The sequence below is a fragment of the Ottowia sp. genome, assembly GCF_035444425.1.
Taxonomy (GTDB): domain Bacteria; phylum Pseudomonadota; class Gammaproteobacteria; order Burkholderiales; family Burkholderiaceae_C; genus Ottowia.
Genome location: NZ_DAOMOQ010000002.1, coordinates 1 through 111,912, shown reverse-complemented (window position 1 = coordinate 111,912; position 111,912 = coordinate 1). Strand labels below are relative to the sequence as shown.

At 68.8% G+C, this 111,912-nt stretch carries 108 protein-coding genes, 1 tRNA gene and 1 riboswitch (1 of these 110 only partly in view); of the genes, 52 read left to right on the top strand and 57 right to left on the bottom strand.

From position 1 onward, the window contains the following. The 14 genes from fdxH to PK606_RS01475 form a co-directional block, all read right to left on the bottom strand. Positions 1-540, bottom strand: the 5' portion of a protein-coding gene (fdxH, locus tag PK606_RS01540) for a formate dehydrogenase subunit beta (RefSeq protein WP_324559845.1). Its footprint begins 399 nt before the window's first position; only the first 540 of its 939 coding nucleotides appear in the window; the start codon lies at positions 538-540; its stop codon lies off the left edge, out of view. A gap of 3 nt (positions 541-543) precedes the next feature. Beyond that, positions 544-3,624 (bottom strand): formate dehydrogenase-N subunit alpha, encoded by a 3,081-nt coding sequence (gene fdnG / locus PK606_RS01535; protein ID WP_324559843.1) that lies wholly within the window; start codon positions 3,622-3,624, stop codon positions 544-546. 311 nt (positions 3,625-3,935) lie between these two features. After that, positions 3,936-4,292 (bottom strand): TfoX/Sxy family protein, encoded by a 357-nt coding sequence (locus PK606_RS01530; RefSeq protein ID WP_324559841.1) that lies wholly within the window; start codon positions 4,290-4,292, stop codon positions 3,936-3,938. A gap of 63 nt (positions 4,293-4,355) precedes the next feature. After that, on the bottom strand, positions 4,356-5,114 hold the full coding sequence (locus PK606_RS01525; protein ID WP_324559839.1) for a 3-hydroxyacyl-CoA dehydrogenase: 759 nt from the start codon (positions 5,112-5,114) through the stop codon (positions 4,356-4,358). 88 nt (positions 5,115-5,202) lie between these two features. Continuing rightward, positions 5,203-6,204, bottom strand: a complete 1,002-nt coding sequence (locus PK606_RS01520; RefSeq protein ID WP_324559837.1) for an FAD:protein FMN transferase — start codon at positions 6,202-6,204, stop codon at positions 5,203-5,205. Then, positions 6,185-8,398: a PepSY domain-containing protein gene (locus PK606_RS01515; RefSeq protein WP_324559835.1), complete on the bottom strand. Its 2,214-nt coding sequence runs from the start codon at positions 8,396-8,398 to the stop codon at positions 6,185-6,187. Before PK606_RS01515 ends, PK606_RS01520 begins: the two co-directional genes overlap by 20 nt. Positions 8,399-8,420: 22 nt before the next feature. Next, on the bottom strand, positions 8,421-8,897 hold the full coding sequence (locus PK606_RS01510) for a DUF2271 domain-containing protein (protein ID WP_324559832.1): 477 nt from the start codon (positions 8,895-8,897) through the stop codon (positions 8,421-8,423). A gap of 22 nt (positions 8,898-8,919) precedes the next feature. Further along, positions 8,920-9,252 carry a PepSY domain-containing protein gene (locus PK606_RS01505; RefSeq protein ID WP_324559830.1) on the bottom strand — a complete coding sequence of 111 codons (333 nt, stop codon included), beginning with the start codon at positions 9,250-9,252 and terminating at the stop codon, positions 8,920-8,922. 259 nt (positions 9,253-9,511) lie between these two features. Beyond that, on the bottom strand, positions 9,512-9,841 hold the full coding sequence (fdxA, locus tag PK606_RS01500) for a ferredoxin FdxA (protein WP_324559828.1): 330 nt from the start codon (positions 9,839-9,841) through the stop codon (positions 9,512-9,514). 155 nt (positions 9,842-9,996) lie between these two features. Beyond that, positions 9,997-11,337, bottom strand: a complete 1,341-nt coding sequence (locus PK606_RS01495) for a sulfate adenylyltransferase subunit 1 (RefSeq protein ID WP_324559826.1) — start codon at positions 11,335-11,337, stop codon at positions 9,997-9,999. 111 nt (positions 11,338-11,448) lie between these two features. Further along, positions 11,449-12,396 (bottom strand): sulfate adenylyltransferase subunit CysD, encoded by a 948-nt coding sequence (gene cysD, locus PK606_RS01490; RefSeq protein WP_324559824.1) that lies wholly within the window; start codon positions 12,394-12,396, stop codon positions 11,449-11,451. Then, complete coding sequence (locus PK606_RS01485) at positions 12,393-13,181, bottom strand: phosphoadenylyl-sulfate reductase (RefSeq protein WP_324559822.1); 789 nt, start codon at positions 13,179-13,181, stop codon at positions 12,393-12,395. Before PK606_RS01485 ends, cysD begins: the two co-directional genes overlap by 4 nt. Then, a complete protein-coding gene (locus tag PK606_RS01480; protein WP_324559820.1) occupies positions 13,178-13,585 on the bottom strand; it encodes a DUF934 domain-containing protein in 408 nt (135 codons plus the stop codon). Before PK606_RS01480 ends, PK606_RS01485 begins: the two co-directional genes overlap by 4 nt. Before the next feature lie 17 nt (positions 13,586-13,602). Continuing rightward, positions 13,603-15,411 (bottom strand): nitrite/sulfite reductase, encoded by a 1,809-nt coding sequence (locus tag PK606_RS01475; RefSeq protein WP_324559818.1) that lies wholly within the window; start codon positions 15,409-15,411, stop codon positions 13,603-13,605. A gap of 254 nt (positions 15,412-15,665) precedes the next feature. Here PK606_RS01475 and PK606_RS01470 point away from each other — a divergent pair, with 254 nt between their 5' ends. After that, positions 15,666-15,878, top strand: a complete 213-nt coding sequence (locus PK606_RS01470; protein WP_324559816.1) for a dodecin family protein — start codon at positions 15,666-15,668, stop codon at positions 15,876-15,878. Between the two features lie 81 nt (positions 15,879-15,959). Here the strand turns inward: PK606_RS01470 and PK606_RS01465 are convergent, their stop codons facing one another. Genes PK606_RS01465 through PK606_RS01445 form a run of 5 tightly spaced genes read right to left on the bottom strand, consistent with a single transcriptional unit; the run spans position 15,960 to position 22,265 of the window. Next, positions 15,960-17,450 carry a nucleobase:cation symporter-2 family protein gene (locus tag PK606_RS01465; protein ID WP_324559814.1) on the bottom strand — a complete coding sequence of 497 codons (1,491 nt, stop codon included), beginning with the start codon at positions 17,448-17,450 and terminating at the stop codon, positions 15,960-15,962. 58 nt (positions 17,451-17,508) lie between these two features. Beyond that, positions 17,509-18,756, bottom strand: a complete 1,248-nt coding sequence (locus PK606_RS01460; protein ID WP_324559812.1) for a M20 family metallopeptidase — start codon at positions 18,754-18,756, stop codon at positions 17,509-17,511. A 52-nt stretch (positions 18,757-18,808) separates the two neighbouring features. Beyond that, the gene (gene uraD / locus PK606_RS01455) at positions 18,809-20,590 is read right to left on the bottom strand and encodes a 2-oxo-4-hydroxy-4-carboxy-5-ureidoimidazoline decarboxylase (protein ID WP_324559810.1); all 1,782 of its coding nucleotides are present in this window, start codon (positions 20,588-20,590) and stop codon (positions 18,809-18,811) included. Positions 20,591-20,603: 13 nt separating this feature from the next. Continuing rightward, positions 20,604-21,554: an allantoinase PuuE gene (gene puuE, locus PK606_RS01450; RefSeq protein ID WP_324559808.1), complete on the bottom strand. Its 951-nt coding sequence runs from the start codon at positions 21,552-21,554 to the stop codon at positions 20,604-20,606. 30 nt (positions 21,555-21,584) lie between these two features. Further along, the gene (locus PK606_RS01445; protein ID WP_502920767.1) at positions 21,585-22,265 is read right to left on the bottom strand and encodes a GntR family transcriptional regulator; all 681 of its coding nucleotides are present in this window, start codon (positions 22,263-22,265) and stop codon (positions 21,585-21,587) included. A gap of 61 nt (positions 22,266-22,326) precedes the next feature. On the opposite strand from PK606_RS01445, the gene uraH reads away from it, so the two are divergent. Further along, entirely contained in the window at positions 22,327-22,680 is a 354-nt protein-coding gene (uraH, locus tag PK606_RS01440; RefSeq protein WP_324559804.1) for a hydroxyisourate hydrolase, read from the top strand. Positions 22,681-22,904: 224 nt separating this feature from the next. Here uraH and PK606_RS01435 read toward each other — a convergent pair whose 3' ends face one another. Beyond that, positions 22,905-23,063: a hypothetical protein gene (locus tag PK606_RS01435; RefSeq protein ID WP_324559802.1), complete on the bottom strand. Its 159-nt coding sequence runs from the start codon at positions 23,061-23,063 to the stop codon at positions 22,905-22,907. Positions 23,064-23,356: 293 nt separating this feature from the next. On the opposite strand from PK606_RS01435, the gene PK606_RS01430 reads away from it, so the two are divergent. Beyond that, entirely contained in the window at positions 23,357-24,571 is a 1,215-nt protein-coding gene (locus tag PK606_RS01430) for a urate hydroxylase PuuD (protein ID WP_324559800.1), read from the top strand. Positions 24,572-24,645: 74 nt separating this feature from the next. On the opposite strand, the gene PK606_RS01425 is transcribed toward PK606_RS01430, so the two are convergent. From PK606_RS01425 to dapC, 8 genes are all read right to left on the bottom strand, one after another. After that, positions 24,646-25,215, bottom strand: a complete 570-nt coding sequence (locus PK606_RS01425; protein ID WP_324559798.1) for a hypothetical protein — start codon at positions 25,213-25,215, stop codon at positions 24,646-24,648. 26 nt (positions 25,216-25,241) lie between these two features. After that, on the bottom strand, positions 25,242-25,490 hold the full coding sequence (locus PK606_RS01420; protein WP_324559796.1) for a GlsB/YeaQ/YmgE family stress response membrane protein: 249 nt from the start codon (positions 25,488-25,490) through the stop codon (positions 25,242-25,244). Between the two features lie 139 nt (positions 25,491-25,629). Next, positions 25,630-27,612 carry an ABC-F family ATP-binding cassette domain-containing protein gene (locus tag PK606_RS01415; RefSeq protein ID WP_324559794.1) on the bottom strand — a complete coding sequence of 661 codons (1,983 nt, stop codon included), beginning with the start codon at positions 27,610-27,612 and terminating at the stop codon, positions 25,630-25,632. Then, a complete protein-coding gene (gene prmB, locus PK606_RS01410; protein ID WP_324559792.1) occupies positions 27,609-28,481 on the bottom strand; it encodes a 50S ribosomal protein L3 N(5)-glutamine methyltransferase in 873 nt (290 codons plus the stop codon). The genes PK606_RS01415 and prmB overlap by 4 nt, the downstream gene beginning before the upstream one ends. Further along, positions 28,478-29,635 carry a succinyl-diaminopimelate desuccinylase gene (gene dapE, locus PK606_RS01405; protein ID WP_324559789.1) on the bottom strand — a complete coding sequence of 386 codons (1,158 nt, stop codon included), beginning with the start codon at positions 29,633-29,635 and terminating at the stop codon, positions 28,478-28,480. Before dapE ends, prmB begins: the two co-directional genes overlap by 4 nt. Positions 29,636-29,683: 48 nt before the next feature. Next, positions 29,684-30,904 (bottom strand): PilT/PilU family type 4a pilus ATPase, encoded by a 1,221-nt coding sequence (locus PK606_RS01400; RefSeq protein WP_324559787.1) that lies wholly within the window; start codon positions 30,902-30,904, stop codon positions 29,684-29,686. Positions 30,905-30,934: 30 nt separating this feature from the next. Next, a complete protein-coding gene (gene dapD, locus PK606_RS01395) occupies positions 30,935-31,768 on the bottom strand; it encodes a 2,3,4,5-tetrahydropyridine-2,6-dicarboxylate N-succinyltransferase (RefSeq protein ID WP_324559785.1) in 834 nt (277 codons plus the stop codon). Continuing rightward, complete coding sequence (dapC, locus tag PK606_RS01390; RefSeq protein ID WP_324559783.1) at positions 31,765-32,982, bottom strand: succinyldiaminopimelate transaminase; 1,218 nt, start codon at positions 32,980-32,982, stop codon at positions 31,765-31,767. The genes dapD and dapC overlap by 4 nt, the downstream gene beginning before the upstream one ends. A 75-nt stretch (positions 32,983-33,057) precedes the next feature. On the opposite strand from dapC, the gene PK606_RS01385 reads away from it, so the two are divergent. The 7 genes from PK606_RS01385 to def all read left to right on the top strand — a co-directional run bounded on the left by PK606_RS01385 (position 33,058) and on the right by def (position 42,986). Then, positions 33,058-33,945, top strand: coding sequence for a ferritin-like domain-containing protein (locus PK606_RS01385; protein WP_324559781.1), 888 nt, complete (start codon positions 33,058-33,060; stop codon positions 33,943-33,945). Positions 33,946-34,136: 191 nt separating this feature from the next. Then, a complete protein-coding gene (gene smc, locus PK606_RS01380; protein WP_324559778.1) occupies positions 34,137-37,649 on the top strand; it encodes a chromosome segregation protein SMC in 3,513 nt (1,170 codons plus the stop codon). A 166-nt stretch (positions 37,650-37,815) separates the two neighbouring features. Then, positions 37,816-38,886: a cell division protein FtsZ gene (locus PK606_RS01375; protein ID WP_324559776.1), complete on the top strand. Its 1,071-nt coding sequence runs from the start codon at positions 37,816-37,818 to the stop codon at positions 38,884-38,886. A gap of 42 nt (positions 38,887-38,928) precedes the next feature. Further along, complete coding sequence (ligA, locus tag PK606_RS01370; protein WP_324559774.1) at positions 38,929-40,995, top strand: NAD-dependent DNA ligase LigA; 2,067 nt, start codon at positions 38,929-38,931, stop codon at positions 40,993-40,995. Next, a complete protein-coding gene (locus PK606_RS01365; RefSeq protein WP_324559772.1) occupies positions 40,992-41,942 on the top strand; it encodes an ROK family protein in 951 nt (316 codons plus the stop codon). The genes ligA and PK606_RS01365 overlap by 4 nt, the downstream gene beginning before the upstream one ends. A 99-nt stretch (positions 41,943-42,041) precedes the next feature. Further along, positions 42,042-42,401, top strand: a complete 360-nt coding sequence (locus PK606_RS01360) for a flagellar basal body L-ring protein FlgH (protein WP_324559770.1) — start codon at positions 42,042-42,044, stop codon at positions 42,399-42,401. A 48-nt stretch (positions 42,402-42,449) separates the two neighbouring features. Beyond that, on the top strand, positions 42,450-42,986 hold the full coding sequence (gene def, locus PK606_RS01355) for a peptide deformylase (RefSeq protein WP_324559767.1): 537 nt from the start codon (positions 42,450-42,452) through the stop codon (positions 42,984-42,986). A 63-nt stretch (positions 42,987-43,049) separates the two neighbouring features. Here def and PK606_RS01350 read toward each other — a convergent pair whose 3' ends face one another. The 3 genes from PK606_RS01350 to PK606_RS01340 all read right to left on the bottom strand — a co-directional run bounded on the left by PK606_RS01350 (position 43,050) and on the right by PK606_RS01340 (position 45,515). Continuing rightward, complete coding sequence (locus PK606_RS01350) at positions 43,050-43,733, bottom strand: C40 family peptidase (RefSeq protein WP_324559765.1); 684 nt, start codon at positions 43,731-43,733, stop codon at positions 43,050-43,052. A 270-nt stretch (positions 43,734-44,003) separates the two neighbouring features. Further along, positions 44,004-44,750: an SDR family NAD(P)-dependent oxidoreductase gene (locus PK606_RS01345; protein ID WP_324559763.1), complete on the bottom strand. Its 747-nt coding sequence runs from the start codon at positions 44,748-44,750 to the stop codon at positions 44,004-44,006. A gap of 3 nt (positions 44,751-44,753) precedes the next feature. Next, entirely contained in the window at positions 44,754-45,515 is a 762-nt protein-coding gene (locus PK606_RS01340) for an enoyl-CoA hydratase/isomerase family protein (protein WP_324559761.1), read from the bottom strand. Positions 45,516-45,651: 136 nt separating this feature from the next. Between PK606_RS01340 and PK606_RS01335 the strand changes: the two genes are divergently transcribed. The 4 genes from PK606_RS01335 (at position 45,652) to PK606_RS01320 (ending at position 49,659) form a co-directional block, all read left to right on the top strand. Beyond that, positions 45,652-46,482, top strand: coding sequence for an enoyl-CoA hydratase family protein (locus tag PK606_RS01335; RefSeq protein WP_324559759.1), 831 nt, complete (start codon positions 45,652-45,654; stop codon positions 46,480-46,482). A gap of 31 nt (positions 46,483-46,513) precedes the next feature. Then, positions 46,514-47,266, top strand: coding sequence for a TetR/AcrR family transcriptional regulator (locus PK606_RS01330; protein WP_324559757.1), 753 nt, complete (start codon positions 46,514-46,516; stop codon positions 47,264-47,266). Next, the gene (locus PK606_RS01325; RefSeq protein ID WP_324559755.1) at positions 47,259-48,419 is read left to right on the top strand and encodes an acyl-CoA dehydrogenase family protein; all 1,161 of its coding nucleotides are present in this window, start codon (positions 47,259-47,261) and stop codon (positions 48,417-48,419) included. Before PK606_RS01330 ends, PK606_RS01325 begins: the two co-directional genes overlap by 8 nt. 118 nt (positions 48,420-48,537) lie before the next feature. After that, positions 48,538-49,659 (top strand): PQQ-dependent sugar dehydrogenase, encoded by a 1,122-nt coding sequence (locus tag PK606_RS01320; protein ID WP_502920770.1) that lies wholly within the window; start codon positions 48,538-48,540, stop codon positions 49,657-49,659. Positions 49,660-49,725: 66 nt separating this feature from the next. Here PK606_RS01320 and PK606_RS01315 read toward each other — a convergent pair whose 3' ends face one another. Further along, on the bottom strand, positions 49,726-50,775 hold the full coding sequence (locus PK606_RS01315; RefSeq protein WP_324559753.1) for an extracellular solute-binding protein: 1,050 nt from the start codon (positions 50,773-50,775) through the stop codon (positions 49,726-49,728). Positions 50,776-51,169: 394 nt separating this feature from the next. Continuing rightward, positions 51,170-51,724 (bottom strand): phasin family protein, encoded by a 555-nt coding sequence (locus tag PK606_RS01310; RefSeq protein WP_324559751.1) that lies wholly within the window; start codon positions 51,722-51,724, stop codon positions 51,170-51,172. Positions 51,725-51,901: 177 nt separating this feature from the next. Here PK606_RS01310 and PK606_RS01305 point away from each other — a divergent pair, with 177 nt between their 5' ends. From PK606_RS01305 to PK606_RS01295, 3 genes are read left to right on the top strand one after another with little or no spacing between them, the layout of a single operon-like run. Further along, the gene (locus PK606_RS01305; protein ID WP_324559749.1) at positions 51,902-52,837 is read left to right on the top strand and encodes a histone deacetylase family protein; all 936 of its coding nucleotides are present in this window, start codon (positions 51,902-51,904) and stop codon (positions 52,835-52,837) included. Continuing rightward, positions 52,834-53,283: an acyl-CoA thioesterase gene (locus PK606_RS01300; protein WP_324559747.1), complete on the top strand. Its 450-nt coding sequence runs from the start codon at positions 52,834-52,836 to the stop codon at positions 53,281-53,283. The genes PK606_RS01305 and PK606_RS01300 overlap by 4 nt, the downstream gene beginning before the upstream one ends. After that, positions 53,271-53,990, top strand: coding sequence for a nitroreductase (locus PK606_RS01295; RefSeq protein ID WP_324559745.1), 720 nt, complete (start codon positions 53,271-53,273; stop codon positions 53,988-53,990). The genes PK606_RS01300 and PK606_RS01295 overlap by 13 nt, the downstream gene beginning before the upstream one ends. 22 nt (positions 53,991-54,012) lie before the next feature. Here the strand turns inward: PK606_RS01295 and PK606_RS01290 are convergent, their stop codons facing one another. Next, on the bottom strand, positions 54,013-54,897 hold the full coding sequence (locus PK606_RS01290; protein ID WP_324559743.1) for a Rossmann-like domain-containing protein: 885 nt from the start codon (positions 54,895-54,897) through the stop codon (positions 54,013-54,015). A 108-nt stretch (positions 54,898-55,005) separates the two neighbouring features. On the opposite strand from PK606_RS01290, the gene pncB reads away from it, so the two are divergent. Beyond that, positions 55,006-56,235 carry a nicotinate phosphoribosyltransferase gene (pncB, locus tag PK606_RS01285; protein WP_324559741.1) on the top strand — a complete coding sequence of 410 codons (1,230 nt, stop codon included), beginning with the start codon at positions 55,006-55,008 and terminating at the stop codon, positions 56,233-56,235. Positions 56,236-56,374: 139 nt separating this feature from the next. Next, complete coding sequence (locus PK606_RS01280; RefSeq protein ID WP_502920769.1) at positions 56,375-57,757, top strand: sodium:proton antiporter; 1,383 nt, start codon at positions 56,375-56,377, stop codon at positions 57,755-57,757. A gap of 272 nt (positions 57,758-58,029) precedes the next feature. On the opposite strand, the gene kynA is transcribed toward PK606_RS01280, so the two are convergent. The 5 genes from kynA to purM form a co-directional block, all read right to left on the bottom strand. After that, positions 58,030-58,896, bottom strand: coding sequence for a tryptophan 2,3-dioxygenase (kynA, locus tag PK606_RS01275; RefSeq protein WP_324559739.1), 867 nt, complete (start codon positions 58,894-58,896; stop codon positions 58,030-58,032). 44 nt (positions 58,897-58,940) lie between these two features. Next, positions 58,941-60,224 carry a kynureninase gene (gene kynU, locus PK606_RS01270; RefSeq protein WP_324559737.1) on the bottom strand — a complete coding sequence of 428 codons (1,284 nt, stop codon included), beginning with the start codon at positions 60,222-60,224 and terminating at the stop codon, positions 58,941-58,943. Next, positions 60,221-60,862 (bottom strand): arylformamidase, encoded by a 642-nt coding sequence (gene kynB / locus PK606_RS01265; protein ID WP_324559735.1) that lies wholly within the window; start codon positions 60,860-60,862, stop codon positions 60,221-60,223. Before kynB ends, kynU begins: the two co-directional genes overlap by 4 nt. A gap of 67 nt (positions 60,863-60,929) precedes the next feature. Then, positions 60,930-61,949: an AI-2E family transporter gene (locus PK606_RS01260; RefSeq protein ID WP_324559733.1), complete on the bottom strand. Its 1,020-nt coding sequence runs from the start codon at positions 61,947-61,949 to the stop codon at positions 60,930-60,932. A 38-nt stretch (positions 61,950-61,987) separates the two neighbouring features. Further along, complete coding sequence (gene purM, locus PK606_RS01255; RefSeq protein WP_324559731.1) at positions 61,988-63,061, bottom strand: phosphoribosylformylglycinamidine cyclo-ligase; 1,074 nt, start codon at positions 63,059-63,061, stop codon at positions 61,988-61,990. 240 nt (positions 63,062-63,301) lie between these two features. Here purM and hda point away from each other — a divergent pair, with 240 nt between their 5' ends. From hda to PK606_RS01220, 7 genes are all read left to right on the top strand, one after another. After that, positions 63,302-63,988 (top strand): DnaA regulatory inactivator Hda, encoded by a 687-nt coding sequence (gene hda, locus PK606_RS01250; protein WP_324559729.1) that lies wholly within the window; start codon positions 63,302-63,304, stop codon positions 63,986-63,988. Between the two features lie 43 nt (positions 63,989-64,031). After that, entirely contained in the window at positions 64,032-64,700 is a 669-nt protein-coding gene (locus PK606_RS01245; RefSeq protein ID WP_324559727.1) for a histidinol-phosphatase, read from the top strand. 15 nt (positions 64,701-64,715) lie between these two features. Next, positions 64,716-66,344 (top strand): polynucleotide adenylyltransferase PcnB, encoded by a 1,629-nt coding sequence (gene pcnB, locus PK606_RS01240; RefSeq protein WP_324559725.1) that lies wholly within the window; start codon positions 64,716-64,718, stop codon positions 66,342-66,344. An 8-nt stretch (positions 66,345-66,352) separates the two neighbouring features. Next, complete coding sequence (folK, locus tag PK606_RS01235) at positions 66,353-66,859, top strand: 2-amino-4-hydroxy-6-hydroxymethyldihydropteridine diphosphokinase (RefSeq protein WP_324559723.1); 507 nt, start codon at positions 66,353-66,355, stop codon at positions 66,857-66,859. Between the two features lie 72 nt (positions 66,860-66,931). Then, positions 66,932-67,294, top strand: a complete 363-nt coding sequence (locus tag PK606_RS01230) for a DMT family protein (protein ID WP_324559721.1) — start codon at positions 66,932-66,934, stop codon at positions 67,292-67,294. Between the two features lie 110 nt (positions 67,295-67,404). Then, positions 67,405-68,052 carry a DUF47 domain-containing protein gene (locus PK606_RS01225; protein WP_324559720.1) on the top strand — a complete coding sequence of 216 codons (648 nt, stop codon included), beginning with the start codon at positions 67,405-67,407 and terminating at the stop codon, positions 68,050-68,052. Positions 68,053-68,142: 90 nt separating this feature from the next. Then, positions 68,143-69,153: an inorganic phosphate transporter gene (locus PK606_RS01220; RefSeq protein ID WP_324559718.1), complete on the top strand. Its 1,011-nt coding sequence runs from the start codon at positions 68,143-68,145 to the stop codon at positions 69,151-69,153. A gap of 22 nt (positions 69,154-69,175) precedes the next feature. On the opposite strand, the gene PK606_RS01215 is transcribed toward PK606_RS01220, so the two are convergent. Continuing rightward, on the bottom strand, positions 69,176-69,631 hold the full coding sequence (locus PK606_RS01215) for a TM2 domain-containing protein (protein ID WP_324559716.1): 456 nt from the start codon (positions 69,629-69,631) through the stop codon (positions 69,176-69,178). Continuing rightward, complete coding sequence (locus PK606_RS01210) at positions 69,628-70,161, bottom strand: GNAT family N-acetyltransferase (protein ID WP_324559943.1); 534 nt, start codon at positions 70,159-70,161, stop codon at positions 69,628-69,630. The genes PK606_RS01215 and PK606_RS01210 overlap by 4 nt, the downstream gene beginning before the upstream one ends. A gap of 253 nt (positions 70,162-70,414) precedes the next feature. Between PK606_RS01210 and rpsP the strand changes: the two genes are divergently transcribed. Further along, on the top strand, positions 70,415-70,675 hold the full coding sequence (gene rpsP / locus PK606_RS01205) for a 30S ribosomal protein S16 (RefSeq protein WP_324559714.1): 261 nt from the start codon (positions 70,415-70,417) through the stop codon (positions 70,673-70,675). Positions 70,676-70,682: 7 nt separating this feature from the next. Then, positions 70,683-71,249: a ribosome maturation factor RimM gene (rimM, locus tag PK606_RS01200; protein WP_324559712.1), complete on the top strand. Its 567-nt coding sequence runs from the start codon at positions 70,683-70,685 to the stop codon at positions 71,247-71,249. 161 nt (positions 71,250-71,410) lie between these two features. Here rimM and PK606_RS01195 read toward each other — a convergent pair whose 3' ends face one another. The 5 genes from PK606_RS01195 to pyrG form a co-directional block, all read right to left on the bottom strand. Continuing rightward, positions 71,411-71,689 carry a septum formation initiator family protein gene (locus PK606_RS01195; RefSeq protein WP_324559710.1) on the bottom strand — a complete coding sequence of 93 codons (279 nt, stop codon included), beginning with the start codon at positions 71,687-71,689 and terminating at the stop codon, positions 71,411-71,413. Positions 71,690-71,738: 49 nt separating this feature from the next. Further along, positions 71,739-73,025 (bottom strand): phosphopyruvate hydratase, encoded by a 1,287-nt coding sequence (gene eno, locus PK606_RS01190; RefSeq protein ID WP_324559708.1) that lies wholly within the window; start codon positions 73,023-73,025, stop codon positions 71,739-71,741. A 98-nt stretch (positions 73,026-73,123) separates the two neighbouring features. After that, positions 73,124-73,414 (bottom strand): DUF1330 domain-containing protein, encoded by a 291-nt coding sequence (locus PK606_RS01185; protein ID WP_324559706.1) that lies wholly within the window; start codon positions 73,412-73,414, stop codon positions 73,124-73,126. A gap of 55 nt (positions 73,415-73,469) precedes the next feature. Beyond that, entirely contained in the window at positions 73,470-74,342 is an 873-nt protein-coding gene (gene kdsA, locus PK606_RS01180) for a 3-deoxy-8-phosphooctulonate synthase (protein WP_324559704.1), read from the bottom strand. Continuing rightward, a complete protein-coding gene (gene pyrG / locus PK606_RS01175) occupies positions 74,339-76,024 on the bottom strand; it encodes a CTP synthase (protein WP_324559701.1) in 1,686 nt (561 codons plus the stop codon). The genes kdsA and pyrG overlap by 4 nt, the downstream gene beginning before the upstream one ends. Before the next feature lie 92 nt (positions 76,025-76,116). On the opposite strand from pyrG, the gene coaBC reads away from it, so the two are divergent. From coaBC to PK606_RS01160, 3 genes are all read left to right on the top strand, one after another. Beyond that, on the top strand, positions 76,117-77,358 hold the full coding sequence (gene coaBC, locus PK606_RS01170) for a bifunctional phosphopantothenoylcysteine decarboxylase/phosphopantothenate--cysteine ligase CoaBC (protein WP_324559699.1): 1,242 nt from the start codon (positions 76,117-76,119) through the stop codon (positions 77,356-77,358). Further along, positions 77,355-77,801, top strand: a complete 447-nt coding sequence (gene dut, locus PK606_RS01165) for a dUTP diphosphatase (RefSeq protein WP_324559697.1) — start codon at positions 77,355-77,357, stop codon at positions 77,799-77,801. The genes coaBC and dut overlap by 4 nt, the downstream gene beginning before the upstream one ends. 166 nt (positions 77,802-77,967) lie before the next feature. Then, entirely contained in the window at positions 77,968-78,447 is a 480-nt protein-coding gene (locus tag PK606_RS01160) for an outer membrane lipoprotein (protein WP_324559695.1), read from the top strand. Between the two features lie 63 nt (positions 78,448-78,510). Here the strand turns inward: PK606_RS01160 and PK606_RS01155 are convergent, their stop codons facing one another. Next, positions 78,511-79,035, bottom strand: a complete 525-nt coding sequence (locus PK606_RS01155) for an FKBP-type peptidyl-prolyl cis-trans isomerase (RefSeq protein WP_324559693.1) — start codon at positions 79,033-79,035, stop codon at positions 78,511-78,513. Positions 79,036-79,090: 55 nt separating this feature from the next. Here PK606_RS01155 and PK606_RS01150 point away from each other — a divergent pair, with 55 nt between their 5' ends. Beyond that, positions 79,091-80,260, top strand: coding sequence for a JmjC domain-containing protein (locus tag PK606_RS01150; RefSeq protein WP_324559691.1), 1,170 nt, complete (start codon positions 79,091-79,093; stop codon positions 80,258-80,260). Between the two features lie 204 nt (positions 80,261-80,464). Beyond that, complete coding sequence (locus PK606_RS01145; RefSeq protein WP_324559689.1) at positions 80,465-80,857, top strand: hypothetical protein; 393 nt, start codon at positions 80,465-80,467, stop codon at positions 80,855-80,857. Between the two features lie 107 nt (positions 80,858-80,964). Here the strand turns inward: PK606_RS01145 and PK606_RS01140 are convergent, their stop codons facing one another. From PK606_RS01140 to PK606_RS01125, 4 genes are all read right to left on the bottom strand, one after another. Beyond that, complete coding sequence (locus PK606_RS01140) at positions 80,965-81,741, bottom strand: MBL fold metallo-hydrolase (protein WP_324559687.1); 777 nt, start codon at positions 81,739-81,741, stop codon at positions 80,965-80,967. 7 nt (positions 81,742-81,748) lie between these two features. After that, a complete protein-coding gene (gene bamC, locus PK606_RS01135) occupies positions 81,749-82,876 on the bottom strand; it encodes an NlpB/DapX family lipoprotein (RefSeq protein ID WP_502920766.1) in 1,128 nt (375 codons plus the stop codon). A 57-nt stretch (positions 82,877-82,933) separates the two neighbouring features. Next, on the bottom strand, positions 82,934-83,818 hold the full coding sequence (gene dapA, locus PK606_RS01130) for a 4-hydroxy-tetrahydrodipicolinate synthase (protein WP_324559685.1): 885 nt from the start codon (positions 83,816-83,818) through the stop codon (positions 82,934-82,936). A gap of 82 nt (positions 83,819-83,900) precedes the next feature. Beyond that, on the bottom strand, positions 83,901-84,464 hold the full coding sequence (locus tag PK606_RS01125) for a class I SAM-dependent methyltransferase (RefSeq protein ID WP_324559683.1): 564 nt from the start codon (positions 84,462-84,464) through the stop codon (positions 83,901-83,903). 88 nt (positions 84,465-84,552) lie between these two features. On the opposite strand from PK606_RS01125, the gene PK606_RS01120 reads away from it, so the two are divergent. The 4 genes from PK606_RS01120 to PK606_RS01105 are packed head-to-tail and all read left to right on the top strand — an operon-like array spanning position 84,553 to position 90,200. Beyond that, a complete protein-coding gene (locus PK606_RS01120) occupies positions 84,553-86,559 on the top strand; it encodes a DNA topoisomerase IV subunit B (RefSeq protein ID WP_502920765.1) in 2,007 nt (668 codons plus the stop codon). 9 nt (positions 86,560-86,568) lie between these two features. Beyond that, positions 86,569-87,597, top strand: coding sequence for a lytic transglycosylase domain-containing protein (locus PK606_RS01115; RefSeq protein WP_324559679.1), 1,029 nt, complete (start codon positions 86,569-86,571; stop codon positions 87,595-87,597). A gap of 25 nt (positions 87,598-87,622) precedes the next feature. Further along, a complete protein-coding gene (gene parC, locus PK606_RS01110; RefSeq protein WP_324559677.1) occupies positions 87,623-90,004 on the top strand; it encodes a DNA topoisomerase IV subunit A in 2,382 nt (793 codons plus the stop codon). Between the two features lie 4 nt (positions 90,005-90,008). Then, a complete protein-coding gene (locus PK606_RS01105; protein WP_324559675.1) occupies positions 90,009-90,200 on the top strand; it encodes a hypothetical protein in 192 nt (63 codons plus the stop codon). Positions 90,201-90,302: 102 nt separating this feature from the next. Here PK606_RS01105 and PK606_RS01100 read toward each other — a convergent pair whose 3' ends face one another. Continuing rightward, on the bottom strand, positions 90,303-91,280 hold the full coding sequence (locus PK606_RS01100) for an NADPH:quinone oxidoreductase family protein (RefSeq protein ID WP_324559673.1): 978 nt from the start codon (positions 91,278-91,280) through the stop codon (positions 90,303-90,305). Between the two features lie 154 nt (positions 91,281-91,434). On the opposite strand from PK606_RS01100, the gene surE reads away from it, so the two are divergent. The 4 genes from surE (at position 91,435) to rlmD (ending at position 95,451) form a co-directional block, all read left to right on the top strand. Next, the gene (surE, locus tag PK606_RS01095; RefSeq protein WP_324559939.1) at positions 91,435-92,211 is read left to right on the top strand and encodes a 5'/3'-nucleotidase SurE; all 777 of its coding nucleotides are present in this window, start codon (positions 91,435-91,437) and stop codon (positions 92,209-92,211) included. Beyond that, on the top strand, positions 92,211-93,017 hold the full coding sequence (locus PK606_RS01090; RefSeq protein WP_324559671.1) for a protein-L-isoaspartate(D-aspartate) O-methyltransferase: 807 nt from the start codon (positions 92,211-92,213) through the stop codon (positions 93,015-93,017). The genes surE and PK606_RS01090 overlap by 1 nt, the downstream gene beginning before the upstream one ends. Positions 93,018-93,037: 20 nt before the next feature. Further along, positions 93,038-93,883, top strand: a complete 846-nt coding sequence (locus PK606_RS01085; RefSeq protein WP_324559669.1) for a peptidoglycan DD-metalloendopeptidase family protein — start codon at positions 93,038-93,040, stop codon at positions 93,881-93,883. Positions 93,884-94,005: 122 nt separating this feature from the next. Further along, complete coding sequence (gene rlmD / locus PK606_RS01080; RefSeq protein WP_324559667.1) at positions 94,006-95,451, top strand: 23S rRNA (uracil(1939)-C(5))-methyltransferase RlmD; 1,446 nt, start codon at positions 94,006-94,008, stop codon at positions 95,449-95,451. A gap of 191 nt (positions 95,452-95,642) precedes the next feature. Here the strand turns inward: rlmD and PK606_RS01075 are convergent, their stop codons facing one another. After that, complete coding sequence (locus PK606_RS01075; RefSeq protein WP_324559665.1) at positions 95,643-95,855, bottom strand: Lar family restriction alleviation protein; 213 nt, start codon at positions 95,853-95,855, stop codon at positions 95,643-95,645. Positions 95,856-96,121: 266 nt separating this feature from the next. Further along, positions 96,122-96,197: transfer RNA gene (locus tag PK606_RS01070), tRNA-Asn, on the bottom strand. Between the two features lie 202 nt (positions 96,198-96,399). Next, a riboswitch (TPP riboswitch) is annotated at positions 96,400-96,511 on the top strand. Positions 96,512-96,588: 77 nt separating this feature from the next. On the opposite strand from PK606_RS01070, the gene thiC reads away from it, so the two are divergent. From thiC to PK606_RS01035, 7 genes are all read left to right on the top strand, one after another. Then, positions 96,589-98,469 carry a phosphomethylpyrimidine synthase ThiC gene (thiC, locus tag PK606_RS01065; protein WP_324559663.1) on the top strand — a complete coding sequence of 627 codons (1,881 nt, stop codon included), beginning with the start codon at positions 96,589-96,591 and terminating at the stop codon, positions 98,467-98,469. A 63-nt stretch (positions 98,470-98,532) separates the two neighbouring features. Then, on the top strand, positions 98,533-99,678 hold the full coding sequence (locus PK606_RS01060) for an FAD-dependent oxidoreductase (RefSeq protein WP_324559661.1): 1,146 nt from the start codon (positions 98,533-98,535) through the stop codon (positions 99,676-99,678). Beyond that, entirely contained in the window at positions 99,675-99,896 is a 222-nt protein-coding gene (thiS, locus tag PK606_RS01055) for a sulfur carrier protein ThiS (protein WP_324559659.1), read from the top strand. Before PK606_RS01060 ends, thiS begins: the two co-directional genes overlap by 4 nt. A gap of 4 nt (positions 99,897-99,900) precedes the next feature. After that, entirely contained in the window at positions 99,901-100,728 is an 828-nt protein-coding gene (locus tag PK606_RS01050; RefSeq protein ID WP_324559657.1) for a thiazole synthase, read from the top strand. A 126-nt stretch (positions 100,729-100,854) separates the two neighbouring features. Next, a complete protein-coding gene (gene thiD, locus PK606_RS01045; protein ID WP_324559655.1) occupies positions 100,855-102,486 on the top strand; it encodes a bifunctional hydroxymethylpyrimidine kinase/phosphomethylpyrimidine kinase in 1,632 nt (543 codons plus the stop codon). Positions 102,487-102,539: 53 nt separating this feature from the next. After that, complete coding sequence (gene thiD / locus PK606_RS01040; RefSeq protein ID WP_324559653.1) at positions 102,540-103,385, top strand: bifunctional hydroxymethylpyrimidine kinase/phosphomethylpyrimidine kinase; 846 nt, start codon at positions 102,540-102,542, stop codon at positions 103,383-103,385. A gap of 64 nt (positions 103,386-103,449) precedes the next feature. After that, the gene (locus tag PK606_RS01035; RefSeq protein WP_324559651.1) at positions 103,450-104,559 is read left to right on the top strand and encodes an NAD(P)/FAD-dependent oxidoreductase; all 1,110 of its coding nucleotides are present in this window, start codon (positions 103,450-103,452) and stop codon (positions 104,557-104,559) included. Between the two features lie 117 nt (positions 104,560-104,676). On the opposite strand, the gene PK606_RS01030 is transcribed toward PK606_RS01035, so the two are convergent. Both PK606_RS01030 and murJ read right to left on the bottom strand, forming a co-directional pair. Further along, positions 104,677-105,525 (bottom strand): SirB1 family protein, encoded by an 849-nt coding sequence (locus PK606_RS01030; RefSeq protein ID WP_324559649.1) that lies wholly within the window; start codon positions 105,523-105,525, stop codon positions 104,677-104,679. 62 nt (positions 105,526-105,587) lie between these two features. Beyond that, positions 105,588-107,141 carry a murein biosynthesis integral membrane protein MurJ gene (gene murJ / locus PK606_RS01025; RefSeq protein WP_324559647.1) on the bottom strand — a complete coding sequence of 518 codons (1,554 nt, stop codon included), beginning with the start codon at positions 107,139-107,141 and terminating at the stop codon, positions 105,588-105,590. A gap of 144 nt (positions 107,142-107,285) precedes the next feature. Here murJ and rpsT point away from each other — a divergent pair, with 144 nt between their 5' ends. Then, positions 107,286-107,594: a 30S ribosomal protein S20 gene (rpsT, locus tag PK606_RS01020; protein ID WP_324559937.1), complete on the top strand. Its 309-nt coding sequence runs from the start codon at positions 107,286-107,288 to the stop codon at positions 107,592-107,594. Positions 107,595-107,733: 139 nt separating this feature from the next. On the opposite strand, the gene PK606_RS01015 is transcribed toward rpsT, so the two are convergent. Next, complete coding sequence (locus PK606_RS01015) at positions 107,734-108,060, bottom strand: DUF3579 domain-containing protein (protein ID WP_324559645.1); 327 nt, start codon at positions 108,058-108,060, stop codon at positions 107,734-107,736. A 209-nt stretch (positions 108,061-108,269) separates the two neighbouring features. On the opposite strand from PK606_RS01015, the gene PK606_RS01010 reads away from it, so the two are divergent. The 3 genes from PK606_RS01010 to guaA form a co-directional block, all read left to right on the top strand. Next, complete coding sequence (locus PK606_RS01010; RefSeq protein ID WP_324559643.1) at positions 108,270-109,466, top strand: aspartate aminotransferase family protein; 1,197 nt, start codon at positions 108,270-108,272, stop codon at positions 109,464-109,466. Positions 109,467-109,486: 20 nt separating this feature from the next. Next, positions 109,487-110,404 carry an ornithine carbamoyltransferase gene (argF, locus tag PK606_RS01005; RefSeq protein ID WP_502920768.1) on the top strand — a complete coding sequence of 306 codons (918 nt, stop codon included), beginning with the start codon at positions 109,487-109,489 and terminating at the stop codon, positions 110,402-110,404. A gap of 4 nt (positions 110,405-110,408) precedes the next feature. Then, positions 110,409-111,912 (top strand): glutamine-hydrolyzing GMP synthase (gene guaA, locus PK606_RS01000; RefSeq protein WP_324559639.1); only part of this gene is annotated, 1,504 nt, incomplete at its 3' end.

Below are 111,912 nucleotides of genomic sequence, written 5' to 3'. Positions count from 1 at the left end.
CGGGCAGGTCTTCACGCAGGCAGGTTCCAGGCCGATGCCGACGCGGTCGGAGCACAGCGTGCACTTGTAGGCCTTGTTGTCGACGTTGCTGATGCGCGGCACGTCGAACGGGCAGCCCTTGATGCAGTAGCCGCAGCCGATGCAGTGCTCGCTGATGAAGTCGACGATGCCGTTGGCGTACTTGACGATCGCGCCCGGCGAGGGACAGGCCTTGAGGCAGCCCGGGTCCTCGCAGTGCATGCAGCCGTCCTTGCGGATCAGCCACTCGAGCTTGTCCTTCTCGGGTTCGACCTCGAAGAACTTCATCACCGTCCACGACTGCGGGGTCAGGTCGACCGGGTTGTCGTAGACGCCGATGTTGGTGCCGACCTCGTCACGCAGGTCGTTCCACTCCATGCACGCCACCTGGCAGGCCTTGCAGCCGATGCACTTGGAGATGTCGATCAGCTTCGCAACCTGGGGTACCTTGCTGCGCGCCTGGGGTGGTGGTGTGGTCGTCGCCGAGCGTGCGACCACGTCTTGTGATTGCAGACTTGACATGATTTACACCTTCTCAATGTTGACGAGGAACGCCTTGAATTCCGGCGTCTGCGAGTTGGCGTCGCCCACGAAGGGCGTCAGCGTGTTGGCGATGTGGCCGTTCTTGGTCTGCCCCTTGAAGCCCCAGTGGAACGGGATGCCCACCAGGTGCACCTTCTGGCCGTTGCAGTCCCAGGGCTTGATCCGCTTGGTGACCACCGCCTTGGTGACGATGTGGCCGCGGTTGCTGCTGACCTTGACCTTGTCGCCGTGGCTGATGCCCTTCTCCTTGGCCAGTTCCTCGCTGATCTCGACGAAGGCCTCCGGCTGCAGCACCGCGTTCAGCCGCGCGTGCTTGGTCCAGGTATGGAAGTGCTCGGTCAGGCGGTAGGTGGTCGCCGCGTACGGGAACTCCTCCTTCTTGCCGAACGCATCCATGTCGCCCTTGAACACCCGCGCCGCCGGATTGCTCAGCGCCTTGGGGTTGTCGGGGTGCAGCGGGTTGACGCCGATCGGGGTCTCGAACGGCTCGTAGTGCTCCGGGAACGGACCATCGGCCATGCCGATGGCGTGCAGGCGCGCCACGCCCTCGGGGTTCATGATGAACGAACCCATGCCCACCTCCGGCGCCACGGCGGGCGCCATGTCGGGCACGTCGGCGCCGGTCCAGGCCTTGCCGTTCCAGTACTCGTACTGCTTGTTCGGCGCCCAGGGCTTGCCGTCCTTGTCGGCGCTGGCGCGGTTGTACAGGATGCGGCGGTTGGCCGGCCACGAGAAACCGAAGTTCGGGTACACGCCCCAGCCGGTCGGGTCCGACAGGTCGCGCCGCGCGGTCAGGTTGCCGGCTTCCGTCCAGCAGCCCGAGTACAGCCAGTTGCCGCAGGAGGTGGAACCGTCGTCGCGCAGCTGGGCGAAGCCCGCCACCTGCTGGCCGGCCTTGAGCAGCACGGCGCGCGGAGCGTCGGGGTTGTTCGGGTCCGGTGGCGCCTGCAGGTCGGTGATGGCCCTGCCGTTGATCTCGCGCAGCAGTTCCCTGGAACTGGGCACCTTCGCCTGCACGTAGGGCCAGTCCATCCCGGCAATCGGGTCGGGGAAGGCGCCGCCGTCCTTGGCGTACATCTCGCGCAGGCGCACGAACAGCCGCGCCATGATCTCCGAATCCACCTTGGCTTCGCCCGGTAGCGGGATCGCTTCCTCCTTCCAGATCACCACCCGGCTCGAGTTGGTCAGGCTGCCTTCCTCCTCGGCGAAGCAGTTGCTCGGCAGGCGGAATACCTCGGTCTGGATGCTCTCCGGCTTGACGTCGTTGAACTCGCCGAAGTTCTGCCAGAACTCGGCGGTTTCGGTCTCCAGCGGATCGATGCTGACCAGGTACTTCAGCTTCGACAGCGCGGCCGACAGCTTGTTCTTGTTCGGCACCGTGGCCAGGGGGTTGAAGCCCTGGGTGATGAAGCCGTTCATCTTGCCCTGGTGCATCAGCTCGAACATGTGCAGGGCGTCGAAGCCGCCTTCCAGCTTGGGCACCCAGTCGAAGCAGAAGTTGTTCTCCGGCGTCGCCGACTTGCCGTAGTAGGCCTTCATCAGGCTGTTGAAGAACTTCGGGAAGTTGCCCCAGTAGTTCAGCTGGTTCGGCCGCATCGGCTTGGGCGTGCAGCGCGCGAGGTACTTCTCGTAGCTGTCGTCGGCGTCGGTGGGTGCGCTCATGTAGCCCGACAGCACCTCGGCGTAGGCGTTCATGTCGGTCACGCCCTGCACGTTGGAGTGGCCACGCAAGGCGTTCACGCCGCCGCCCGGCCGGCCCATGTTGCCCAGCAGCAGCTGGATCATGGCCATGGTGCGGATGTTCTGGCTGCCGACCGAGTGCTGCGTCCAGCCGAGCGCGTACAGGATGGTGCTGGTCTTGTCGGGTGCCGACATCTCGCCCAGCATCTCGCAGATCTTGATGAACTTGTCCTGCGGGGTGCCGCAGATCTTGTTCACCATCTCGGGCGTGTAGCGGCTGTAGTGCTTCTTCAGCTGCTGGTACACGCACAGCGGATCCTGCATGGTCTCGTCGACCTTGACGAAGCCGCTCTCGTCGCGCTGGTAGCCCCAGCTGGACTTGTCGTACTTGCGCTTGGCCTCGTCGTAGCCGCTGAAGATGCCGTTGTCGAGCTTGAACTCGGGCTTGGTCAGGAAAGTGGCATCGGTGTTGAACTTGACGTAATCGTGGTGGATCTTGTCGTTGGTCAGCAGCCAGTTGATGACGCCGCCGAGGAAGGCGATGTCGGTGCCGTTGCGGATCGGCGCGTACACGTCGGCCACCGCCGAGGTGCGGTTGAAGCGCGGGTCGACCGAGATCAGCCGCGCCTTGCGCTTCTCCATCGCCTCGATCGCCCATTTGAAGCCGACCGGGTGGGCTTCGGCGGCATTGCCGCCCATGACAATGATCAGATCGGCATTCTTGATATCAGTCCACGAGTTGGTCATCGCTCCGCGACCGAAAGTCGGGCCCAGACTGGACACCGTCGGCGCATGTCAGACACGTGCTTGTGTATCGATCCCCACCATCCCCAGGCCGCGCGCGACCTTGACGGACAGATAGCTTGATTCGTTGGAGGAGGAGCTGCAGATCAGGAAACCGGTGGTGGTCCAGCGGTTCACCGTGGTGCCGGCGGCGTTGGTGGTCTGGAAGTTGGCGTCGCGGTCGGCCTTCATGTGCTTGGCGATGCGCTCGATCGCCTCGTCCCAGCCGATGCGCTTCCATTCCTTGCTGCCGGCTTCGCGCACCTCGGGGTACTTCAGGCGCGCCGGCGAGTTGATCATGTCCAGCACGCCCGCGCCCTTCGGGCACAGCGAGCCGCGGCTGACCGGGTTGTCGGGATCGCCCTCGACGTGGATGACATGGTCCTTGGAGTTCTTGGAGCCGTCGCCCAGCTTGTAGATCAGCATGCCGCAGCTGACCGAGCAGTAGGGGCAGATGCTGCGGGCCACGGTGGCGTGGGCCAGTTTGAAGGCACGGGTTTCAGCCAATGCAGCCGTGGGCGAGAAGCCCATCGCCACCAGGCTGGACCCGACCAGCCCCGCCGCGCTGACGCGGAAGAACTGTCTGCGGTGCATATCCATGGATTGGTCTCCTGATTGTTGTGCGCATTGGGGCAATGCATACACACCCCATGTATCCAAGGGCATGCCTAGTGTAGGTATCGCCACCTGCGGGCGCGTTATGGATAACCCTTACAAATGCCGCGCATGCCGGGTGGTGCGTGCGCGGTTCTGGCGCTGATGCGCCATGTGAGCAGCGTGTTGGGAAGCGGGATTTCGTGCGACCGGGAACTTGTCGCGGACGGCCGCCCGCCACCTCGTACGAGCGCGGCTGGTTCATCACGTCATGGCGCGCCGGTCGGCTGGACGCGGTGCGCGCCTGGGCGCGGTGGCTATGGCTGATCGCGCCCGCGGGCGCGCCGGCGTTGCGTGGCCGGGGCGCGGGGCGCCGGCAGTGCGGCGGCCGTCGCCTGCAGCAACGTGCGCAGCCATTCGCGCTCGTCCCAGCGTTCGGGCGAGACCAGCAGGTGCGGCTTCGCCTTGTCGTAGAAGCGGCCCCACACCGGCGGCTGCATCAGGGCCTCGCCCGCCGGCGTGGGCTTGACGTACAGCAGGTCGTCGCAGACGAAGGCGACCGGCTTGTCATCCAGGTACACGCAGTACTCGCCGAACATGCGCCGCGTGCGCAGGCCGGGCAGCTCGCCGAGCTGGTCGAGCAGCAGCTGCAGCATATCGGGGCGTGTCGACATCGTGGATCGAGCCCGGCGGTACGCCGCGCGCGGGCTGGTGCGTGGCGTGGCTTCAGCGGCGGATCACTTCGGCGCCATGCGGATCGCGCCGTCGAGCCGGATCACCTCGCCGTTGAGCATGTCGTTCTCGATGATGTGCTTGACCAGCTTGGCGTAGTCCTCCGGCTTGCCCAGGCGCGAGGGGAAGGGCACCATCGCCGCCAGCGCGTCCTGCACCTCCTGCGGCATGCCCATCAGCATCGGCGTGCCGAAGATGCCGGGCGCGATGGTCATGTTGCGGATGCCGTTGCGGCTCAGGTCGCGCGCGATCGGCAGCGTCATCCCCACCACGCCGCCCTTGCTGGCTGCGTAGGCGGCCTGGCCGATCTGGCCGTCGTAGGCGGCCACGCTGGCGGTGCTGACCAGCACGCCGCGCTCGCCGGTGGGCTCGGGCTCGTTTTTGCACATCGCGTCTGCGGCCAGGCGGATCATGTTGAAGGTGCCGACCAGGTTGACCATGATGGTTCGGGTGTAGACGTCGAGCTTGTGCGCGCCGCCCTTGCCCACGGTCTTCTCGGCCGGCGCGATGCCGGCGCAGTTGACCAGGCCCATCAGCTTGCCCAGCGAGCTGGCCTTGGTCACCACGGCCTGGCCGTCGGCCTCGCTGCTGACGTCGCACTTCACGAAGGCGCCGCCGATGTCCCTGGCCACCGCCTCGCCCTTGTCGACCTGCATGTCGGCGATCACCACCTTGCCGCCTTCGGCCGCCAGCATGCGTGCCGTGCCTTCACCCAGGCCGGAGGCGCCGCCGGTGACGATGAAAACCTTGTCCTTGATCTGCATGGCCGTTCCTTGATAGTTGTGGGGGATGACGGATTATCGGCGGCCGGTCGGCTCGATCACAGCCGGTTTCGGCGCCTGTGGCAGCTTGTCACCGCACCGCGTCAGCGACTCGAGCAGGCGTGCCGGGCTGCGCGAAGCGTCCGATGCCCAGTTCGACCCAGCGCTGCTCGCGGCGCAGCAGGAACAGCGCTTCCAGGCCCATGCGCTGCGCCAGCGCCAGGCCCTGCTCAGGGCCCGCGACCAGCAGGGCGGTGGCCCAGGCGTCGGCGCTCATGCAGTCGCTGGCCAGCACGGTGACCGAGGCGACGTCGTTGTTCACCGGCGCGGCGCGGCGCTCGTCCATGGTGTGCGACAGGCGCGCTGCACCGATCTGCACCCAGCGGCGGTAATCGCCCGAGGTGGCGACCGCCACGTCGGCCAGTTCGATCACGCCGTGCGCGGCGCGGCGGCCGGGCTCGGGGCTTTCCACCGCCACCGCCCAGGGCTGGCTGTCCGCCTGGGCGCCGAGCGCGCGCAGTTCGCCGTCGAGCGCGGCCAGAGCGTGTGCGACACCGTGGCCCTTGAGCACGGCAATCAGCCGATCGACGCCGTAGCCCTTGGCGATGCCGCACAGGTCGAGCTGCATGGGCGCGTGCTTGCGGGCGCGGGCGGCAGCCGGGTCCAGTTCGAGTGACCGGTGCGCCGGGCCCCGGTCCGACTGCCTGGCGGCGCGGATGGCGGCGGCATCGGGCGTGTCGCTCCCGGCGCCGAAGCCCCAGGCCTCGACCAGCGCGCCGACGGCGGGATCGAAGGCGCCGTCGGAGAGGCGCGCGATCTCGAGTGCGCGCGACAGCACTTCCATGATCTCGGGCGGCAGCGCCACCCATTCGTCGATCCCGGCGCGGTTCAGGCGCACCAGGTCGCTGTCGGGTTTCCACAGCGACATCTGCTGGTCGACCTGATCGACCGCGTCAGCCAGCGCTGCATGCAATGCGGCCTGGTCGAGTTCCCGATCGACGTCGCACAGCACCGACCAGCGCGTGGCCATGGTCGGCCCGTGCAGGCTGGCGCGCAGCAGCTGCCGCGCCGCCTCAGAAGGTGTCTTCGGCATAGCGCCCGCGCGCCTTCAGTTGCTGCACGCTCAGGTTGACGGTCGAGAGGATCGCGTCGAGCGCCTGCGCCGCGCCCTGCGCCATCGGCCGGCTGCCGCAGACGCGCACCACGGCGCCGCCGGAGACCAGTTCGCGCAGCCGGTCGGCGTCGCGGCGCAGGGCGTCCTGCACGTAGCCGCCGCCTTCCGGCACGCGGGAGAAGGTGGTGCGCAGGCTGGCCAGCCGCTGGTCCTTGAGCCACTGCTCGATCTCGGGGCCGAAGAAGTAGTCCAGTGCCGGGTCGCGCACGCCGTAGTACAGGTGCATGGGCGCGCGCCGGGTATTGCCGCGGATGAAGCCCGCCAGCGGCGCCACGCCGGTGCCGGCACCGATCAGCATCACTGGCGCGCGGCTCGATTCGAGCGCGAACGCCGAATTGGGCCGGATGAAGGCCTGGATGCGCGCGCCCGGCTGCAGGCCGTGCAGGTAGCCCGAGCAGACACCGCCCTGGACCTTGCGCACGCAGATCTCGACGAAGCCGTCCTTCCAGCCGGAGGCCAGCGAGTAGAAGCGCGGCACCGGTGAGCCCGGCGGCACGATGCCGATCAGGTCGCCGGCGGCGAAGCGGCGCAGGCCGCGCCCGCGCAGGCGGTCGATCCAGCTCAGCTGCGGCCAGCTGAAGCGCAGGATGGTCGCCGGCTGGTCGTCGCCGCCGGGGAAATCCTGGCGCGACACCAGTTCCAGTTCGGTCGTCGCCGGCAGGCGCGGCCGGTAGTCGATCGCCAGCGGCTCGCCCAGGGCCTGCGCCACGGCCTTGCCCCAGCGCGCGAACTCCTGCGCCGACTGCTGGTGGATGCGCTCCAGCGGCAGCAGCTGCGGCCAGCCGCGGGTGCGCAGGGCCTGCTCGACCGCTTCCGCATAGGCGCAGAAGGCGGTGAACTGCCGGTCGCCGAAGCCCAGTACCGCCACCCGGGCCGCGCCGGCCGGTTCCTGCGCGATGCGATCCAGCGCGCGCGCCGCATGGGCCGGGGCCTGGCCGTCGCCGTAGGTGGCGGCCAGCACGAAGACCTGCCGCGCCGCCGCGCCGGCGCGGAAGCGCTCCAGGCCGCTGGTGTGCACGCGGTGGCCGGCGTGCACCAGGGCCGTGTGCAGCGCCTCGGCGAAACCCCAGGTGCTGCCGTTCTCGCTGGCGACGAAGATCAGCGTGTCGGCTTGCGGCAACGCGCTGTTGTCGGCGATGCGGGGTACCAGGCGGCGCGCCTGCAGCCACAGCAGCAGGCCGGTGACCCAGAACAGCGGGATGCTCAGGGTCGCCAGGCCGAGCACCAGCGCCCACGCCCAGGCGCTCTCGCCGGTGTGCAGCACCATGGCCCAGTCCTGCAGGCGCTGCGCCAGGGTGGCGTCGTGCCAGTCCAGCGTCTGGCCGGAATAGCGGTCGATCCAGCCCTGGCCCTGCCCGGTGGTGACGCGCCAGGTGTCGTCCGGATCGTCGGCGGCGGGGAAGTTCAGCTTGCGCAGCTCCCCTACCTTGACCTGCTGCAGCAACTGCAGCTGGGCCGCCGGCAAGGCGATGGGCGTGCTGCTAACGACGGTGGAGACCACGTTGGGGTCGGCGTCCGCGTCGACGCTCACCAGGCCGAAGGTGACCGCGCTCATGTACAGCGCGGTGATCGAGGACAGGCCCAGCACCGCCACCAGCAGCTGCCCGGCGATGACGTGGAGGCGCTGCAGCAGGGTGCCGCGGGCGCGGGAAAACAGCTTGCGCCAGCCGCCCTGGCGGCGCTGCAGCAGCACCAGACCGGAGACGGCCAGCAGCAGCATGGCTAGCGCCACCACGGCCGCCGTGACGCGGCCGGCATCGCCCAGCAGGAAGGAGCGGTGCAGGTTCTTGAACCAGCGGAACAGGGCCGAGGGCTGGTAGTCACCCAGCACGCGCCCGTCGGCGGGATCGATGCGGTCGGCCCGGGCCTGGTTGCCGTCGAACGAGAACACCACGATGTCGCCTGCCGGCAGGCGGCGGATTTCTTCCGCGCCGGGGATGGTGCCCGACACGCGCTCGGCCAGGGTGGCGACCGGCAGCTCGACCGGCGCCGGGCTGGCCTGCCAGGCCGAGATTAGCGGATCGATGGCCAGCACCGTGCCGGTGATGCCGACCACCAGCGCCAGCGCGCCGGCCACCAGTCCCAGCCAGCGGTGGATCTGCCTCCAGACCATCAGGACGCCTTTCTTGTCGTGCTTACTGCAGCTGGTAGCTGAGCGACTGGATGTACTGCTTGCCGGCGTGCGGCTTGCCGGCGTTGTCGGCGCTCAGGGGCACGCGGATCTCGGACGGGCTGTCGCGCATGTCCTCGGCGGCGGCGTCGATGCGGATCTCGTAGCCGGCGTCGATCAGCGCGTCGGCCAGGTCGGCCGTCACTTTCAGCGTGCGGCCGGCGCCGACGCTGGCGCCGGTGACGCCCTGCAACCGCTTGCCGTCGGCGGCCGACAGGCGGTTCCAGTCGGCCAGGTGCTTGTAGTACTTGGCCTTGCCGCCAGCCACCCACAGGGTGCGCACGTAGGCGCCCTTGGCATCGGTCAGGTAGACGGCCAGGTAGGCGCCGTCGCCGCCGTAGTTCTTCAGCTGGGTGGTCAGTGTGACCGAGCGGGCCTGAGCCATGGCGGGCAGGGCCAGCGCCACGGCGGCGGCGAGGGTGGTCATCAATGGTTTGGACATGGTGGTTTCCTTCTCGGATGGGTCATTCGGTCTGGCCGCGCAGGCGGCGGCGCTCGCGCTCCGGCCCCTCGCCGTCGCCGCGCCGCCTCAGCTTCACGATGCCGAGCGTGCGCGGGTCGATCCGGGCCTTGAAGAGCTGGCCCTGGGCGTCGCGCCCGCGAATCTCGTAGCAGCCGTCGTCGATCTTCAGGTGCTGCACCAGCCAGCCCTGCTGGGCCGCCATCTGCATCACCGCATCGCGCGACTGCCACTCGCGCACCGGCGCCTCACAGTCGTCTTCGGCCAGGGCCGGCCAGGCGAGCAGGCTGGCCGACAGGAGCAGCGGGACGCAGGACAGGGATCGAATGGGTTTCATGGCGGACTCTCCTTGGCGATGAATCGCCGCACTGTGGATGCCGTGAAGCTATTCTGGGCAAGCCATCTGAACCCAAGCTGAAAGCTTTGTGACCGGCGTGTAAAGCAGGCTGGCGCGATGTGACGCAGATCAAGCGCAGCCGGGAAATGCGCGGGCAACGCCGCTTCGGCCGCGCCTGGCCAAGCAGCCAAAAGAAAGCGACCTGGGCAGCAGCCGGCTGCTGCCCAGGTCGCGGCGAGCGGATGTCAGCGGCGGGCGCTCAGCGGATCAGCTCTTTCAGCTTGCCGGTCTTGTTGGCCCAGTCCTCGTGATCCGGCAGCGGCGCCTTGCGCTTGGTCAGCGTCTTGAAGTTGGGCGACTTGACCAGCTCGGCGTTGATGGCGGTCATGTGCAACTGGTCCTTGGGCAGGTCTTCTTCCGCGTAGATCGCGTTGACCGGGCATTCCGGGATGCAGACCGCGCAGTCGATGCACTCGTCGGGATCGATGGTGAGGAAGTTGGGTCCTTCCAGAAAGCAGTCGACGGGGCAGACGTCCACACAATCGGTGTATTTGCAGCGGATGCAGGCTTCGGTGACAACGTGGGTCATGGTGTATAGCGACTTCGAGTGAGCTTGAAATGCGCTTCGCGTGATGCAGTGCCAAGGCGTCGGCGAAAACTTGCAATTTTAGGTGTTTGCTTGCGGCCAGCCAATCCAATGGCGGAAGGTCAGCAGGGCTTGCGGCACGGCGTGCGGTCGCACGCTCAGTTCAGCAGAACGGCACCCGCCGTCCGGTGGCTGGCGGTATCGACCAGGATCAGCGAACCGAGCGTGCGGCTGCGTGCGAAAGCGGTGGCTGGGATCGCTTCCTGCAACGCCAGCTCGACACGGCCGATGGCGTTGGGTTCGAGTTGTGCGGCCGGCTCGCGCGCCAGGGTCTGGATGTCCAGGCGCTCCACCACGCGGCGCACCCGGGCCTTGACCCAGCGGTGGCCGTGCAGCGCCCAGTACACGCGGCCGGCGACCAGCGGCTCGTCGTCGAGCCAGGCGATGGTGACCGCGAGTTCGCTTGTGGTCGACCATGCGGGCGTCGGCGGCGCATCGTCGAAATCGTCGATGGCCGTTGCGGGCGCCGGCGCGGCGACGATCCAGTCGCCGCGCGAGACATCCAGCTCACGGTCGAGCACGATGCCGGCGCTGTGCCCGGCGGCGATCGCTCCGGGTGCGCGCGCGTGGTCGAGCACCTGCGCCACCAGCGCCTGCTGGCCGCTCGGCAGCAGCTGCACCGGCGTGCCGGCGGCGACGCGGCCGGTGGCCACGCGGCCCCAGAACACGCGGCGGCCCTGGCTGGTGTCGCTCGACGACGGGAATTTCTCCACCCACTGCACCGGGAAGGCCAGCGGCAGGCCGGTTTCGCGCGGCGTGACCGGTAGGCGCTGCAGGATTTCCAGCAGCGTCGGTCCGGCATGGCCGCACCAGTGCGGATCGCGCGGGCCGGCGTCGACCACGTTCCAGCCCTGCAGCGCCGACACCGGCACGGTGGCGACCGCCGCGATGCCGGCCTGCTCGGCGAAGGCCTGCAGCGCACCGCCGATGTGCCGGTAGGCCAGCGCCGGATCGGCCACGGCGTCGAGCTTGTTGACGGCGAACACGATCGAGGGCACGCGCAGCAGCTGCAGCAGCAGCGCGTGGCGCCGCGTCTGCGGCAGCAGGCTGACGTCGGCGCGGGGCCAGTCGAGCTTGGTGGCGTCGACCAGCACCACCGCGGCGTCGGCCTGCGAGGCGGCGGTGACCATGTTGCGCGTGTACTGCTCGTGCCCCGGCGCATCGCCGATGATGAACTTGCGCGTCGCGGTGTTGAAGTAGCGCCAGGCCACGTCGATGGTGATGCCCTGCTCGCGCTCGGCCTGCAGGCCGTCGGTCAGCAGCGCTAGGTCGGCGCCGGCACCGCGGGCGATGCCGGCCAGCTGGTCCTGCAGCACCGCCCGGCTGTCGACCAGCAGGCGGCCGATCAGCGTGCTCTTGCCGTCGTCGACGCTGCCGCAGGTGATGAAGCGCAGGGCGGTTCGGGTGTCGCTCGTGGTGATGGAATCAAGGGTGGTCATGGTGGATTCGATGCAGAAACGGAACACGGGGGCACCGAGGCACGGAGAAAGGAAGCGAGAAAGCCTCTGAGTACCCTTGTGTCTCCGTGCCTCTGCGTTCCGTCGACGATCTCAGAAATATCCATCTCGCTTGCGCGATTCCATCGACGCGTCCGACGTCTTGTCGTCCATGCGCGTGGCGCCGCGTTCGCTGACCTCGGCGGCCAGGGTCTCGATGACGATCTGGGCGGGGGTGGCGGCGTCGCTTTCGACCGGGCAGGTGCAGGTGATGTCGCCGACGGTGCGAAAGCGCACGCTGCGGGTGCTGACCTGCTCGCCGTCCTTCGGTGGTGTCAATGGCGTCACCGGCACCAGCAGGCCGCGGCGCTCGATCACCTCGCGCCGGTGGGCGTAGTAGATCGAGGGCAGGGCGATCTGCTCGCGCTCGATGTACTGCCAGATGTCGAGTTCGGTCCAGTTGCTGATCGGGAACACGCGGAAATGCTCGCCGCTGGCCAGGCGCGTGTTGAACAGCGTCCACAGCTCGGGCCGCTGCGCCTTCGGTTGCCACTGCCCGAAACCGTCGCGGTGGCTGAAGATGCGCTCCTTGGCGCGCGCCTTCTCCTCGTCGCGCCGGGCGCCGCCGATCAGGGCGTCGAAGCGGAATTCCTCGATCGCCTCCAGCAGCGTCACCGACTGGTGCGCGTTGCGGCTCTCGCCCGCGTGCGACAGGCGCACCGTGCCGCGCGCCATGCTGGCCTCGACGCCGCGCACGATCAGCCGCGCCTGCAGTTCGGCGGCGCGCTGGTCGCGGAAGTCGGTCACTTCGGGGAAGTTGTGGCCGGTGTCGATCATCAGCAACGGATACGGGATCCTGCCCGCGCCGAATGCCTTCTCGGCGCACTTCAGCAGCACCAGCGAATCCTTGCCGCCGGAAAACAGCAGCGCAGGGCGCTCGAAGGCGGCGGCGACCTCGCGCAGGATGAAGATGGTCTCTTCTTCCAGGGCGTCGAGATGCGCGTGGCTCAGTTGCCGGCCGTGCGCGGGCTGCAGCAAACGGGGTTCGGTGCGCGCGTTCATGCGGCCACTCCCGGGTTCTGACGGACGTGCAGGCCGCATTCCTTCGCGGTCTCGTCCTCCCACCACCAGCGCCCGGCGCGGAAGTCCTCGCCCAGGGCGATGGCGCGGGTGCAGGGCGCGCAGCCGATGCTGGGGTAGAACTGGTCGTGCAGCGGGTTGTAGGGCACGGCGCGGGTGGCGATGTAGTGCCAGACGTCGCCCCAGCTCCAGCCGGCGAGCGGGTTGTATTTCAGCAGGCCGCGGTTGTCCTGCTCGGAGCGGTCGACCAGCGGCACGTCGGCGCGCGCGCCCGACTGCTCGCGCCGCAGGCCGGTGATCCAGGCCTTCTTGCCGGCCAGCGCGCGGTTCAGGGGCTCGAGCTTGCGGATGGCGCAGCAGGCCTTGCGCAGCGCGATGCTCTTGTACATGGCGTCGGCGCCTTCGCGCGCGACGAACTCGGCCGCCGCCTCGGGCACCGGCTGGTACACGGTGAGTGGCGCGTAAGGATGTGCCGCCTGCTGCGCCTTCAACTGTTCCAGCAGCGCCAGCGTCTCGGCGTGCAGCAGGCCGGTGTCGAGCACGAAGATGCCGATCGGCAACTGGTGCGCGTTGATCAGGTGCGTGATCACCATGTCCTCGGCGCCCAGGCTGCTGGCCTGCGACACCGGGCCGGTGGCCGCCGCCTTGAGCAGCGTGACCACGGTCTCGCGCAGCCTGGCCTCGAACTCGGGCGAGGGGCGGGCGTGCAGCTCGATCGCCGACGCCCGCGGCGCCGGATCGCTGGGAAATCGCACCGGTGCGTTCATGCCGCCACCCGTTCGTCGTTGCGCGCGAACAGCGGGCGCGGCTGCAGCACGTCGCCCTGGTAGAAGGCGGCATAGCGCGTGAACTGGCGCTCGGCGGCGCCGGCATCGAGGCCTTCGGCCAGCACCGCGCTGCTGAAGCCGCTGCGCTGCATCTGCACCAGCTGGTCGATCAGCACGTCGCCGGTGGCGCGCAGCTCGCCGCGGAAGCCGTAGCGCCGCCGCAGCAGAACCGCCTGGCTGAAGGCGCGGCCATCGGTGAACACGGGGAATTCCAGCTCGATGCGGGCGACGCCCTCGAACGCGCCCTGGGCCGCCAGCGCGGCGAGGTCGGCGTCGTTGGCGATGCGCAGCACGCCCGGCGTGTCGGCGTCCTGTCTGTGGTCTGGGTGGGGGATGAGTTTCATGTCGGTGTCCTGGTTTCCTAGGCCGCTGCTTCCTCGGTCCGGGTCGGGCTGCGGCGCTCCGGGTCCAGCCGTGCGCCGTTGGCGGCCTGCTTGAACGGCTCGTGGCCGACCCGGCGCAGGGTGTCGATGAAGTGTTCCCGGGGACCTCCGCGCAGGCGGCGGTAGGTGGCGAGGATGGCGTCGACCACGCCCGGCACCTCGGCGGCCGAGAACGAGGGGCCGACCACCTTGCCCGGCGTCGCCGGGCCGGACAGCTGCGAGCCGTCGCTGCCGCCGAGCGTGACCTGATACCACTCCTTGCCGTCCTTGTCGACGCCGAGGATGCCGATGTGGCCGCTGTGGTGGTGGCCGCAGGAATTGATGCAGCCGCTCATGTGCAGGTCGATCGGGCCCAGGTCGGTGACCTCGTCGAGGTTCTGGAAGCGCGCCGTCAGCGCCGCGGCGATCGGCAGCGAGCGCGCGTTGGCGAGCGAGCAGAAGTCGCCGCCGGGGCAGACGATCATGTCGGTCACCAGGCCGATGTTGGGCTGGGCCAGACCGAGCGCGCGGGTGCGCTCGTACAGCGCTGCCAGGTCGCTGGCGTGGACCCAGGGCAGCAGCAGGTTCTGCTCGTGCGTCAGGCGCGCCTCGCCGGCGCTGAACACCTCGGCCAGTTCGGCCAGCGCCTCCAGCGTGTCGGCGTTGGCATCGCCCGGCGCCCAGCCCGGGCGCTTGAACGACAGCGTGACCACGCACAGCTCGTGCACCCGGTGCGCGCCCACGTTCTGCTTCAGCCAGCGCTGGTAATCCTGGCCGGCGATGTTGATCCGGCTCGGGATGCCGGCCGGGCGCAGCGGCGGCACCACGAAGCAGGCCTTGACACGCCCGAGCTCGGCCGGCGTGATGGTGTGCGGCGCGCCGTCCTGCTCGACAATGGCTTGGTACTCGGTCTCGACCTCGTCGATGAAGCGCTGGCCCTCGGCCTTGACCAGGATCTTGATGCGCGCCTTCCACTTGTTGTCGCGCCGGCCGTAGCGGTTGTAGACGCGCACGATGGCCTCGACGTAGTTCAGCAGCTGGTCCCAGGGCAGGAACTCGCGCACCACCGGGCCGATCAATGGCGTGCGGCCCATGCCGCCGCCGACCCGGACCGTGAAGCCGGCCGCGCCGGCCTGGTCGCGGCGCGCCTGCAGGCCGATGTCGTACCAGCCGATGGCGGCGCGGTCTTCGTCAGCGCCGTTGAAGGCGATCTTGAACTTGCGCGGCAGGAAGGCGAACTCGGGGTGCAGCGTGCTCCACTGGCGCAGGATCTCGGCGAACGGGCGGGTGTCGAGGATCTCGTCGGGTGCGATGCCGGCCAGCGCCTCGCAGGTGATGTTGCGGATCGCGTTGCCGCTGGTCTGGATGCCGTGCATCTGCACGCTGGCCAGCAGCGCCATCACGTCGGCCGCCTTGGTGAGCGGAATCCAGTTGAACTGCACGTTGGTGCGGGTGGTGAAGTGGCCGTAGCCATACCTCAAAGGCGGCGCCGCCAGCGTCAGGCCGGGCTGTGAGGCCTGCAGTGCGTCCTGCGTGCGCTGAGCATGCGCCAGCAACTCGGGGTCGGGGCGGTCGTACTCGCGCGCGATGCGCGCCAGCATGCGCAGCTGGGCGCTGTTGATCTCGCCGTAGGGCACGGCGATCCGGGCCATCGGCGCGTAGCGCTGGATGTACCAGCCGTTCTGCAGGCGCAGCGGCAGCAGCTGCTCGTCGGTCAGCTCACCGCGCTGCCAGCGTTCGAGCTGGTCGCGGAACTGCTGTGCGCGCAGGCGCACGAACTCTTGGTCGAAATCGGTGTACTGGTACATCGTCGCGTGGGTTTCAGACTCGGGCCACGGCGCCGCGCGCCGCTTCAGGTCTGGGCGACTGTACCGGCGGGTTATGCCAAAACAAACCAATACTTTGTTGTTGATATATGCCAATTCAGCATAAGAGCGCATGGCGCTTTGGCTGACGCCGGCATCAGGCCGGCGCCCACACGGCAGCCGCCGGGCGCGGCCTAAGGTCAATGTGTTTTCACCCACCGGCCTGCCAAGGCCGCCAACCCAGAAGGAGTCACACCATGACCGTCGCCAAAGTCATTGAAATCAGCGCATCCAGCAGCAAGAGCTTCGAGGACGCCATCCTCAGCGGCATCGGCCGCGCCGCCGACACCATCGACCAGGTCCGGGGCGCCTGGATCAAGGAGCAGAAGGTCGTCATCGAGCACGGCAAGATCACCGAGTACCGCGTCAACATGAACGTGACCTTCGTGGTCGGCTCGGTCGACAAGTAAGCGGCAGTTGCCGGCGCGGCGAGCGCGCATGAAAAAGCCGGCCCCTGGGCCGGCTTTTTCAGTTGGGCATCGGGCGCCCGGTCAGTGCGCCTCGGCCTGCTTGGCGGCGCGGATCGCCGCGCTGGTGTCGCCCTTGGCGCCGTTGAAGTACAGGTTCAGCAGCACCGCCATGATCGAGGCCAGCAGGATGCCGGATTCGATCAGCGGGTGGATCGCGTGCGGCAGCCACTGCGAGTAGCGCGGCGCGATCAGCGGGATCATGCCGAAGCCGATCGAGATCGCCACGATCAGTGCGTTGTGGCGGTTGTTCATGAAGTCGACGCCGCCCAGGATGCGGATGCCCGTGGCGGCGACCATGCCGAACATCACCAGGCCGGCACCGCCCAGCACCACGGTCGGCAGTGACTCCACCAGCGCCGCCATCTTCGGCAGCAGGCCGAGCACGATCAGGATGATGCCGGCGGCGACGCAGACGAAGCGGCTCTTGACGCCGGTGACCGCCACCAGGCCCACGTTCTGCGAGAAGCTGGTGTAGGGGAAGGTGTTGAAGATGCCGCCGATCAGCGTGCCCAGGCCGTCGGTGCGCAGGCCGCGCGCCAGCGCCGGCTGGTCGATCTTGGTGTCGGTCATCTCGCCCAGCGCCAGGAACATGCCGGTCGATTCGATCATCACCACGATCATCACCAGCACCATGGTCAGCACCATCACCGGATCGAAGATCGGCACACCGAAGTGGAACGGCAGCACGACGTCGAACCAGTGCGCCTTGGCGACCTTGTCGAAGTTCATCGCGCCGGTCATGGTGGCGACCACGCCGCCGACGATGATGCCCAGCAGCACCGAGATGTTGGCCAGGAAGCCCTTGCCGAACTTGGCCACCAGCAGGATCGAGGCCAGCACGATGGCCGAGATGCCGATGCCGCTGAGCGAGGCGTAGCGCGGGTTCGGCATGCTGGGCGCCAGCGCGACGCCCTGCGGCACCGGCGGGAAGCCCTCGGCGCCGGCGGCGGCGGCGCTGCGCACGTGGCTCAGCCATTCGCTGTGCTCGGGCGACACCACCAGCGGCGCCGTCGGGCCGACCGGGTTGCCGAAGATCCAGTTGATCCCGACGCGCATCAGGTCGATCCCGATCACCGCGATGATGGTGCCGGTGACCACCGGCGGGAAGAAGCGCAGCATGCGGCTGACCAGTGGCGCGATCAGGATCGAGATGATGCCGGCGCCGATGATGGCGCCGAACAGCATGCGCGCGCCGTCGGTGCCGGGCGCGCTGTTGGCGATCGCCACCATCGGCCCGACCGAGGCGAAGGTGACGCCCATCACCACCGGCAGCTTGATGCCGAACCACTGGGTGGCGCCGAACGACTGGATCAGCGTCGCCAGCCCGCAGCAGAACAGGTCGGCCGAGATCAGCAGCGCGACCTCGTCCGGGCTCAGCTTCAGCGCGCGGCCGACGATCAGTGGCACGGCGATCGCGCCGGCGTACATCACCAGCACGTGTTGCAGGCCGAGTGCCGCCAGCTTTCCGGTCGGCAATACTTCGTCAACCGGATGGACGGTGCTTGTGCTCATGGTTTGTCTCCTGGGGAAAGGTCGGTCTTGGCGCCGATCGAAGGGAAAGGATCGTGGTTCAGGCCAGCAGGTCGGACAGCGTGCGCGCCACCACCTTGGTGGCACGGCGCAGGTCCTCCAGCTCGACGCGCTCGTCCGAGCGTTTCGCGTGGCTCTCCAGCACCGTGCGCGGGCCGGCACCGTAGATCACGCCCGGAATGCCGCGCTCGACGTACAGGCGAACGTCGGTGTAGAGAGGGGTGCCGACGGCAGGCGGCCTGGCGCCGAACACCGTCTCGCCGTGCTTCTGGATGGCGTCCACCAGCGGCGCGTTGCCGGCCAGCGGGGTCATCGCGTTGGCCAGCAGCAGGCGCTTGATCTCGACCGTGATGCCCTCGTCCTGGCGGCCTTGGTTGAAGGCGCGCGCGGCCTCGGTGATGACGGCACGGATGTGGGCCTCGACCTCGGCCGGCTTTTCTTCCGGAATCATGCGGCGGTCCAGCTTGAACACCACCTTGCCCGGAATCACGTTGGTGTTGGTGCCGCCCTCGATGCGGCCGATGTTGAGGTAGGGGTGCTTGATGCCCGGCACCTGCGACGTCACCTGTTGATACTGGCGGTTCTCGTCGAACAGTGCGTTCATGATCGCGACCGCACCGTGCAGCGCGTCGATGCCGGTGTGCGGCACGGCGGCGTGCGCCATCTTGCCGTGCACCGTGACCTCCATCTGCAGGCAGCCGTTGTGCGCGGTCACCACCTCATAGCTGAAGCCGGCGGCGATCATCAGGTCGGGGCTGGTCAGGCCCTGCTCGAGCAGCCAGCCGGGGCCGAGCAGGCCGCCGAACTCCTCGTCGTAGGTGAAGTGCAACTCGACCGTGCCGCGCGTCGGCCTGGCAACGGCCTCCAGCGCGCGCACGGCGAAGGTGAAGGTCGAGAAGTCGCTCTTGCTGACCGCGGTGGCGCGGCCGTACATCTTGCCGTCCAGCACCTCGGCGCCGTAGGGGTCATGGGTCCAGCCGTCGCCGGGCGGCACCACGTCGCCGTGCGCGTTCAGCGCGATGGTGCGCCCGCCGTCGCCGTAGGGCCGGCGCACGATCAGGTTGGTGATGCTCTGCATGCCGTAGTCGCGCACCTGCTGCTCGGGCACCGCGTGGTGCTCGGCCTCGAAGCCCCAGGCCTTGATCAGCTCGGCGGTCTTCTCGGCGTGCGGCGCGTTGTTGCCGGGCGGCGTGTCGGTAGGCACGCGCACCAGCTGCTGCAGGAACTGCACTTGTTCGTCGAAATGCTGGTCGATCCAGGCATCGAGGGCGGCGTAGCGGTCGGTCATGGCAATGGGGTCCAGTCCAGAGAGAAAGGGGCAGGGCAAAGGCGCGCGGCGCTCAGCCCGCGAGCCCGTGCAGGAGGTGCTGCATGGCGCGCACGGCGAGCTCCATGTCTTCGGCGTTGGTCGATTCGAGCGGGTTGTGGCTGATGCCGGCGTTCTCGCCGCGCACGAACAGCATGGCCTGCGGCATCACCTCGTGCAGCTTCATGGCGTCGTGGCCGGCCCCGCTGGGCATGCGGAACACCGGCAGGCCGAGTGATTCGACCGCGGCTTCCCAGCGTTGCTGCCAGGCCGGCGCGCTGGGCGCGGCGCTGGCGCGCATGGTTTCCTCCAGGGTGTAGCGCACGCCGCGCCGGGCGGCGATCTGCTGCAGCTGCTCCAGCACGTCGGCCGCCAGCGCATCACGCTGGGCGTCGTTGGGTGCGCGCAGATCGAGGCTGAAGCCGCAGCGCCCCGGTACCACGTTGATCGAGCCGTTGGGCACGCCCAGCATGCCGATCGTGGCCACCGAGTCGCCATCCTGTGCCGCGCGCTGCTCGAGGTAGAGCGCCAGTTCGGCGGCCGCGCAGGCGGCGTCGCGCCGGCGGTCCATCGGCGTGGTGCCGGCGTGGCTGGCCTGGCCGATGAATTCGCCGATGAAGCGCATGCTGCCGTTGATCGAGCTGACCACGCCGAGCGGCAAGCCCAGCTCGTTCAGCACCGGGCCCTGCTCGATGTGCACCTCGATGAAGCCCAGGTACTGCGCCGGGTCGCGCTTGATGGCGGCGATGTCCTCGACGCGCAGGCCGGCGTGCTGCATGGCCTCGCGCATGGTGATGCCGTCGGCGTCCTGTTGTTCCAGCCACTCGCGCTGGAAGTCGCCGATCAGCGCGCCCGAGCCGAGGAAGGTGGCCTTGTAGCGCTGGCCCTCTTCTTCCGCGAAGCCGACGACCTCGAAGTTGTAGGGCAGACGGATGCCGCTGCGCGCCAGTTCCTGCACGCACATGATGGGCACGAAGATGCCCAGGCGGCCGTCGTACTTGCCGCCGTTGCGCACGGTGTCGTAGTGGCTGCCGGTCAGCAGCGTCTTCGACTGGCCGCGGCCGGCCGCCTCGTCGGCGCTGAGGTAGCGCCCGACCACGTTGCCGACCGCATCGATGCCGACCTCGTCAAAGCCGGCTGCGCGCATGTTGCGGCTGATCTGCTCGGCGCAGGCGCGGTGCGCGTCGGTCAGGTAGGTGACGGTGAGCTGGCCGGCTTCGGCAAAGCCGGGATCGCTGTGCTGTGCCAGCGCTTCGTGCCAGTCCCAGACCTGGTTGCCCAGTTCGGGCTCGGCGCCGAACTTGTCGGCCAGGCGGATCTCGGCGATGCGGTGGATGTTGCGCAGCGCCTCGGCCAGCTCGAAGTCGGGGTGGTTGTGCAGCCGGCGCGCGAAGGTCTCGATGATCTGCGCTTTGGCCAGGCCGCTGCCGCGCGGACCGCGCACCGCCAGGATGAAGGGAAAACCGAACTTGTCGTTGTAGTCGGCGTTGAGCTGCTGGATGCGGGCGAATTCCTCCGGCGTGCAGTCGGTCAGGCCGGCCTTGCCCTGCTCGTTGGTCGATTCCGCCGTCAGGGTCTTGGCCACCATGGCCTTGCCGGCCAGCTCCGGGTGGGCGCGGATCAGCGCCAGCTGCGGCTCCTTGCCGGCGCGCGCCAGCACCTCGGTCAGCGCGTGCTTGAGCTGCGCCAGCGACTTGAACGGCCGCTGCTTCAGCGCCTCGGCGGCGATCCAGGGCGTGTGCTCGTACAGGCCGTCGAGCATCTGCTCGGCTTCGGCCGGCGCCGCGGTGTTGAGTTGGTCGAGTGTGTAGGCCATTGGTAAGTGGTATTCAGTCCTGATACGGGTGGGTCGCGATCCAGTGGCGCGCGATGTCGATGCGGCGGCACACCCACACATCCTGGTGCGCCGCGACGTGGTCGAGGAAGCGCTGCAGCGCCGTGATGCGGCCGGGCCGCCCGAGCAGCCGGCTGTGCATGCCGATGCTCAGCATCTTGGGCCGGTCCAGGCCGGTCGGGTCGCCCTCGGCATACAGCGCATCGAAGCTGTCCTTCATGTACTGGAAGAACGGCTCCGCGTGGCTGTAGCCCTGCGGCAGCGCGAAGCGCATGTCGTTGCAGTCCAGCGTGTAGGGCACCACCAGGTGCGGCACCACGCTGCCGTCGCTGCGCCGCACCTTCATCCACAGCGGCAGGTCGTCGCCGTAGTAGTCGCTGTCGTAGAGCAGGCGACCGTCGTCGACCACCAGGCGGCGCGTGTTGGGGCTGTCGCGGCCGGTGTACCAGCCGAGCGGGCGCTCGCCCAGCAGGCGCTCCATGATGGCCAGCGCCTCGGCCATGTGGGCGCGCTCGGTGGCCTCGTCCATGTTCTGGTAGTGGATCCACTTCAGTCCGTGGCAGGCGATCTCGTCGCCGCGCTGCTGGAACACCTGGACCACGTCGGGGTTGCGCTCGAGCGCGGTGGCGACGCCGAACATCGTGAGCGGCCAGCCGCGTGCCTCGAACTCGCGCAGCACGCGCCACAGGCCGGCGCGCGCGCCGTACTCGTAGATGCCGTCCATGCTCATGTGGCGCGCCGGGTAGGCAGCGGCGTTGAACAGCTCGCTGAGGAACTGCTCGCTGCCGGCGTCGCCGTGCAGCACGTGGTTCTCGCCGCCTTCCTCGACGTTGAGCACGAACTGCACCGCGATGCGGGCGCCGCCCGGCCAGCGCGCGTGCGGCACGTCGCGGCCGTAGCCGACCAGGTCGCGGGGATAGGGGGCGGTGCTGTCGTAGATCTTCATGGTGAGGTCCGAATGAGAGGCGGCACGGCGTCAGGCAGCTGCCAGTGCCGTACCGAGATCGTGGGTCGGCACCGGGCGGTCCAGGTTCAGGCCCTGCTCGACGTGGTCGAGGTGCTCCTTCATGAGCTTGACGGCCCTGGCCACGTTGCGCTCGGCGAAGCACGCGACCAGTTCGGCGTGCTCGTCCGACGAGTGGTGCGCCGCGTGGCTGCTCTGGTACATCAGCGTCGCGATCGCGCAGCGCGCCAGCAGGTCGCGCAGCACCTCGGCAAGTACCTGGTTGCCCAGCAGTTCGGCCATGCGCACATGGAAGTGGCTCAGCAGCTCGGTGCGTCCCTCGACGTCGTCGCCTTTCACCGCGGCCTGCTCGCGCGCCACGTGCTCGCGCAGCGCGTCGATGTCGGCGTCGCTGGCCTCGCGCACGAAGGCGCGCGTCATCTCGAGCTCCAGCATGCGGCGCACGCTGAACACCTGGCGCGCCTCGTCGGCCGAGGGGCTGGCGACGAAGGCGCCGCGCGCCGGCTCCAGCGTGATCAGGCGTTTTTGCGACAACTGGTACAGCGCCTGGCGCACCAGGGTGCGCGAGACCCGGAAGTGATCGGCCAGCTTCTGCTCGGCCAGCTTGGCACCGGGCAGCAGGCGGTGCTCGACGATGGCATGCGTCAGCGCCTGCACGATCAGACCGGTGTTCGAGCTTTCCATGTCCGTCATGATAGTCCGATTCTGCTAAAGTGTATACACTTTTGTCCACAATTCTGAGAAGGAGATTTCCATGGGCCTGAGCACGCACGTCCTCGACACCATGCACGGCAGCCCGGCGGCCGGCATGCAGGTGACGCTTTACGAGACCCACGGCGACGCCGTCAAGCTGGTCAAGCGCTTCACGCTCAACAGCGACGGCCGCAACCCGGACGGGCAGCTGTACGACAACGACAGCCTGCGCGCCGGCACGTATCGGCTCAGCTTCGAGGTGGCGGCGTATTTCCGTGCCCGCGGCGTGGAACTGCCCGAGCCGCCGTTCCTGGACGTGGTGCACCTGGACTTCGGTGTCGCGCACACCGATCAGCACTACCACGTGCCGCTGCTGGCGAGCCCGTGGAGCTATTCGACCTACCGCGGGTCCTGACGCGGTGCGTGGCCTGTTGCCGTAGACAGGCATTCAGATAGGAACGAAGACCGGCGCACGCGACCGGTGCGAAGGTGCCGGACGGTGCTTGCCGGGTGCGCAGGCTGGCATGCCGGCGCAACTGGCGTGGCCGGTGCAGCCTGTAGTGGCTCGATGGCCACGGTGCCTGAAGGCACAGAAAAACGGCGCCCTCGGGCGCCGTTTTCGTGACTGCGGTGCGCGCGTCAGCCCTGGTGCGGACGCTTGCCCGGGTTCTTCTTGCTGCGCGTGTGGGTGCCACGCTCCAGGCTGCTCTTCTGGCCGGCGCCCTGCTTCAGGCGCGGCGCGCCCGGCAGCGGCGGCGTGGCCTTGCGCATGGCTTCGGTGACGATCTTGTTGCCCATGATGAATTCCTTTTGCCTGCCGACAGGCGGTGATGGTGAGCTGGAAAACCCGCCATTTTCCATCATTTCGCCGCTGCGCGCTCCTGCACCTGCGGATCAGGCCGATATCTGTTGCGCGATATCACCATATCCGTATTTACCCTAGGTCGATTGCGAACAGTTTTGTATACACTTTACGCAGATCGCAGCGGTGCCCAACGGCAGCGTCCATCACCGGACGGTGCCTGATGCGCGATCACTTTCGAACGGCTCGCAGCGCCCGCGGTGGCGGGCCGGATGAAAGGTATTCACCAATGGAAGCATATCTGCTGGACTGGGCCAACCTGCTGCTGCGCTGGCTGCACGTGATCACGGCGATCGCGTGGATCGGGTCCTCGTTCTACTTCGTCTTTCTCGACAGCAGCCTGCTGGCGCCGACCGCCGAGGACCTCAAGGCCAAGGGCGTCGATGGCGCCATCTGGTCCGTGCACGGCGGTGGTTTCTACCATGCGCAGAAGTACATGGTGGCGCCCAAGGGTGGCATCGACAGCAAGCTGCACTGGTTCTACTGGGAAAGCTACGCCACCTGGCTCTCGGGTTTCGCGCTGTTCTCGGTGCTGTACCTGTGGAACGCCAGCGCCTTCCTGGTCGACAAGCAGGTATTCGACTGGTCGCCGACGGCGGCTGGTGTGACCGCGGTCGGCTTCCTGGTGGCGTTCTGGTTCATTTATGACGCGATCTGCCGCGTGTTCGGCTTCCGCAAGAATGGCGACCGCGTCGTTGCGGCCCTGCTGCTGGTGGTGGTGGCGCTGTCGTGCTGGCTCGCGACCGAGCTGTTCTCGGGCCGCGCCGCCTTCCTGATCGTGGGTGCCATGCTGGCCACCGCGATGAGCGCCAACGTGTTCTTCTGGATCATCCCGGGCCAGCGCAAGGTGGTGGCGGCGATGACCAGCGGCAAGCCCTACGACGCCGGCGCGCTGGCCGTGCACGGCAAGCGCGGCAAGCAGCGCAGCGTGCACAACACCTACTTCACGCTGCCGGTGCTGATCGCCATGATCAGCAACCACTACAGCTTCTTCTACAGTCATCCGCAGCGCTGGCTGGTGCTGTTCCTTCTGATGCTGGCCGGTGCGCTGATCCGCCAGTTCTTCGTGCAGCGCCACAGCTGGCACCTCGGGCGTGCCGGCCATCCGTGGCCGTATGCGGCGGCCGGCGTGCTGGTGCTGCTGGCCATGGTCGCCTGGCTGCGCCCGGCACCGGCTGCGCCGGTGGCGGCACTGCCGGAGGTGGTGGGCTACGCCGAGATCAAGCCGGTGATCGAGCAGCGCTGCTACTCCTGCCACGGCGAGGCGGTGCAGATGAAGAACCTGCGCCTGGATTCGCACGAACTGGTGACCCAGGCCGCGCCGCTGATCTACCAGCAGGTGGTGGTGAGCAAGATCATGCCGCTGTCCAACTCGACCCAGATGACCGAGACCGAGCGTGCGATGGTGGCGCGCTGGTTCGAGGGCCTGGAAAAGAAACAGTAGGCGCCAATAGGCGGACAGGACGAAACGCACGCCTTGGCGTGCGTTTCTCGTTTCTCAGGCCTTGCGCTTGGCCGCTACAGCCCCGGCCGCGCGCTCATCGTGGCGCCATCCTGCGCCACCGGCGTCCCGGCTGCCGGTTCGGGCGCCGGCAGGGCCAGCGGCGCCGCCAGCACCACGCGCACGCAGTCGCGGATGTGCTGCTCGCCCAGGTACTGCAGCGCCGCGTAGCCGAGCGCGCCCGACACCAGCTGGCCGGCGATCGGCACGTAGCGCGCGACCTGCGCGGTGGTCAGGCGCATGCCCAGACTGCGCGCGAAGCGCAGCACCAGGGTCTTCGTGACAGCGCGCCCGGCCAGCACCGAGCCGATCATGCCGATGGCCTTCTGCACGCGCTCCTTCTCGCGTGCGTTCAGCTTGGCGATCTGGTGCGGCGCCAGCCCGAACTCGGCGTTGATCCGGGGCAGCAGCTGCGTCAGCATGGCGGCGTCGGCAGCCCAGTCCAGGCCTGGCAGCGGCACCGCGCCGGCCACGCCAGCGGCCAGCGCGCGCTTGCGCAGCATGCGGCGGCTGCGCCGCACCGCCTGCTCCAGCAGCGCGTGCCCGCGCGCCAGCTCCAGCGCGTCTTCGGGCTTGTCCTTGGCCATGCTGCGTGCGTGCCGGACTGCCTTTATCAGCGCTTCTTGGTGACCATGCCGTAGATCCACAGCACGATGATGGCGCCGATCACTGAGGCGATCCAGCCGGGCGCGGTGCCGGGGCCGTACAGGCCCAGCGCGGCGCCGCCATAGCCGGCCAGCAGGGCGCCGACGATGCCCAGGATGGTGGTCATGATGAGGCCCATGCTCTGGTTGCCCGGCATGACGGCGCGCGCGATCAGGCCCACGATGAAGCCGACGATGATGGTGACGATGATGCCCATGGAATTGCTCCTTCGGTCGCGGAGGTGGTGAACGACAGCGGGCACTTTAACCGCGGAAGCGGTCGCTGGCGTGACGGTTGGCCAAATTGCGGCATTGGCCTACAGGGCCGGCTACGGGCAAATTACAGCTCGGGTGCCCTCAGGCCGGCGCGGCCGCCTGCTCGATCGCCTCGATCTCGCCCGACAGCCGCAACCACTCGTCCTCCAGCGCTGCCAACTCGTCCCCGAGCGCCTTCAGCCGGCGACCGGCGGCGGCGATCTCGGTCGCCGGCAGCGGCGTCGCCAGGCCTTGTTCCAGCTCGGCCTGCTCCGTGCCCAGCGCCTGCATGCGCTGCTCGGCCTGCGCCAGCGCGCGCCTCAGCGGCTGGGTCTGCTCGGCCACTTGCTGGCGCCGTCGGGCGTCGATCCGGCGCTGCTCGGCCGGGTTGAGCGCAGTCGGTGCCGCCGCTTCGGCCTCGGCTGGACCGGCCGGCGCGGGTTCGGCCGCGGCAGCCGCCTGCTCGCGCCGCCGCCGCGCCTCGTCCATCAGGTAGCGCTGGTAGTCCTGCAGGTCGCCGTCGAAGTCGCTCACCTGGCCGCGCGCCACCAGCCACAGCTCGTCGCAGACGCTGCGCAGCAGGGCGCGGTCGTGGCTGACCAGCAGCATCGTGCCTTCGTACGCGTTCAGCGCCAGCGCCAGCGCCTCGCGCGTGGCCAGGTCCAGGTGGTTGGTCGGCTCGTCGAGCAGCAGCAGGTTGGGGCGCTGCCAGACGATCATCGCCAGCACCAGGCGCGCCTTCTCGCCACCCGAGAACTGGCCCACCGGCTGCGACACCATCGCGCCGGGGAAGTTGAAGCTGCCGAGGAAGTTGCGCAGCTGCTGCTCGCGTGCCTCCTCGCTGTTCTCCCGCCCCGTGTCGCGCGCCAGCCGCACCATGTGCTCCAGCGGTGTGCTGGCCTCGTGCAGCACGTCGAGCTCCTGCTGCGCGAAGTAGCCGATCGTCAGGCCCTTGCCCTCGGTCAGCCTGCCCGACAGCAGCGGTAGCGTGCGCGCCACGGTCTTGACGAAGGTCGACTTGCCCTGGCCGTTGGCGCCCAGGATGCCGATGCGCTGGCCTGCCCGCACCGTGCGTTGCACGCCGCACAGGATCGTCTTTTCGCTGCCGCCCGGCAGCCGGTAGCCGAACGCCGCGTCGCTGATGGCCAGCATCGGATCGGGCAGGCTGTCGGGCTGTCTGAACTCGAACTGGAACTCGGCGTCCATCAGCACCGGCGCGACGCGCTCCATGCGTTCCAGTGCCTTGACCCGGCTTTGCGCCTGCCGTGCCTTGGTCGCCTTGGCCTTGAAGCGGTCGATGAATTTCTGCAGGTGCGCGATCTTGTCCTGCTGCCGCGCGTAGGCGGCCTGCTGCAGCGCCAGCTGCTGTGCGCGCAGTTCCTCGAAGGCGCTGTAGTTGCCGCCGTAGCGGTTCAACCGGCCGGCTTCGATGTGCAGCGTGACGCGCGTCACCGCGTCGAGAAAATCGCGGTCGTGGCTGATCACGATCAGCGTGCCGGCGTAGCGCGTCAGCCAGCCTTCCAGCCAGACCAGCGCGTCAAGGTCGAGGTGGTTAGTCGGCTCGTCCAGCAGCAGCAGATCGCTGGGTGCCATCAATGCGCGCGCCAGCTGCAGGCGCATGCGCCAGCCGCCGGAGAAGCTGTTGACCGGCTGCCTGAGTTGCCCGACCTGGAAACCCAGGCCGAGGATCAGCGCCTCGGCACGTGCGCGCGCATCGTGCGCGCCGGCGTCCGCCAGATCGCTGTGGGCCTGGGCGATGGCCAGCCCGTTGCCGGCCTGCTCGGCCCGCCGCAGCTGCTCGTGCAGCGTCGTCAGGCGCTCGTCGCCGGCAAGCACGAACTCGGTCGCCGCTTCAGCGGTTTCCGGCATGTGCTGTGCCACCTGGGCGATGCGCCAGCCAGCCGGCAGGCTGAAGTCGCCGCCGTCCTCGTGCAGGGCGCCACTCAGCAGCGCGAACAGGGTCGACTTGCCGGCGCCGTTGCGGCCCACCAGGCCGACCTTCTCGCCCGGGTGGATGGTGACGCTGGCGCCGTCGAGCAGCAGCTTGGCGCCGCGGCGCAGCGCCACATTCTGGAGTTGGATCATGGGATGAGCATCTCCCGCGTGAGCAGCAGCACCTGGTCGCCGCCGGCGCTGGTGTCCAGCCACACCGGGTTCAGGTGTGGAAAGGCGGCTTCGAAATGCGCGCGCTCGTGGCCGATCTCCAGCACCAGCACGCCGTGCCCGGCCATGCACGCAGGCACATCCCGCAGCAGCGCGCGCACGAAGTCCATGCCATCCTCGCCGCCGGCCAGCGCCAGCGCGGGTTCGGCGCGGTACTCGGGCGGCAGCGCGGCCATGCTGGCAGCGTTGACGTAGGGCGGGTTGCACAGGATTAGTTCGTAAGGGCCGGGGCAGCGTGCCAGGCCATCGCTTTCAATCAGCGTGATGCGCTCTTGCAGGCCGTGCCGGTCGACGTTGATGCGGGCCACCGCCAGCGCGTCGGCGCTGAGGTCGGCGGCGTCGACTCGCGCCTCGGGCCAGGCCAGCGCGGCGAGCACGGCGAGGCTGCCGTTGCCGGTGCACAGGTCGAGCACGCTGGCAGTGAGCTCTCCCAGCCACGGGTCGATGCCGCCATCGGCGATCACTTCGGCAATCAGGCTGCGCGGCACGATGGCGCGCTCGTCGACGTGGAAGCGCAGGCCTTGCAGCCAGGCTTCGCGCGTCAGGTAGGCCAGCGGCCGGCGGGTGTCGATGCGCGCGCGCAGCAGCGCGGCCACCGGCGCCTGCTGCGCCGCCGTGACGGCCTGGCTGGATACGGCATCTTCGAGCAGATCGGTATCCAGCGGCAACCCGAGCGCGTGCAATACCAGCCAGGCCGCTTCGTCATCGGCGTTGATGGTGCCGTGGCCAAAGCTGAGCCCGGCGGCATCGAGCTGCCGCGCCACGTCCTGCACCAGTTCGAGCAGGGTCACGGCAGCGCCGCCAGGTTTTCCAGCAGGCGGCGGTAGATGGCGGTCAGCGGTTCGATGTCGGCCAGCAGGATGTGTTCGTCGATCTTGTGGATGCTGGCGTTGGGCGGGCCGAACTCGACCACCTGCGGGCAGATGCGGGCGATGAAGCGGCCGTCGCTGGTGCCGCCGGTGGTGGACAGCTCGGGCTCCAGGCCGGTCTCGGCGCGGATCGCGGCCTGCACGGCGGCGACCAGGTCGCCTGGTTCGGTGAGAAAGGGCAGACCGCCCAGGGTCCAGACCAGCTCGCAGTCGAGGCCGTGCCTTTGCAGCACCGCCTCGAGGCGCGCCTGCAGCGATTCGGACGTCGATTCGGTGCAGAAGCGGAAGTTGAAGTCGACCACCACCTGGCCCGGGATGATGTTGCCGGCGCCGGTGCCGCCGTGGATGTTGCTGACTTGCCAGCTGGTCGGCTGGAAGAAGGCGTTGCCGGCGTCCCATTCGATCGCCACCAGTTCGGCCAGCGCCGGCGCCAGCTGGTGGATCGGGTTCCTGGCCAGCTGCGGATAGGCAATATGGCCCTGGATGCCGCGCACGGTGAGCCGCCCTGACAGCGTGCCGCGGCGGCCGTTCTTGATCATGTCGCCGGTGCGCTGCACCGAGGTCGGTTCGCCGACGATGCACCAGTCGAGCCGCTCGCCGCGCGCCTGCAGCCGCTCGCACACCACCGCGGTGCCGTCGACCGCCGGGCCCTCCTCGTCGCTGGTGAGCAGCAGGGCGATGTCCAGCGGCGCGTCAGGCTGCGCGGCCACGAACTGCTCGACCGCCACCACGAAGGCGGCGATCGAGGTCTTCATGTCGCTGGCGCCGCGCCCGTACAGCCGGCCGTCGCGCTCGGTCGGCGTGAACGGGTCGCTGCTCCAGTGCTCCAGCGGGCCGGGCGGCACCACGTCGGTGTGACCGGCGAACACCAGCGCGCGGGCGCCGGCGCGCGCTGACGTCCGCTTGGTCCACAGGTTGCGCACGCGCAAGTGCTCGGGGCCGCTGTCGATGACTTCACTCCGGAAGCCCAGCGGCGCCAGCCTTTGCCGGATCAGTTCGATGCAGCCGGCGTCCTGTGGCGTGACGGAGGGGCGGGCGATCAGGGCTTCGGCGAGCTGGCGGGTGGCGGAAGGCACGGAGCGGGGTTCGTGATGATGGGACGGGGTCAATTCGTTCTTCGGCGTTCAGGGCGCTGCATCGCGCCAGCGCGTGGTTTCCGTGTCCGCTGGCCAGTCGGCCGGCAGCGCGTCCAGCCGGATGTCGCTGAACGAAGCCGGCTGGCCGCCATGCGAGGCCGTCGGTCGCTGCGCCGGCCCGGATACCGGCGGGCGCTCGTTCTTCATCCGCCACAGCAGGTTGGTCGGCGAGTCGGCGTGCAGCATGCCTTCCTGGCGCTCGATGTGGCCGCTGGCGATCAGGCGTGCCAGGTCCTGCTCGAAAGTCTGCGAACCCTCGGCCAGGGTGCTGTCCATGGCCTGCTTGACGCCGAGGAAGTCGCCTTGCTCGATCAGTTCGGTCACCAGCTGCGTGTTGCGCAGCACCTCGACCGCGGGCATCAGCCCGCCATGCACGGTGCGCAGCAGGCGCTGCGAGATCACCGCCTTGAGCGCGCCAGCCAGGTCGCCCAGCAGCGCCGGGCGCACTTCCGGGGGAAAGAAGTTGACCAGGCGGTGCAGCGCCTGGTGGCTGTTGCTGGCGTGCAGCGTGGCCAGGCACAAGTGGCCGCTGTGGGCGTAGGCGAGCGCCGCCGAAACCGTTTCGCGATCGCGCAGCTCGCCGATCATGATGACGTCGGGCGCCTGGCGCAGCCCGTTTCTCAGGCCGACGTGAAAGCTCGCGGTGTCGGCGCCGACCTCGCGCTGGTTGATGACCGAGCGCTGGTTGCTGAACAGGTACTCGATCGGGTCCTCGATGGTCAGGATGTGCCCGGTCAGGTGCCGGTTGCGGTGGTCCAGCATGGCCGCCAGGGTGGTCGACTTGCCGGCGCCCGAGGCACCGACGACCAGGATCAGGCCGCGCTTTTCCAGCACCAACTGGCTCAGGATGGGCGGCAGGTTGAGCGACTCCAGTGGCGGAATCCGAAACGGGACATAGCGGATCACTGCTGCGTAGCTGCCGCGCTGGCGCATCGCCGACAGCCGGAAGTTGCCCAGCTCCGGGACCGCGATCGCCATGTTCAGCTCGCCGGTCGACTCGAGCTCCGCGATCCGCTCGGGCGGCACCAGGTCGGTCAGCAGCGTCAGCGGCCCCTCGGCCGGCAGCGGCTGCTGGTTGGCCGGCACGCTGAGGCCGTTGATCTTGAGCGTGACCGGCGCGTGCGCCGACAGGAACACGTCCGAGGCCTGCTGCTCCACCATCAGCCGCAGCACGCGTTCCAGCTTCGGGGCTTGGGCTGTGCTCGGCATGGTCGCTCTCCTCGGCTGCGTCGGGGCGGCTCAGGGCCGCAGCAGGTCGTTGATGCTGGTCTTGGAGCGGGTCTGCGCGTCCACCGTCTTCACGATCACGGCGCAGTACAGACTGTAGGGCTGGCCATGGGCGGCCTGCTTGGGCAGGCTGCCGCTGACCACCACGCTGCCCGCCGGCACGCGGCCGTAGCTGATCTCGCCGGTGTCGCGGTTGAAGATCGGCGTGCTCTGGCCCAGGTACACGCCCATGCCGAGCACCGAGTTCTCCTCCACGATCACGCCCTCGACCACCTCCGAGCGCGCGCCGATGAAGCAGTTATCCTCGATGATGGTCGGATTGGCCTGCAGCGGCTCCAGCACGCCGCCGAGACCGACGCCGCCCGACAGGTGCACGTGCTGGCCGACCTGCGCGCACGAGCCCACCGTGGCCCAGGTGTCGACCATGGTGCCGTCGCCGACGTAGGCGCCGATGTTGACGAAGCTGGGCATCAGCACCACGCCGCGGCCGATGTGGCTGCCGCGCCGCGCCACCGCCGGCGGCACCACGCGCACGCCCGAGGCGCGCAGCGCGGCCGGGTCCATGTCGGCGAACTTGGTCGGCACCTTGTCGACGAAGCCAAGGTCGCCGGCGCGCATGGATTCGTTCTCCTTCAGCCGGAACGACAGCAGCACCGCCTTCTTGACCCACTGGTGCACCGTCCACTGGCCGACGCCATCGCGCGTGGCCACGCGCAGCCGACCGGCGTCGAGCTCGTCGAGCACGTGATCGACCGCGTCGGTCACGTCCTTGAGCGCGTTCGACGGCGACAGGTGGGCGCGCTGGTCCCAGGCATCGTCGATGATCTGCTGCAGTTGCTGGCTCATGGGGTGCTCGGGGTGTTGGATCGGATGAACTGGACGATGCGCTCGGCGGCTTCGACGCACTCGGCGCCATCGGCCACCAGCGCCATGCGCACGCGGCCCTGGCCGGGATTGACGCCGCCCGCTTCGCGCGCCAGGTAGCTGCCTGGCAGGACCGTCACATTGTATTGAGCCAGCAGCTCGCGCGCGAAGCCGGTGTCGCTGCCGTTCCAGGCCGCCGGCACGCCGGCCCAGAGGTAGAACCCGGCATCGGGCAGGCGCACGTCCATCACCTCCGCCAGCAGCGGCGTGACGGCGGCGAACTTCTCGCGGTACTGGCGCCGGTTGTCCTCCACGTGCGCCTCGTCGCCCCAGGCGGCGATGCTGGCGGCCTGCACCACCGGGCTCATGGCGCTGCCGTGGTAGGTGCGGTAGAGCAGGAAGGCCTTCAGGATCTCGGCATCGCCGGCGACGAAGCCCGAGCGCAGGCCGGGCACGTTGCTGCGCTTCGACAGGCTGGTCAGCATGACGAGGCGCCTGAAGTCGTTGCGGCTCAGCCTGGCGGCTGCCTCCAACCCGCCCAGCGGTGGCTCGTCACGGAAGTGGATCTCGCTGTAGCACTCGTCCGAGGCGATGACGAAGCCGTGCCGGTCGCTCAGCTCGAACAGCCGCTGCCATTCATCCAGCGGCATCACCGCGCCGGTCGGGTTGCCGGGCGAGCAGACGTAGGCCAGTTGCGTGCGCGCCCAGACTTCCGGCGGCACCCGGTCCCAGCGCGGCGCGAAGTTGCGCGCCGCGTCCACCGGCACGTAGTGCGGCTGGGCGCCGGCCAGCAGCGTGGCGCCCTCGTAGATCTGATAGAAGGGGTTCGGGCAGGTGACGGTGGCGTCCGGCCGTGTCGGATCGACCACCGTCTGCGCCAGCGCGAACAGGGCCTCGCGCGAGCCCAGCACCGGCAGCACCTGGGTGGCCGGATCGACATGGACGCCGTAGCGCCGCCGCAGCCAGCCGGCGCAGGCCGCGCGCAGTTCGGGCGAGCCGGCGGTGGGTGGGTAGCCGGCCAGGCCGGTGGCCAGGTCGTCGGCCAGCGCATCCTGGATGAAGCGCGGCGTGGCGTGGCGCGGTTCGCCGATCCCCAGGCTGATCGGGCGGTAAGCCGGATTCGGCGTGACGCCCTCGAACAGCTGGCGCAAGCGCTCGAAAGGATAGGCTTGCAGGCGCGACAGCAGGGGATTCATGGCGCCGGATTATCAGTGTTGACGCGCGCAGCTGCCGGCGCACGGCGGTTCTTCGTCGCCCCCTAGAATCGGTCCATGACAAGCGTTTCAAGCGGCCGGGCACTGGGTTTCGTGCCGGCCACCGGTGCGGCGGGCGCCGCCGCGCCCCGGCGCGACACCCGCCGCTGGCGCGTGGAGGACATCGCCTACGGCGAGATCGACCGCAGCCTGATCGCGCAGCGGGAAGAGCTGTTCTATCTGCTGGCCAGCGCCTCGTTCATCGAGACCGGCTCGGACATGTACACGCGCAACCTGGCCGAGCACTGCGCCGGGCATCCGGAAGTCGCCGCCTGGCTGTGCGGACAATGGGAGCGTGAGGAACTGCAGCACGGCCGCGCGCTGGAGCTGTATGTACGGGCCGCCTGGCCGACCTTCGACTGGCAGGCCGCGTTCGACGACTTCTTCGCCGAGTACGCCGGCCTGTGCACCCTGGAGGCGCTGGAGCCCGAGCGCGCGCTGGAAATGGTGGCGCGCTGCGTGGTCGAGACCGGCACCACCACCTATTACCAGACCTTGCGCGATCTCAGCCCGGAGCCGGTGCTGACCCGGCTGCTCGGCCACATCCGCGCCGACGAGGTTGGGCATTTCAAGCATTTCCTGGCCTATTTCAGGCAGTTGCGCGCCACCCGACCGGTGTCGCGCGCACGCGTCGCCCGGGTGCTCTACACGCGCCTGCAGGAATTGCGCGAGAGCGATTCCGACGTCGCCCTGCGTCACGTCTGGGCGCACCGGGGCACGCTGTTCGCCGAGGGCGCAGCCAGCTTCGAGGCGATCAGCCAGCGCATCTACCAGTTGGTCAGCAGCCGCCTGCCGGCCGAGCAGGCGGTGCGCATGCTGCTGAAGCCACTGAGCCTGCCGCACTGGATGGAGCAGCGGCTCGAGGCGCCGCTGTCGCGGCTGGCGCGGCGGGTGATTGCCGCCTGATTCCGTTTGGCCATGAAAACCGGCTTGAGGCCAGTCACCGCCGTCGTAAGACGCTATTGATAGCGTAGTGATCTGGCGGCCTGGCGGCCCGGTCCGCCCGGCAGTTCCCAGCCGGGGCAGGCGACGGCCGCACGGTATCATTCCCGCTTCGCATCCGTTCCCGTCTTTCCGGCCTGCGGGCCGCCGCGCCAGTGCGTCTCGATTCGATCAAGCTCTCGGGCTTCAAGTCCTTCGCCGAACCCACCAACTTCATGTTGCCGGGCCAGCTGGTCGGCGTCGTGGGGCCCAACGGCTGCGGCAAGTCCAACATCATGGATGCGGTGCGCTGGGTGCTGGGCGAGTCCAAGGCGTCCGAGCTGCGCGGCGAGTCGATGCAGGACGTCATCTTCAACGGCACCACCACGCGCAAGCCGGCCAGCCGCTCGTCGGTCGAGTTGGTGTTCGACAACAGCGATCACCGCGCCGGCGGCCAGTGGAGCCAGTTCACCGAGATCTCGGTCAAGCGCGTGCTGACGCGCGACGGCACCAGCAGTTACTACATCAACAACCAGCCGGTGCGCCGGCGCGACGTGCAGGACGTGTTCCTCGGCACCGGCCTGGGGCCGCGTGCCTACGCCATCATCGGCCAGGGCACCATCAGCCGCATCATCGAGTCGCGCCCCGAGGAGCTGCGCCTGTTCCTGGAAGAGGCGGCCGGCGTCAGCAAGTACAAGGAGCGCCGGCGCGAGACCGAGAACCGGCTCAACGACACGCGCGAGAACCTGACTCGCGTCGAGGACATCCTGCGCGAGCTGAACGCCAACCTGGACAAGCTGGAGCGCCAGGCCGAGGTGGCGCAGCGCTACCACGACCTGCAGGCGGGGGCGACGCTGAAGCAGAACCAGCTGTGGTTCCTCAAGCGCTCGGAAGCCGAGGAGGGTCAGGTCCGGCTCAAGCAGGAGGCCGAGCAGGCCGTCAACGAGCTCGAATCGCGCGTGGCCGATCTGCGCCATGTCGAGGCCGACCTGGAAACCATCCGCCAGGCGCACTACGCCGCCGGCGACCAGGTGAATCAGGCTCAGGGCCTGCTGTACGAGGCCAGCGCCGAGGTCGGCCGGCTGGAGGCCGAGATCCGCTTCGTCGTCGAAGGCCGCCAGCGCGCTGAGGCAAGGCTGCTGCAGCTCAAGGAGCAGATCGCCCAGTGGGCCGCGCGCAAGGACGAGGCTGAAAGCCAGATCGAGGCGATCGTCGCGCAGGGCGCCGAGGCCGAAGAGCAGTCCGTCACGCTGGCGGCACAGCTCGAAGAGCAGCAGGGCGCGCTGCCCGAACTGGAAGACGCGCTGCGCCAGGCGCAGGCCCGGTCCGGCGAGCAGCGCGCGGCGGTGGCCCAGGTGCAGCAGCAGATCCAGGTGCTGGCAGCCGAGCAGCGCGGCATCGAGGAGCAGTCGCGCCAGCTCGGCACGCGGCGCGAGAAGCTGAGCGCCGACCGGAACGCCCTGGCCGCGCCCGACGAGCAGCGCCTGCTGAACCTGCAGTCGCAACTCGCCAGCGCGCAGGAGAACCACGAAGTCGCCGACGCGCGCCTGCAGGAACTGCAGGACAGCGTGCCGCAGCTCGACGACGCGCGCCGTGCCGCGCAGCAGGCCGTCAACACCGAATCGGCCAGGCAGACCGATCTGTCGGCGCGGCTGGAAGCCTTGCGTGCGCTGCAGGAAAAAGTGAAGACCGACGGCAAACTCCAGCCCTGGCTGCAGAAGCACGGCCTGGACGGCCTGCAGGGCCTGTGGAGCCGACTGCACGTCGAGCCGGGCTGGGAGAGTGCGCTGGAAGCCGCGCTGCGCGAACGCATGGGCGCGCTGGAGGTCAGCCGCCTCGACATGGTGCGCGCCTTCGCCGGCGATGCACCGCCGGCCAAGCTGGCCTTCTACCACCTGCCCGTGGCGGCCTTGCCCGAGTCGCCTGCCACGCTGCCGCGCCTGGCCGAGTTGCTGCGCCTGCACGAGGCCAGCCTGAAGGCGCTGCTGGACGACTGGCTGGCCGGCTGCTACACCGCGCCCACGCTGGAGGACGCGCTGGCCCAGCGCGCGCAACTCAAGAGCGGCGAAGCCATCTACGTGCCCAACGGCCATTGCGTCAGCGCGCACGGCGTCAGCTTCTACGCGCCCGATTCCGAGCAGGCCGGTTTGCTGGCGCGCGCGCAGGAAATCGAGAACATCGAGAAACAGCTGCGCGCGCAGCAACTCATCAGCGACGAGGCGCGCACCGCCCTCATCAAGGCCGAGGCCGCGTACAGCGATGCCAGCCAGCGCCTGGTCGGCAGCCGGCGCGCTGCTGCCGAGGCGCAGCAGCGCGCGCACGAGCTGCAGGTCGAGACCCTGCGCCTGACGCAGCTGGCCGAGCAGACCCGTGCCCGCAGCGAGCAGATCGCCGGCGACCTGGCCGAGGTCGATGCCGGCCTCGAAGAGCTGCAAGAGCGCCGCGTCACCGCCGAGGCGCGCTTCGAAGAGCTGGACATGCAGCTGGCCGACACGCAGGAGCGCCATGCCGAGCTCGACGAGCGCGTGATCGAGGCCGAGCGCCGGCTGGCCGAGGCGCGCGAGCAGCAGCGCACGCTGGAACGCCAGGCGCAGGAGGCGGTCTTCGCGCAGCGCAGCCTGGAGGCACGCCGCGCCGAACTGGCGCGCACCATCGACACCGCCGCCAGCCAGACCGCCGGCATCGAGGCCGAGCAGCAGCGCGCGCAGGAAGAACTCACGCGCCTGACCGACGCTGCCGCGCAGGCCGGCCTGCAGTCCGCGCTGGCGCTGAAAATCGAGCGCGAGCAGGCCCTGGGTGCGCAGCGCAGCAGCTACGACGACCTGACCGCCAAGCTGCGGGCCTCCGACGAGCGCCGGCTGGCACTGGAGCGCGCGCTCGATCCGCTGCGCCAGCGCATCACCGAGCTGCAGCTCAAGGAACAGGCCGCGCGCCTGGGCACCGAGCAGTACACGCAGCTGCTGCAGGACGCCGAGGCCGACCTGGCCGCGGTCGAGCAGTCGATTACCGAGGGCAACGTGCGGCTGCAAGGTCTGCAGGGCGAGATCGAGCGCCTGCACCGCGAGATCCAGGCGCTGGGCGCGGTCAACCTGGCGGCCTTGCAGGAACTCAGCGCGGCACGCGAGCGCAAGCAGTTCCTCGACGCGCAGTCGACCGACCTGATGGACGCTATGGCGACGCTGGAAGACGCCATCCGCAAGATCGACGCCGAGACGCGCGACCTGCTCGGCAACACTTTCAACACCGTCAACGAGCACTTCGGCCGCATGTTCCCCGAGCTGTTCGGCGGCGGCCAGGCGAAGCTGGTGATGACCGGCGAGGAGATCCTCGACTCCGGCGTGCAGGTGCTGGCGCAACCGCCCGGCAAGAAGAACCAGACCATCCACCTGCTGTCGGGCGGCGAGAAGGCGCTGACGGCGATCGCGCTGGTGTTCGCCATCTTCCAGCTCAACCCGGCGCCGTTCTGCCTGCTGGACGAGGTCGACGCGCCGCTGGACGACGCCAACACCGAGCGCTACTGCAAGCTGGTCACGCGCATGAGCCGCGACACGCAGTTCCTGTTCATCAGCCACAACAAGATCGCGATGGAAATGGCCGAGCAGCTGATCGGCGTCACCATGCAGGAGCAGGGTGTGTCGCGCATCGTGGCGGTGGACATGGAAAGCGCCGTCGGCATGGCGGAAGTATGAGACACCCCCCTGAGTCGCTGCGCGCCGTCCCCCCTCTCCTGCGGGAGGAGGGACAACGCCAATGCCCGGCACAGGTCCGGGCATGGCGTTCACTGGCATGGCCGGCTCCGCGGCCCTTCGATTCGGTGACTGCCTGTTGTGCGGTTGAAGACGGAGCGACACGAACATGAGTTCCTTGCAAGTCGGCCTGGCCGTCGCCGGGGGTTTGATCCTCGGCGGCGTGATCGCCTACAACACCTGGAACGCGCGCCGCAACGAGCCGCGCCAGGCGCGGCCGCGCGGCACCGTCGAGGTGCCGGAGGCCGAGCGCGTGGAGCCGGGCATCGACAGTGCGCCGGCGGATACCGCCGAGCGGGTCGAGCCCTCGTTCGACGCCAACGCGCCGCTGGGGCCGCTGCTGACGCCCGAGAAGCGCCCGCGGCTCGATGCGCTGATCGATGTCGTCGCCCCGATCGCGCTCGATGGCCGCGTGGTCTCGGGCGACGCGCTGCTGGCCGCGCTGCCGCACACGCGCCGCGTCGGCAGCAAGCCCTTTGCCGTCGAGGGGCAGAACGAGCAGACCCAGGAATGGGAGTTTCCGGTCGCTGGCCAGCGCTACACCACGCTGCAGGCCGGCGTGCAACTGGCCAACCGCACCGGCGCGCTGAACGAGATCGAGTACTCAGAATTCGTGATGAAGGCGCAGCGCTATGCCGATGCGGTCGGCGGCGCGCCCGAGTTTCCCGAGATGCTGCACGAGGTGGCGCGGGCGCGCGAGCTGGACCAGTTCGCCGGCCAGCACGATGCGCAGCTGGGCTTCACGCTGCGCGCGCGCGGCGCCAGCTGGAGCCCGGGCTTCATCCACCAGCAGGCGGCGCGGCTGGGCTTCGTCGCCGGCGTGGTGCCCGGGCGCATGGTGCTGCCTTCGGCCACGGCCGGCCTGCCGTCGATGCTGGACCTGAGCTTCGACGCCCAGGCGGCGCTGGCCGAGGACCCGACGCAGGCGGCGATCAGGGAAGTCACGCTCAACCTCGATGTGCCGCAGGTGCAGCGCCACGAGCAGCCCTTCGTGCGCTTGCGCGAGGCCGCCTTCGCGCTGGCCGAGGCCATGGACGGGCTGATCACTGACGACGCCGGCCAGCCGCTGCGGCCGGAGATGATCGACACCATCGGCGCCGATCTCGATCGCCTGTACGACACGCTGGAGCAGCACGACCTGGCCGCCGGCTCGCCGCAGGCGCGAAGGCTGTTCAGTTGAGTCGGCGCCGGATGCCCGGCAGATGACGGGGCGGGAATTGCCATGGATACCGAAGCCGAACTTGCCGCCCGCGCCGCCGAGCTGCGGCGGGTGCTGAACCGCGCCGCGTACCAGTACTACACGCTCGACGCGCCAGAGCTTCCCGACGCCGAGTACGACCGCCTGTTCCAGGAGCTGCAGGCGCTGGAAGCGGCGCACCATGAGCTGCGCACGCCGGACTCACCGACGCAGCGCGTCGGTGGCAGCGTGCTCGACGGCTTCGTGCCGGTGCGCCACGTGGTGCCGATGCTCAGCATCCGCACCGAGACCGACACCACGGCCGCCGGCGCCGAGGCCTTCGATGTCCGTGTGCGGCGCGAGCTGAAGCTGCCGGCCGAGGCGCCGCCGATCGACTACGTTGCCGAGCCCAAGTTCGACGGCCTGGCCATCAGCCTGCGCTACGAGGCCGGCGTGCTGGTGCAGGCGGCCACGCGCGGCGATGGCGAGACCGGCGAGGACGTGACGCAGAACATCCGCACCATCGGCCAGATCCCGCTGCGACTGGCGGGTGCCGCGCCCACGCTGCTGGAAGTGCGCGGCGAGGTCTACCTGCGCCGCGACGACTTCGAGGCACTGAACGAGCGCATGCGCGAGCGCATGGCTGCCGGCGACAGGGCGGCGCGGACCTTCGTCAATCCGCGCAACGCCGCTGCTGGTGCGGTGCGCCAGCTCGATCCCGCCATCGCGGCGCAGCGCCCGTTGAGCTTCTTCGCCTACGGTCTGGGCGAACTCACGCCGCCGGACCAGGGCGGTCCCCGCTTCGATACCCACTGGGGCGTGATGCAGGCGCTCGCGGCCTGGGGCCTGCCGGTGTCGTCGCTGATCCGGCGCGCGCACGGTGCGGCCGAGCTGATCGCCTTCCACGCCGACGTCGCCGCCCAGCGCGACGCGCTGCCGTTCGACATCGACGGCGTGGTCTACAAGGTGGACAGCCTGGCGCTGCAGGAGCAGCTCGGCTTCGTCACCCGCGAGCCGCGCTGGGCGGTGGCCCACAAGTACCCAGCGCAGGAGCAGCTGACCACGGTGCAGGCGATCGACGTGCAGGTCGGCCGCACCGGCAAGCTGACGCCGGTGGCCAAGCTCGAGCCGGTGTTCGTCGGCGGCGTCACGGTCACCAACGCCACGCTGCACAACGAGTACGAGACACGCCGCAAGGACGTGCGCGTGGGCGACACGGTGATCGTGCGCCGTGCCGGCGACGTGATTCCCGAGGTGGTGTCGGTGCTGGCGGACAAGCGGGTCGCGGACGCGCCCGAGTTCAGCATGCCGGCGCACTGCCCGGTGTGCGGCAGCGCGGTGGTGCGCGAGGAAGGCGAGGCCGACCACCGCTGCACCGGCGGACTGTTCTGCCCGGCGCAGCGCAAGCAGGCGCTGCTGCATTTCGCGTCGCGCCGCGCCATGGACATCGAGGGCCTGGGCGAGAAGCTGGTCGACCAGCTGATCGACGGCAACGTCGTCAAGGCACTGCCCGATGTGTACCGCATGGGCTTCGTCAGCCTGGCGGCGCTCGACCGCATGGCGGAGAAATCGGCGCAGAACCTGCTGGCGGCGCTGGAGAAATCCAAGCACACCACGCTGGCGCGCTTTCTGTATGCGCTCGGCATCCGCCACGTCGGTGAAACCACCGCCAAGGATCTGGCACGCCATTTCGGCACGCTTGACGCCATCATGGCGGCCGGGGTCGATCAGCTGTTGCAGGCGCCCGACGTCGGTCCGGTGATCGCCGACAGCATCCACACCTTCTTCCGGCAGCCGCACAACCGCGAGGTGGTCGAGCAGTTGCGCGCCGTCGGCATCCACTGGCCCGAGGGCGAACCGGTGCCCGCCGCGCTGCTGCCGCTGGCTGGCAAGACCTTCGTGCTGACCGGCACCCTGCCCACGCTGAGCCGTGAGGAGGCCAAGGAGCTGCTGGAGGCCGCCGGGGCCAAGGTGTCGGGCAGCGTCAGCAGGAAGACGCACTATGTCGTTGCCGGCGAGGAGGCCGGCAGCAAGCTGGACAAGGCGCGCGAGCTGGGCGTGGCGGTGATCGACGAAGCGGCCATGCGTGCCTTGCTCGACGACAGCGCATGAGCACGGTGCCTGGCGTGCGCCTCGGCATCGACCTCGGCGGCACCAAGATCGAGATCGCGGCGCTGGACGGGCAGGGCGCTTTCCTGCTGCGCGAGCGCGTGCCGACGCCGCAGGGCGATTACGCCGGCACCTTGCAGGCGATCGCTGCCCTGGTGACGCAGGCCGAGGCGCGTCTGGGCGCCAGCGGCCTGCCGCTCGGCATCGGCATGCCCGGCAGCCTGTCGCCGCTGAACGGGCGGGTGCGCAACGCGAATTCCACCGCGCTTAACAGCCGGTTGCTGCGAGATGATCTGCAGGCCTTGCTAAAGCGCCCGCTGCGGCTGGAAAACGACGCCAACTGCCTGGCGCTGAGCGAGGCGACGGACGGTGCCGGCACCGGTGCCGAAGTGGTGTTCGCCGCCATCCTGGGCACCGGCGTCGGCGCTGGCGTGGCCGTGCGCGGGCAGGTGCTGCACGGCTGCAACGGCGTGGCGGGCGAGTGGGGCCACAACCCGCTGCCACTCATCAGCCGCGAGGAACTGGATCGTTCGGCCTGCTGGTGCGGGCGGTGCGGCTGCCTGGAATGCTGGCTGTCGGGGCCCGGCTTCGCGGCCGACCACGCCGCGGTTACCGGCGTGGCGCTGGATGCGGTGCAGATCGTCGCCTCCATGCGCGCCGGTGACGCGGCCGCGCAGGCCAGCTTCGGGCGCTATGCCGCACGGCTGGCGCGCGCGCTGGCCTCGGTCATCAACGTGCTTGACCCGCAGGTGATCGTGCTCGGCGGCGGCATGAGCAACGTGGCCGAGCTGTATGAACGGGTGCCCCGACTGTGGGCGCCGCATGTGTTCAGCGACGTGGTGCGCACGGTGCTGCGGCCGGCGCTGCACGGCGACTCCTCGGGCGTGCGCGGCGCGGCCTGGCTGGCGTCGGAGGCGCGCGCTGGCGGCGCGCTGCCCGCATCGGCCTGAGGCGGCTCGGCAACTTTACCTGTCGCCGCTACATTGGTGGTCAACGCCCGACATGGGTTGGGGCGTTGTTTGAAAATGGTCTTTCACGGAGAAGCCGACATGGCGGTTCGATGCTCATCTTCCTGGATCCGGCGCTCCGGCCTGCTGCTGGCCGGCATGATGCTGGCGGCGCTGGGCGGCTGCGTGGTGGCGCCGGTGGATCCGTATTACGAGATTGGCGCGCCGATGGTGGTGCAGCCCGGCCCCTCGTACTACTACGGCGCGCCGTACTACGCGAGCCCGTACTGGTCGCGGCCCTACTACGCCGCGCCGCCGGTGTCGATCGGCATCCACGGCTGGTTCGGCAGCGGCAGCGGGCGCCACTGGCGCGGCGACCGGGGCGGACACCGTGGCCACTGGTCGCATCGTGGCGGTGGTCATCGGGGAGATTTCGGCAGTCGGGGTGGTCGCCGCCGCTGATTGCTGCAGCGGCGCGGTGGCTGCCGCGCGATCGGCGATGATGCGGCCATGGCCGTTCAAGAGATCCTGAAGATGGGCGATCCGCGCCTGCTGCGCGCTGCCCAGCCTGTCACCGCGTTCGACTCCGATGCGTTGCACCTGCTGGTGCGCGACATGATCGACACCATGCGCGCGGCCGACGGCGCCGGCCTGGCGGCGCCGCAGATCGGCGTTGACCTGCAGCTCGTGATCTTCGGCACCGATGCCGTCAACCCGCGCTACCCCGACGCGCCGCCGGTGCCGCGCACGGTGCTGTGCAACCCGATCATCACACCGCTTTCCGACGAAGAAGTAGAAGACTGGGAAGGCTGCCTGTCGGTGCCGGGGCTACGCGGCCTGGTGCCGCGTTGGCGGCGCATCCGCTACCGCGGCCTCGATCCCTACGGCGACGTGATCGAGCGCGAGGCGGAAGGCTTTCACGCCCGCGTGGTGCAGCACGAGTGCGACCACCTGATCGGCAAGCTGTATCCGATGCGGGTGCGCGACTTCACGCGCTTCGGCTTCACCGAGGTGCTGTTTCCGGGCCTGGCCGCGCGCGACGATTGACGGCGCGGCGCCCGGCAAATGGGCCCCGCAGGGCCCATCGTCGCTAGCGTCCGGCGCTGCCGATCAGATGTGGCTGAAGTCCACGCCCGGATCGGCGGGCGCCGCCGTGGCAGGCTTGCCCGAATCGCCGCCGAGCCGCACCCTGGACGGTGCCGGAGATTCACGCTCCAGCACGCGCGGCAGCACGTTCCTGGTGGTGGTGGCGGTGCTGGATGAGGCCAGTTCGTCGAGCACGCGACGGGCGCCGTTGAAGCGGCTTTCCCAGTAGTTGGCGTTCATGTTCTCGACCCGCACGCGCGCGCCGGTGCGCGGTGCGTGGATGAACCGGCCCTCGCCGAGGTAGATGCCGACATGGCTGTAGGCGCGGCGCAGCGTGTTGAAGAACACCAGGTCACCGGGCTTCAGGTCGGCCTTGTCGATCCGGGTGGTGGCGGCCGCCTGCTCGGCCGCCGTGCGCGGCAGCTTCAGGCCCAGGCTTTGCTGGAACACCGTCAGCACCAGGCCGCTGCAGTCGAAACCGGTCTCGGCCGAGGTGCCGCCCAGCCGGTAGCGCACGCCGATGGCATCCATGGCGTTGCTGATCAGCTTGGCGGCGCGATCGGTCGCTTCGTGGATGGTGTCACCGAGCCTGGTGGTCAGGCCGTTCTGGAGCAGGAATTTTTCGATCTCGTCCTGTCCCGGGGCGGCTTGGGCAGGTGACAGGCCGCAGGCGGCCAGCAGGATCAGGGCAGCGATTTTCTTCGACATGAATCCCGTTTTGCTTGTTCTGGGTCACGGACGGAGCACGGCCCGATAGCGGGCCGTGCAAGGCGGTGATCGCTGCAACCTGAGTCACTTGAACTGCTCTGGAGGCTGCGGCGGGCGTAGTGTAGGACAAATTCCCGTCGATTTGTACCCGAAATCCGACAAGATACTGCTGGCATGCTTGACAAGGTCCGGCAACTCTCGTAACCGCTGGTGATGGCGTGATCGGTGGCGGGCGCTGTCGCTGTCCCTGCAGCGTGGCGGATCCCGGTTTCAGCCGGCCAGCGTCAGGCCGCCGCTGACGCTCAGCACCTGGCCGGTGATGTAGCTGGAGCGGTCGCTGGCGAAGAACAGCACCGCGTCAGCCACCTCCGAGGGCTTGCCGAAGCGCCGCATCGGGATTGCGCGCTGGAACGCCTCGCGGTGCTTCTCGGGCACGGCCTGCAGCAGCGGCGTGTCGGTGGGGCCGGGGCAGACGCAGTTGACGTTGATCTTGTAACGCGCGAGTTCGCGCGCCAGTGACTTGGTGAAGCCGATCAGGCCGGCCTTGGCACCGGCGTACACGGTCTCGCCCAGGCTGCCGACACGCCCGGCATCGCTGGAGATGTTGACGATGCGACCCTGCTGGCGCTCGATCATGCCCGGCAGCAGGGCGTGCGCCAGCGCCACCGGCCCGGTGAAGTTGATGGCGACCACACGCTGCCAGAATTCCGGCGTGTTCTCCATGAAGGGCTGGATCTTGCCCCAGCCGGCGCCGTTGACCAGGATGTCGACCTGGCCGGTGACGCCGACGGCATCCAGGGCGAACTGCTGGATCGACGCCAGGTCGGACACGTCCAGCGGCAGGTAGCGGGCGTGGGCGCCGGAAGCGTTCAGCTCGGCGGCAGCCGCTTCGCCGGCCTCGCGGTTGATGTCGGCGACGATGACGGTGGCACCGGCATGCGCCAGTTCGTCGGCGGTGGCCCGTCCGATGCCGGATGCGGCGCCAGTGACGACCGCGGTCTTGCCTTCAAGTTTCATGGTTCAGGTCTTCCTCTTGCTGATGAATGCCCGCACCAGGGTGCGGGTGGGCTCGCTGGCGTAGAGCCGGCGGGTTTCGGCCAGCTCGGTCAGGTAACCGGCCGGTTGCGGCGGGCTGGCGAGATCGATGCAGCGCTTGCACGCGGCCAGCGCCGCGGCTGGCAGGGCGGCCAGGGCGGCCGCCTTGTCGTGCGCGAGCGCGGGCAGTTCGGCGGCCGGCGCGCTCCACTGCGCCAGCCCGAGCGCCACGGCCTCGGCGCCGCGGATGGTTTCGCCGCCCAGGATCAGGCGCTTGGCGGTCGGCGCGCCGCACAGCGCGGCCATGCGCTGGGTGCCGCCGGCGCCGGGCAGCAGGCCCAGGCGCACTTCCGGCAGGCCGACCTGGGCCTCGTCGGCGATCATGCGCAGGTCGCAGGCCAGCGCCAGCTCGAAGCCGCCACCCAGGGCTGCGCCGCCGACCTCGGCCAGCGTCACCGTCGGCAGCGCAGCCAGCCGGTCGAAGGCCTGCTGCATGCCTTCGGCCACCGCCAGCATGGCATCCACCCCTTCGGCCGATTCGATCGACGCCGACATCAGGTGCAGGTCGGCGCCGGCGCAGAACAGGCGCTGCGCGCTGCGCAGGTGCAGCACGGCGATCTGCGTCAGCGCCTCGACGGTGTCGAGCGCCTCGTGGAAGTGGTCCAGCCAGGCGTCGTTGATCGCGTTGGCGGGCGGGCGGTCCAGTGTCAGCACGGCACGGGTGCCGAAGAATTCCAGGTTCAACATGGCGCCAGGGAGCAGGAAAAAAGAGACATTGAATGACTATTCAATCAATGCTAGACTGATGCCGCAGAATTTGTCAATCGCGCTCGTCAAGCAAGCGCAAACCCTTGTCCGAACCCCCTGATGAAAGGATGAATTCATGAAGACATTCGATGGCGCCTCGTACCGTGCCGAGCACTTCCTGTGGGAAGTCCAGGACGGCATTGCCACGCTGACGCTGAACCGGCCGGAGCGCAAGAACCCACTGACCTTCGATTCCTACGGCGAGTTGCGCGACCTGTTCCGCGAGCTGCGCTACTCGAAGGACGTGAAGGTGGTGGTGATCCGCGGCGCCGGCGACAACTTCTGCTCCGGCGGCGACGTGCACGAGATCATCGGCCCGCTGGTGCGCATGCAGGAGAACGACGACATGCCCGGCCTGCTGGAATTCACCCGCATGACCGGCGACGCGGTGATCGAGATGCGGCATTGCCCGCAGCCGATCATCGCGGCCGTCGACGGCATCTGCGCCGGCGCCGGCGCGATCCTGGCGATGGCCTCGGACCTGCGCCTCGGCACGACGCGCGCCAAGACCGCCTTCCTGTTCGTGCGTGTCGGCCTGGCCGGCGCCGACATGGGCGCCTGCGCGATCCTGCCGCGCATCATCGGCCACGGCCGCGCCTCCGAGCTGCTCTACACCGGCCGCGTGATGACGGCCGAGGAGGGCGAGCGCTGGGGCTTCTACAACCGCCTGGTGGCGCCCGAGGAACTGCATGCCAGCGCCGACGCGCTGGCGCGCGAGCTGGCCGCCGGCCCGACCTTCGCCCACGGCATGACCAAGAAATGCCTGGAGCAGGAATGGAGCATGGGCATCGCCGAGGCGATCGAGGCCGAGGCGCAGGCACAGGCGATCTGCATGCAGACGCGCGACTACGGCCGCGCCTACCGCGCCTTCGTCGACAAGCGCAAGCCCGAGTTCCAGGGCGATTGAGCCGCTTGAGCCGAGCCGCACGCAGCCACCGATGCCCCGCCGCCCCATGACCAGCCCGATCAGCCTGAGCGAGGTGCCGCAGGTGCGGGCGCAGCCCGCGGACCATGACCTGGTCGCGCACCGGCGCCAGCAGATCGTCGCCGCGGCGGCTGAACTCTTCTCGCGCAAGGGCTTCGAGGCCACCACGGTGAGCGAGATCGCCGCCGCCGCCGGCATCAGCACCGGCCTGATTTACCACTACGCCCGCACCAAGGAGGACGTGCTGTTCCTGGTGCTGCTGACGGTGGTCGATTCGTACCGCATCGAACTGCCGCCGGCGATGGCGGCGTTCGAGCAGCCGGTCGACAAGCTGCGCGCCGGCGTGCGCGCCTACTGCGGCGTCATCGACCGCAAGATGGACGCGACGGTGCTGACCTACCGCACTACCAAGGTGCTGCCGCGTGCGCACCGCGAAACCATCAAGCAGGCCGAGATCGACACCAACGCGCTGATCGAGAACTGCATCCGCGACGGCATCGGCGCCGGCCAGTTCCGCGACGTCGACCCCGTGATCGCGGCCTACCAGTTCGTTGCCTTCGCGCACAACTGGGCGCTGAAGTCGTGGCGCCTGCACGCGCTGGTGACGCTGGATGAGTACTTCGCTGCCGGCTTCGACATGCTGCTGCGGGGCATCGTGACGCCGCAGGGCTGGGAGCTCTACCAGGCGCGGCTGGCGGCTGATGGGGCGCGTGGGCACGCGGCGGACGACAAGCAAGATCCCAACGAGGGGAAGCAACATGGTTGACACGACTTATCTTGAGTGGCCGTTCCTCGAGCCACGGCACGCCAAGCTGGCGCGCGAACTCGACGCCTGGGCCAGCCGGCATGTCAGCGGCGAGCACGGCGACGACCTGGACGCCGAATGCCGCTCGCTGGTGCGGGCGCTCGGTGAAGGCGGCTGGCTGAAGCACGCGGTGGCGCTCGAAGGCGAGGACGCCGGCGGGCGCATCGACACGCGCGCGCTGTGCCTGATGCGCGAGACGCTGGCGCGCCACAGCGGCCTGGCCGACTTCGCCTTCGGCATGCAGGGCCTCGGTTCGGGCGCCATCAGCATCGCCGGCAGCGCCGAGCAGCGCCAGCGCTACCTGCCCGGCGTGGTGGCTGGCAAGCTGATCCCGGCGTTCGCGCTGTCGGAGCCAAACGCCGGCTCCGACGTCGGGGCGATGGAATGCAGTGGCCGCATCGACGGCGACCACGTGGTGATCAACGGCGAGAAGTCGTGGATCTCCAACGGCGGCATCGCCGACTTCTACGCGCTGTTCGTGCGCACCGGCGAGGCCGAGGGCTCGCGCGGCATCTCGGCCTTCATCGTCGAGACCGGCACGCCCGGCTTCGAGGTCTCTCAGCGCATCGATGTCATCGCGCCGCACCCGCTGGCGCGCCTGCGCTTCACCGATTGCCGGGTGCCGCTGTCGCAGCGCATCGGCGCGCCCGGCGAGGGCTTCAAGGTGGCGATGCGCACGTTGGACGTGTTCCGTACCTCAGTCGCGGCCGCCGCGCTCGGCTTCGCCCGGCGCGCGCTGCAGGAGGCGGTGCAGCGCGCCACCACGCGCCGGATGTTCAACCAGACCCTGGCCGACTTCCAGCTCACGCAGGCCAAGCTCGCCCAGATGGATCTCACCATCGACAGCTCGGCGCTGCTGGTCTACCGCGCCGCCTGGCAGCGCGACCGCGGCGAGCGTGTCACGCGCGCCGCTGCGATGGCCAAGCTGGCGGCCACCGAGGGCGCGCAGCAGGTGATCGATGCGGCGGTGCAGATCCACGGTGGGCTTGGTGTCACGCAGGGCATCGTGGTCGAGCGGCTGTACCGCGAGATTCGCTCGCTGCGCATCTACGAGGGCGCGAGCGAGGTGCAGCTGCTGATCATCGCGCGCGAACTGCTGCGCGACGCAGCGTAGCGCGGCATTGCGGCACGGCGCCGTTGGCGGGCACAATGCCCGCGACAGGCGCGCTGGGCGCCGGGGAGTCCGTGACGTGATCACTGCTTTCAATACGGCTGCCGGCAGGTGGAGCGCAGTGCGCGCGGCCGTGGCTGCTGCGCTGGCGGTCGCGCCGGGCCTGCCGGCGCTGGCGCAGGATGCGATGCCCAGGGCGCAGACTGTGGCCAGCGGCCTGCAGCATCCGTGGGCCGTGGCCTTCCTGCCGGAGGGGCGCTTCCTGGTCACCGAGCGGCCGGGGCGCCTGCGCGTGGTCGAACCTGATGGCAAGCTTCAAGCACCGCTGGCCGGCCTGCCCGAGGTGGCGGCGGGCGGGCAGGGCGGCCTGCTCGACGTCATCACCGACTCGGATTTCCCCCGCAACCGCACGATCTATTTCTGCTTCAGCGAGCCCGGCAAGGGAACCGCCAACAGCACGGCGCTGGCGCGTGCGCGGCTGGCGCCCGATCTGAAGCGGCTGGAAGACGTCAGGATCATCTTCAGCCAGCAGCCCAAGTACGGCAGCACGCTGCATTTCGGCTGCCGCATCGTCGAGCGGCGCGTCGATGGCCGGCCCGACGGCACGCTGTTCCTGACCCTGGGCGACCGTTTCAGCCGCCGTGATGACGCGCAGACCCTGGACAACCACCACGGCAAGGTGGTGCGTGTAGGCAAGGACGGCACGGTGCCCAGGGACAACCCCTTCGTCGGCAAGCCCGGCGCGCTGCCCGAGATCTGGAGCTACGGCCACCGCAACGGCCAGGGCGCGACCTGGGGCCCCGACGGGCGCCTGTGGATGCACGAGCACGGCGCGCGCGGCGGCGACGAGATCAACCGGCCGGAAGCGGGCCGCAACTACGGCTGGCCGGTGATCAGCCACGGCGTCAACTACGACGGCAGCCCGGTGGGCAGCGGCAGGAGCAGCCAGCCGGGCATGGAGCAGCCGCTGCACCACTGGACCCCCTCGATCGCGCCATCGGGCATGGCCTTCCTGAGCAGCGACCGCTATGGACCCGGGTGGAAAGGCAACCTGTTCGTCGGCTCGCTGAAATTCCAGTACCTCAACCGCGTCGAGCTGAAGGACGGCAAGGTGGTGGCCGAGCACAAGCTGCTCGAAGATGTCGGCCAGCGCATGCGCGACGTGCGCCAGGGGCCGGATGGCCTGCTCTACGTGGTGACCGACAGCCCGAACGGACGGCTGATCCGGGTGCTGCCGAACTGAGCGGATCAACCGAAAACGGGCCGCGTCATGGGCGCGACCCGTTGCAGCGCGAGATGGCGCCGCAGCTTATTTGAAGCCGACCCGGTCCAGCATCTGCTGCACCTTGAGCTGGTTGGCGCCCAGCACGCTGACCGGGATCGCATCGCTCTTGAACTGGCCGTCCGGTGTCATTGCCTTCAGCGCCGGGTTGTCGGTGGCCACGCCCTTGGCCACCGGCCACTCGTTGTTGCCGTTGGCGAAGTGGTTCTGCGCCGACGGGCTGGCCAGGTATTCGAGGAACTTGACGGCGTTGTCGACGTTCTTGGAGTGGCGCGCCACCGCCGCGCCGGCGATGTTGACGTGCGTGCCCCAGCTCGACTGGTTGGGGAACACGACGCCGACCTTCTCAGCCACCGCGCGATCCTCCGGCTTGTCGGAGCGCATCAGGCGCGCCAGGTAATAGCTGTTGGTGACGGCGATCTGGCATTCACCCGACGCCACGCCGCGGATCTGGTCGGTGTCGCCGCCCTTGGGCGCGCGCGCCATGTTGGCCACCAGGCCCTTGAGCCAGGCCTCGGCCTTCTGCGCGCCCAGGTGCTCGGTGACGGCGCTGAACAGGCTCAGGTTGTAGGGGTGCGTGCCGGTGCGGATGCACAGCTTGCCCTTGTTCTTGGCGTCGGCCAGTTCCTCGTAGGTGTCGACGTCCGCGGGCTGCACCTTGGCCTTGTCGTACACCACCACGCGGGCGCGGGTGGAGAAGCCGTACCAGGCCGTACCGCCGTCGGCCGCCGGCGAAGCGCGCAGGCTGGTCGGGATGGCATCGCCGAGCAGCTTGGACTTCACCGGCAGGAACAAGCCGTCCTGCTCGCCGCGCCACAGGCGCGCGGCGTCGACCAGCAGGATCACGTCGGCCGGCGAGGCACTGCCTTCGGCCTTCAGGCGCGCGATGATGCCGGCGTCGTCGGCATCGACACGGTTGATCTTGATGCCGGTGGCCTTGGTGAAGTCGTTGTAGAGCGCTTCGTCGGTCGAGTAGTGGCGAGCCGAATACAGGTTCAGCACCTGATCCTGCGCCTGCGCCGTGGCGCCCCAGGTTGCCGCCAGGACAACGGCCAGGGCCAGGGTTTTCTTCTTCATGCGGATGCTTCCTTGCGAGCGGGCTGTGGAGATTGAAGGGTGCGAATGATACATCAAACGATAATCGTTCTCAATTGCATTCGTTGATCCAACGCAAACAGCCTGCATTCCGTTGACGCGGCAGTGAATGCGCCCTTGCTGACGCGGCACCGGCTGGGAGACGCAAAAAAAGGGCTGATCTTGCGATCAGCCCTTGAAGGGATCCCTGAACCCGTTGGGGTGTCGAAAGGACCCGAGGAGACAAGCAGTTGGTCCCTTGGGGGAACCAGAGCAAAGCCGGCGCCACCTGGGCAGCGGGCTTTGCTCTGGTCACTCGGCCGCCTTGGGCTGGGCCGAGTGCCGGGCAAGCTGTTCGTCACCCCGGTCGGCTGGCCGGCCGGGATGAGCGGCGTGCTTAGCGCTTCTTGGCAGCGGCGCTGGTAGCCGACTTGGCGACGTTGGTGGCGCTGGTCGTCACGGCGTTGAAGTTGGCTTCGGCCACGTCGGAAGCCTGCTTGACGGCCTTCTGCACCGACTCGAACGCGTTGTTGGCGGCAGCCACGGCGCTCTTCATCATGGCAACGGCGGTCTCGGAGCCGGCCGGGGCGTTCTTGGCCATGTTGTCCACCACCGAGGCGAACTGCGACTGGCTCTCGGCCAGCTTGCCTTCAAAGGCCTTGCTGAACTCGGCGCTGGTGCCCGAGGCGATGTCGTACAGGTGGCGGCTGTAGGCGGCGGCCTTCTCGGCCAGCGGCTGGAACAGGCTGGCTTGCAGGGCGATCAGCTCTTGCGCGTCCTTGACGGACAGCAGGGCCTGGGTGTGCTCGGCGGACTCGTTCAGGGCAGCCTTGGTGGCTTGCAGGTTCAGCTCGACCAGCTTCTCAACGCCTTCGAAGGCCTTGGCGGTCAGGCCGTGCAGGGTTTCCAGGTTGGCTTTCTGGGTGGCGACGAGTTGTTCGGGGGTCAGCATGGTGTCTCTCCTAGACAATGGTGGATGGGGTTTCAATCTTGCTGCCCAGAAACGCTTGTTATGTTGCAGTGCAGCATGCCTGTGAATTTTAGGCCGGTCGGCATCGATTGCAAGTCGTTTTTGTGCAATGCAGCATTTTTAGATGTGGCGATCTAACTTCCGGTACCGGCGCCCCCGATGAAGGCGTTCTACTCGACCCAGTTCGTGCTGCCGCTGCCGGCCGGGCACCGGTTTCCGATGCAGCGCTACCAGCGCCTGCGCGACCGCATCGCCACCGAGTTGCCGGCCCTGACGCTGGCGCAGGCCGAACCGGCTGGCGACCAGGCGCTGGCGCTGGTGCACACGCCCGAGTACATCGGGGCGGTCGCGCGCGGCACGCTGGACGTGCGGGTGCAGCGCGAGATCGGCTTTACCTGGAGCGAGGCCATGGTCGAGCGCTCGCGCCGTTCGGTCGGCGCCACCATCCAGGCCGCGCGCATGGCGCAGGTGGAAGGTGTGGCCGCCAACATCGCCGGCGGCACGCACCATGCCAGCACCGAAGCCGGGGCCGGCTACTGCGTCTTTAACGATGTGGCCGTGGCGGCGCGCCTGCTGCAGCATGAGCACCTACGCCGCCATCCCGGCGCGCGCCGTCCGCGCGTCGCGGTGATCGACCTCGACGTGCACCAGGGCAACGGCACGGCGGCCATCTTCGCGCGCGACGACTCGGTGTTCACGCTGTCGCTGCACGGCGAGAACAACTTCCCGTTCCGCAAGGTCGCCGGCGATCTCGATGTCGGCCTGCCCGACGGCAGCGGCGACGACGACTACCTGGCCGCACTCGATCTGGTGCTGGACGAGCTGGACCGGCGCTTCGATGCCGAATCGGTGTTCTACCTGGCCGGCGCCGACCCGCACGAGGGCGACCGGCTGGGGCGGCTGCGGCTGAGCTACGACGGCCTGCAGGCGCGCGACCGGCGCGTGTTCGACTGGGCCTGGCAGCGCCGGCTGCCGCTGGCCTTCAGCATGGCGGGCGGGTACGGCCACGACATCGCCACCACGGTGCAGGTGCAGATGAACACCTTCGGCATCGCGCTGGAATACTGGCGCCGCTGGCAGAATGCGGCGCGATGAACACGCCCGACCGACCCCGACCGGAAGCGCGCGACGCCTACCGCGCCTTCCGCACCATCACCACCCGCTGGATGGACAACGACCAGTATGGGCACGTCAACAACGTCGTCTACTACTCGTGGTTCGACACCGCGGTCAACGCGCACCTGATCGAGCAGGGCGTGCTCGACACCGCGGCCGGCACGGTGATCGGCTTCGTGGTCGAGACGCAGTGCCACTACTTCGCGCCGCTGGCGTTTCCGCAGAACGTCGAGGCCGGCATCCGGGTGGCGCGCATCGGCGGCTCCAGCGTGCGCTACGAGGTCGGCCTGTTCGCCGAAGGCGCGCCGACGACCGCCGCCAAAGGGCATTTCGTCCACGTCTACGTCGATCGCACGACGCAACGGCCGGTGCCGCTGCCGGCTGCGTTGAAGGCCGTGCTGGAGCAACTGCAATGTCCCGCGTAAGTGTCAGGGTCGAGGATCCGGCCAGCGTCGATGCAGCGATCGAAAGCCGCATGTGCGTGCGCGCCTTCCTGCCCCAGCCGGTGCCGCGCGCGATGCTGGAGGACATTCTGCGCGTGGCCAGCCGCGCGCCGTCCGGCACCAACACCCAGCCCTGGAAGGTGTACGTGCTGCAGGGCCAGCGCCGTGACGAGCTGGTGCAGAAGGTCTGCGCCGCGCACGACGCGATCTACCAGAACCCCGAACTCGACGCCCAGTACCGCGCCGACTACGACTACTACCCGCGGCAGTGGGTCGAGCCCTACCTGGGTCGGCGTCGCCACCTCGGCTGGACGATGTACGGCCTGCTCGGCATCGCCAAGGGCGAGAAGGACAAGATGCATGCGCAGCACCAGCGCAACTTCCATTACTTCGATGCGCCGGTCGGCCTAGTGTTCACGATCGACCGCATCATGGGCCAAGGCAGCCTGCTGGATTACGGCATGTTCCTGCAGAACATCATGCTGGCGGCGCGGGCGCGCGGCCTGCACACCTGCCCACAGGAGGCCTGGAGCAAGTACACCAAGATCGTGCTGCCGCACATCGGCGCCGGCGCCGAGGAGATGATGGTGTGCAGCATGGCGCTCGGCTGGGCCGACGAGTCGGCGCCGGTCAACGGCATGCCGACGCCGCGCGAGCCGGTCGAGGCGTTCACGCGCTGGGTCGAGTGAGCCGCGCCTGAGCGGCTGCGGTTCAGGCCGACCGCGCCAGCAGCGCCTGCCAGCCCGGCCATTCGGCACGGCCGATGGCGAACTTGCGTGCCGCGTGGCCCCAGCGCTCGCCGCGGGCCATGGCGTCGGCAAACGCCGGGCCATCGATCACCTGGGTGCCGGCGATGCGCGTGACGCCGCGGGCGAACAGCGCGTCGGGCCACAGGCCGGCCGACGGCCCGATCAGCGCGAACTCGCGCGCCGAGGAGCAGGCCGCCAGCATCTCATCCAGCGTGTCGTTGAGCAGCATCGTCGAGGTGCCGACGACCTGGTTGCAGCCGGCCAGCGCGCTGCGGTCGAGCGTGGCCTGCACATCGGGAAAGCGCTGCTGCAGGTCGGCCACCTTGGCCGCATCCAGCTCGACGATGCTCAGCCGCGCGCCGCGCTCCAGCACCTGCTCGACCAGCGGCGTGAAGCAGCCGATCATGCCCAGGTGATCGCTTGCCGACAGCGCCATGTCGCCAACCGAGTTGCTGGCCGGCGGCGGCTGGTAGCCGAGACGGCGCCAGGCCGACTGGGTCAGGGCGTTGATGGCGGCCAGGCCAAGCGCGCGGGCGCCGGCATCCTGGCTGGCGAAGCCAGCGGCCAGTTGCAGCGTGTCGGCGCCGGCCAATGGTGCGGCCGTGGTTGCCAGGGCGCTGCCACAGCGGGCGATCAGCTGCCGCAGCGTGTCGCCGAGCAGCAGGAACGACAGGCCGAAGGCGCCGTCGTCCAGTTCCAGTCCGCAGAACTCGGCCTCCGGTGCGTAGTCGCATGCGTCGGCGACGCGGGCCGGCAGGTGCAGGCGCCGGACACGCGGTGCCGGCAGGCGCTCGGCGACGGCGCGGATCTGGCGCAGCAGCGCGTCGGCAATGGGTTGCTGGGTCATGCCTGCATTGTGCCGCCGCGTTTCATGGCGCGGTGGTGCCGCTACACTGCCGTGACAGCCGCCCCGGTCATGCACGACCGCAGGTGGCGACCAAGAGAGAGACAAGTCATGCCCGGCATCATCCAGAGCCTGCTCGATACCGACCTGTACAAGTTCACCATGATGCAGGCGGTGCTGCATCAGTTTCCCGGCGCGCAGGTCGAGTACAAGTTCAAGTGCCGCACGCCGGGCGTGCAGCTGGCGCCCTACATCGACGAGATCCGTGACGAGATCCGCCAGCTGTGCGAGCTGCGCTTCACGGATGACGAGCTCGACTACATGCGCAGCATGCGCTTCATCAAGAGCGACTTCGTCGACTTCCTCGGCCTGTTCAAGCTGAACCAGAAATACATCACCCTGACTCCGCTGGACAACGGCGAGATCGACATCCGGGTGCGCGGTCCCTGGCTGCACACCATCCTGTTCGAGATTCCGGTGCTGTCGATCGTCAGCGAGGTGTACTTCCGCAACACGGTGGCGGGACTGGATCTCGGCGAAGGGCGCCGGCGCCTGCGCGAGAAGCTGGCGTCGATCCAGATGCCGGAACTGGCCGGCATCCGCATCGCCGACTACGGCGCGCGCCGGCGCTTCTCGCGCGAGTGGCAGCGCGAGGTGCTGCAGACCACGCGCGACACGCTGGGCAGCGGGCCCGACAGCCAGCTCACCGGCACCAGCAACGTGCTGTTCGCCAAGCAACTCGATCTGCGCCCGATGGGCACCATGGCGCACGAATACCTGCAAGCCTGCCAGGCGCTCGGCCCGCGGCTGCGCGACACCCAGGTATTCGGCTTCGAGCGCTGGGCGCAGGAATACCGCGGCGACCTCGGCATCGCGCTGTCCGACGTCTACGGCATGAACGCCTTCCTGCGCGACTTCGACATGTACTTCTGCAAGCTGTTCGACGGTGCGCGCCACGACTCGGGCGACCCGTTCGAGTGGGGCGAACGCATCATCGAGCACTACCGCCTGAACCGGTGCGATCCGCGCACCAAGGTGATCGTGTTCAGCGACGGACTGAACTTTCCGCGCTGCATCGAGTTGTTCAGGCGCTTCAACGGACGCATCCAGCTCGCCTTCGGCGTCGGCACCAACCTGACCAACGACGTCGGCCCGCAGGCGCTGCAGATCGTGCTGAAGATGATCGAGTGCAATGGCCAGCCGGTGGCCAAGATCTCGGACACGCCGGGCAAGACCATGGTCGAGGACGAGGGTTACCTGGCCTACCTGCGCCAGGTGTTCGACCTGCCGGCACCGCCGCGCACCGGCCCGGTGCACCGGCCGGTGCCGGCGACCCGCTGAGCTAGACTCGGCCGGGTCATGAATTGAAACAAGCTGATTGGAGCCTGATTTGCCGGATCGACTCGCCAGCCTTTGCGCGCTCTTCACATCGTTCCTTAGAACCCAACAGAACCCCCGTTTACCGCTGCGTGCCGCCGCACTGCTGGCCTTGCTGGCGGCCGCCGCGCCAGCCCATGCGGCCAGCCTGGACGGCAGCCATTTGTCGCTGCCGTGGGCGGTGCCCTTCGTCGGAATCCTGCTGTCGATCGCCATCTGGCCGCTGGCCGGCCCGGGTTTCTGGCATCACCACTACGGCAAGATCGCCGCCGGCTGGGCGCTGGCGTTCCTGATTCCGTTCGCGCTGATGTTCGGCATGGACGCGGCCTGGGCCGGCCTGGTGCATGCGCTGCTGGCCGAGTACATCCCCTTCATCCTGCTGCTGGTGGCGCTGTTCACGGTCTCGGGCGGCATCTACATCCGCGGCAACCTGCGCGGCACGCCGGCGCTCAACACCCTGATCCTGATGGTCGGCGGCGTGCTGGCCAGCTTCATGGGCACCACCGGTGCGTCGATGCTGCTGATCCGGCCGCTGATCCGCGCCAACGACAACCGCAAGACCAACGCACACGTCGTCATCTTCTTCATCTTCATCGTCAGCAACATCGGGGGCTCGCTGACGCCGCTGGGCGACCCGCCGCTGTTCCTGGGCTTTCTGAAGGGGGTGACCTTCTTCTGGACCGCGGCCCATATCTGGCCCGACACGCTGTTCCTGGTCGTGGTGCTGCTGATCATGTTCTTCCTGCTCGACAGCTTCTTCTACAGGAACGAGGGCGTGCGGCGCGAGGACCCGACCCCGGACGACGAGCGTTTCGGCTTCGATGGCGGCATCAACTTCGTGCTGCTCGGCTGCGTGGTCGCGCTGGTGCTGATGAGCGGCATCTGGAAGCCGGGCGTGGTGTTCAACGTCTACGGCACCGAAGTCAGCTTGCCCGGACTGGTGCGCGACCTCGGCATGATCGTCGTCACCTTCGTGTCGCTGGCCGTCACGCCCAAGGCCGTGCACGAGAGCAACCAGTTCGGCTGGGGCCCGATGGAGGAGGTGGCCAAGCTGTTCGCCGGCATCTTCCTGACCATCATCCCGGTGATCGCGATGCTGCAGGCCGGCGTCGACGGCGCGTTTTCAGGTGTGGTGCGCGCGGTGACCAACGCCGACGGCACGCCGAACCCGGCCATGTATTTCTGGGCCACCGGCATGCTGAGCGGCTTCCTCGACAACGCACCGACCTACCTGGTGTTCTTCAACACCGCCGGCGGTGACGCGGTCGAACTGATGGGGCCGCTGGCGGTGACACTGGCCGCGGTCTCGGCCGGCTCGGTGTTCATGGGGGCGCTGACCTACATCGGCAACGCGCCCAACCTGATGGTCAAGGCCATCGCTGAGGACCGCGGCGTGCGCATGCCGAGCTTCTTCGGCTACATGGTGTGGAGCTTCGGCATCCTGGTGCCGCTGTACCTGCTGCTGACCTGGCTGTTCTTCCGCTGATGCGGCGTGGTTGCTGAACAGCCGAACGCAGCGGATGCGGCAGAGTCAGAAAACCGCTTGCAGGAAATCGCGTTCAACAGACAAGCGCGTTCGGGCTGAGCCTTTCGATTCACTCAGGACAGGCTTGTCGAAGCCGGCCCGGACTCCGCACTTCGGCAAGCTCGGTGCGAACGGATTCTTCGACGTCGAACGCCGATCGGTATCGATGGTCTTCTTCCGAGAAACCTTTGCGCCTTCTGCGTCCGGCGGTTCGAGTCGCCGTGCCACGCGCCCTACAAGTCCGTACGCAGTTTCCACAACTCGGGGAACAGCACCACGTCGAGCATCTTGCGCAGGTAGCCGACGCCGCTGGTGCCGCCGGTGCCGCGCTTGAAGCCGATGATGCGCTCCACGGTCGTCACGTGGCGGAAGCGCCAGAGCCGAAATGCGTCCTCCAAGTCGGTCAGCTTCTCGCCCAGCTGGTACAGGTCCCAGTATTGCTCTGGCGCGCGGTAGACCTGCAGCCAGGCCTGCTCGACCGCGTCGTTGGCCGCGTAGGGCTGCGTCCAGTCGCGCTCCAGCTGCGCTTGTGGCACCGCTAGGCCCGCGCGCGCCAGCAGGCGCAGCGACTCGTCGTACAGCGATGGCGCCTCGAAGTACGAGCGCACCAGCGCCAGCCGCTCGGGGTGGTGCGCGTGGGGTTTGAGCATGGCGGCATTCTTGTTGCCGAGCGCGAATTCGATGCAGCGGTACTGGTAGCTCTGGAAACCGCTCGACGGGCCCAGGTAGGGCCGGATGGCGCTGTACTCGGGCGGCGTCATGGTGGCCAGCACGTCCCAGGCGTGCACCAGCTGCTCCATGATGCGGCTGGCGCGCGCCAGCTTCTTGAATGCCGGCGGCAGGCGGCCCGAGCGCACGTCCTCGATGGCGCTGCCCAGCTCGGTCAGCAGCAGCTTCATCCACAGCTCGCTGGTCTGGTGCTGGATGATGAACAGCATCTCGTCGTGCGCCGGCGACAGCGGATGCTGCGCGCTCAGGATCTGGTCGATGTGCAGGTAGTCGCCGTAGCTCATGCTGCGCGAGAAGTCGAGCTGGGCGTGCTCGGCGGCGACGATGGCTTCGCCCTGCTGCGGATTGGCGCTGTCGGTCGATTCGGTCATGGGCTGGTCTCCTTGGCTTGTCGTCATCGGGGCGGGCGGCGCGCTCAGGTCACGGCCTGGCGCTGGTTGAAGCGCGGCTCGGCATACTCCCGGCTGCGGATCACCTCGCGCAACTGCACGGCGGCGTTGAACACGTCTGCGTGGCTCAGGTACAGGGGCGTGAAGCCCAGCCGCAGGATGTCGGGCTGGCGGGTGTCGCCGGCGCGGAAGTCGCCGATCACCCCGCGCGCGATCAGCGCCTGGCAGATCGCGTAGCCGCTGCCGGCCGGCAGCAGGCCGGTCGGCGTCAGGCAGACCTGCGAGCCGCGGCGCGCGGGCTTGCGCGGCGTCACCAGCGTGAACTGCCCAGGGCAGAACTGTTCGACCAGTTCGATGAACAACCCGGTCAGCGCCAGCGACTTGGCACGCAGCGCCGCCATGCCGCCGAGCGCTTCGGCGGCATCGAACACGTCCAGCGCCGCATCCAGCGCCGACAGGCTGATGATGGGCTGCGTGCCGCACTGGTAGCGCGTGATGCCGGTGGCCGGCTGGTAGCCCGGCGTGAAGGCGAACGGTTCGGCGTGGCCCCACCAGCCCGCCAGCGGCTGCCAGCAGCGGTCGACATGGCGCGCATGCACCCAGATGAAGGCCGGCGCGCCGGGGCCGCCGTTCAGGTACTTGTAGCTGCAACCCACGGCGAAATCTGAGCCGGCACCGTTGAGGTCGACTGGCACCGCACCGACGCTGTGGCACAGGTCCCAGACCACCAGCGCACCTGCGGCATGGGCGGCGCTGCCCAGCGCTGCCATGTCGTGCATGGCGCCGGTGCGGTAGTTGACGTGCGTGAGCATCAGCACGGCCACGTCGGCCGTCAGGCTGGCGGCGACCTCGTGCGGCTCGATCAACTTCAGCGTGCAGCCGCGCTCCTTGCACAGCGCTTCGGCGATGTACAGGTCGGTCGGGAAGTTGCTGCGCTCGCTCACGATCACGCGCCGGCCGGGCGCATCCTGCGCGGCGATGTTCAGCGCCGCCGACAGTGCCTTGTAGAGGTTGACCGAGGTCGTGTCGGCGGCCACCACCTCGCCGGCACGCGCCCCGATCAGCGGCGCGATGCGGTCGCCGACACGGCGCGGCAACTCAAACCAGCCGGCTGCGTTCCAGCTCTGGATTAGCCCCTGGCCCCATTGCCCGGCCACCACCCGCGCGATGCGCGCCGGCACCGAACGCGGCAGGGCACCGAGCGAGTTGCCGTCGAGGTAGATCACGCCGGCGGGCAGATCGAACAGTTCGCGCAGCGGCGCCAGCGGGTCGGCGGCGTCGCGGGCACGGCAATCTTCGAGCGTAGTCATGGGCAGTCCGGCGACAGGGACCGCAGCACGGCGCGCACCGGCGAGGCGTCGGCAGCGGTCAGCTTCAGGGGCAGGGCGATCAGTTCGTAATCGCCCTCGGGCACGTCGTCGAGCACCAGGTTCTCCAGCACGCGCAGATCGCGCCGGCGGATGACCTGGTGGCTCGGCAGCTGCTTGCTGTCGGCCGGATCGATGCTGGCGCTGTCAATGCCGATTAGGCGCACGCCGGCATCGGCCAGGCGCTCGACGGTCTCAGGCGCAAAGCCTGCCAGCGCCGGGTCCCAGGCGTCGACCGGCATGCGCTCGTAGGTACGCACCAGCACGCGCGGCGGCAGTGCGTCGGCCGCGTGCGCCAGGTGTTCCCACAGCAGCAGCGGGCGCACGCCGATGGCGTGGATGACGCGGCAGCGGCCCAGGTAGGGCGCCAGTTCGAGCGCGCCGATGGCAGCGCCCTGCGGGTCGTAGTGCAGCGGCGCATCGGCGTGCGCGCCGACATGCGGCGACAGCGTGATCGCGCTGACGTTGACCGGGCAGCCGGGGCCGATCCGCGCGCTCCAGCGCTGCGTGTAGGCGGTGTCGCCCGGAAAAACCGGCGCGCCGGCGTGCACGGGGGGCGAGATGTCCCAGAGCGAATCCATGGGACCGCACCTTAGCGATTCGGCGTCGCCGTGGTGTCGGTTATTTCCAACACGCCCGGGTCCGTGCCTACACCCAGCCGGTGGCCTGCAGTTCCTTCTTGGCGTAGGCGTAGAACAGCGGCGCCGCCACCAGCCCGGCCGGGCCGAACACGGCCTCCATGACGAACATCACCGTGAGCAGCTCCCACACGCTCATGTGGGTGCGATGGCCGATGACCTTGGCGTTGATGAAGTACTCGGCCTTGTGGATCGCGACCAGGAACACCAGGCAGGCCAGCGCCACCCAGGGCGACACCGACAGGCCGACCAGGGTCAGCACCGCGTTGCAGATCAGGTTGCCGACGATCGGGATCAACCCGGCCAGGAAAGTGAGCAGCAGCAGCGCCATGGTGTAGGGCAGCTTGTAGCCCCACAGCGGCAGGATGACGAGCAGGAAGATCGCCGTCAGGCTGGTGTTGAACAGCGCGATCCAGAACTGCGCCACCACGATCTGGCGGAAGGTCTCGCCGAAGCGGTGCACGCGCTGGTGCAGGGCCGCAGCCAGCGGCTTGAGCGGCTGGATCGACGGGCGCGCTGCCGCCAGCGCGCCGATCAGCAGGCCGACGTAGGCGAACAGCAGACCGGCCAGCCAGGCGCGCCCGGTATTGGCCAGCGTGCCGGCCTTGCGCGCCAGGTAGTTGGCGATGGCGCTCTGCAGCTCCAGTGCCCCCTCGGGCAGCTGGCGCGCGATGTCGGGCGGCAGCTTGTCGCGCAGCTCCATCACCGTGGCGGCCATGAAGGCCAGCAGCTCGCGGTACTGCGCCGGTGCGTCCAGCAGCAGGCCGCGCGTGCGCGGCAGCGCCAGCAGCACCAGCAGGATCGGGATCAGCGCCACCAGGGCGGCGCCGAGCCGGGGCGACAGGCCGTTGCGCGCCCGCGTCAGCACGGCCAGCCGCGGGCTGAACCAGCGCGTCGCCAGGAAGCCGACGCAGACGCACAGCAGACCGGCCAGCAGCCCCTGCCACATGATCAGCAGCAGGGCGCTGGCGAGCAGCACGTGGCTGATCACCGTGGCCGTGGCGGCGCGCGAGTTGGGTTGCAGGGGCATGAGCATGGTGGCTGCGGCCTGCTTGCGGAAACTGCGCTTCAGGCCAGCACGACGGCGGCGCCATCGCCGCGCGGGGCGATGCGGCCGATCTCGAACACCTGCTCGCCGGCCGTGCGCAGCATGTCCGCGCAGGCGGCGGCTGCGCTGGCGGCCACCACCACCACCATGCCGATGCCGTTGTTGAAGGTGCGGTTCATCTCGGTGTCGTCGATCCCGGCGGTGCGCTGCAGCCAGTCGAACAATTCGGTGCGCGGCCAGCTGCCCTTGTCGAGCCGCGCGGCCAGGTCACTGGGCAGCACGCGCGGGATGTTCTCCAGCAGGCCGCCGCCGGTGATGTGGGCCAGCGCCTTGATGCCGCTGGGCGTGCCGGTATCCGCGGTGTTCGGAAACCGGGCCAGCGCCGCCAGCACGTTCCTGACATAGATGCGCGTCGGCTGCATCACCGCCTGGCGGAATGGCTGACCATCCAGCGTCGCTGGCAGTTGGTCGCCAGCGCGCTCGATGCACTTGCGCACCAGGGAAAAGCCGTTGCTGTGCACGCCACTGGAGGCCAGGCCCAGCACCACGTCGCCATTGACCACGCCCTGGCCGTTCAGGATCTTCGACTTCTCGACCGCACCGACGCAGAAGCCCGCCAGGTCGTACTCACCCGGCGGATACATGCCGGGCATCTCGGCGGTCTCGCCGCCGATCAGCGCGCAGCCCGCCAGTTCGCACCCCTTGGCGATGCCGCCCACCACGGCGGCGGCGGTGTCCACATCCAGCTTGCCGCAGGCGAAGTAGTCGAGAAAGAACAGCGGCTCGGCGCCCTGCACCAGCACGTCGTTGACGCTCATCGCGACCAGGTCGATGCCCACGGTGTCGTGCATGTTCCACTCGAAGGCCAGGCGCAGCTTGGTGCCGACGCCGTCGGTGCCGCTGACCAGCACCGGCTCCTGGTACCTCTTGGGGATCTCGAACAGGGCGCCGAAGCCGCCCAGGCCCGACAGCACGCCCTCGCGCAGGGTGCGCCGGGCCAGTGGCTTGATGCGCTCGACCAGCGCGTCACCGGCATCGATGTCGACACCGGCGTCCTTGTAGCTCAGGGGAGTGGGGGCGGAGGAGGAAGTCATCGGCACGCGGACCAGAAACGGCTGACAGGCGCCGCCAATGGGGCGCACACGTAAAATGAAACCCTTGATTCTAGGCGCCGCAACCCCTCTTGTTTCCCGGTTTCCCCGTTTTTCACCGCGTGGTGTGCGGCTCGTGATGGGCGCGACCTCGTGTGTCCAGCGACTGCGGAGCGGGTCGCGCCAGAATGCCGTGGGTCGATTTGTGCCGACCACCAGCGTTTGTCTTGCTCAGGCGGCAGCGTGAAGCAGATCGCACTCGACATCGGCCTGGCGCCCGAACCGACGCTGGAGGGTTTCGTGGTCGGTGGCAATGCGGCGGTACTGCAGCATCTGCGCCTGTGGACCGAAAGCAGTGCGCGCTCGCCGGTGCCGACTTACCTGTGGGGATCGGCCGGCGCCGGCAAGACGCATCTGCTGCGCGCCGCGCGCCAGGCCTTGCTGGGGCAGGGCGCCCGCGTCGGCTGGCTGGATGCCGACACGCCGGCGCGTCCGTCGTTCGACGAGGCCTGGGATGCGGTACTGATGGATGACGTGCACCTGTACCGCGCGGAGCAGCAGCACACCGCCTTCAACTGGTTCGTCAACGCCGTGGCACCGGCCAGTGGGCGCTCGCGCGCGGTGCTGGCGGCCGGCGCGCTGCCGCCGGCCGATCTGCCGCTGCGCGAGGACCTGCGCACCCGGCTTGGCTGGGGCCATGTGTTCGAGCTGCAGTTGCTGCCCGAAGCCGAACTGCGCGCCGTGCTGCGGCGTGCCGCCGACGCGCGCGGGGTGTTCCTGTCCGACGAGGTGATGGACTTCGTGCTGCGGCGCTTTTCGCGCGATCTGGGCAGCCTGATGCAGTTGCTGGAGCAACTGGATCGCTACGCGCTGCAGACCCAGCGCACCATCACGATTCCACTGCTCAAGTCGATGCTGGAAAACGAATAGCTGACAATGCCTCGGGCGCGGCAACCAAGAAAACGATTCGATGATGAAACTGGCCCTGTTTGACCTTGACCACACGCTGATCCCGATTGATTCGGACCATGCTTGGGGCGAGTTCACCACCCGCATCGGCTGGACCGACGCGGCCGAGTTCAAGCGCCGCAACGACACCTTCTACGAGCAGTACAAGGCGGGCGTGCTGGACATCGCCGAGTACATCCGCTTCAGCACAGCGCCGATCCGGCGCCAGGGTCCGGGCAAGTCGGCCGAGGCGCATGCGCGCTTCATGCGCGAAGTGATCGCGCCGGCGATCCGGCCCGAGGCGCGGGCGCTGGTGGAGCAGCACCGCCAGGCCGGCGATCAGCTGGTGGTGGTCACCGCGACCAACGAGTTCGTCACGCGCCCGATCGCGCACAGCTTCGGCATCGACGAGCTGATCGCGGTCGAGCTGGCGCGCGGACCGGGCGGCTGGATCACCGGCGAGATCGCCGGCACGCCCTCGTTCCGCGAGGGCAAGGTCACGCGTGTGGCCGAGTGGCTGCTTGGGCGCGGGCGCGGCTGGGACGAGGTCGAGATCACCTTCTACTCCGATTCGCGCAACGACCTGGCGCTGCTCGAGCGTTCACACCACCCGGTCGCCACCAACCCCGATGACACCCTGCGCGCCATTGCCCGCGAACGCGGCTGGCGGATTCTGGATCTCTTCGGGGCATAAGACATGGCACAAGACATGATCAAGCAATTCATCGGCAAGCTCATCGACAAGGCGATGCCCCACAACGGCCGCAAGCGCTTCGGCAAGCGCGCCGAGGTCGGCCCCGACGGCCACGGCATCAACCCGGCGCTGGTCGACGAGCGCGCCGCGGGCGTGGTGCGCACGCTCAAGGAGGCCGGCTACGAGGCCTACATCGTCGGCGGCGCGGTGCGCGATCTGCTGCTGGGGCTCAAGCCGAAGGATTTCGACGTCGCCACCAACGCCACGCCGGAGCAGGTCAAGCAGCTGTTCCGGCGCGCCTTCATCATCGGCCGGCGCTTCCGCATCGTGCACGTGGTGTTCGGGCGCGGACGCGATCACGAGGTGGTGGAGGTGTCCACCTTCCGCGCCTACGTCGACAACGCCACCGCCGATGCGCTGATCCAGGGCAACGAGCGCACCGCCAAGGGCCAGCTGGCCGGCATGAAGCACGCCGTGGACGCCAGCGGCCGGGTGCTGCGCGACAACATCTGGGGTTCGCAGGAGGAAGATGCCGCGCGGCGCGACTTCAGCGTCAATGCCATGTACTACGACCCCGACACGCGGGTGGTGGTCGACTACCACCACGGCATCCAGGACGCGCAGAAGAAGCTGCTGCGCATGATCGGCGACGCCGCCATGCGCTACCGCGAAGACCCGGTGCGCATCATCCGCGCAGTGCGCTTCGGCGCCAAGCTGTCCAGCCTGGGCTTCAAGCTCGAGCCCAAGACCGCGCGCCCGCTGGTGGAGGCCAGGTCGCTGCTGAACGAGGTACCGCAAAGCCGCCTGTTCGACGAGATGATCAAGCTGCTGCAGACCGGCCACGCCGTCGCCAGCGTCGAGCAGCTGCGCAAGCTGGGCCTGGCGCAGGGCATCTACCCGCTGCTGGACGTGGTGGTCGAGCGCGCCGACCAGTCCTTCGTCAAGGCGGCGCTGCTGGACACCGACCGCCGCGTCAGCGAGGGCAAGCCGGTGGCGCCCTCGTTCCTGCTCGCTTGCGTGCTGTGGCAGGACGTGCGCGATGGCTGGCAGGCGCGGCTGGCGCGCAAGGAGCATCCGTTCCCGGCGCTGCAGGGTGCGATCGACGAGGTTTTCGACGCCCGCATCGGCGACGTCTCGGGCCGCGGCAAGCTGGGCGCCGACATGCGCGAGATCTGGATGATGCAGCCGCGCTTCGAGCGGCGCAGCGGCAACACGCCGTTCACGCTGGCCGAGCAGCCGCGCTTTCGCGCCGGTTTCGATTTCCTGCGCCTGCGCGCCGATGTCGGCGAGATCGAGGAGGAGCTGGCCGACTGGTGGCAGGCCTTCAGCCTGGCCGACGAGGGCGTGCGCGAAAGCCTGGTGCGCGAACTGCGCGTCGAGCAGCAGCGCAGCCGCAAGCAGCCGCCGCGCGTGGCGCGTGCACCCAAGCCGGCCGAGGCGGATGCCGGAGCGCCAGCCACGGCCGCTCCGGCGACCGGTGCCGCCGACGACCCGGACGCGACGCCAGCGCCGGCCAAGAAGCGCCGCCGGCGTCGCCGCAAGCCATCGGGTGGTGGCAATGCCGGCGGCGGGGCGAGCAGTGGCCATGGCGACGGCGCCGCCGCCGCACCAGCGCCAGCACCGGAATCGGGCCAGGGCGACTGAGCCGGCGCGTGGCCGCAGCGCGCGAACCCGTCACCGCCTACGTGGCGCTGGGCGCCAACCTGGGCGACGCGGCAGCCGCGCTGCGGCAAGCCATGGAGACCATGCATCGCTGGGACGGCACCCGCGTCACCGCGCGCTCCAGCCTGTACCGCACGGCGCCGGTCGATGCCGGCGGGCCCGATTACGTCAACGCCGTGGCGCAGCTGGCCACCGAGTTGCCGGCGCCTGAGCTGTTGCGCGCGCTGCAGGACCTCGAGCTGGCGGCCGGCCGCGAACGCCCCTACCGCCACGCGCCGCGCACGCTGGACCTGGACCTGCTGCTGTACGGCGACGCCCGCATCGACAGCCCGCGCCTGACGGTGCCGCACCCGCGCATGGCCGAGCGCGCCTTCGTGCTGGTGCCGCTGGCCGAGATCGCGCCGGACCGCGTATCCGCTGCGGCGCTGGGCGCGGTGGCGGGGCAGGCGATTGCCCGGCTGGATGAACCGGCCGCGCTGTCAGCCGTGCGGCGCTGAGCGCGTTGTTACCATCAGGCCGAGTCACCCTTCGCTCGACCGATCACCCCTGCGCCGCGCGCGCCCACCGCCATGCAATCCCTTGCTTCGCTGCCAATCGCCTGGCAGACCGTGCTGCTGTTGACGCTCAGCAACGTCTTCATGACCTTCGCCTGGTACGGCCACCTGAAGAACCTGTCGGCCGCGCCCTGGTACGTGGCGGCGCTGATCAGCTGGGGCATCGCGCTGTTCGAGTACCTGCTGCAGGTGCCGGCCAACCGCATCGGCCACCAGCAGTTCAGCGTCGGTCAGCTGAAGATCATGCAGGAGGTGATCACGCTGGCGGTGTTCGTGCCGTTTGCGTTGCTCTACCTGAAGGAGCCGCTCAAGCTCGACTACCTGTGGGCCGCCCTGTGCATGGTGGGTGCGGTTTATTTCATGTTTCGCGGTGCCTGAGGCGACACGCGCCGTGTCGCAACCCCGGGTCAGTGGTTACACTTGCGCGAGCGTCATGAAACAGTCATATTTCTGACGTTCGAAAACCACCGGAGCCGGAGTTCGACTTCATGCTGTTCAGCAAGCTGTTGCCCAAGGAGGGCAATTTTTTTGAGTTGTTCAACCAGCACGCCGACCGCATCGTTGAGGCGGCGCAGGCGTTCGAGCAACTGGTCGACAACTACGCCGATCCGCAGTTGCGCGTCAAGTACAACCAGGAGGTGGACAAGGCCGAACGTGCCGCCGACCGGGTGACGGCGGAAGTCAACCGCCTGGTGCACACCACCTTCATCACGCCGATCGACCGCGAGCAGATCCACAGCCTGATCAGCCTGATGGACGACGTCGCCGACCTGCTGCAGGACTCGGCCGAGACCATGGCGCTGTACGACATCCACCACATGACCGAGGAGATCAAGCGCCTGTCCGATCTGGCGGTGAAATGCTGCCAGCGCGTGCAGGCGGCGGTGCGCCTGCTCGGCAAGATCGCCGAGCAGCCGGTGGCCGAGGCGACGCTGAAGACCTGCGAGGAGATCGACCAGCTCGAATCCGACGCCGACCGCGTCATGCGCAGCGCCATGAGCCGGCTGTTCCGCGAGGAGGAGGACGTGCGCGAGGTGATCAAGCTGAAGGCGATCTACGAGTTGCTGGAGACCGTGACCGACAAGTGCGAGGCGGTGGCCAACCAGATCGAAGGCATCGTGCTCGAGAACTCATGACCCCGATGATCGGGTTGCGCTTCGCCGACGGCGCCCCCGGCGTCGCGACGGCGGTGGCGTTTCGTCACTGACAAGCCAACAACAAACCACATGGAAACCGCCCAAGCCGCCCTCTGGGTCGTGATGCTGCTGGTGCTGCTCGCGATCGCGTTCGACTTCATGAACGGCTTTCACGATGCCGCCAACTCGATCGCCACCGTGGTCTCGACCGGGGTGCTGCGGCCGATGCAGGCGGTGATGTTCGCCGCCTTCTTCAACTTCATCGCGGTGTTCGTGTTCCACCTCAGCGTGGCGGCCACGGTGGGCAAGGGCATCATCGAACCCGGCGTGGTCGATACGCACGTGGTGTTCGGCGCGCTGATCGGTGCCATCACCTGGAACCTGATCACCTGGTACTACGGCATTCCCAGCAGTTCCTCGCACGCGCTGATCGGCGGCATCGTCGGCGCGGCGGTGGCCAAGGCGGGCACCAGCGTGCTGGTCGCCGCCGGCATCCTGAAGACGGTGGCCTTCATCTTCGTCTCGCCGCTGCTGGGCTACCTGCTGGGCTCGCTGATGATGGTGGCGGTGGCCTGGATCTTCCGCCGCACGCGGCCGGGCCGGGTCGACAAGTGGTTCCGGCGCCTGCAGCTGGTCTCGGCCGGCGCCTACAGCCTGGGCCACGGCGGCAACGACGCGCAGAAGACCATCGGCATCATCTGGATGCTGCTGATCGCCACCGGCTACACGGCCGCCGGCGACAGCGCGCCGCCGATGTGGGTGATCGTCAGCTGCTATGTGGCGATCGCCGTCGGCACCATGTTCGGCGGCTGGCGCATCGTCAAGACCATGGGCCAGCGCATCACCAAGCTGAAGCCGGTGGGCGGCTTCTGCGCCGAGACCGGCGGTGCGCTGACGCTGTTCGTCGCCACCGGGCTGGGCATTCCGGTGTCGACCACGCACACCATCACGGGTGCCATCGTCGGCGTCGGCTCGACGCAGCGCGCCTCCGCGGTGCGCTGGGGCGTTGCCGGCAACATCGTCTGGGCCTGGATCCTGACCATTCCCGCCAGCGCCTTTGTCGCCGCGGTGGCGTACGGCGTCAGCCTGCTGCTGTTCTGATTGCCACCGGCGGCGGCCGGCGTCACTGCGAGATCTTGCGCGCTTCCTCGATCTGGTACTCGAAGTAGCGCTGGAAGCTGAACACCATCGACGCGACCAGCACCGCGCCGCCGACCAGCAGCGCAATGGCGACGCCCAGCACCGTGACCCAGCTGGTCTGGCCGGGTGCGGCCTCGGCGTCGAGCGACGGGTTGAAGCGCGCGTTCCATTTCTCCGGCGTCATCAGGCCGTAGATGATGGCGTTCAGCGCGCAGGCGGCGATGGTGAAGCCCAGCAGCGGGATCAGGACCCAGCTCCAGTGGTCGTCCTGGCCGAACTGCTGCACGCGCTCGATGCCGTACAGGCCCAGCGCGGTCGGAATCGGTAGCAGCCAGCCCAGCAGGTCGCCGAAGCCCTTGAGGTAGAAGCGGTGCAGGCCGAGCGGGCCGCCGAGGAAGGTGAGCCAGGTGGCCATGGTCTTGTTCCTGGCGCGCTTCATGCCGTGGCCTCCCTGGGTGCGCTGCCGCTGCCGGCACCGAGCGCTTTCTCCATCAGCACGATATCGAGCCAGCGGCCGAACTTCCAGCCGCAGGCGGCGATGGTGCCGACCGGTGCGAAGCCGAGCGCGCGGTGCAGCGCGATCGAACCGGTATTGGCCGAATCGCCGATGACCGCGATCAGCTTGCGCACGCCGGTGCCTTCGGCCTGGTGCGCCAGTTCCGCCAGCAGCACGCGGCCCAGGCCACGCCGCTGCGCCGCCGGATGCAGGTAGACCAAATCCTCGGCCGAGAAACGGTAGGCGGCGCGGGGCTTGAACCAGTTGCAGTAGGCGAAGCCGAGCACGCCGCCGGCGTCCTCGGCTACCAGCCAGGGCAGCCGGCGAGCCAGCACCTCGCCGCGCCGTGCGGCCATGTCGGCGGCCGAAGGCGGTTCGGTCTCGAATGTGCCGGTGCCATGCAGCACATGGTGGGCGTAGATGGCGGTGATGGCGGGGACGTCGTCCGCGCGGCTGGGGCGAATCAGGGTCATGAAGCGGCGCGCGGCTTCGTGGGCCACGCAAACAGCGGAAAAACAACAGCGGCGTGACGGAACATCGGCGCCACCTGGCGCGCCGACCAGCCATCCGGACAGCCGACAGCTATAATCATAGGCTTTTCGATGTGTCGCTGGCCGGGTGGCCATGTCGCGTGTCTCAACATCGGAAGAACCCGGCGCCCGCGTATTCGTGTTCTTGACCGGTCTGCGCGGCACCGAGCCACCACCCACGGGATTTCACCACACCATGATCGTCATTCGTCTCGCCCGCGGCGGCGCCAAGGCACGCCCCTTCTTCAACATCGTCGTCGCCGACAAGCGCGTGCGCCGCGACGGCCGCTTCATCGAGCGCATCGGTTTCTACAACCCGAGCGCCACCGATGGCGAAGAAGGCCTGCGCATCGCCCAGGACCGCCTGAACCACTGGATCGGCGTCGGCGCCCAGCCCTCGCCCACGGTGCAGCGTCTGGTCAAGCAGGCCGCCAAGGCGGCACCCGCCGCAGCCTGATCAATCCATGCTCCCGGGCCTGGAGCCGGCCGAGCTGCCGGCGGACGCGGTCGAGGTCGGCCGCATCCTGGACGCCTGGGGCATCAAGGGCTGGTTCAAGATCCAGCCCTACAGCGCCTCGCCCGAGGCGCTTTTTTCTTCCAGGCGCTGGTATCTGGCGCCGCCCGAGCGCGGCGCCAAGGCGGCGTTCGAGAGCCCGGTGTGCCTCAGGATCAGGCAGGCACGCGCGCACGCCGATGCGCTGGTGGCGAGCGCACACGACATCGACGACCGCGATGCCGCCGCCAGCCTGAAGGGCGCGCGCATCTTCATTCCGCGTTCGTCCTTCCCGACCCTGGCCGAGGGTGAATACTACTGGGTCGACTTGATCGGCCTGGCGGTGGTCAACCGCGAGGGCGTGGCGCTAGGCCAGGTGAGCGACCTGATGTCGACCGGTCCGCAGCAGGTGCTGGTGATCGGCTATCAGGCGGACGGCAAGCCGCAGGAGCGCCTGATCCCCTTTGTCGACGCCTACGTCGACGAGGTCGACCTGGAAGGCAGGCAGATCACCGTCGACTGGCAGCCTGACTACTGAAAAGAACAAGTCGGCGCAGAGTAAATAGCCGGATCCGATGGCCGCAGAGCAGGCCATTCCAGCGAACGCCGCGGACGGACCTGTGCCGGCCGCTGGCGTTGTCCCCCTTCCCGAACAGAGAAGGCGGAAGCGGCGTCAGCCGCTCAGGGGGATGCGCCTCATTACCTAGGATTCACCTGCACGAAGATCTCGTTCGGCCTGACCATGCCGAGTTCCATACGCGCCTTCTCCTCGACCATGCCGAGCCCGGCGCGCAGATCTTCCACCTCCGAGGCCAGCTGGTCGTTGACCAGCCGGGCCTTGGCGTTGGCGGCGTGCTGCGCCTCCACCTTGCGCTCCAGGGCCGTCACGTTGGGCAGGCTGCCGCGGCCGAACCACATCTGTGCCTGGATCACCACCAGCAGGATGACCAGCACGAACGGGACGATGCGGTTGACCATGTCTGGCGCGATGGAGCTTTGGTGGAACTGCTATGAGTTTAGTAGAAACTCAGCGCAGGTTGTAGAACGCCGTGCGACCCGGGTACTCGGCCATGTCGCCCAGGTCTTCCTCGATGCGCAGCAGCTGGTTGTACTTGGCCATGCGGTCGGAACGGCTGAGCGAGCCGGTCTTGATCTGCCCGGCGTTGGTGCCGACGGCGATGTCGGCGATGGTCGAGTCCTCGGTCTCGCCCGAACGGTGGCTGATGACGGCGGTGTAGCCGGCGCGCTTGGCCATCTCGATGGCCTGGAAGGTCTCGGTCAGCGTGCCGATCTGGTTGATCTTGATCAGGATCGAGTTGCCGATGCCCTTGTCGATGCCTTCCTTCAGGATCTTGGTGTTGGTGACGAACAGGTCATCACCCACCAGTTGCACCTTGTCGCCGAGCTTTTCGGTCAGCAGCTTCCAACCGTCCCAGTCGCCCTCGGCCATGCCGTCCTCGATGCTGATGATGGGGTACTTGTCGACCCAGGTGGCCAGCATGTCGACCCACTGCTCGGCCGAGAGGCGCACGCCGCCTTCGCCTTCGAGCACATACTCGCCGTCCTTGTGGAACTCGCTCGACGCACAATCCAGGCCCAGCACGATGTCCTGGCCGGCGGTGTAGCCGGCATCCTGGATCGCCTGCAGGATCAGCTGGATGGCGGCCTCGTGGTTCTCGACGTTGGGCGCGAAGCCGCCTTCGTCACCGACGGCCACGCTCATCCCCTTGTCATGGATGATCTTCTTCAGCGCGTGGAACACCTCGGTGCCCTGACGCAGTGCCTCGCGGAACGACGGCGCACCGATCGGGATGATCATGAACTCCTGCAGATCCAGGTTGTTGTTGGCGTGCGCGCCGCCGTTGATGACGTTCATCATCGGCACCGGCAGCTGGCAGCCGTTCATACCGCCGAAGTAGCGGTACAGCGGCAGGCCGGATTCCTCGGCAGCCGCGCGTGCTACCGCCATCGATACCGCCAGCATGGCGTTGGCGCCCAGGCGTGACTTGTTGTCGGTGCCGTCGAGGTCGATCAGGGTCTTGTCGAGGAAGGCCTGCTCGCTGGCGTCCAGGCCCAGCACGGCCTCGGAAATCTCGGTGTTGATGTGCTCGACCGCCTTCAGCACGCCCTTGCCGAGGTAGCGCTTCTTGTCGCCGTCGCGCAGCTCGATCGCTTCGCGCGAGCCGGTCGAGGCGCCGCTCGGAACGGCGGCGCGGCCCATCACGCCGGACTCCAGCAGCACGTCGCACTCGACGGTGGGGTTGCCGCGGCTGTCCAGTATTTCGCGGCCGACGATGTCAACGATGGCACTCATGGGGTCTGTTCTCCTCTTGATCGGTGATGAATGGGGTTTGGCAGCGGTCGCGCGTCAAACTGTAGCTGCACACACTTATCCGGCTCATAAGCCTGGGCTCATGTGCCCTTGGCCAGCACGATACGCATGTGGGCGGCGCCTTCGCGTGCCTGCCTGGCCAGTGCGTACTCGGGCGAGTTCCAGAATGCCCGTGCCGCGTCCATGCTGGGGAATTTCAGTATCACGACGCGGCGCGGATTCCAGTCACCCTCCAGCACCTCGATCTCCTCGCCACGCACGCAGACTTCGGCCTGGTGCGCCTGCATGGCAGCGGTCGACAGCTTGCGGTACTCGGCGTATTGCTCGGGATCGGTGATGTCGGCGTCGGCGATCAGGTAGGCGCTGGGCATGGGTGAGCGATTGATGGGGTTGCGTGAAACAGGTCGAGCGCAGCGGATGGCGGAATCAAGGGTGCTGGATGCGCTGTTCCAGCCAGCCTTGGGCGGCGGCGGAGCGCTTGGCGACGCGGTCGATTTCCAGCAGGGTTTCCAGCAGCTCGGGCATGTGCTGCAGCGGTACCGCGTTGGGCCCGTCGCTCAGCGCCCGCGCCGGATCGGGATGGGTTTCCATGAACAGGCCGGCCACGCCGACGGCGACGGCGGCGCGCGCCAGCACCGGCACCATCTCGCGCTGGCCGCCGCTGCTGGTGCCCTGCCCGCCCGGCAGCTGCACCGAGTGGGTGGCGTCGAACACCACTGGCGCGCCGGTCTCGCGCATGATCGCCAGGCTGCGCATGTCGCTGACCAGGTTGTTGTAGCCGAAGCTGGCGCCGCGCTCGCAGGCCATGAAGTGATCGGTCGGCAGGCCCTTCTCGGCTGCCGCGGCGCGCGCCTTGTCGATCACGTTCTTCATGTCGTGGGGGCTGAGAAACTGGCCCTTCTTGATGTTGACCGGCTTGCCCGATTGCGCCACGGCGCGGATGAAGTCGGTCTGCCGGCACAGGAAGGCAGGGGTCTGCAGCACGTCGACCACCTGCGCCACGGCTGGGATCTCGGCCTCGGTGTGGACGTCGGTCAGCACCGGCACGCCGATCTCCCGCTTCACCTTGGCCAGGATCTGCAGGCCTTGGTCCATGCCGGGACCGCGAAAGCTGGCGCCCGACGAGCGGTTGGCCTTGTCGTAGCTGCTCTTGAAGATGAACGGGATGCCGAGGCCGGCCGTGATTTCTTTCAGCCGGCCGGCCACGTCCAGCTGCAAGGCCTCGGATTCGACCACGCAAGGTCCAGCAATGAGAAAGAACGGTTGATCCAGCCCGACCTCGAACCCGCACAGCCTCATTTGACTGCCTTCAGGATCTTGGCGCCGTCTGTGCCGGCACGCGCGGCCTGGTGCGCCAGCGCGGCCTTGATGAAGTCGTTGAACAGCGGGTGCCCGTCCCAGGGCGTGCTCTTGAATTCGGGGTGGAACTGCACGCCGAGGTACCAGGGGTGCACGCTCGGCGGCAGCTCGACGATCTCGGTCAGGTGCTCGCGCTGCGTCAGGGCGGAAATCACGAGCCCGGCCTCGCGCAGGCGCTCGAGGTAGTTGACGTTGGCCTCGTAGCGATGCCGATGGCGCTCGGTCACCACGTCGCCGTAGATCGCGTGCGCAAGCGTGCCGGGCAAAACGTCGGAGCTCTGCGCGCCCAAGCGCATGGTGCCGCCCAGTTCGGACTGCTCGTCGCGCTGCTGGATGTTGCCGTCGGCGTCCTTCCATTCGGTGATCAGCGCGATCACCGGGTGCGCGCAGTCGCGGTCGAACTCGGTGCTGTTGGCGCCTTCCAGGCCAGCCACGTGGCGTGCGTACTCGATCGTCGCCACCTGCATGCCCATGCAGATGCCCAGGTAGGGCACCTTCTGCTCGCGTGCGTAGCGTGCGGCGGTGATCTTGCCTTCCACTCCGCGCGAACCGAAGCCGCCCGGCACCAGGATGGCGTCGTACTTGGCCAGTTGCGCTGCCGAGGCCGGCGCGATGGTTTCCGAGTCGATGTGCTCGATCACCACGCGCGTGTGGTTGTGGATGCCGGCGTGGCGCAGCGCCTCGTTGACCGACTTGTAGCTGTCCGACAGGTCGACGTACTTGCCGACCATGGCGATCGTCACCTCGTGCTGCGGGTTGTCGACTTCCTGCACCAGCGCATCCCAGCGCTTCAGGTTGGCCGGCGGCGTGTTCAGGCGCAGCTTGTCGCAGATCAGCCCGTCCAGGCCCTGCTCGTGCAGCAGGCGCGGCACCTTGTAGATGCTGTCGACGTCGGGCATGCTGATCACGCCCCAGGGCTGCACATTGGTGAACAGGCTGATCTTCTCGCGCTCCTCCTGCGGAATGGTGCGGTCGGCGCGGCACAGCAGGGCATCAGGCTGGATGCCGATCTCGCGCAGCTTCTGCACCGTGTGCTGGGTCGGCTTGGTCTTGAGCTCGCCGGCGGCGGCGATCCAGGGCAGGTAGGTCAGGTGCACGAAGGCGCTCTGATTGGCACCCAGCTTCAGGCTGAGCTGGCGCACCGCCTCCAGGAAGGGCAGCGACTCGATATCGCCCACCGTGCCGCCGACCTCGACGATCGCCACGTCGACTGCGCTGGCACTGCCGACACCGGCGCCACGCCGGATGAAGTCCTGGATCTCGTTGGTGACGTGCGGGATCACCTGCACCGTCTTGCCGAGGTAGTCGCCGCGGCGCTCCTTCTCGAGCACGCTCTTGTAGATCTGGCCGGTGGTGAAGTTGTTGGCCCGCTTCATGCGGGTGGTGATGAAGCGCTCGTAGTGGCCGAGGTCGAGGTCGGTTTCGGCGCCGTCGTCGGTGACGAACACCTCGCCGTGCTGGAACGGGCTCATGGTGCCCGGGTCGACGTTCAGGTACGGATCCAGCTTGACCAGGGTGACTTTGAGGCCGCGCGATTCCAGGATCGCAGCCAGCGAGGCCGAGGCGATTCCCTTGCCCAGGGAAGACACCACACCGCCGGTGACGAAGACGAATTTGGTCATGTCAGGGACGAAGGTGCATGCCTTCGCTCGGTGGGAAATGCCGATTATAGGAGCCCGGGTCCGATGTGCCCGCCATTTGCTACATTGCCGGCATGAATGCCAACCAGTTCGCCGGCGAGCTTGCCGGCCGCCATGTCGTGCTCGGCCTGTCGGGCGGCGCCGCCTGCTTCAAGGCGGCGGAATTCTGCCGGCTGCTGGTCAAGTCCGGCGCCACGGTGCAGGTGGTGATGACCGAGGCCGCCTGCCAGTTCATCACGCCGGTGGCGATGCAGGCGCTGTCGGGGCGGCCGGTCTACGTGTCGCAGTGGGACGCGCGGCCGGACAACAACATGGCCCACATCAACCTGAGCCGCGAGGCCGACGCCATCGTGGTGGCGCCGGCCAGCGCCGACTTCATCGCCCAGTTGGCGCAGGGCCGGGCTGGCGAGTTGCTGGCGCTGCTGTGCCTGGCGCGCCCGATCGCCCGCGTGCCGTTGCTGCTGGGCCCGGCCATGAACCGCGAGATGTGGGCGCATCCCGCCACGCAGCGCAACCTGCAGCAGGTGATCAACGACGGCGCCCACCTGCTGGGCGTGGCGCACGGCGACCAGGCCTGCGGCGAGTTCGGCGACGGGCGCATGCTGGAGGCGGGCGAACTGGTCGAGGAGCTGATCGCCTTCCTGGCGCCCAAGCCGCTGCTGGGCCAGCGCGTGGTGATCACCGCCGGGCCGACCTTTGAGGCCATCGACCCGGTGCGCGGCATCACCAACCATTCCAGCGGCAAGATGGGCTTTGCCGTCGCCCGCGCCGCGCGCGAGGCCGGCGCCGAGGTCACCCTGGTGGCCGGCCCGGTGCATCTGCCGACGCCGCGCGGCGTGCTGCGCATCGACGTGCAGTCGGCGCGCGACATGCACGCGGCGGCGATCGCTCAGGTCGAGGACGCCGATATCTTCGTCGCCACCGCGGCGGTGGCCGACTGGCGGCCGGCCAGCGCGGCCGAGCAGAAGATCAAGAAGGACGGTTCGGGCGAGGTACCGCAGCTGGCCTTCGTCGAGAACCCGGACATCCTGGCCGAGATCGCGCATTCGCCGCGCGCCCAGGCCGGCGACCTGTTCTGCGTCGGCTTCGCTGCCGAGAGCGAGAACCTGAAGGCCAACGCGCAGGCCAAGCGCGTGCGCAAGGGCGTGCCGCTGTTGGTCGCCAATATCGGTCCGGCCACCTTCGGCAGGGACGACAACGCCTTGCTGCTGGTCGACGACGAAGGCGTGATGGAGTTGCCGCAGGCCAGCAAGCGCGTGCTGGCGCAGCAGCTGGTGGCCGAGATCGCGCGCCGCGTGTCGGGCCTGGACGCATGAAGCTCGACGTCAAGGTCCTCGATGAACGTCTGCGCGCCCAGATGCCGGCCTACGCCACGCCGGGCAGCGCGGGGTTGGATCTGCGCGCCTGCCTCGATGCGCCGCTCACGCTCGCACCCAACGCCTGGCAGCTGGTGCCGACCGGCATGGCGATCCACCTGGCCGATCCCGGCTACGCGGCGCTGATCCTGCCGCGCTCGGGCCTGGGTCACAAGCACGGCATCGTGCTGGGCAACCTGGTCGGCCTGATCGACAGCGATTACCAGGGCCAGTTGATGGTCAGCGCCTGGAACCGCAGCGACCAGGCCTTCACCATCGAGCCGATGGAGCGCATCGCCCAGCTGGTGATCGTGCCGGTGGTGCAGGCCAGCTTCAATCTGGTCGACGAGTTTCCGGCCAGCGTGCGCGGTGACGGTGGTTACGGATCGACCGGGCGCGGCTGACCGCTGGGGGATGCGTAGGCTGGCTCCGACAGGCGCGGCGGCCGCCGGCTTACAGCCTGAAGCGTTCATGTGGGCTGTCTTTACCTCGCGCCTGTCGGTTCAATCGGGGTCTGAGGCGTTAAATGCTCAAGGTGCCGGCTCGAGGCGCCGTCTTAGGAGAATCAATATGCGAACCCCCCAACGTCTGCTTTCTTCGCTTGCCGTCGCCGCGGCCACGGTGGCCCTGGCCGCCTGTGCGGTGCCGGGTCAGCAACCGGTCGGCAGCACCTACCCGACCAGCTACCCCACCACGTACCCGACCAATCCGGCGTACGCCAACTACGGCCGCGTCACCAACGTGGAGTATGTGCGCGGTGGTCAATCGCAAGGCATTGCCGGCGCGGTGGTCGGCGGCGCGGTCGGTGGCCTGGCGGGCAGCCAGATCGGTGGCGGCACCGGCCGCACCGCGGCGACGGTGGCGGGCGTGGTCGGCGGCGCGCTGATCGGCCGGGCGCTAGAGCAGAACATGAACCGCAACCAGGTTGACCACTACCGCGTCACGGTGCAGTTCGACAACGGCAGCGTGCGCAGCTTCGACTACGCGCAGGCGCCCAATGTGCAGATCGGCGACCGCGTGCGTGCCGACGGCGACCAGCTGTACCGCTGATACTCCGCGTTGCCCAACAGAAACGGCGTCCGAGGGCGCCGTTCTTGTTTCTTGGATGTGGCCTCAGTGCACTTGGTCGCTGCCCGGCGCCACGGGTTGCAGCCGGAAGAAGCCGGTGCCGGCACTGCCGCGACCGACCTCGTCCACCTCGGCCTCGCGCACCCGCACCACCTTCAGCTGCAGGCGCAGCGCGATGCCGGCCAGCGGGTGGTTGGCGTCCAGCACCACGTGCTCGGGATAGATCTCGGTGATCGTCAGCACCAGATCCGGCGCGACGCCTTCCACGGCACCCGCGGGCAGCGAGGCGGCCTCGATCAGCATGCCTTCTTCCAGATGCTCGGGCAGTGCCTGACGAGGCGCCAGGAACACCAGCTGCTCGTCGAAGTCGCCGAAGGCGTCCTCGGGCTCCAGGTTGAGGTGCAGCACGGCGCCGGCCTCGTGACCCTGCAGGGCCCGCTCGATCGCCGGCAGCAGATCGTCGCCGCCGACCAGGAACTCGACCGGTTCATCCAGCTCATCGAGCGTGTCGCCCAGGCTGTCCTTGAGTGTCCAGGTCAGTGCGACCACGCAGGGTGAGCTGATTTCCATGCGGCGATTGTCGCATCGCAAGGGCGCTGCCCTGGCGCTCCCGTATGCTCGCGCCATGGATATCGACCAGCCCCTGCAACTGCTGGCCGGGTTGAGCCCGGCCCAATTCATGCGGCGCCACTGGCAGAAGAAGCCGCTGCTGGTGCGTCAGGCTCTTCCCCACTTCGAACCGCTGCTGTCGCGCTCGGCGCTGTTCGCGTTGGCCAGCGGGGAAGACGTGGAGTCGCGCCTGGTCAGCAGCGGGCCGGGCGGCTGGCGGCTGCGCCACGGCCCGTTCGAGCGCCGCGCGCTGCCGCCGCTGGCACAGCCGGAATGGACGCTGCTGGTGCAGGGCGTGGACCTGCACCACGCCCGCGTGCATGCGCTGATGCAGCAGTTCCGCTTCGTGCCCGATGCGCGGCTGGACGACGTGATGATCAGCTACGCCAGCGACGGCGGCGGCGTCGGCCCGCACTTCGACAGCTACGACGTGTTCCTGCTGCAGGCGCAGGGCCGGCGCCGCTGGCGTATCGGGCGGCAGAAGAACCTGGCGCTGGTGGAGGGCCTGCCGCTGAAGATCCTGGCCGACTTCGAGCCGGAGCAGGAAGTCGTGTTGGAACCCGGCGACATGCTGTACCTGCCGCTGCGCTGGGCGCACGATGGCGTGGCCGTCGGCGAGTGCATGACCTACTCGATCGGTTTTCGCCAACCGGCGCGCGGCGAACTGACGCAGGAACTGCTGCAGCGCCTGGCCGATGAGGCGCCCGAGATGCTGGGCGATCTCGCCTACCGCGACCCGAAGCAGCCCGCGGTCGACCACCCGGGACGCATTCCCGGCGCCATGTTCGAGTTCGCGCGGGACGGGCTCGAGCGCATGCTGCGGGATCCAGACCTGCTGGCGCTGCTGCTCGGTGAGGCCCTGACCGAACCCAAGCCGAATGTCTGGTTCGAGCGGGCTGACGCGGTGCGCGGCGACACACCCGACGATGGCGTCGGCGTGGTGCTGGATCGTCGTACCCGCATGATGTACGACGGTCTGCACGTGTTCATCAACGGCGAGGGCTACCGCGCCAGCGGCCGTGATGCGCGCCTGATGCAGCGCCTGGCCGACACGCGCCGGCTGTCTGCGACGGAGCTCGGTCGCCTGGGCTCCGACGCGCGCGCGCTGCTGGGCCAGTGGCGGCAGGCCGGCTGGCTGCGCGATGAACCCGTGGTGTTGCCCGAACCCAACGAACGGGGCGCCTGAACCCACACTGCCGGTCCGGCCTGTGACATAGTGCGCCGTTGTGGCGCCGATGCATCAGGGTTTGTTGGGATTGCAGGGCCCGCCGCTATAATTTTCCGTTGAGCGGAAAGAGTTCGAGTGCTTTCTCTCAGTCGGGAGCACCATCGCATGGGCTCCCGATGCTTTCCGGAAACACGCTCTATTTCTCCCACAAGGATCACTGAAATGAACAAGACGCATTTGCTTGCTGCCCTGATTGCCGCCGCCGCCCTGACCGCCTGCGGCAAGAAGGAAGAGCCGGCACCCGCGCCGGCCCCGGCGCCTGCCGCCGAGGCGGCCGCCTCCGCTGCCGACAGCGCCGCATCGGCCGCCGATAGCGCCGCTGCCGCCGCCGCCAACGCTGCCGCCGCTGCTGGCGCCGCCACGACGGCTGCCGGCCAGGCTGCTGCCGATGCCGGTACCGCGGTGAAGGAAGCCGCCACCGAGGCCGCCTCTGCCGCCGGTGCCGCCGTGGGCGCAGCCGCCGACTCGGCCGCTGCGGCCGCCGCCGACGCTGCCGCCACCGCCGCCGCTGCCGCCGCCAGCGCTGCGGGTGCTGCCGCCGACGCGACCAAGTGATTCGGCACCCGGTCGTCCTGGCGATGCCAGGGTCGGCCGGATGAGCAGGCCACCTTCGGGTGGCTTTTTTTGTGCCCGGGCTGCGGCCGGCGACGGCCGGGCCAGGTTCAGACCGTCAGCCAGTCGATGCCGGCTCGGCTGGTCAGCAGGATGTCGTCGATGCCGCACGCCAGCGCGCCGGCCAGCGCGGCGCGCGCCAGGGCCGGCCGGTTGTTGCGTTCGCTCAGGTGGGCGCCAACCACGGTGCGCAATGCGCCGTGGTGCAGGGCCGCCAGCGCCGCGGCAGCCTGCACGTTGCTCAGATGACCGTGCGAGCCGGCGACGCGGCGCTTCAGGAAGGGTGGGTAGCTCGAGCCCGCCAGCAGCTCGCTGTCGTGGTTGCTTTCCAGCATCAGCGCGTGCGCGCCGGCCAGGTTTTCGAGCGCATGCGGGGTCACATGGCCGGCATCGGTAAGGATGCCGAGCACGCGGTCGCCGTCGCTGCAGCGCAGCTGCAGCGGTTCACGCGCATCGTGCGGAACCGTGAACGGGGTGATCTGCAGGCCACGGATTTCCAGCGTCTGCCCATCGCTGGCCAGGTGCAGCGTGAGCGGTGGCAGGGCGGTGAGCGACAGCGCCGCCAGCGTCCCGGCGCTCAGGCACAAAGGGATGCCGAAGCGCGCCGCGACCTTGACGGCGCAGCCGACGTGGTCGCCGTGCTCATGGGTGATGAAGATGCCGTCCAGCTCGGACGGCGATACGCCGGCGCGCGCTAGCCGCTCATCGAGCTGGCGACCGCCCAGGCCGCAGTCGATCAGCACGCGCGTGTGGTGTAGGCCGTCGAAGGCCTCGACCAGGGTGGCGTTGCCCGAGCTGCCGCTGGCCAGGCTGCGAAACCGCAGCATGGCGGCTTTAGCGCAACTCGTCGGCCAGCACCTGGACGATGCGCTGCGCGTCGGCGGCAGGCGCCGCGCCGCCGCGGCCATCCGTCACGGTGACGATGCTGCCCTGGCCCTCGCCGCGCACCGCGATCTGGTACTGGCTGGTCGGCAGCTGCTGGCTGCCGCGTCCGAACAGCTTGCCGAAGAAGCCCGGCTCCCTTTTCTCGAGCGTCGGATCGACGTAGCGGACGAAGTAGACACCCTTGCTGCGGTCGCGGTCCTCGACGGTGAAGCCGGTGCGGTCGAGCGCCAGGCCGACGCGGCGCCAGGCGCGGTCGAAATCGTCGCCCAACTGCACCGCCGGCACGCCGCCGGGCAGCGCAACGGCACGGGCCTGGGCCGCGGCCGGCTGGCTGCCACCCGCGGCGGCCGCCAGCATGGCCTTGGACTGCTCTTGCGAGACGCCGAGCGCCACCATCAGGCGGCGCAGGAACTCGGCCTCCAGATCCGGGTCGCGTGCGCGCGGCTGCCACATCGTGCTGTCACGGCGCGCCGATGAGTACACCTCCTCCATGCCGCGGTGGGTGATGAAGATGTCGGTGCCGCCGGCGGCATTGCGCTCCAGCCGGGTGCGGAACTTGTCGCGTTCGCCGGTGGAATACAGCGAATCGAAGATCTTGCCGAGCGTGTTGCGGATGAAGTCCTGCGGGATCTTGGCGCGGTTCTCGGCCCAGTCGGTTTCCATCAACCCCATGTTGGCCTGGTCGACCGCCATCAGGAAGCCGTTCTCGATCCAGAAATCACGCACCGGGCCCCACAGCTTGTCGGCCGGGCGGTCCACGCGCAGCCAGCGCTCGCCGGCCTCGCGCATGAAGTGCACGTCCGCGATGGTGTTGACGGCCGTCGGTGCGCCGGCCGCCACGGTGGCGGCCTGCCCGGCCTGGTAGCCGCTCGCGGTGACGCTGCCGCCGGTGACGGCGTAGCGCGACTGGCCGGGCAGTTGCGTCAGGTCGGGCGGCACTTCCAGCGACACACCGCGGCCGGAGCTCTTGTAGTCGATCTTGTCGGGCTCGAGCACCGAACAGCCGGCCAGTGCCAGCAGCGCGGCGGCGCCGAGCAGGGTCATGCGAAAGCTTGGGATCGACTTCACCTTGGTCATTCCTTCAGAAACGGGTCGGACGGGCACGGCGCCTGGCCATGCCGGCGGCATGGACGCTCACAGCAGGCCGCTGTCACGCAAGGCCTGCTCCACCACCGGCTCGTTGGCCTTGGCCAGCGGCGTCATCGGCAGGCGCAGGGTGCCGCCGCACAGACCCAGGCGGGCCATGGCCCACTTGACCGGGATCGGGTTGGCTTCGACGAACAGCTGCTTGTGCACCGGCATCAGCTTGAACTGGATCTGCATCGCGGTGTCGCGGTCGCCGGCGACGGCGGCCGCGCACAACTCGTGCATCAGGCGCGGCGCGATGTTGGCGGTGACGCTGATGTTGCCCTGGCCGCCGCACAGCATCAGGGCCACGGCGGTGCCGTCGTCGCCGGAGTAGATGGCAAAGTCCTTCGGCACTTCGCGGATCAGCCACTGCGCGCGTTCGATGTTGGCGGTGGCTTCCTTGATGCCGACGATGCCGGGCACCCGCGCCAGGCGCAGCACGGTGTCGTGCTGCATGTCGGCGACGGTGCGGCCGGGTACGTTGTACAGCACCATGGGCAGGTTGGGCACCGCCTCGGCGATGGCCTTGAAGTGCTGGTACAGGCCTTCCTGCGCGGGCTTGTTGTAGTAGGGCACCACCTGCAGCTGCAGGTCGGCGCCGACCTTGCTGGCGTAGCGCGCCAGCTCGATCGCCTCGGCGGTCGAGTTGGCGCCGCAGCCGGCCATGACCGGCACGCGCTTGGCGGCCTGCTCGACGGCGACGCGGATGATTTCCTGATGCTCCTCGACGTCCACCGTGGGGGACTCGCCGGTGGTGCCGACCACGCAGATGCAGTCCGTGCCCTCGGCGATGTGCCAGTCGATCAGTTTGCGCAGCGTGGGGTAGTCGACGCTGCCGTCTTCCAGCATGGGGGTGGCGAGGGCGACGATGCTGCCGGTAATCGGTGTCATGACTTCCGTGGTGAGAAACGGTAAACACTCATTTTAGTGTGCCGACCCGGCCCTGGCGAGGCGGCAACCGTGCTTGGAGCCGTCACAGCGGATAACGTTCCGGAGCGGTTGGCGCCGACGACCCGAGGCGCACCGCGGCGATGCGCTGCACGAAGCGTTCGGGCTGCGCCAGGTATCCGTCCTCGAAGGCCACCACGCGCCACTCGGGGCCGGTGCACACGGTCAGCAGTTCGCCGGTGCGCAGTAGGAAGTCGGGTCGCGCGGGCCGGCCGACGGTCTCGTTGCCGGCGGCGAAGGTCTCGTAGATCAGCACGCCGCCCTCGGCCACGCTGGCCAGGACGGCGGGCAGCAGCGGCCGCCACAGGTAGTTGGTGACGACGACGACGCCGAAGCGTCGACCGGCCAGTGGCCAGGGCCCGTTCTCGATGTCGGCCTCGATCACTTCGCCCCAGGCGCGTGCGGCGGCCAGCGCCTGCGGATCTCGGTCGACGCCGGTGACGACAAAGCCGCGCTGGCTGAACCAGCGCATGTGCCGGCCCCGGCCGCAGGCGACATCGAGCACGCTGGCGCCGGGGGGCACCAGCGGTGTCCAGCGCCAGACCCAGGGCGAGGGTTGCGGGGGCTGGTCTTCCGTGGCTGTGCGCATGGCGCGCATCATAGGGGCGGCGTGTGAATGGCTTGGTGGCGCTTGCCGGGTCGGCGAGGGTTGGCCTGTGATTTCATCCAGCTTTCGGATGGGGGAAAGCCTAAAATCAAGGGTTATGGCAACGAAATCCACCATGGCCGACAGCGGCTATTCCGAGCGTTCGATCCGGGTGCTCAAAGGCTTGGAGCCGGTCAAGCAGCGGCCCGGCATGTACACGCGCACCGACAACCCGCTGCACGTGATCCAGGAAGTGATCGACAACTCGGCCGACGAGGCGCTGGCCGGCTTCGGCAGGAAGATCCGGATCACCCTGCATGCCGACGCCTCGGTCAGCGTCGAGGACGATGGCCGCGGTATTCCCTACGGCCTGCACCCCGACGAGAAGGCGCCGGTGCTGGAACTGGTGTTTTCGCGCCTGCACACCGGCGGCAAGTTCGATAAGGGGCACGGCGGCGCCTACAACTTCTCGGGTGGCCTGCATGGCGTCGGCGTGTCGGTGACCAACGCGCTCGGCAAGCGCATGGAAGTGGCCAGCCACCGCGAAGGCATGGTCGCCACCATCGCCTTCGAGGGCGGCGACGTGGTGCAGAAGCTGCATCTGCGCAAGCAGGTGCAGGGTGATCGCCGGCAAGGCACGACGGTGCGGGTCTGGCCGGATCCGAAGTACTTCGAATCGACGCAGCTGCCCATGGGCGAGCTGGTGCACCTGCTGCGCAGCAAGGCGGTGCTGATGCCCGGCGTCACGGTGCAGCTGATCGACGAGAAGAAGAAGGACACGCAGAGCTGGCAGTACAAGGGCGGCCTGCGCGACTACCTAGAGCAGACGCTGCCGGCCGATGCCGTGATCCCGCTGTTCGAGGGCGCGGGCTACGCTGGCGCGGATTCCGACAGCTTCGCCGAGGGCGAGGGCGCCGAGTGGGCGGTGGCCTTCACCGAGGAAGGCCATCCGGTGCGCGAGAGCTACGTCAACCTGATCCCGACCACCGCCGGAGGCACGCACGACAGCGGCCTGCGTGATGGCCTGTTCCAGGCCGTCAAGAGCTTCATCGAGTTGCACGCGCTGCTGCCGAAGGGCGTCAAGCTGATGCCCGAGGACGTGTTCGCGCGCGCCAGCTACGTGCTGTCGGCCAAGGTGCTGGACCCGCAGTTCCAAGGCCAGATCAAGGAGCGGCTGAATTCGCGCGACGCCGTGCGCTTGGTGTCGCACTTCGTGCGCCCGGCGCTGGAGTTGTGGCTCAACGCCAACGTCGACTACGGCAAGCGGCTGGCCGAGTTGGCCATCAAGGCGGCGCAGACGCGCCAGCGCGCCGGCCAGAAGGTGGAAAAGCGCAAGGGCACCGGCGTGGCCGTGCTGCCCGGCAAGCTCACCGATTGCGAGAGCCGCGACATCGCCGACAACGAGGTGTTCCTGGTCGAGGGTGATTCGGCCGGCGGCAGCGCCAAGATGGGGCGCGACAAGGAAACCCAGGCCGTGCTGCCGCTGCGCGGCAAGGTGCTCAACACCTGGGAAGTCGAGCGCGACCGCCTGTTCGCCAACACCGAGATCCACGACATCTCGGTCGCCATCGGCGTCGATCCGCACGGTCCGAACGATGCGGCCGACCTGTCAAACCTGCGCTACGGCAAGATCTGCATCCTGTCGGATGCCGACGTCGACGGCTCGCACATCCAGGTGCTGCTGCTGACCCTGTTCTTCCGCCATTTCCCGCGCCTGATCGAGGCCGGCCATGTGTACGTGGCGCGCCCGCCGCTGTTCCGGGTCGACGCGCCGGCGCGCGGCAAGAAGCCGGCCGCCAAAATGTACGCACTGGACGAAGGGGAATTGACCGTCATTCTGGACAAGCTGCGCAAGGACGGCGTTTCTGAAGGAAAATGGACTATTTCGCGCTTCAAGGGTCTGGGTGAGATGAGCGCGGAACAATTGTGGGAAACGACGCTCAATCCCGACACCCGCCGCCTGTTGCCCGTGCAGTTGGGGCCGTTCGATTTCTCGCAGACGGCGGCGGAGATGACCAAGCTCATGGGCAGGGGCGAAGCCGCAGCGCGACGCGAGCTCATGGAACTGCACGGCGATGCCGTGGAAATCGACGTTTGACCTGTCTACATGTCTGCTGCATCCGTATTCAAGGGACTTTCCGCGCGCCTGCGCTGGCCGGCACTGGCACTGGCGCTGGCCTTGCCGCACCTGCCGGCGCAGGCCGACCTGTGGGCCTACGTCGATGCGCAGGGCATCACGCATTTCGCCGCCACCCAGGTGGATGAGCGCTACACGCTGTACTACAAGGGCGCCGACGTCGCCCGGCTCAACCTGGCCGGCGATGCCGCCGCGCTGGCGCCGGTCGCGAAAGACGAACGCCTGGGCCTGAAGGCCAGCGGCAAGAGCGGCGAGCCGGCCTTCGTGGTGCCCAAGCAGTTTGCCAACATCGACAGGTCCAAGGGCTACCAGGCGGTGCAAAAGCACATGCGCGCGGCCGCCAAGACCCACCAGGTCGATTACGAGCTGCTCAAGGCGGTGATCGCGGCCGAATCGGGCTTCAACCCCGAGGCCGTGTCGCCCAAGGGCGCGGTCGGCCTGATGCAGCTGATGCCACCCACGGCCGAGCAGTACGGCGTGGTGGCCGACAAGGAAGGCCGCAAGGACCGCAAGGGCAACCCGCTGCCGGTGCGCTCGGTCGAGGAGAAGCTGACCGACCCGCAGACCAACATCCATGCCGGCGCGCGCTACCTGGCCTACCTGATCAAGCTGTTCAAGGGCGAGCTGGAGCTTGCGGTGGCCGCCTACAACGCCGGCGAGGGCGCCGTGCAGCGCGCCGGCAACAAGATCCCGAGATACAAGGAAACCCAGGGTTATGTGAAGACCGTGATGGGCCTGTACAGCGTGTTCAAGCCCGAGCAGGCCGTGGTCGCCGATGCCCGTGCCATGGCGGCCCAGCCGATCGCCAAGGCTGTGGGCCGCGTAGGCGGGCGCGTGCGGGTCGAATTGCCGAGTGCCGGCAAGACGCTGGAGGCCGCTGCGCCGAGTTCCGCCGGCCCGGTGGCCGATGCGGCTGCCGGCGTGCTGACGCCGGTGCTGTTCACCGTGCCCCGGCTGGGTGCGGACGTGCGCATTGACGGCACCGCGAGCGGCGGCTGATTGCCATTCTTCTTGTTTTTCTTCCATGACTGATCAAGCGGTCCTCGACCTGACCGGGGACGGTGGCGGGTCGGACGACGACCTGGCGCTGGCCACCTACGCCCAGCGGGCCTACCTCGAATACGCGCTCTCGGTGGTCAAGGGGCGCGCCCTGCCCGACGTCGCCGACGGCCAGAAACCGGTGCAGCGCCGCATCCTCTACGCCATGGAGCGCATGGGCCTGGGCTGGAGCGGGCCCGCCGGCAACACGCCGGCCAAGCCCGTCAAGTCGGCGCGCGTGGTGGGCGACGTGCTGGGGCGCTTCCACCCGCACGGCGACAGCGCCGCCTACGACGCGCTGGTGCGCATGGCGCAGGACTTCAGCCAGCGCTACCCGCTGATCGACGGCCAGGGAAACTTCGGCAGCCGTGACGGCGACGGCGCCGCCGCCATGCGCTACACCGAGGCGCGGCTGGCGCGCATCACCCGCCTGCTGCTGGACGAGATCGATGAAGGCACGGTCGACTTCACGCCGAACTACGACGGCTCCACGGAGGAGCCGCGCCAGTTGCCGGCGCGCCTGCCGTTCGCGCTGCTGAACGGGGCCAGCGGCATCGCGGTCGGTCTGGCGACCGAGATTCCCAGCCACAACCTGCGCGAGGTGGCCGACGCCTGCGTGGTGCTGCTCAAGTCGCCCCGGCTGGGTGACGACGAGCTGTTCGCGCTGCTGCCCGGCCCCGACTACCCCGGCGGCGGCCAGATCATCAGCCCGGCCGAAGACATCCATGACGCCTACCGCAGCGGACGTGGCAGCCTGAAGGTGCGCGCGCGCTGGAAGATCGAGGATCTGGCGCGCGGCCAGTGGCAGCTGGTGGTGACCGAGCTGCCGCCCGGAACCTCGTCGCAGAAGGTGCTCGAGCAGATCGAGGAGCTGACCAACCCCAAGGTCAGGGCCGGCAAGAAGACCATTACCCAGGAGCAGGGCCAGCTCAAGGCCACCGTGCTGGCGGTGCTGGACGAGGTGCGCGACGAGTCCAGCAAGGACGCGCCGGTGCGCCTGGTGTTCGAGCCCAAGAGCCGCAGCATCGGGCAGGACGAGCTGATCAACACCTTGCTCGCGCACACCAGCCTGGAAACCTCGGCGCCGATCAACCTGACCAGCGTCGGCCTCGACGGCCGGCCGGTGCAGAAGTCGCTGCGGCAGATGCTGGTGGAATGGATCGAGTTCCGGCAGCAGACCATCACGCGCCGCAGCCAGCACCGGCTGCAAAAGGTGCTGGACCGCATCCACATCCTCGAAGGCCGGCAGCTGGTGCTGCTGAACATCGACGAGGTGATCGCCATCATCCGGGGCAGCGACGAGCCCAAGGCGGCGCTGATCGCGCGCTTCAATCTGTCGGAGCGGCAGGCCGACGACATCCTCGACATCCGCCTGCGCCAGCTGGCGCGGCTGGAGGCGATTCGGATCGAGCAGGAACTGAAGGAGCTGCGCGAGCAGCAGGGCAGTCTGGAAGACATCCTGGGCAGCCCGGCCACGCTGCGGCGCCTGATGATCAAGGAAATCGAGGCCGACGCGAAACAGTTCGCCGATGAACGCCGCACGCTGATCCAGGCCGAGAAGAAGGCCGTGGCCGAAGTCAAGGTGGTGGATGAGCCGGTCACCGTGGTGGTGAGCGAGAAGGGTTGGGTGCGTGCGCGCCATGGCCACGGCCACGACGCCGCCGGCTTCGCCTTCAAGGCCGGTGACGGCCTGTACGGCACCTTTGAATGTCGCACGGTCGATCAACTACTGGTGTTCGGCAGCAACGGCCGCGTGTACTCGGTCGCGGTGGCCAACCTGCCTGGTGCACGCGGCGATGGCCAGCCGATCACCACCCTGATCGAGCTGGAAGCCGGCACCCAGCCGCTGCACTATTTCGCCGGTCCGGAGCAGGCGAGCCTGCTGTTGTCGGGCTCGGGTGGTTATGGTTTCCTGGCGCGCGTTGAGCACATGCTTTCGCGCCAGCGCGGCGGCAAGGCCTTCATCAGCGTCGGCAAGGGCGAGCAGGTCTGCCGGCCGTCGCTGGTGGCCACGGGGCAGGATGCGCCGTCCGCCGCTTCAGCCGATGCTGCGGCGGTCGCGCCCGCCACGCACGTCGCCTGCGCGTCCACCGGCGGCCGTATCCTGACCTTCGAGATCGGCGAGTTGAAGCTGATGGAAAAAGGCGGCCGCGGCCTGACCCTGATCGATCTCGACGCCAAGGACACGCTGGCCGGTGCAGCGGCCTATACCCGCAGCGTGCGCATTTCCGGTATCGGTCGCGGCGGCAGGGCGCGCGAGGAGCAGCTCGAGATCCGCAGCCTGAACAATGCCCGCGCCGCGCGTGCGCGCAAGGGCCGGGTGGCCGACCTGGGCTTCAAGCCCACCGGCATCGTGCGGGTGGAGTAGGGCCATGCGGGGACTTGACGCATCCGTGCTTGGTATCTTCCTGTTCGTGCTGTGCGGTGTCGGCAGCTTCCTGCTTGGGCGCCATTTTTCGCGCGGCTGGCGCGAACGGCGCCGCGCCAAGGAGCAGGCTGCCGCACGCGCCAGGGAATCGCGTCAACAGCGGCGCGCGCGGGAACGGCGCGAGCGGCCACGCTGATCCAGCCGAACCCATGGGGGCGGCGGTTGCCGCGAAGAAGTGTTCGCGCGGTCGGCGAAGCGCTTGATGGCGGTTGCTGCCGCGCTGACAGAAAAGCAGCCGTCAGGAATTGACCAGCACCAGCTTGCCCTTGACCTGGCGCGACGCCATGCGCGCGTAGGCGGCTTTCAGCTCGCTCATCGGCATGGTGGTGTCGATGGCCGGCTTGAGCTTGCCCTGCATGTACCAGCCCACCAGCTCCTGCAGCATGGCTGCATTGGCCTGTGGCTCGCGGCGGGCGAACTCGCCCCAGAACACGCCGACGATGCTGGTGCCCTTGACCAGCGGCAGGTTGATGCGGATGGCAGGGATCTCGCCGGCCGTGAAGCCGATCACCAGGTGCCGGCCACGCCAGGCCAGCGAGCGCAGCGCCGGTTCGGTGTACTCACCGCCGACCGGGTCGTAGATCACGTCGGGGCCCTTGCCGCCGGTCAGTTCCTTCAGCCGTTCGCGCAGATCCTGCGTGCTGTAGTTGATGGTCTCGTCAGCGCCCAGTTGCCGGCAGAAATCGCACTTCTCGTCGGTCGATGCGGCGGCAATCACCCGGGCGCCGGCCAGCTTGGCAATCTGGATCGCCGACATGCCGACGCCGCCGGCGGCGCCCAGCACGAGCACTGTCTCGCCGGGCTTGAGCTGGCCACGGTCCAGCAGCGCGTGGTGACTGGTGCCGTAGATCATGGTGAAGGCGGCGGCATGAACCGGGTCGAAACCCGGCGGCAGTGGCAGGCATTGCCGGGCTGGTGCCAGCGTGTGGGTACCGAAGCCGCCGGTGCCCGCCAGGCAGGCCACCGCCTGGCCGACCTGCAGGCCGGTGACACCTTCGCCGACCGCCTCGATGACACCGGCGTACTCGGCGCCGGGCACGAACGGCAGTTCCGGCTTCAGCTGGTACTTGTTCTGCACGATCAGCAGGTCGGGAAAGTTCAGGCTGGCGGCCTGGATGCGAACCAGCACCTGGCCCTTGCCCGGCTGCGGCGTCGGCAATTCCTTCCAGGTGAGCGCGTCGACGCCGATCGGGTTTTCGCAGAGCCAGGCGTGCATTCAGGGATCTCCTATGCGGTGTACAAGGGGTGGGCTGGGCGATCATAGAAGCGTCGGCGAAAGCGCGCCTGTCCCAGGGGCGACGCCCAGCCCCCACGCGGCAGCCGGCGCGGAGCGCAAGCCTACAATCGGTTGCATCCGCCTTCCCCTCATGATGAAGATCCTGCTCAGCAACGACGACGGCTACCAGGCCACCGGGATCGTGGCCCTCCACGAGGCGCTGCAGGCCCTGCCCGGCGTGCAGGTCGAGGTGGTGGCGCCCGAGCACAACAACAGCGCCAAGTCCAACGCGCTGACGCTGAATGCGCCGCTGTACGTGTACCAGGCGGCCAACGGTTTTCGCTACGTCAACGGCACGCCGGCCGACTGCGTGCACATCGCGCTGACCGGCCTGCTGGGCTACCGGCCCGACCTGGTGGTCTCGGGCATCAACAACGGCGCCAACATGGGCGACGACACCATTTATTCGGGCACCGTGGGCGCGGCGATGGAGGGTTATCTGTTCGGCATCCCGGCGATCGCGTTTTCGCAGATCCAGAAGGGCTGGGCCCACATCGATGCCGCCGCCGCCAAGGCGGCCGAACTGGTGCAGCGCATCGGCGCGCACCAGGCCGAAGGTGGTGCGCCGTGGCTGCTGAACGTGAACATCCCGACGCTGCCGCTGGAGCAGATCAAGCCACCCAAGGTGTGCCGGCTCGGTCGCCGGCATTCGGCCGAGAAGGTCATCACCATGCAAAGCCCGCGCGGCGACACCATGTACTGGATCGGCGGTGCCGGCGCAGTGGCCGATGCCGGCGAAGGCAGCGACTTCCACGCCACGGCCGACGGTCACATCGCGATCACGCCGCTGAAGGTCGACCTGACCGACCACGACGCGCTGGCCTTCTGGGCCCAGGGCCTGAAGCACATGCTGGGCGGAGCGCCCGACTGATGGCAGCGCCGCCGCAGCGCCCAGGGTTTCCGGCGCGCATCGACCTCGGCGGCTCCAGGCCCGCCGTCGCGCGTCCGCAGCTGGCGCGCCGCCCGAGCAGTGCCGACCTGCCGACCGTGCCAGGCGTCACCGGGCCCGGCTTGCCACCGGTGCGCGATGCCATTCCGGCGCGCGCCCGCATGGTGCAGTTGCTGGCCGCTGACGGCATCAGCGAACCGCAGGTGCTGCGCGCCATGGGCGCGGTGGATCGGCACCGCTTCGTCGACAGCGCGCTGGTGCCGCAGGCCTATGAAGACACGGCGCTGCCGATCGGCCTGGGCCAGACCATCTCCAAGCCCAGCGTGGTCGCGCGCATGGTCGAGCTGCTGCTGCAGGGCGGCCTGCGCGGGCCGGACGGCCGGCTGGGGCGCGTGCTCGACATCGGCACCGGCTGTGGCTACCAGGCCGTGGTGCTGGCCCAACTGGCCAGCGAGGTCTACAGCATCGAGCGCCTGCGCGAGCTGCACGAGAAGGCGCGCGCCAACCTGCGGCCGCTGCGCATCGCCAGCGTGCACCTGATCCTGGGCGACGGCATGGCGGGCTTCGACAAGGGCGCGCCCTACGCCGGCATCATCGCGGCCGCCGGCGGCGAGGCCGTGCCCGATGCCTGGATCGACCAGCTCGCCTACGGCGGACGCATCGTGGCGCCGGTGGCGCTGGCCGCTGGGCAGCAGGCGCTGATCGTGATCGACAAGTCGCGCCAGGGCGTGCAGCAGACCATTCTGGAAGCCGTCAACTTCGTGCCTCTAAAATCCGGGGTTGCTTGATGCGTACAGGAAATCTCGTTATGCAATTGACAGGTCGCAAGTCTTGGACCCTGATGTCGCTGGTGCTGGTGGCGGCCTTGGCCGGATGCACCAGCACTTCCATGACCCGGGCCCCGGTCGAGGACCGTGGCAGCGCAGGCGCTAGCGCACGCGTCGACCCGGCCACGCTGCCGGGCGCCGAGAATGCCGGCAAACCCGGTTACTACACCGTCAAGGCCGGCGATACCGTGATGCAGATCGCCCGTGATCACAACCAGAACTGGCGCGACATCGCGCGCTGGAACAACCTGGAGAACTCCAACCTGATCGAGGTCGGTCAGGTTCTGCGCGTGGTGCCGCCGGCCGTGGCCAGTGCGTCGGCACCTGCGCCGGCCAAGCCGCCGGTGCCGGTGGCCACCCAGACCACCCCTGGCGTCGCCCCGGTGGCGCCGGCCGTAGCGGTTGCACCGGCACCCGCGCCGGCACCGACTTCGGCGCCACCGCCCACCGCTGGCGCCGACGATGTCGATTTCATCTGGCCCGCCAATGGCACGCTGGTCGCGGGCTTTGACGAAGTCAAGAACAAGGGCCTGGGGATCGGCGGCAAGGCCGGCGACCCGGTGTTGGCCGCCGCCGACGGCCGCGTCGTCTACGCCGGTGCCGGCCTGCGCGGTTATGGCAACCTGATCATCCTGAAGCACAACAACACCTTCCTCACCGCCTACGCCCACAACCAGTCGCTGCTGGTGAAGGAGGACCAGAACGTCAAGCGCGGCCAGAAGATCGCCGAGATGGGCTCGACCGACGCCGATCGCGTCAAGCTGCATTTCGAGATCCGCCGCTCCGGCAAGCCGGTCGACCCGGCGCGCTACCTGCCGCCGCGCTGATTGATCTGCGGCTCGTCGGCGGGCGCTCGGTCGGGCGCCCGTTGCCGTTTCCGACGCCGTTGTTCCCGCCAGCGCGGGAACAGTGGATGCACCCGCAGGTGCCATGAGCGCACTATGTCCCGATGACTCAACAAGCCGACAGTCCTGGCCTCGCCGCCGCCGACCTGCCCGACGGCTGGCTGCACGTCGATGCGATCGATCTCGACGCGCAGGGCATCGCCCGCCGGCCGGATGGCAAGGTGGTGTTCATCGATGGCGCGCTGCCGGGCGAATTGGTGTCGGCCAGCGTGCACCGGCGCAAGAACCACTGGGAAGCGGCGACGCTGACCGAGCTGCACCGCGAGAGCAGCCTGCGCGTGCGCCCGCGCTGCCCGCACTTCGGCCTGCACCAGGGCGCCTGCGGCGGCTGCAAGATGCAGCACCTGGAGCCGTCGGCGCAGGTCGCCGTCAAGCAGCGCGTGCTGGAAGACAATCTGTGGCACCTGGGCAAGGTCAGGCCGGAGCTGATCCTGCGCGCCATCGAGGGTCCCGCCTGGGGCTACCGCTACCGCGCCCGCCTGTCGGTGCGCCACGTGCAGAAGAAGGGCGAGGTGCTGATCGGCTTCCACGAGCGCAAGAGCCGCTACGTCGCCGACATGCGCGAATGCCATGTGCTGCCGCCGCACGTCAGCGCGCTGCTGCTGCCGCTGCGCGCGCTCATCATGGGCATGGACGCGCGCGACACCTGCCCGCAGATCGAGCTGGCCTGCGGCGACGAGGTCACCGCGCTGGTGCTGCGCCACCTGCAGCCGCTGTCCGATGCCGATAGCGCCCGGCTGCGCGCCTTTGGCCACCAGCACGGCGTGCAGTGGTGGCTGCAGCCCAAGGGTCCGGATACGGCGCACCTGCTCGACGAAGGCGGGCCCGAGCTCGGCTACGCGCTGCCCGAGTTCGGCCTGCGCCTGCCTTTCAAGCCGACCGATTTCACCCAGGTCAACCCGCACATCAACCGCGTGCTGGTCAGCCGGGCGTTGCGACTGCTGGGCGCCCGCCGTGACGAGCGCGTGATCGACTGGTTCTGCGGCCTGGGCAACTTCACGCTGCCGATCGCCACCCAGGCGGGGCGGGTGCTGGGTGTGGAGGGCAGCGAGGTGCTGGTGGTGCGTGCGCGCGAGAACCTGCGCCAGCCCCGCGACGACCAATGGCCGGCACTGGCGCCGACCGAGCTCGTCGCACGCAACCTGTTCGACATCACCGCAGCGCAACTGCTGGCCGTCGGCGCCGCCGACCGCTGGCTGGTCGATCCGCCGCGCGAAGGCGCCTTCGCCCTGGTCAAGGCGCTGGCTGCCATCCACCAGGCGCGCACCGGTGCCGCTGATGCCGATCCGCTGCCGCTGGGCCACGATACCTGGCAACCGCCGCGTCGCATCGTCTACGTCAGCTGCAATCCCGCCACCCTGGCGCGCGACGCCGGGCTGCTGGTGCACCAGGCGGGCTATCGCTGTGTCGCAGCCGGTGTGGTCAACATGTTCCCGCACACCGCGCATGTGGAGAGCATGGCGGTGTTTGACCTGGCGGACTCAGCCTGAGGGCAAGTGTGGGCAGCGCGCAGCTTGGTGTGGGCGGCGCGCAGCTTGTGATGAGCGGGAGTTGCCTCTGAAGCTCCATTGCGCCGTATTGAAGTCGCTCAAGGGTGGTGCGGCCTGGTGCCCGTGCAAGGTGCCAACGACGACCGTGCGAACAGCCCGCGCCGTCTCGAAGAGAAGTCGCGCGACGGCCGTTACTTCTTGACCAGCTTGCCGTACGCCGCGCGTGATGCCTCGATCGCGCGGCGCTCGGCTTCTTGTGCCGCACGGGTCTGCGAAAGGTCGCTGAGCAGCATCGACGCGTTGCACGCGCTACAAATCACCGTGTCGCTCGGGTTCACGTGCTCGGTATCGACGAATTCATTGCCGCCGCACTGCGGGCAGCGCAGCGAAAGCGATTTCTTCATGGTGAAGAGGCCTCCGATGGGTGCTGAGTGGACCCGCCCATTCTAGGGACGTCCCCTTTGCCGCGCAGATCGTGTGGTCGGAGCTGGCGATGAGCCGGGCTTGCCGCGCGGCCCTCAGCGGCGGATTCAAAGGCGGCGAACTCCTTATCTCACCCCATGGCACGCGGGCCATCAAAACCCAGTCGTGAAGCCTACAAGAGGCCTACATTGCCTAGAAAAAGAACAAGCCCGCTAGCGTTTCCGTAGCGGGCTTTCTTTAGTGTAGCTGGCTCCCCGACCTGGGCTCGAACCAGGGACCTGCGGATTAACAGTCCGTCGCTCTACCGACTGAGCTATCGGGGAATAAGCCTTGCATTGTAGCCCGGATTTTGGGTTTCTGGAAAGAGGATCGCCAGGATTTTTCGGCTTGCGCAAGCAACGTTTCGATCGGGATCACGGCAGGCCGCGCTCGTTGGTCTGGCGAACGGCATGCATGCATGCCAGGCGCCCAGGCAAGTGGCGCGGGTCGATGCAAGCACGGACCCGCATTTGGCGCTATCATGGGCGCCACACTCCGGGGTGCGCGCGCAAGCGAGCTGAGACGGCTGAATCATGCAGCCGAACCCGTCAACTTGATCCGGCTAGTACCGGCGTAAGGAAGAGCAGCACCGAGAGCGCAGTTCCCTGTTCATCAGGCCAACGCGCAGCAGGCGGCCCCGGAGAGTCCTTGAAACGAGACCACAGGAGACCGCGGATGAACGCCCCCGACAAATTTGCCCAGTTGCTCACGCTGACGCGCGAGCCGTTTCCGGCTTCCACCAAGGCCTATCTCGAAGGCTCGCGGCCGGATGTGCGCGTGCCGGTGCGCGACATTCGCCTGACCAACGGCACGCAGGTCAGCGTGTACGACACCAGTGGCCCATACACCGACCCGCAGGCGGCCATCGATGTCCGGCGCGGCTTGCCGGCGCTGCGCCAGGGCTGGATCGACGAGCGTGGCGACACGGAAAGCTACGAAGGGCGCCTGGCGCAGATCCTGGACGATGGCGGCAAACATGAAGGACGCGACGGCGAGCGCATCGAGCAGTTGCGTCGCGAGGCCGCTGGCCTGCAGCGCCAGCCGCGGCGCGCCAAGGCAGGCGCGAACGTGACGCAGATGCATTACGCCCGCAAGGGGATCATCACGCCCGAGATGGAGTACATCGCGCTGCGCGAGAACGGGCGCATGGAGTGGCTGGCCGAGTACCTGGGCCAGCCCAAGCGCGAGGCGCGCCGCCGCGGCAACCCGATGGGCGCGCAGATTCCCGAGCGCATCACGCCGGAGTTCGTGCGCGACGAGGTGGCGCGCGGCCGCGCCATCATTCCGGCCAACATCAATCACCCGGAGAGCGAGCCGATGATCATCGGCCGCAATTTCCGCGTGAAGATCAACGCCAACATCGGCAACTCGGCCGTCACCAGCAGCATCGAGGAAGAGGTCGAGAAGCTGGTGTGGTCGATCCGCTGGGGCGGCGACACGGTGATGGATCTGTCGACCGGCAAGAACATCCACACCACGCGCGACTGGATCATCCGCAACAGCCCGGTGCCGATCGGCACGGTGCCGATCTACCAGGCGCTGGAGAAGGTCGGCGGCATCGCCGAGGACCTGACCTGGGACATCTTCCGCGACACGCTGATCGAGCAGGCCGAGCAGGGCGTGGACTACTTCACCATCCACGCCGGCGTGCGCCTGCCGTTCATCCACCTGACCGCCGAGCGCGTGACCGGCATCGTCAGCCGTGGCGGCTCGATCATGGCCAAGTGGTGCATCGCACACCACAAGGAAAGCTTCATCTACACGCACTTCGACGAAATCTGCGAGATCATGAAGGCGTACGACGTCAGCTACAGCCTGGGCGATGGCCTGCGGCCGGGGTGCGCCGCTGATGCCAATGATGAGGCGCAGTTTGCCGAACTGCGCACGCTGGGCGAGCTGACTAAAGTAGCCTGGAAGCACGACGTGCAGACCATGATCGAAGGCCCTGGCCACGTGCCGATGCACATGATCCAGGAGAACATGACCGAGCAGCTCAAACACTGCGGCGAGGCGCCGTTCTACACGCTGGGCCCGTTGACCATCGACATCTCGCCCGGCTACGACCACATCGCGTCGGCCATCGGCGCCGCGATGATCGGCTGGATGGGCACGGCGATGCTGTGCTACGTGACGCCCAAGGAACACCTGGGCCTGCCCAACCGCGACGACGTCAAGCAGGGCATCATCGCCTACAAGATTGCCGCCCACGCGGCCGACGTAGCCAAGGGGCATCCGAGCGCTCGCGCGCGCGACGACGCGGTCAGCAAGGCGCGCTTCGAGTTCCGCTGGGAAGACCAGTTCAACCTGGGGCTCGATCCCGACACCGCACGCGACTTCCACGACGAGACGCTGCCCAAGGACAGCAGCAAGACGGCCCACTTCTGCAGCATGTGCGGGCCGAAGTTCTGCTCCATGAAGATCACCCAGGACGTGCGCGACTACGCGGCCACCCTGGGCGTGAGCGAGCAGGAGGCGCTGCAGGTCGGCATGGACGAGAAGTCGAAGGAGTTTGCCGCCAAGGGGGGTGAGTTCTATGTGCCGATCGAACCAGCCTGAGGCTCATAGCCGACGCGCGCCTTGCGCAGGCATGCCTGTGGCGGCCGGGATCGGAGTCGAACCATGAGTGCTTCACGAACCATCGGTATCGCCGGCGCCGGCCTTCTGGGCCGGCTGCTGGCCTGGCGCCTGTCGCTTGCGGGGCACCGGGTGTCGGTGTTCGACCCGGCGGCCAGCGAACAGCCCGTGCCGCGCAGCCAGGCGCAGGAGCGCTACCTGCCGACGGCGACGGGGTTCACGGCAGCCGGCATGCTGAGCCCGATATCCGAGCTGGACAACGCCGAGCCGTCGGTGGCCGCGCTGGGTTGGCAGTCGCTGGCGCTGTGGCCGCGCATCGCCGCTGCCCTGCCCGGCACGCCGAACGTCACGGTGCGCGGCAGCCTGCTGCTGGCGCACCGGTCGGATCTGGGCGCGGCGCAGCGCGTGCTCGACCGGCTGCGCGCCGGCATGGCCACGCCTGAATGGCGGCGCCTGAGTCCGGTCGACAGCGTGCAGCCGATCGACGCCGCCGCGCTGCGCGACCTCGAGCCGGCGATCCAGGGCCCGGCGCAGGCCTGGTTACTGCCGGGTGAGGGCTTCATCGACACGGTCGGCGTCATGCTGGCCCTGCAAGCCGGCGCCAAGGACGTGGACTGGCATTGGAACCAGACCGTGCAGGCGGTCACCGGCGGCGCACAGGGCGGCAGCCTGCGCCTGGCCGATGGCCGCACGCAGGTCTTCGATGCCGTGGTCGACGTGCGCGGTGTCGGTGCCAGGCCGGACCGGCCGGTGCGCGGCGTGCGTGGCGAGGTGCTCTGGCTCGACTGCCCCGGCCATGGGCTGACGCGCTCGGTGCGCCTGCTGCATCCGCGCCACCGTGTCTACATCGTGCCGCGTAGCGAGCGCGATGTGCTGGTGGGCGCCAGCGAGATCGAGAGCGAGGACCGTTCGCCGGTCAGCCTGCGCACCGCCACCGAACTGATGGCCGCCGCACACAGCGTGCTGCCGGCGCTGGCCGAGGCGCGCATCCTGAAGCTGGATGTCAACCTGCGTCCCGCGCTGCCGGACAACAACCCGCTGCTGGAGTGGCAGGACCGCCGGCTGACCATCAACGGTCTGTTCCGCCACGGCTGGCTGCTGGCGCCGGCGCTGGTGGACCAGGCGCTGCGGCAGACCGGGTGGTGTGACGGCCTGGCACCGGCGGCGCTGGCGGAGGTGCCGAGCGCATGAACACGACCGCCAGCACGCAGATCGGCATCCGGCTCGATGGCCAGCCGCATCGGCTGGCACCGGGCACGACGCTAGCGCAACTGGTTGCCGCGCTGGGACATGAGGAGCAGGGGGTCAGCACGGCGGTCAACGGCGAGTTCGTGGCGCGCAGCCAGCGTGAGCGGGTGCTGCTCGAGGGTGACCAGGTGCTGCTGTTTCAACCGATCGTGGGTGGGTGATGGCATGAATGCGAGAGTCGACGTGTTGCAGAAGAATCGGGACGCCTGGGCGGTGGGCGAGGTGCAGCTTGACAGCCGCTTCCTGCTCGGCACCGCCGGCTACCCGTCACCGCAGGTGCTGGCCGATGCGATTGCCGCCTCGGGCGCGCAGATCATCACGGTGGGGCTGAAACGCCAGCTGGCGGCGGCCGGCGACAACGGCTTCGTCGAGATCATCCGCGCCGCCATGAAGGCGCACGGCGCGCGCCTGCTGCCCAACACCGCCGGCTGCACCACGGCGCGCGAAGCGATCCAGCTCGCTCACATGGCGCGCGAGCTGTACGACACGCCCTGGGTCAAGCTGGAAGTGGTGGGCGACGAGTACACCCTGCAGCCGGACCCGATCGAGCTGGTCGAGGCAGCGCGGCAGCTGGTCAAGGACGGCTTCACCGTGTTTCCGTACTGCACCGACGACCTGGTCACAGCCAAGCGCCTGCTGGACGCCGGCTGCCCGCTGCTGATGCCCTGGGGCGCGCCGATCGGCTCCGGCCAGGGGCTGGTCAACCCGTTCGCGCTGCGGCTGCTGCGCGAGCGCCTGCCCGACGTGGTGCTGATCATCGATGCCGGCATCGGCGCGCCCAGTCACGCGGCGCAAGCGATGGAGATGGGCTACGACGCCGTGCTGCTGAACAGCGCCGTCAGCCAGGCCAGCGACCCGGTGGGCATGGCGGCGGCTTTCAGGCAGGCCATCGAGGCCGGTCGCGCGGCGCGCCGAGCGGGGGTCATGGCCAGGCAGGACTTCGCGGTGGCGACGACGCCGGTCACCGGCAATCCGTTTCTCATCGGCGGCTGATGAGCTCGCTGCGTTCAGTGACTTGGCCGCTGCGCGGCATCGATGACGAAGCGAGTGCTTCGGTCGTTCCGTCCGTGATGCGCCGCCGGATCATGTCGCGCCGCGGCGCCATCGGCAGGGGTGCTGGTGGACACTGAACCGCGCCGCCCTATCGTCTGGAGCATCGCCGGCAACGACAGCGGTGGTGGTGCCGGCCTGAGCGCGGACCAGCGCGCCGCCGAAGCCTTCGGCGCGCACCTGTGCCCGGTCGTGGTGGCCGTCACGGCGCAGAACTCGGTCGGCGTGACGCGGGTCGAGCCGGTGGCGCCGGACCTGCTGGAGGCGCAACTGGCGGCGCTGTTCGACGACATGCCGCCCGCAGCGGTCAAGACCGGATTGCTCGGCAGCGCCGACAACGTTGTTCGCGTCGCCCGCTGGATCGACCGGCTGCGTGCGCACGATCCGCGCGTGGCGCTGGTGGTGGACCCGGTGCTGGGCGCGTCCACCGGCGCGGCCTTCGCGGACGAGGCGGTGCTGCGTGCCTACGTCGAATGGCTGCTGCCGCGCGCCACCATCGTGACGCCGAACGAGCGGGAGGCACGGCGCCTGGCGGCGACCTCACCGGCAGACCTTGCGGTATCAAGCCTTGCGGCCATCGCCCAAGGCCTGCGCGCTGCGGGCGCCCAAGCCGTCGCCATCACCGGTGGCGACGACCACGCCAGCCACGGGCTCTCGCTCGACTGGATCGATACCGGGCACGCCAGTGGCTGGCTGGCGCTGCCGCGCATCGACACGCCGCACAGCCATGGCACCGGCTGCACCTTCGCCACCAGCGCCGCCTGCGCGCTGGCACTGGGTTTCGTGCCGGCCGATGCGCTGGTGCTGGCCAAGATGGCGACCACCCAGGCGCTGCGCCATGGCCATGCCGCGGGGCAGGGCGCGGGTCCGGTGGCGGCGCGGGCCGGGTTCGCCGGCGATCCGGCACTGCTGCCGTGCCTGTCGTGGGGCGATGAGGTGATTTCCGGGCGTTGCGGCTACTCGAACGACCGAGATGGACTGCAGGTCGCCGCGGCCCAGCCCGACCTGGGCATCTACGCCATCGTCGACTCGGCCGAACGCGTGCGCCAGGTGGTTGCCGCCGGCGTGAGGACCGTGCAGTTGCGCATCAAGACGCCCGACGCGCCCGATCCCGCGTGGCACGCCGCGCTGCGCGATGCGGTCAGCGAATCGCTGGCGGCCTGCCGCGCCGTCGGCGCCACGCTGGTGGTCAACGACCACTGGCGCCTGGCCGCGGAGCTGGCGGCGGGCGACACGCGCGGTCTGGCCGTGCACCTGGGACAGGAGGATCTGCTGGCGCTGGGCGCCACCGGCCGTGCCGACCTGGCGGCCAGCGGCCTGCCGCTGGGCATCAGCAGCCACAGCCTGTGGGAACTGGCGCGCGCCCGAACCCTGGCGCCCTGGTACGTGGCCTGCGGGCCGGTGTGGCCGACGCTGACCAAGGCCATGCCCTGGCTGCCGCAGGGGCTGGACAACCTGGCCTGGTGGGTGCACATGGCGGGTGTGCCGGTGGTGGCCATCGGTGGCATCCTCGAACCCGAACAGCTGAGTCAGGCGGCGCGCAGCGGTGCCAGCGGGGTGTGCGTGGTGCGCGGTTTGGGCGATGATCCGGCGCTGAGCCTGCCTTTGTGGCAAGCTGCGCTGCAAGCCGGCCGCGCCGACGCGCGCCTGCCGGTGCCGCGGCTGCCGCATCCGTCGCTGCAGGCAGCCACGTTGCACTGAAACGCGACGCCCGGGTCTGCTCACCCGATGTACCCGAAAGAGGATGGCCGATCATGAAGAAAGCCGACCGCGTGCAGGAATACGTCCGCATCCTGACGATTGCCGGCTCCGACTCGGGCGGTGGCGCCGGCATCCAGGCCGATCTCAAGACCTTCGCTGCGCTCGGCTGCTACGGCATGAGCGCCATCACCGCGCTGACGGCGCAGAACACCCAGGGTGTGAGCGCCATCCACGCGGTGCCGCCGGAGTTCCTGGTGGCGCAGATCGATGCCGTGGTCGGCGACATCGGCGTGCACGGGGTCAAGATCGGCATGCTGCATTCACCCGAGATCGTGCACGCGGTGGCGCAGGCGATCGACCGCCATGCGCTGCCGCACGTGGTGCTGGACCCGGTGATGGTGTCGATCACCGGGGCGCCCCTGATCGAGCCGCCGGCGGTGCAGGCGCTGGTTAGCGAGCTGTTTCCGCGCGCCCGCCTGGTCACGCCCAACCTGGACGAAGCCACGCTGCTGCTGGGCCGTCCCGTGCAGGATACCGGCGACATGCTGGGCGCCGCGCAGGCGCTGCTGCAGATGGGTGCGCACGCCGTGCTGCTGAAGGGCGGCCACCTGCCGGGTCCCGAGGTGCACGATCTGCTGCTGGCGCGCGGCCTGGAGCCGCACGTGATGCAGGCGCCGCGCGTGGAGACCGGCAACCTGCACGGCGCGGGCTGCACGCTGTCGTCGGCGCTGGCCGCCTTCCTGGCCCAGGAACTGCCCTTGCCGCTGGCCGCCGAGGCGGCGCACAGCTACGTGCTGGATGCCATCAAGGAAGGCGCGCTGGTGAACACCGGACACGGCCGGGGGCCGCTCAACCATGGCTTCTCGCCGCGGTCCGCGCTGCTGCGCACGCTGCGCTAGCGGCGCGCAGGTCTCGCCGCACCGGGCCTGAGCACGCCATCACCATGCTGCAGGGAGTTCAGGCATGAGCGCGGAAGCGGTGGACGCCGTCGTCATCGGCGCCGGCGTGGTGGGGCTGGCGGTGGCGCGCGCGCTGGCCCTGCAGGGGCGCGAGGTGATGCTGCTGGAAGCGGCCGAGAGCTTCGGCACCGGCACCAGTGCGCGCAACAGCGAGGTCATCCACGCCGGCATCTACTACCCGCAGGCTTCTCTGAAGGCGCGGCTGTGCGTGCGCGGCAGGCAGCTGCTGTACGACTACTGCGCCGAGCGCGGCGTCGAGCACCGGCGCTGCGGCAAGCTGATCGTCGCCACCAGCGCGGCGCAGGTCGATGAGCTGCAAGCCATCCAGGCGCGCGCGGCGGCCAATGGCGTGGCCGATCTGCAGTGGTTGACCCACGAACAGGCGCTGGCGCTGGAGCCCCGGCTGGAATGCCAGGCGGCGCTGCTGTCGCCCTCGACCGGCATCGTCGACAGCCATGGCCTGATGCTGTCGCTGCTGGGTGATGCCGAGCATGCGGGCGCCGTGCTGGTCACGCACGCCGAGGTGGTGGCGCTCGCTGCCAGCGCGGACGGTATCCGGGTGAGCACGGCGGATGGGACGGCGTTGCAGGCGCGCCTGGTGGTCAACGCCGCCGGCCTGCATGCGCCGCTGCTGGCGACACGCACGCGCGGACTCGACCCGCGCCTGGTGCCGCACGCGTACTTCGCCAAGGGCAACTACTTCAGCCTGAGCGGGCGCGCGCCGTTCACGCACCTGATCTACCCGGTGCCGGAGCCCGGCGGGCTGGGCGTGCACCTGACGCTCGATCTTGGTGGCCAGGCCAAGTTCGGCCCGGATGTGGAGTGGGTGGCTTCGGCGGATGACCTGCGGGTCGATCCGGCGCGCGGCGGCGCCTTCCATGCCGAGGTGCGCAAGTACTGGCCCGGCCTGGCCGATGGCGCGCTGCAGCCGGACTACGCCGGCATCCGGCCGAAGATCAGCGGCCCGGGCCAGCCGGCGGCCGATTTCGTGATCCAGGGGCCGCGCGAGCACGGCATCGCGGGTCTGGTCAACCTGTTCGGCATCGAGTCGCCGGGGCTGACGAGCTGCCTGGCGCTGGCCGAGGCGGTGCTTGAGGTGGTGATGGCGTCCTGAGTGGGCGTTATGTCTTGGTGTGGGCTGTGGGAGCGGCGGCAGCCGCGAATGGAGGCCGCCTCCACCGCAAACGCCCATTCGCGGCTGCCGCCGCTCCCACACATGGTCAACCCGGGCTCAGCTCGCGCCCTCGAGCTCGGCCAGCCGATCCGCCATCAGCGCGCGGTCGGCGGCGTCGGTGGCTTCGCGCAGGTACAGGCGCAGGTCGGCGCGCGCGCGTTCGCGCTCGCCCAGCTCGGCCAGCGCCAGGCCGCGGTCGCGGTATTCCTCCCAGGCGCGCGGCAGCAGCGTGACCAGCCGGTCCTGCACGGCGACGAAACGCGCCCAGTCCTTCTGCGTGCGGTGGATTTCCTGCAGGTTGTGCAGCATGCGCGACAGGATGCGGCGCGCGCCGGCCGGCTGCAGGTACAGCGCCAGCGGCACCTCGCCGCCCATGGCGCTGACCCCCTTGGGCTGGAAGGCCTCGATGCGCTCCAGCAGTTCCTCGCGGCTCAGCGAGGTGCCGGTGAACGGATCCACCACCACGCGACCGTCGCCCAGCTTGACCTGGACCAGGAAGTGACCCGGAAAGCTCACGCCTTCGGCCTGCAGCGTCAGGCCCTGGGCCAGCTCCAGCCACAGCACGGCGAGCGAGATCGGGATGCCGCGGCGGGTGTTCAGCACCACGTGCAGGTAGCTGTTGTCCGGGTTGTAGTAGTCGTTGACGTTGCCGGCGAAACCCAGGTCGCCGAAGAAGAACTGGTTCAGGGTCTGCAGCCGATCCATGGAGCTGGCGCCGGGCGCCACGCGGCGCTTCAGACGCACCATCAGTCGGTCGGTATCGGCCAGCACCTGCTGCACGTCCAGGCCCGGATACTCGTCCTGCGCCAGGCTGGCCGCAGCCTCGAGCAGCGGCAGGCGCTCGTCGGCCTGTACCAGAGCGGCGAAATAGGCCAGCGGGGTCGGCGTGGACAGATCCAGCTTCATGGCCGCTGTTGTAGGCCGCCCGGCCGCCGGCGTCAATGCGGAACAACCGCTGTTGTGCCGTCTTAGCGCCGCAACAATTGACGCAGATTAAGCCCGGACACCAGAAGGGCGCCAAAGTAGACTGCGGCGGCGCCCGTCACCAGCAGCCCCAGCAGGCCGGCGCGTGGCAGCGCGGCGGTGCCGATCCAGTCGAAGCTGCGCGAGCCCCAGACCAGGAAGGCACTCATCAGCAGCGTGGCGCCGACCACCTGGGCGCCGAACACGCCCCAGCCGACGTGCGGCCGGTAGCTGCCGCGCCGGATCAGGCCGCGCAGCAGCCACAGCGCGTTGATCAGGCCACCGAGTCCGATCGACAGTGTCAGCGCCGCATGTTGCAGAAACGGCACGAAGAGGGCGTTGAACAACTGCGTGATGACCAGCACCACGATTGCGATCTTGACCGGCGTGCGGATGTCCAGGCTGGCGTAGTAGCCCGGCGCCAGCACCTTCACCGCCACCAGCCCCAGCAGGCCGATGCCGTAGAAGGCCAGCGCCAGCGCCGAACGCTCGACGTCGTCGGCCGAGAACAGGCCGTGGTGGAACAGGGTGGCGATCAGCGGTGTGGCGAAGGTCAGCAGCGCGGCGGCGCAGGGCAGCGCCAGCAGCAGCACCAGACGCAGGCCCCAGTCGAGCATCTGTGAATAGCGCGCGTCGTCGCCGCTGGCGCGCGCGGCGGCGAGTTGTGGCGTCAACACCACGCCCAGCGCCACGCCGAGCAGTGCGGTGGGAAACTCCATCAGCCGGTCGGCATACCAGACCCAGGTCACGCTGCCGGCCGCCAGGTAGGAGGCGATCTGGGTGTTGATCAGCAGCGAAAGCTGCGCCACGCCGACGCCCAGCAGCGCCGGCAGCATCAGCGACAGCACCTGGCGCACGCCGGCGTCGCGCCACGCGGCGCGGATCCGACTCCAGCTGGCGCCGATGCGCGGCAGCAGCCCGCGCTTGTGCAGCGCCGGGATCTGCACGCCCAGCTGCAGCACGCCGCCCACCATCACGCCCAGCGCCATCACGTAGATCGACTCGATGCCGAGCCGCTCGAACCAGGGCGCGCCCAGCCAGGCCGCCACGATCATCGAGATGTTGAGCAGCACCGGCGTCGCCGCCGGCAGGGCGAAATGCTTCCAGGTGTTCAGGATGCCGGCCGAGAACGCCACCAGCGACATGCAGGCGATGTAGGGGAACATCCAGCGCGTCATCAGCACGGCGGCGTCGAAACTGCTGGCGTCCAGGCCGCTGGCCAGCGCCAGCACCAGCAGCGGCGCCGCGATCACGCCGACGATGCTGGTCAGCACCAGCACCCAGGTCAGCGCGGTGCCGACGGCGTCGATCAGCCGCCTGGTGGCCTCGTCGCCGTCGCGCGCCTTGCTCGAGGCCAGCACTGGCACGAAAGCCTGGCTGAACGCGCCCTCGCCGAACAGCCGCCGCAGCAGGTTGGGGATGCGGAAGGCGACGTTGAAGGCGTCGGTCAGCCCGCTGACACCGAAGGCCGAGGCCATCAGCAGGTCGCGCACCAGCCCCGTGATGCGCGAGGCCAGCGTCAGCAGGGATACGGTGGAAGCGGCTTTGAACAGGCTCACGAAACGGGGCGCAAGGGCTTTCGACTGGGGCGTGAGTGTAGTCCCCGCGCCCGGTCGTGCGCCGGCCCCTGGCCAGATCGGCCGGCAAAGAGTAGAATGCGCGGTTCTGCCGACAACATCCGCAAACCTCAAAGGAATACTTCAATGGCCGCTGGAAAGCCGAAGAAAAAGAACCCACGCCTGGCGTCGGGGCGCAAGCGCGCACGCCAGAACGTGAAACTCAATGCCGCGAACACCTCGCTGCGCTCGAAATACCGCACCTCGGTGAAGAACGTCGAGAAAGCCGTTCTCGCCGGTGACAAGGAGAAGGCACAAAGCGCCTTTGCCCTGATGCAGTCGGTGGTCGACACCATCGCCGACAAGGGCATCTTCCACAAGAACAAAGCCGCCCGTGACAAGAGCCGCCTGTCGGCCAAGGTCAAGGCGCTGGCCCAGGCGCAAGCCGCCGCCTGATCGGCTGATCAGGCAAACCCGCCCGCGAGCGGCGTTCGATACCGAATCCGCCCGCGCCGTTTGTTCAGGGTGCGCTGTCCGCAGAATCGAGAAAACCGCCTTCGGGCGGTTTTTTCATGGGTGTCGTGCGGGATCCGGGTCAGCGCGCGCCGGGCTCGGGCAGCAGGCAGGCCTCGATTACCTGCAGTTCGTTGTCCCTGGCGAAGTTCATCACGAAGTCCCAGGCCATCGGTTCGTGGTTGCGCAGTGCGCGGTTGACCACCACGCACTTGGCGCCGTCGAGCGTGGTTGGCACGCACCAGGGTGAGTAGCGGATGTGGCTGCCGGGGCCGGCCGCGCCGCCGGGCCGGAACTGCGCCATCACGCCGGCCAAGCGCTCGGCCCAGTCGCTCGGGCGGAAGGTACGCCCGTCGCGCGTGACGCCGCGGATGAAGACCTGGTCACTGGAGGGTGTGGCCGCCGTCATTGTCTGCGCTAACTCCTCGACATCGCACGCCGAATGCCGCATGCATCAGGCAGCCAAGAATTATATCTTATATAAGACTGAAGCCGTATGACCTGCGCATGACAGCGATGCCGAGATCGCAACAAAGGCGCTGCGGGCAGGGCCTAGAATGCAGACTCAACGGGCCGCGTTGGCCCGATTCTTTTTTGCTTTCCTGACAGGAGCCTGCCGTGACCGCGCACATCGAAGCCGCCTCGCCGCACACGATGAACACCTACGCCCGCCTGCCGATCGCGATGGAGCGCGGCCAGGGCTGCCGGGTGTGGGACGTCAACGGCAAGAGCTACCTCGACGGCCTGGGCGGCATCGCGGTGAACACGCTCGGTCACGCGCATCCGAAGCTGGTGCCGGCACTGCAGGAGCAGATCGGCAAGCTGATCCACACCAGCAACTACTACCACGTGCCCAATGCCGAGAAGCTGGCAGCCAAGCTGAGCGAACTGGCCGGCATGACCAACGTGTTCTTCTGCTGCACCGGTCTGGAGGCCAACGAGGCGGCGCTGAAGCTGGCGCGCAAGTTCGGCCACGACAAGGGCATCGAGCGGCCCGAGATCGTGGTCTACGAGAAGGCCTTCCACGGCCGCAGCATCGCCACGCTCAGCGCCACCGGCAACCCGAAGATCCAGCAGGGCTTCGGTCCGCTGGTGGATGGCTTCATCCGCGTGCCACTGAACGACATCGAGGCGCTCAAGCAAGCCACCGAGGGCAACCCGAACGTGGTGGCGGTGTTCTTCGAGACCATCCAGGGCGAGGGCGGCGTCAACCCGATGCGCATCGACTACCTGCAGGCGGTGCGCAAGCTGTGCGACGAGCGCGACTGGCTGATGATGATCGACGAGGTGCAGTGCGGCATGGGCCGCACCGGCAAGTGGTTCGCGCACCAGTGGGCCGGCATCGTGCCCGATGTGATGCCACTGGCCAAGGGCCTGGGCTCGGGCGTGCCGATCGGCGCCGTGGTCGCCGGGCCGAAGGCGGCTAACATCTTCCAGCCCGGCAACCATGGCACCACCTTCGGCGGCAATCCGCTGGCCATGCGCGCGGGCGTCGAGACCATCCGCATCATGGAAGAGGAAGGCCTGCTGGACAACGCGGCCCGGGTCGGCGCGCACCTCAAGGGCGCGTTCGAGAAGGCGCTGGCCGGCAACGCCGGCGTCAAGGAGGTGCGCGGCCAAGGCCTGATGCTGGGCATCGACCTGGCCAAGCCCTGCGGCGTGCTGGTGCAGCGCGCCGCCGACGCTGGGCTGCTGATCTCGGTCACCGCCGACAGCGTGATCCGGCTGGTGCCGCCGCTGATTCTGAGCGAGACCGAGGCCGACGAGATGGTGTCGATCCTGGTGCCGCTGATCGAGGCCTTCCTGAACGAGTGAGCCCCACCATGAGCGCGCCGATCAAGCATTACCTGCAATTCGCCGACTTCACGGCCGAGGAATACGCGTACCTGCTGCAGCGTGCCGCGCTGATCAAGCGCAAGTTCAAGGCCTACGAGAAGCACCACACGCTGCACGACCGCACGCTGGCCATGATCTTCGAGAAGGCCAGCACGCGCACGCGCGTGAGTTTCGAGGCCGGCATGTACCAGATGGGCGGTTCGGTGGTGCACCTGACCAGCGGCGACAGCCAGCTCGGCCGCAGCGAGCCGATCGAGGATACGGCGCGCGTGATCAGCCGCATGACCGACATCGTGATGATCCGCACCTTCGAGCAGGCGCGCATCGCGCGCTTCGCCGAGTTCTCGCGCGTGCCGGTGATCAACGGCCTGACCAACGAATACCACCCATGCCAGATCCTGGCCGACGTCTTCACCTACATCGAGCACCGCGGCTCGATCGCGGGCAAGACGGTGGCCTGGATCGGCGATGGCAACAACATGGCCAATACCTGGGCCCAGGCCGCCTCGCTGCTCGATTTCGAACTGCGCGTGAGCACGCCGCGCGGCTATGAGGTCGACAGCCAACTCGCCACGCTGAACGGCGCGCCCGCCAAGGGCTGGCAGAGCTTCGCCGACCCGCGCGAAGCCTGTGCCGGCGCCGACCTGGTGACCACCGACGTCTGGACCAGCATGGGCTACGAGGCCGAGAACGAGGCGCGCCGCAAGGCCTTCGCCGAGTGGTGCGTCGACGCCGACATGATGGCTGCGGCGAGGCCCGACGCGCTGTTCATGCACTGCCTGCCGGCGCACCGTGGCGAGGAAGTCACCGCCGAGGTCATCGACGGCCCGCAGTCGGTGGTCTGGGACGAGGCCGAGAACCGCATGCACGTGCAAAAGGCGTTGCTCGAATACCTGCTGCTCGGTCGCCTCGATTGAAACCATGGCCCACGACAAGATCCTCATCCTCGATTTCGGCTCCCAGGTCACCCAACTCATCGCCCGCCGGGTGCGCGAGGCGCACGTGTACTGCGAGGTGCATCCCTGCGACATGAGCGACGACTGGGTGCGCGAGCAGGCGGCCGACGGCGCGCTGAAGGGCGTCATCCTGTCGGGCAGCCATGCCAGCGTGTACGAGGTCGATGACCACGTGCCGCAGGCCGTGTTCGAACTCGGCGTGCCGGTGCTCGGCATCTGCTACGGCATGCAGACCATGGCGCAGCAGCTCGGCGGCCAGGTGGAGGCTGGACACCAGCGCGAATTCGGCTATGCCGAGGTGCGCGCGCGCGGCCACACGGCACTGCTCAAGGGCATCGCCGACTTCACCACGCCCGAAGGCCACGGCATGCTGAAGGTGTGGATGAGCCACGGCGACAAGGTCAGCGAGCTGCCACCTGGCTTCAAGCTGATGGCCAGTACGCCGAGCTGCCCGATTGCCGGCATGGCCGACGAGGAGCGCCGCTTCTACGGTGTGCAGTTCCACCCCGAGGTCACGCACACGGTGCAGGGCAGGGCGCTTCTGAACCGTTTCGTGCTCGACATCTGCGGTGCGCGGGCCGACTGGGTGATGCAGGAGCACGTTGAGGAGGCCGTGGCCGCGATCCGCGCCCAGGTCGGCGACGAGGAAGTGATCCTCGGCCTGTCGGGCGGCGTCGATTCGTCGGTGGCCGCGGCGCTGATCCACCGCGCCATCGGCGACCAGCTCACCTGCGTGTTCGTCGACCATGGCCTGCTGCGCCTGAACGAGGGCGACATGGTGATGGACATGTTTGCCGGCAAGCTGCACGCTCGCGTTGTGCGCGTCGACGCCAGCGAGCTGTTCCTGAATGCGCTGGCCGGCGTGATTGATCCCGAGCAGAAGCGCAAGACCATCGGCCGCCTGTTCGTCGACGTGTTCAAGGCCGAGGCCGAGAAGCTCAAGGCCAGCGGCGCCGGCCACAAGGGGGCGACCTTTCTGGCGCAGGGCACGATCTACCCCGATGTCATCGAATCCGGCGGTGCCAAATCCAAGAAGGCAGTGGTCATCAAGAGCCACCACAACGTCGGCGGCCTGCCTGAGCAGCTCGGCCTGAAGCTGCTGGAGCCGCTGCGCGACCTGTTCAAGGACGAGGTGCGCGAACTCGGCGTCGCGCTCGGCCTGCCGCACGACATGGTGTACCGCCATCCGTTCCCAGGCCCGGGCCTGGGCGTGCGCATCCTGGGTGAGGTGAAGAAGGAATACGCTGACCTGCTGCGCAAGGCCGACGCCATCTTCATCGAGGAACTGCGCTCGACCATCGAGCCGCATTCGCAGAAGAGTTGGTACGACCTGACCAGCCAGGCTTTCACCGTATTCCTGCCTGTCAAGAGCGTCGGCGTCATGGGCGACGGCCGCACCTACGACTACGTCGTGGCCCTGCGCGCCGTGCAGACCAGCGACTTCATGACCGCCGACTGGGCCGAGCTGC

Bases quoted from the DNA above. Each gene is read 5' to 3' on its own strand.
- PK606_RS01530 (WP_324559841.1), bottom strand. From the start codon at position 4,292: ATGTCGACACGCCCCGATATGCTGCAGCTGCTGCTCGACCAGCTCGGC.
- PK606_RS01525 (WP_324559839.1), bottom strand. From the start codon at position 5,114: ATGCAGATCAAGGACAAGGTTTTCATCGTCACCGGCGGCGCCTCCGGC.
- PK606_RS01520 (WP_324559837.1), bottom strand. From the start codon at position 6,204: ATGCCGAAGACACCTTCTGAGGCGGCGCGGCAGCTGCTGCGCGCCAGC.
- PK606_RS01515 (WP_324559835.1), bottom strand. From the start codon at position 8,398: ATGGTCTGGAGGCAGATCCACCGCTGGCTGGGACTGGTGGCCGGCGCG.
- PK606_RS01510 (WP_324559832.1), bottom strand. From the start codon at position 8,897: ATGTCCAAACCATTGATGACCACCCTCGCCGCCGCCGTGGCGCTGGCC.
- PK606_RS01505 (WP_324559830.1), bottom strand. From the start codon at position 9,252: ATGAAACCCATTCGATCCCTGTCCTGCGTCCCGCTGCTCCTGTCGGCC.
- fdxA (WP_324559828.1), bottom strand. From the start codon at position 9,841: ATGACCCACGTTGTCACCGAAGCCTGCATCCGCTGCAAATACACCGAT.
- PK606_RS01495 (WP_324559826.1), bottom strand. From the start codon at position 11,337: ATGACCACCCTTGATTCCATCACCACGAGCGACACCCGAACCGCCCTG.
- cysD (WP_324559824.1), bottom strand. From the start codon at position 12,396: ATGAACGCGCGCACCGAACCCCGTTTGCTGCAGCCCGCGCACGGCCGG.
- PK606_RS01485 (WP_324559822.1), bottom strand. From the start codon at position 13,181: ATGAACGCACCGGTGCGATTTCCCAGCGATCCGGCGCCGCGGGCGTCG.
- PK606_RS01480 (WP_324559820.1), bottom strand. From the start codon at position 13,585: ATGAAACTCATCCCCCACCCAGACCACAGACAGGACGCCGACACGCCG.
- PK606_RS01475 (WP_324559818.1), bottom strand. From the start codon at position 15,411: ATGTACCAGTACACCGATTTCGACCAAGAGTTCGTGCGCCTGCGCGCA.
- PK606_RS01470 (WP_324559816.1), top strand. From the start codon at position 15,666: ATGACCGTCGCCAAAGTCATTGAAATCAGCGCATCCAGCAGCAAGAGC.
- PK606_RS01465 (WP_324559814.1), bottom strand. From the start codon at position 17,450: ATGAGCACAAGCACCGTCCATCCGGTTGACGAAGTATTGCCGACCGGA.
- PK606_RS01460 (WP_324559812.1), bottom strand. From the start codon at position 18,756: ATGACCGACCGCTACGCCGCCCTCGATGCCTGGATCGACCAGCATTTC.
- uraD (WP_324559810.1), bottom strand. From the start codon at position 20,590: ATGGCCTACACACTCGACCAACTCAACACCGCGGCGCCGGCCGAAGCC.
- puuE (WP_324559808.1), bottom strand. From the start codon at position 21,554: ATGAAGATCTACGACAGCACCGCCCCCTATCCCCGCGACCTGGTCGGC.
- PK606_RS01445 (WP_502920767.1), bottom strand. From the start codon at position 22,265: ATGACGGACATGGAAAGCTCGAACACCGGTCTGATCGTGCAGGCGCTG.
- uraH (WP_324559804.1), top strand. From the start codon at position 22,327: ATGGGCCTGAGCACGCACGTCCTCGACACCATGCACGGCAGCCCGGCG.
- PK606_RS01435 (WP_324559802.1), bottom strand. From the start codon at position 23,063: ATGGGCAACAAGATCGTCACCGAAGCCATGCGCAAGGCCACGCCGCCG.
- PK606_RS01430 (WP_324559800.1), top strand. From the start codon at position 23,357: ATGGAAGCATATCTGCTGGACTGGGCCAACCTGCTGCTGCGCTGGCTG.
- PK606_RS01425 (WP_324559798.1), bottom strand. From the start codon at position 25,215: ATGGCCAAGGACAAGCCCGAAGACGCGCTGGAGCTGGCGCGCGGGCAC.
- PK606_RS01420 (WP_324559796.1), bottom strand. From the start codon at position 25,490: ATGGGCATCATCGTCACCATCATCGTCGGCTTCATCGTGGGCCTGATC.
- PK606_RS01415 (WP_324559794.1), bottom strand. From the start codon at position 27,612: ATGATCCAACTCCAGAATGTGGCGCTGCGCCGCGGCGCCAAGCTGCTG.
- PK606_RS01400 (WP_324559787.1), bottom strand. From the start codon at position 30,904: ATGCCGAGCACAGCCCAAGCCCCGAAGCTGGAACGCGTGCTGCGGCTG.
- dapD (WP_324559785.1), bottom strand. From the start codon at position 31,768: ATGAGCCAGCAACTGCAGCAGATCATCGACGATGCCTGGGACCAGCGC.
- dapC (WP_324559783.1), bottom strand. From the start codon at position 32,982: ATGAATCCCCTGCTGTCGCGCCTGCAAGCCTATCCTTTCGAGCGCTTG.
- PK606_RS01385 (WP_324559781.1), top strand. From the start codon at position 33,058: ATGACAAGCGTTTCAAGCGGCCGGGCACTGGGTTTCGTGCCGGCCACC.
- PK606_RS01375 (WP_324559776.1), top strand. From the start codon at position 37,816: ATGAGTTCCTTGCAAGTCGGCCTGGCCGTCGCCGGGGGTTTGATCCTC.
- ligA (WP_324559774.1), top strand. From the start codon at position 38,929: ATGGATACCGAAGCCGAACTTGCCGCCCGCGCCGCCGAGCTGCGGCGG.
- PK606_RS01365 (WP_324559772.1), top strand. From the start codon at position 40,992: ATGAGCACGGTGCCTGGCGTGCGCCTCGGCATCGACCTCGGCGGCACC.
- PK606_RS01360 (WP_324559770.1), top strand. From the start codon at position 42,042: ATGGCGGTTCGATGCTCATCTTCCTGGATCCGGCGCTCCGGCCTGCTG.
- def (WP_324559767.1), top strand. From the start codon at position 42,450: ATGGCCGTTCAAGAGATCCTGAAGATGGGCGATCCGCGCCTGCTGCGC.
- PK606_RS01350 (WP_324559765.1), bottom strand. From the start codon at position 43,733: ATGTCGAAGAAAATCGCTGCCCTGATCCTGCTGGCCGCCTGCGGCCTG.
- PK606_RS01345 (WP_324559763.1), bottom strand. From the start codon at position 44,750: ATGAAACTTGAAGGCAAGACCGCGGTCGTCACTGGCGCCGCATCCGGC.
- PK606_RS01340 (WP_324559761.1), bottom strand. From the start codon at position 45,515: ATGTTGAACCTGGAATTCTTCGGCACCCGTGCCGTGCTGACACTGGAC.
- PK606_RS01335 (WP_324559759.1), top strand. From the start codon at position 45,652: ATGAAGACATTCGATGGCGCCTCGTACCGTGCCGAGCACTTCCTGTGG.
- PK606_RS01330 (WP_324559757.1), top strand. From the start codon at position 46,514: ATGCCCCGCCGCCCCATGACCAGCCCGATCAGCCTGAGCGAGGTGCCG.
- PK606_RS01325 (WP_324559755.1), top strand. From the start codon at position 47,259: ATGGTTGACACGACTTATCTTGAGTGGCCGTTCCTCGAGCCACGGCAC.
- PK606_RS01315 (WP_324559753.1), bottom strand. From the start codon at position 50,775: ATGAAGAAGAAAACCCTGGCCCTGGCCGTTGTCCTGGCGGCAACCTGG.
- PK606_RS01310 (WP_324559751.1), bottom strand. From the start codon at position 51,724: ATGCTGACCCCCGAACAACTCGTCGCCACCCAGAAAGCCAACCTGGAA.
- PK606_RS01305 (WP_324559749.1), top strand. From the start codon at position 51,902: ATGAAGGCGTTCTACTCGACCCAGTTCGTGCTGCCGCTGCCGGCCGGG.
- PK606_RS01300 (WP_324559747.1), top strand. From the start codon at position 52,834: ATGAACACGCCCGACCGACCCCGACCGGAAGCGCGCGACGCCTACCGC.
- PK606_RS01295 (WP_324559745.1), top strand. From the start codon at position 53,271: ATGTCCCGCGTAAGTGTCAGGGTCGAGGATCCGGCCAGCGTCGATGCA.
- PK606_RS01290 (WP_324559743.1), bottom strand. From the start codon at position 54,897: ATGACCCAGCAACCCATTGCCGACGCGCTGCTGCGCCAGATCCGCGCC.
- pncB (WP_324559741.1), top strand. From the start codon at position 55,006: ATGCCCGGCATCATCCAGAGCCTGCTCGATACCGACCTGTACAAGTTC.
- kynA (WP_324559739.1), bottom strand. From the start codon at position 58,896: ATGACCGAATCGACCGACAGCGCCAATCCGCAGCAGGGCGAAGCCATC.
- kynU (WP_324559737.1), bottom strand. From the start codon at position 60,224: ATGACTACGCTCGAAGATTGCCGTGCCCGCGACGCCGCCGACCCGCTG.
- kynB (WP_324559735.1), bottom strand. From the start codon at position 60,862: ATGGATTCGCTCTGGGACATCTCGCCCCCCGTGCACGCCGGCGCGCCG.
- PK606_RS01260 (WP_324559733.1), bottom strand. From the start codon at position 61,949: ATGCCCCTGCAACCCAACTCGCGCGCCGCCACGGCCACGGTGATCAGC.
- purM (WP_324559731.1), bottom strand. From the start codon at position 63,061: ATGACTTCCTCCTCCGCCCCCACTCCCCTGAGCTACAAGGACGCCGGT.
- PK606_RS01245 (WP_324559727.1), top strand. From the start codon at position 64,032: ATGAAACTGGCCCTGTTTGACCTTGACCACACGCTGATCCCGATTGAT.
- pcnB (WP_324559725.1), top strand. From the start codon at position 64,716: ATGATCAAGCAATTCATCGGCAAGCTCATCGACAAGGCGATGCCCCAC.
- PK606_RS01230 (WP_324559721.1), top strand. From the start codon at position 66,932: ATGCAATCCCTTGCTTCGCTGCCAATCGCCTGGCAGACCGTGCTGCTG.
- PK606_RS01225 (WP_324559720.1), top strand. From the start codon at position 67,405: ATGCTGTTCAGCAAGCTGTTGCCCAAGGAGGGCAATTTTTTTGAGTTG.
- PK606_RS01220 (WP_324559718.1), top strand. From the start codon at position 68,143: ATGGAAACCGCCCAAGCCGCCCTCTGGGTCGTGATGCTGCTGGTGCTG.
- PK606_RS01215 (WP_324559716.1), bottom strand. From the start codon at position 69,631: ATGAAGCGCGCCAGGAACAAGACCATGGCCACCTGGCTCACCTTCCTC.
- PK606_RS01210 (WP_324559943.1), bottom strand. From the start codon at position 70,161: ATGACCCTGATTCGCCCCAGCCGCGCGGACGACGTCCCCGCCATCACC.
- rpsP (WP_324559714.1), top strand. From the start codon at position 70,415: ATGATCGTCATTCGTCTCGCCCGCGGCGGCGCCAAGGCACGCCCCTTC.
- rimM (WP_324559712.1), top strand. From the start codon at position 70,683: ATGCTCCCGGGCCTGGAGCCGGCCGAGCTGCCGGCGGACGCGGTCGAG.
- PK606_RS01195 (WP_324559710.1), bottom strand. From the start codon at position 71,689: ATGGTCAACCGCATCGTCCCGTTCGTGCTGGTCATCCTGCTGGTGGTG.
- eno (WP_324559708.1), bottom strand. From the start codon at position 73,025: ATGAGTGCCATCGTTGACATCGTCGGCCGCGAAATACTGGACAGCCGC.
- PK606_RS01185 (WP_324559706.1), bottom strand. From the start codon at position 73,414: ATGCCCAGCGCCTACCTGATCGCCGACGCCGACATCACCGATCCCGAG.
- kdsA (WP_324559704.1), bottom strand. From the start codon at position 74,342: ATGAGGCTGTGCGGGTTCGAGGTCGGGCTGGATCAACCGTTCTTTCTC.
- pyrG (WP_324559701.1), bottom strand. From the start codon at position 76,024: ATGACCAAATTCGTCTTCGTCACCGGCGGTGTGGTGTCTTCCCTGGGC.
- coaBC (WP_324559699.1), top strand. From the start codon at position 76,117: ATGAATGCCAACCAGTTCGCCGGCGAGCTTGCCGGCCGCCATGTCGTG.
- dut (WP_324559697.1), top strand. From the start codon at position 77,355: ATGAAGCTCGACGTCAAGGTCCTCGATGAACGTCTGCGCGCCCAGATG.
- PK606_RS01160 (WP_324559695.1), top strand. From the start codon at position 77,968: ATGCGAACCCCCCAACGTCTGCTTTCTTCGCTTGCCGTCGCCGCGGCC.
- PK606_RS01155 (WP_324559693.1), bottom strand. From the start codon at position 79,035: ATGGAAATCAGCTCACCCTGCGTGGTCGCACTGACCTGGACACTCAAG.
- PK606_RS01150 (WP_324559691.1), top strand. From the start codon at position 79,091: ATGGATATCGACCAGCCCCTGCAACTGCTGGCCGGGTTGAGCCCGGCC.
- PK606_RS01145 (WP_324559689.1), top strand. From the start codon at position 80,465: ATGAACAAGACGCATTTGCTTGCTGCCCTGATTGCCGCCGCCGCCCTG.
- PK606_RS01140 (WP_324559687.1), bottom strand. From the start codon at position 81,741: ATGCTGCGGTTTCGCAGCCTGGCCAGCGGCAGCTCGGGCAACGCCACC.
- bamC (WP_502920766.1), bottom strand. From the start codon at position 82,876: ATGACCAAGGTGAAGTCGATCCCAAGCTTTCGCATGACCCTGCTCGGC.
- dapA (WP_324559685.1), bottom strand. From the start codon at position 83,818: ATGACACCGATTACCGGCAGCATCGTCGCCCTCGCCACCCCCATGCTG.
- PK606_RS01125 (WP_324559683.1), bottom strand. From the start codon at position 84,464: ATGCGCACAGCCACGGAAGACCAGCCCCCGCAACCCTCGCCCTGGGTC.
- PK606_RS01120 (WP_502920765.1), top strand. From the start codon at position 84,553: ATGGGGGAAAGCCTAAAATCAAGGGTTATGGCAACGAAATCCACCATG.
- PK606_RS01115 (WP_324559679.1), top strand. From the start codon at position 86,569: ATGTCTGCTGCATCCGTATTCAAGGGACTTTCCGCGCGCCTGCGCTGG.
- parC (WP_324559677.1), top strand. From the start codon at position 87,623: ATGACTGATCAAGCGGTCCTCGACCTGACCGGGGACGGTGGCGGGTCG.
- PK606_RS01105 (WP_324559675.1), top strand. From the start codon at position 90,009: ATGCGGGGACTTGACGCATCCGTGCTTGGTATCTTCCTGTTCGTGCTG.
- PK606_RS01100 (WP_324559673.1), bottom strand. From the start codon at position 91,280: ATGCACGCCTGGCTCTGCGAAAACCCGATCGGCGTCGACGCGCTCACC.
- surE (WP_324559939.1), top strand. From the start codon at position 91,435: ATGAAGATCCTGCTCAGCAACGACGACGGCTACCAGGCCACCGGGATC.
- PK606_RS01090 (WP_324559671.1), top strand. From the start codon at position 92,211: ATGGCAGCGCCGCCGCAGCGCCCAGGGTTTCCGGCGCGCATCGACCTC.
- PK606_RS01085 (WP_324559669.1), top strand. From the start codon at position 93,038: ATGCAATTGACAGGTCGCAAGTCTTGGACCCTGATGTCGCTGGTGCTG.
- rlmD (WP_324559667.1), top strand. From the start codon at position 94,006: ATGACTCAACAAGCCGACAGTCCTGGCCTCGCCGCCGCCGACCTGCCC.
- PK606_RS01075 (WP_324559665.1), bottom strand. From the start codon at position 95,855: ATGAAGAAATCGCTTTCGCTGCGCTGCCCGCAGTGCGGCGGCAATGAA.
- thiC (WP_324559663.1), top strand. From the start codon at position 96,589: ATGAACGCCCCCGACAAATTTGCCCAGTTGCTCACGCTGACGCGCGAG.
- PK606_RS01060 (WP_324559661.1), top strand. From the start codon at position 98,533: ATGAGTGCTTCACGAACCATCGGTATCGCCGGCGCCGGCCTTCTGGGC.
- thiS (WP_324559659.1), top strand. From the start codon at position 99,675: ATGAACACGACCGCCAGCACGCAGATCGGCATCCGGCTCGATGGCCAG.
- PK606_RS01050 (WP_324559657.1), top strand. From the start codon at position 99,901: ATGAATGCGAGAGTCGACGTGTTGCAGAAGAATCGGGACGCCTGGGCG.
- thiD (WP_324559653.1), top strand. From the start codon at position 102,540: ATGAAGAAAGCCGACCGCGTGCAGGAATACGTCCGCATCCTGACGATT.
- PK606_RS01035 (WP_324559651.1), top strand. From the start codon at position 103,450: ATGAGCGCGGAAGCGGTGGACGCCGTCGTCATCGGCGCCGGCGTGGTG.
- PK606_RS01030 (WP_324559649.1), bottom strand. From the start codon at position 105,525: ATGAAGCTGGATCTGTCCACGCCGACCCCGCTGGCCTATTTCGCCGCT.
- rpsT (WP_324559937.1), top strand. From the start codon at position 107,286: ATGGCCGCTGGAAAGCCGAAGAAAAAGAACCCACGCCTGGCGTCGGGG.
- PK606_RS01015 (WP_324559645.1), bottom strand. From the start codon at position 108,060: ATGACGGCGGCCACACCCTCCAGTGACCAGGTCTTCATCCGCGGCGTC.